This is a genomic window from Comamonas sp. w2-DMI, assembly GCF_040187735.1.
Taxonomy (GTDB): Bacteria; Pseudomonadota; Gammaproteobacteria; order Burkholderiales; family Burkholderiaceae_C; genus Comamonas; species Comamonas terrae.
This window is the reverse complement of record NZ_JBANEL010000002.1, coordinates 225616-338993: the sequence shown is the minus strand read 5'-3', so window position 1 is coordinate 338993 and position 113378 is coordinate 225616. Positions and strand designations below refer to the sequence as shown.

General features: G+C 64.9%; 107 protein-coding genes (2 of these 107 only partly in view). 42 read left to right on the top strand and 65 right to left on the bottom strand.

Annotated elements, in window-relative coordinates; translation table 11 throughout:
• Positions 1-1590: the 3' portion of a dihydrolipoyl dehydrogenase gene (gene lpdA / locus V8Z74_RS04265; RefSeq protein WP_349708146.1), read on the top strand. It extends 252 nt beyond the left edge of the window; 1590 of the gene's 1842 nt are visible here — the last part of the coding sequence; its start codon lies beyond the left edge, outside the window; it ends in the stop codon at positions 1588-1590.
• Positions 1591-1595: 5 nt separating this feature from the next.
• Here the strand turns inward: lpdA and V8Z74_RS04260 are convergent, their stop codons facing one another.
• Positions 1596-1739, bottom strand: coding sequence for a hypothetical protein (locus V8Z74_RS04260; RefSeq protein WP_349708145.1), 144 nt, complete (start codon positions 1737-1739; stop codon positions 1596-1598).
• A 12-nt stretch (positions 1740-1751) separates the two neighbouring features.
• On the opposite strand from V8Z74_RS04260, the gene V8Z74_RS04255 reads away from it, so the two are divergent.
• Positions 1752-1979 (top strand): helix-turn-helix transcriptional regulator, encoded by a 228-nt coding sequence (locus tag V8Z74_RS04255; protein ID WP_349708143.1) that lies wholly within the window; start codon positions 1752-1754, stop codon positions 1977-1979.
• A 44-nt stretch (positions 1980-2023) separates the two neighbouring features.
• On the top strand, positions 2024-3295 hold the full coding sequence (locus tag V8Z74_RS04250; RefSeq protein WP_349708142.1) for a type II toxin-antitoxin system HipA family toxin: 1272 nt from the start codon (positions 2024-2026) through the stop codon (positions 3293-3295).
• Positions 3296-3478: 183 nt separating this feature from the next.
• Here V8Z74_RS04250 and V8Z74_RS04245 read toward each other — a convergent pair whose 3' ends face one another.
• From V8Z74_RS04245 to V8Z74_RS04235, 3 genes are all read right to left on the bottom strand, one after another.
• Positions 3479-3793, bottom strand: coding sequence for a DUF2322 family protein (locus tag V8Z74_RS04245; RefSeq protein ID WP_349708141.1), 315 nt, complete (start codon positions 3791-3793; stop codon positions 3479-3481).
• 212 nt (positions 3794-4005) lie between these two features.
• Positions 4006-4776, bottom strand: coding sequence for a hypothetical protein (locus V8Z74_RS04240; RefSeq protein WP_349708140.1), 771 nt, complete (start codon positions 4774-4776; stop codon positions 4006-4008).
• A gap of 112 nt (positions 4777-4888) precedes the next feature.
• Entirely contained in the window at positions 4889-5740 is an 852-nt protein-coding gene (locus tag V8Z74_RS04235; RefSeq protein WP_349708139.1) for a DUF2167 domain-containing protein, read from the bottom strand.
• 374 nt (positions 5741-6114) lie between these two features.
• On the opposite strand from V8Z74_RS04235, the gene V8Z74_RS04230 reads away from it, so the two are divergent.
• On the top strand, positions 6115-6969 hold the full coding sequence (locus V8Z74_RS04230) for an aldo/keto reductase (RefSeq protein WP_349708138.1): 855 nt from the start codon (positions 6115-6117) through the stop codon (positions 6967-6969).
• A gap of 1 nt (position 6970) precedes the next feature.
• Here the strand turns inward: V8Z74_RS04230 and chrA are convergent, their stop codons facing one another.
• Positions 6971-8188 carry a chromate efflux transporter gene (gene chrA, locus V8Z74_RS04225; protein WP_349708137.1) on the bottom strand — a complete coding sequence of 406 codons (1218 nt, stop codon included), beginning with the start codon at positions 8186-8188 and terminating at the stop codon, positions 6971-6973.
• Between the two features lie 138 nt (positions 8189-8326).
• Here chrA and V8Z74_RS04220 point away from each other — a divergent pair, with 138 nt between their 5' ends.
• Together V8Z74_RS04220 and V8Z74_RS04215 are read left to right on the top strand one after the other, a co-directional pair.
• Entirely contained in the window at positions 8327-9577 is a 1251-nt protein-coding gene (locus tag V8Z74_RS04220; protein ID WP_349708136.1) for an MFS transporter, read from the top strand.
• A gap of 94 nt (positions 9578-9671) precedes the next feature.
• Positions 9672-11420 carry an amidohydrolase gene (locus V8Z74_RS04215; RefSeq protein WP_349708134.1) on the top strand — a complete coding sequence of 583 codons (1749 nt, stop codon included), beginning with the start codon at positions 9672-9674 and terminating at the stop codon, positions 11418-11420.
• A gap of 68 nt (positions 11421-11488) precedes the next feature.
• On the opposite strand, the gene V8Z74_RS04210 is transcribed toward V8Z74_RS04215, so the two are convergent.
• The 6 genes from V8Z74_RS04210 to V8Z74_RS04185 form a co-directional block, all read right to left on the bottom strand.
• Positions 11489-12562, bottom strand: a complete 1074-nt coding sequence (locus tag V8Z74_RS04210) for an FUSC family protein (RefSeq protein WP_349708133.1) — start codon at positions 12560-12562, stop codon at positions 11489-11491.
• 160 nt (positions 12563-12722) lie between these two features.
• Positions 12723-14159, bottom strand: a complete 1437-nt coding sequence (locus tag V8Z74_RS04205) for an APC family permease (protein WP_349708132.1) — start codon at positions 14157-14159, stop codon at positions 12723-12725.
• A 279-nt stretch (positions 14160-14438) separates the two neighbouring features.
• Entirely contained in the window at positions 14439-14924 is a 486-nt protein-coding gene (locus V8Z74_RS04200) for an EVE domain-containing protein (RefSeq protein ID WP_349708131.1), read from the bottom strand.
• Positions 14925-14956: 32 nt separating this feature from the next.
• Complete coding sequence (locus tag V8Z74_RS04195) at positions 14957-15646, bottom strand: hypothetical protein (RefSeq protein WP_349708130.1); 690 nt, start codon at positions 15644-15646, stop codon at positions 14957-14959.
• Between the two features lie 126 nt (positions 15647-15772).
• Complete coding sequence (locus tag V8Z74_RS04190; protein ID WP_066478291.1) at positions 15773-16021, bottom strand: GlsB/YeaQ/YmgE family stress response membrane protein; 249 nt, start codon at positions 16019-16021, stop codon at positions 15773-15775.
• A 213-nt stretch (positions 16022-16234) separates the two neighbouring features.
• The gene (locus V8Z74_RS04185) at positions 16235-16858 is read right to left on the bottom strand and encodes a C40 family peptidase (protein ID WP_066478289.1); all 624 of its coding nucleotides are present in this window, start codon (positions 16856-16858) and stop codon (positions 16235-16237) included.
• A gap of 335 nt (positions 16859-17193) precedes the next feature.
• Here V8Z74_RS04185 and V8Z74_RS04180 point away from each other — a divergent pair, with 335 nt between their 5' ends.
• The 4 genes from V8Z74_RS04180 (at position 17194) to V8Z74_RS04165 (ending at position 22804) form a co-directional block, all read left to right on the top strand.
• The gene (locus tag V8Z74_RS04180) at positions 17194-17796 is read left to right on the top strand and encodes an isochorismatase family protein (RefSeq protein WP_066478286.1); all 603 of its coding nucleotides are present in this window, start codon (positions 17194-17196) and stop codon (positions 17794-17796) included.
• 163 nt (positions 17797-17959) lie between these two features.
• Entirely contained in the window at positions 17960-19903 is a 1944-nt protein-coding gene (locus V8Z74_RS04175; RefSeq protein ID WP_349708129.1) for a propionate--CoA ligase, read from the top strand.
• Between the two features lie 149 nt (positions 19904-20052).
• Positions 20053-21441: a phosphomannomutase/phosphoglucomutase gene (locus V8Z74_RS04170; RefSeq protein ID WP_349708128.1), complete on the top strand. Its 1389-nt coding sequence runs from the start codon at positions 20053-20055 to the stop codon at positions 21439-21441.
• Between the two features lie 25 nt (positions 21442-21466).
• Positions 21467-22804 (top strand): 3-deoxy-D-manno-octulosonic acid transferase, encoded by a 1338-nt coding sequence (locus tag V8Z74_RS04165; RefSeq protein WP_349708126.1) that lies wholly within the window; start codon positions 21467-21469, stop codon positions 22802-22804.
• A gap of 69 nt (positions 22805-22873) precedes the next feature.
• Here the strand turns inward: V8Z74_RS04165 and V8Z74_RS04160 are convergent, their stop codons facing one another.
• The 5 genes from V8Z74_RS04160 to V8Z74_RS04140 form a co-directional block, all read right to left on the bottom strand.
• Positions 22874-24283 (bottom strand): TolC family outer membrane protein, encoded by a 1410-nt coding sequence (locus V8Z74_RS04160; RefSeq protein WP_349708124.1) that lies wholly within the window; start codon positions 24281-24283, stop codon positions 22874-22876.
• A 173-nt stretch (positions 24284-24456) separates the two neighbouring features.
• Complete coding sequence (locus V8Z74_RS04155; protein ID WP_349708122.1) at positions 24457-24813, bottom strand: rhodanese-like domain-containing protein; 357 nt, start codon at positions 24811-24813, stop codon at positions 24457-24459.
• 146 nt (positions 24814-24959) lie between these two features.
• Entirely contained in the window at positions 24960-25670 is a 711-nt protein-coding gene (locus V8Z74_RS04150) for a protein-L-isoaspartate O-methyltransferase family protein (protein WP_349708120.1), read from the bottom strand.
• A 159-nt stretch (positions 25671-25829) separates the two neighbouring features.
• Positions 25830-28997 carry an efflux RND transporter permease subunit gene (locus V8Z74_RS04145; protein ID WP_349708119.1) on the bottom strand — a complete coding sequence of 1056 codons (3168 nt, stop codon included), beginning with the start codon at positions 28995-28997 and terminating at the stop codon, positions 25830-25832.
• A gap of 2 nt (positions 28998-28999) precedes the next feature.
• Positions 29000-30262, bottom strand: a complete 1263-nt coding sequence (locus V8Z74_RS04140; RefSeq protein ID WP_349708117.1) for an efflux RND transporter periplasmic adaptor subunit — start codon at positions 30260-30262, stop codon at positions 29000-29002.
• A gap of 250 nt (positions 30263-30512) precedes the next feature.
• On the opposite strand from V8Z74_RS04140, the gene msrA reads away from it, so the two are divergent.
• From msrA to V8Z74_RS04125, 3 genes are all read left to right on the top strand, one after another.
• Positions 30513-31049 (top strand): peptide-methionine (S)-S-oxide reductase MsrA, encoded by a 537-nt coding sequence (gene msrA / locus V8Z74_RS04135; RefSeq protein WP_349708175.1) that lies wholly within the window; start codon positions 30513-30515, stop codon positions 31047-31049.
• Positions 31050-31232: 183 nt separating this feature from the next.
• A complete protein-coding gene (locus tag V8Z74_RS04130; protein WP_349708115.1) occupies positions 31233-31670 on the top strand; it encodes a hypothetical protein in 438 nt (145 codons plus the stop codon).
• 246 nt (positions 31671-31916) lie between these two features.
• On the top strand, positions 31917-34115 hold the full coding sequence (locus tag V8Z74_RS04125) for a TonB-dependent receptor domain-containing protein (protein WP_502879439.1): 2199 nt from the start codon (positions 31917-31919) through the stop codon (positions 34113-34115).
• Between the two features lie 36 nt (positions 34116-34151).
• Here the strand turns inward: V8Z74_RS04125 and V8Z74_RS04120 are convergent, their stop codons facing one another.
• The gene (locus tag V8Z74_RS04120) at positions 34152-35255 is read right to left on the bottom strand and encodes a tyrosine-type recombinase/integrase (RefSeq protein WP_349708113.1); all 1104 of its coding nucleotides are present in this window, start codon (positions 35253-35255) and stop codon (positions 34152-34154) included.
• A gap of 171 nt (positions 35256-35426) precedes the next feature.
• The gene (gene pdxH / locus V8Z74_RS04115) at positions 35427-36074 is read right to left on the bottom strand and encodes a pyridoxamine 5'-phosphate oxidase (RefSeq protein ID WP_349708111.1); all 648 of its coding nucleotides are present in this window, start codon (positions 36072-36074) and stop codon (positions 35427-35429) included.
• Positions 36075-36130: 56 nt separating this feature from the next.
• On the opposite strand from pdxH, the gene V8Z74_RS04110 reads away from it, so the two are divergent.
• On the top strand, positions 36131-36739 hold the full coding sequence (locus tag V8Z74_RS04110) for a nucleotidyltransferase family protein (protein WP_349708109.1): 609 nt from the start codon (positions 36131-36133) through the stop codon (positions 36737-36739).
• A 46-nt stretch (positions 36740-36785) separates the two neighbouring features.
• Here V8Z74_RS04110 and V8Z74_RS04105 read toward each other — a convergent pair whose 3' ends face one another.
• Entirely contained in the window at positions 36786-37418 is a 633-nt protein-coding gene (locus tag V8Z74_RS04105; RefSeq protein WP_066478255.1) for a superoxide dismutase family protein, read from the bottom strand.
• A gap of 214 nt (positions 37419-37632) precedes the next feature.
• Positions 37633-38310 carry a gamma-glutamylcyclotransferase gene (locus V8Z74_RS04100; protein ID WP_349708108.1) on the bottom strand — a complete coding sequence of 226 codons (678 nt, stop codon included), beginning with the start codon at positions 38308-38310 and terminating at the stop codon, positions 37633-37635.
• A 314-nt stretch (positions 38311-38624) separates the two neighbouring features.
• Here V8Z74_RS04100 and V8Z74_RS04095 point away from each other — a divergent pair, with 314 nt between their 5' ends.
• Entirely contained in the window at positions 38625-39149 is a 525-nt protein-coding gene (locus V8Z74_RS04095; RefSeq protein WP_349708107.1) for an OmpA family protein, read from the top strand.
• Between the two features lie 90 nt (positions 39150-39239).
• Here V8Z74_RS04095 and gloA read toward each other — a convergent pair whose 3' ends face one another.
• From gloA to V8Z74_RS04080, 3 genes are all read right to left on the bottom strand, one after another.
• The gene (gloA, locus tag V8Z74_RS04090) at positions 39240-39662 is read right to left on the bottom strand and encodes a lactoylglutathione lyase (RefSeq protein WP_066478248.1); all 423 of its coding nucleotides are present in this window, start codon (positions 39660-39662) and stop codon (positions 39240-39242) included.
• Between the two features lie 214 nt (positions 39663-39876).
• Positions 39877-41145, bottom strand: coding sequence for a hydantoinase/carbamoylase family amidase (locus V8Z74_RS04085; protein ID WP_349708106.1), 1269 nt, complete (start codon positions 41143-41145; stop codon positions 39877-39879).
• Positions 41142-41813 (bottom strand): orotate phosphoribosyltransferase, encoded by a 672-nt coding sequence (locus V8Z74_RS04080; protein WP_349708105.1) that lies wholly within the window; start codon positions 41811-41813, stop codon positions 41142-41144. The genes V8Z74_RS04085 and V8Z74_RS04080 overlap by 4 nt, the downstream gene beginning before the upstream one ends.
• Before the next feature lie 190 nt (positions 41814-42003).
• Between V8Z74_RS04080 and V8Z74_RS04075 the strand changes: the two genes are divergently transcribed.
• Entirely contained in the window at positions 42004-42924 is a 921-nt protein-coding gene (locus tag V8Z74_RS04075) for a LysR family transcriptional regulator (RefSeq protein WP_349708104.1), read from the top strand.
• 377 nt (positions 42925-43301) lie between these two features.
• Here V8Z74_RS04075 and V8Z74_RS04070 read toward each other — a convergent pair whose 3' ends face one another.
• The 3 genes from V8Z74_RS04070 to V8Z74_RS04060 form a co-directional block, all read right to left on the bottom strand.
• Positions 43302-43583, bottom strand: coding sequence for a hypothetical protein (locus V8Z74_RS04070; protein ID WP_349708103.1), 282 nt, complete (start codon positions 43581-43583; stop codon positions 43302-43304).
• 78 nt (positions 43584-43661) lie between these two features.
• Complete coding sequence (locus V8Z74_RS04065; protein ID WP_349708101.1) at positions 43662-44444, bottom strand: molybdopterin-dependent oxidoreductase; 783 nt, start codon at positions 44442-44444, stop codon at positions 43662-43664.
• Entirely contained in the window at positions 44441-45094 is a 654-nt protein-coding gene (locus V8Z74_RS04060; RefSeq protein WP_349708099.1) for a cytochrome b/b6 domain-containing protein, read from the bottom strand. The genes V8Z74_RS04065 and V8Z74_RS04060 overlap by 4 nt, the downstream gene beginning before the upstream one ends.
• A gap of 95 nt (positions 45095-45189) precedes the next feature.
• Between V8Z74_RS04060 and V8Z74_RS04055 the strand changes: the two genes are divergently transcribed.
• The 3 genes from V8Z74_RS04055 (at position 45190) to V8Z74_RS04045 (ending at position 48871) form a co-directional block, all read left to right on the top strand.
• Complete coding sequence (locus tag V8Z74_RS04055; RefSeq protein ID WP_349708097.1) at positions 45190-45900, top strand: winged helix-turn-helix domain-containing protein; 711 nt, start codon at positions 45190-45192, stop codon at positions 45898-45900.
• Positions 45900-47375 carry a sensor histidine kinase gene (locus V8Z74_RS04050; RefSeq protein WP_349708096.1) on the top strand — a complete coding sequence of 492 codons (1476 nt, stop codon included), beginning with the start codon at positions 45900-45902 and terminating at the stop codon, positions 47373-47375. The genes V8Z74_RS04055 and V8Z74_RS04050 overlap by 1 nt, the downstream gene beginning before the upstream one ends.
• Before the next feature lie 356 nt (positions 47376-47731).
• Positions 47732-48871 carry a GGDEF domain-containing protein gene (locus V8Z74_RS04045; RefSeq protein WP_349708094.1) on the top strand — a complete coding sequence of 380 codons (1140 nt, stop codon included), beginning with the start codon at positions 47732-47734 and terminating at the stop codon, positions 48869-48871.
• Positions 48872-48990: 119 nt separating this feature from the next.
• Here the strand turns inward: V8Z74_RS04045 and V8Z74_RS04040 are convergent, their stop codons facing one another.
• Positions 48991-49911: a MerR family transcriptional regulator gene (locus V8Z74_RS04040; protein WP_349708092.1), complete on the bottom strand. Its 921-nt coding sequence runs from the start codon at positions 49909-49911 to the stop codon at positions 48991-48993.
• Between the two features lie 336 nt (positions 49912-50247).
• On the opposite strand from V8Z74_RS04040, the gene V8Z74_RS04035 reads away from it, so the two are divergent.
• Positions 50248-51900, top strand: coding sequence for a methyl-accepting chemotaxis protein (locus V8Z74_RS04035; RefSeq protein ID WP_349708090.1), 1653 nt, complete (start codon positions 50248-50250; stop codon positions 51898-51900).
• Between the two features lie 15 nt (positions 51901-51915).
• Here the strand turns inward: V8Z74_RS04035 and V8Z74_RS04030 are convergent, their stop codons facing one another.
• Entirely contained in the window at positions 51916-52884 is a 969-nt protein-coding gene (locus tag V8Z74_RS04030) for an NAD-dependent epimerase/dehydratase family protein (protein WP_349708088.1), read from the bottom strand.
• 28 nt (positions 52885-52912) lie between these two features.
• Positions 52913-53110: a hypothetical protein gene (locus V8Z74_RS04025; RefSeq protein WP_349708086.1), complete on the bottom strand. Its 198-nt coding sequence runs from the start codon at positions 53108-53110 to the stop codon at positions 52913-52915.
• Positions 53111-53222: 112 nt separating this feature from the next.
• Between V8Z74_RS04025 and V8Z74_RS04020 the strand changes: the two genes are divergently transcribed.
• Complete coding sequence (locus V8Z74_RS04020; protein WP_349708085.1) at positions 53223-54137, top strand: LysR family transcriptional regulator; 915 nt, start codon at positions 53223-53225, stop codon at positions 54135-54137.
• 146 nt (positions 54138-54283) lie between these two features.
• On the opposite strand, the gene V8Z74_RS04015 is transcribed toward V8Z74_RS04020, so the two are convergent.
• Together V8Z74_RS04015 and V8Z74_RS04010 are read right to left on the bottom strand one after the other, a co-directional pair.
• Positions 54284-54409 carry a hypothetical protein gene (locus V8Z74_RS04015; RefSeq protein ID WP_349708084.1) on the bottom strand — a complete coding sequence of 42 codons (126 nt, stop codon included), beginning with the start codon at positions 54407-54409 and terminating at the stop codon, positions 54284-54286.
• A gap of 253 nt (positions 54410-54662) precedes the next feature.
• Entirely contained in the window at positions 54663-54815 is a 153-nt protein-coding gene (locus V8Z74_RS04010; RefSeq protein ID WP_349708083.1) for a hypothetical protein, read from the bottom strand.
• On the opposite strand from V8Z74_RS04010, the gene V8Z74_RS04005 reads away from it, so the two are divergent.
• The 3 genes from V8Z74_RS04005 (at position 54814) to V8Z74_RS03995 (ending at position 57988) form a co-directional block, all read left to right on the top strand.
• Positions 54814-55821 carry a helix-turn-helix domain-containing protein gene (locus V8Z74_RS04005; RefSeq protein WP_349708082.1) on the top strand — a complete coding sequence of 336 codons (1008 nt, stop codon included), beginning with the start codon at positions 54814-54816 and terminating at the stop codon, positions 55819-55821. The two genes, V8Z74_RS04010 and V8Z74_RS04005, sit on opposite strands and share 2 nt — an antisense overlap.
• Positions 55822-55893: 72 nt before the next feature.
• Positions 55894-56196: an H-NS histone family protein gene (locus V8Z74_RS04000; RefSeq protein WP_349708081.1), complete on the top strand. Its 303-nt coding sequence runs from the start codon at positions 55894-55896 to the stop codon at positions 56194-56196.
• A 61-nt stretch (positions 56197-56257) separates the two neighbouring features.
• Positions 56258-57988: a methyl-accepting chemotaxis protein gene (locus V8Z74_RS03995; protein ID WP_349708079.1), complete on the top strand. Its 1731-nt coding sequence runs from the start codon at positions 56258-56260 to the stop codon at positions 57986-57988.
• A gap of 61 nt (positions 57989-58049) precedes the next feature.
• On the opposite strand, the gene V8Z74_RS03990 is transcribed toward V8Z74_RS03995, so the two are convergent.
• Together V8Z74_RS03990 and V8Z74_RS03985 are read right to left on the bottom strand one after the other, a co-directional pair.
• On the bottom strand, positions 58050-60224 hold the full coding sequence (locus V8Z74_RS03990) for a catalase (protein WP_502879438.1): 2175 nt from the start codon (positions 60222-60224) through the stop codon (positions 58050-58052).
• Positions 60225-60724: 500 nt separating this feature from the next.
• Positions 60725-61723 carry a DNA-binding protein gene (locus V8Z74_RS03985; RefSeq protein WP_349708078.1) on the bottom strand — a complete coding sequence of 333 codons (999 nt, stop codon included), beginning with the start codon at positions 61721-61723 and terminating at the stop codon, positions 60725-60727.
• Between the two features lie 314 nt (positions 61724-62037).
• On the opposite strand from V8Z74_RS03985, the gene V8Z74_RS03980 reads away from it, so the two are divergent.
• On the top strand, positions 62038-63156 hold the full coding sequence (locus V8Z74_RS03980; protein WP_349708077.1) for a site-specific integrase: 1119 nt from the start codon (positions 62038-62040) through the stop codon (positions 63154-63156).
• Here V8Z74_RS03980 and bioF read toward each other — a convergent pair.
• The 5 genes from bioF to V8Z74_RS03955 all read right to left on the bottom strand — a co-directional run bounded on the left by bioF (position 63153) and on the right by V8Z74_RS03955 (position 67839).
• On the bottom strand, positions 63153-64373 hold the full coding sequence (gene bioF, locus V8Z74_RS03975) for an 8-amino-7-oxononanoate synthase (RefSeq protein WP_349708076.1): 1221 nt from the start codon (positions 64371-64373) through the stop codon (positions 63153-63155). The two genes, V8Z74_RS03980 and bioF, sit on opposite strands and share 4 nt — an antisense overlap.
• The gene (gene bioD, locus V8Z74_RS03970) at positions 64370-65053 is read right to left on the bottom strand and encodes a dethiobiotin synthase (protein ID WP_349708074.1); all 684 of its coding nucleotides are present in this window, start codon (positions 65051-65053) and stop codon (positions 64370-64372) included. Before bioD ends, bioF begins: the two co-directional genes overlap by 4 nt.
• Complete coding sequence (gene bioA / locus V8Z74_RS03965; protein ID WP_349708073.1) at positions 65050-66402, bottom strand: adenosylmethionine--8-amino-7-oxononanoate transaminase; 1353 nt, start codon at positions 66400-66402, stop codon at positions 65050-65052. The genes bioD and bioA overlap by 4 nt, the downstream gene beginning before the upstream one ends.
• Positions 66403-66532: 130 nt before the next feature.
• The gene (bioB, locus tag V8Z74_RS03960; RefSeq protein WP_349708072.1) at positions 66533-67558 is read right to left on the bottom strand and encodes a biotin synthase BioB; all 1026 of its coding nucleotides are present in this window, start codon (positions 67556-67558) and stop codon (positions 66533-66535) included.
• Positions 67559-67656: 98 nt separating this feature from the next.
• Positions 67657-67839, bottom strand: a complete 183-nt coding sequence (locus tag V8Z74_RS03955; protein WP_349708071.1) for a hypothetical protein — start codon at positions 67837-67839, stop codon at positions 67657-67659.
• A gap of 105 nt (positions 67840-67944) precedes the next feature.
• On the opposite strand from V8Z74_RS03955, the gene V8Z74_RS03950 reads away from it, so the two are divergent.
• Positions 67945-68349, top strand: coding sequence for a winged helix-turn-helix domain-containing protein (locus V8Z74_RS03950; RefSeq protein WP_349708070.1), 405 nt, complete (start codon positions 67945-67947; stop codon positions 68347-68349).
• Between the two features lie 118 nt (positions 68350-68467).
• On the opposite strand, the gene eda is transcribed toward V8Z74_RS03950, so the two are convergent.
• From eda to V8Z74_RS03920, 6 genes are all read right to left on the bottom strand, one after another.
• Positions 68468-69103: a bifunctional 4-hydroxy-2-oxoglutarate aldolase/2-dehydro-3-deoxy-phosphogluconate aldolase gene (gene eda, locus V8Z74_RS03945; protein ID WP_349708069.1), complete on the bottom strand. Its 636-nt coding sequence runs from the start codon at positions 69101-69103 to the stop codon at positions 68468-68470.
• Entirely contained in the window at positions 69094-70911 is a 1818-nt protein-coding gene (edd, locus tag V8Z74_RS03940) for a phosphogluconate dehydratase (protein WP_349708068.1), read from the bottom strand. Before edd ends, eda begins: the two co-directional genes overlap by 10 nt.
• Before the next feature lie 157 nt (positions 70912-71068).
• A complete protein-coding gene (locus V8Z74_RS03935; RefSeq protein WP_066483724.1) occupies positions 71069-72070 on the bottom strand; it encodes a TRAP transporter substrate-binding protein in 1002 nt (333 codons plus the stop codon).
• A 133-nt stretch (positions 72071-72203) separates the two neighbouring features.
• Positions 72204-73484 carry a TRAP transporter large permease gene (locus V8Z74_RS03930; RefSeq protein ID WP_066483729.1) on the bottom strand — a complete coding sequence of 427 codons (1281 nt, stop codon included), beginning with the start codon at positions 73482-73484 and terminating at the stop codon, positions 72204-72206.
• 24 nt (positions 73485-73508) lie between these two features.
• Positions 73509-74018: a TRAP transporter small permease gene (locus V8Z74_RS03925; protein WP_349708066.1), complete on the bottom strand. Its 510-nt coding sequence runs from the start codon at positions 74016-74018 to the stop codon at positions 73509-73511.
• Positions 74019-74037: 19 nt separating this feature from the next.
• Entirely contained in the window at positions 74038-74616 is a 579-nt protein-coding gene (locus tag V8Z74_RS03920; protein WP_349708065.1) for a gluconokinase, read from the bottom strand.
• Positions 74617-74875: 259 nt separating this feature from the next.
• Here V8Z74_RS03920 and gntR point away from each other — a divergent pair, with 259 nt between their 5' ends.
• Positions 74876-75958, top strand: coding sequence for an HTH-type transcriptional regulator GntR (gntR, locus tag V8Z74_RS03915; RefSeq protein WP_066483733.1), 1083 nt, complete (start codon positions 74876-74878; stop codon positions 75956-75958).
• Between the two features lie 50 nt (positions 75959-76008).
• On the opposite strand, the gene V8Z74_RS03910 is transcribed toward gntR, so the two are convergent.
• From V8Z74_RS03910 to scpA, 9 genes are all read right to left on the bottom strand, one after another.
• Positions 76009-76302 (bottom strand): YciI family protein, encoded by a 294-nt coding sequence (locus tag V8Z74_RS03910; protein WP_066483739.1) that lies wholly within the window; start codon positions 76300-76302, stop codon positions 76009-76011.
• Positions 76303-76318: 16 nt separating this feature from the next.
• Positions 76319-76771 carry a YiiD C-terminal domain-containing protein gene (locus V8Z74_RS03905; RefSeq protein WP_349708063.1) on the bottom strand — a complete coding sequence of 151 codons (453 nt, stop codon included), beginning with the start codon at positions 76769-76771 and terminating at the stop codon, positions 76319-76321.
• An 11-nt stretch (positions 76772-76782) separates the two neighbouring features.
• Positions 76783-77247, bottom strand: a complete 465-nt coding sequence (locus V8Z74_RS03900; RefSeq protein WP_349708062.1) for a VOC family protein — start codon at positions 77245-77247, stop codon at positions 76783-76785.
• An 81-nt stretch (positions 77248-77328) separates the two neighbouring features.
• Positions 77329-78039 (bottom strand): YdcF family protein, encoded by a 711-nt coding sequence (locus tag V8Z74_RS03895; protein WP_349708171.1) that lies wholly within the window; start codon positions 78037-78039, stop codon positions 77329-77331.
• Positions 78040-78265: 226 nt separating this feature from the next.
• Entirely contained in the window at positions 78266-80314 is a 2049-nt protein-coding gene (locus V8Z74_RS03890) for an acetyl-CoA carboxylase biotin carboxylase subunit (RefSeq protein WP_349708061.1), read from the bottom strand.
• Between the two features lie 22 nt (positions 80315-80336).
• Complete coding sequence (locus tag V8Z74_RS03885) at positions 80337-80810, bottom strand: RidA family protein (RefSeq protein WP_349708060.1); 474 nt, start codon at positions 80808-80810, stop codon at positions 80337-80339.
• 13 nt (positions 80811-80823) lie between these two features.
• The gene (locus V8Z74_RS03880; RefSeq protein WP_066483751.1) at positions 80824-82359 is read right to left on the bottom strand and encodes an acyl-CoA carboxylase subunit beta; all 1536 of its coding nucleotides are present in this window, start codon (positions 82357-82359) and stop codon (positions 80824-80826) included.
• A gap of 59 nt (positions 82360-82418) precedes the next feature.
• Positions 82419-83429, bottom strand: a complete 1011-nt coding sequence (meaB, locus tag V8Z74_RS03875) for a methylmalonyl Co-A mutase-associated GTPase MeaB (RefSeq protein WP_349708059.1) — start codon at positions 83427-83429, stop codon at positions 82419-82421.
• Between the two features lie 15 nt (positions 83430-83444).
• Positions 83445-85625: a methylmalonyl-CoA mutase gene (gene scpA, locus V8Z74_RS03870; protein ID WP_349708058.1), complete on the bottom strand. Its 2181-nt coding sequence runs from the start codon at positions 85623-85625 to the stop codon at positions 83445-83447.
• Positions 85626-85747: 122 nt separating this feature from the next.
• Between scpA and V8Z74_RS03865 the strand changes: the two genes are divergently transcribed.
• Entirely contained in the window at positions 85748-86383 is a 636-nt protein-coding gene (locus V8Z74_RS03865) for a GntR family transcriptional regulator (RefSeq protein ID WP_349708056.1), read from the top strand.
• A 146-nt stretch (positions 86384-86529) separates the two neighbouring features.
• Positions 86530-88086, top strand: a complete 1557-nt coding sequence (locus V8Z74_RS03860) for an MHYT domain-containing protein (RefSeq protein WP_349708055.1) — start codon at positions 86530-86532, stop codon at positions 88084-88086.
• 155 nt (positions 88087-88241) lie between these two features.
• Here the strand turns inward: V8Z74_RS03860 and V8Z74_RS03855 are convergent, their stop codons facing one another.
• Positions 88242-88436 carry a hypothetical protein gene (locus V8Z74_RS03855; RefSeq protein ID WP_349708053.1) on the bottom strand — a complete coding sequence of 65 codons (195 nt, stop codon included), beginning with the start codon at positions 88434-88436 and terminating at the stop codon, positions 88242-88244.
• Between the two features lie 137 nt (positions 88437-88573).
• Here V8Z74_RS03855 and dusA point away from each other — a divergent pair, with 137 nt between their 5' ends.
• From dusA to rsxB, 3 genes are all read left to right on the top strand, one after another.
• On the top strand, positions 88574-89608 hold the full coding sequence (dusA, locus tag V8Z74_RS03850; RefSeq protein ID WP_349708052.1) for a tRNA dihydrouridine(20/20a) synthase DusA: 1035 nt from the start codon (positions 88574-88576) through the stop codon (positions 89606-89608).
• Positions 89609-89803: 195 nt separating this feature from the next.
• Positions 89804-91300, top strand: a complete 1497-nt coding sequence (locus V8Z74_RS03845; protein WP_349708050.1) for a polyhydroxyalkanoate depolymerase — start codon at positions 89804-89806, stop codon at positions 91298-91300.
• Positions 91301-91324: 24 nt separating this feature from the next.
• Complete coding sequence (gene rsxB / locus V8Z74_RS03840) at positions 91325-92011, top strand: electron transport complex subunit RsxB (protein ID WP_349708170.1); 687 nt, start codon at positions 91325-91327, stop codon at positions 92009-92011.
• 92 nt (positions 92012-92103) lie between these two features.
• Here rsxB and V8Z74_RS03835 read toward each other — a convergent pair whose 3' ends face one another.
• Positions 92104-93648 carry a methyl-accepting chemotaxis protein gene (locus tag V8Z74_RS03835; RefSeq protein ID WP_349708049.1) on the bottom strand — a complete coding sequence of 515 codons (1545 nt, stop codon included), beginning with the start codon at positions 93646-93648 and terminating at the stop codon, positions 92104-92106.
• A 272-nt stretch (positions 93649-93920) separates the two neighbouring features.
• Between V8Z74_RS03835 and dapC the strand changes: the two genes are divergently transcribed.
• The 5 genes from dapC (at position 93921) to prmB (ending at position 99625) form a co-directional block, all read left to right on the top strand.
• On the top strand, positions 93921-95123 hold the full coding sequence (gene dapC, locus V8Z74_RS03830; protein ID WP_349708048.1) for a succinyldiaminopimelate transaminase: 1203 nt from the start codon (positions 93921-93923) through the stop codon (positions 95121-95123).
• A gap of 61 nt (positions 95124-95184) precedes the next feature.
• Complete coding sequence (gene dapD, locus V8Z74_RS03825) at positions 95185-96018, top strand: 2,3,4,5-tetrahydropyridine-2,6-dicarboxylate N-succinyltransferase (RefSeq protein ID WP_066481597.1); 834 nt, start codon at positions 95185-95187, stop codon at positions 96016-96018.
• Positions 96019-96209: 191 nt separating this feature from the next.
• Complete coding sequence (locus V8Z74_RS03820; protein WP_066481587.1) at positions 96210-97373, top strand: PilT/PilU family type 4a pilus ATPase; 1164 nt, start codon at positions 96210-96212, stop codon at positions 97371-97373.
• 82 nt (positions 97374-97455) lie between these two features.
• Positions 97456-98673: a succinyl-diaminopimelate desuccinylase gene (gene dapE / locus V8Z74_RS03815; protein WP_349708047.1), complete on the top strand. Its 1218-nt coding sequence runs from the start codon at positions 97456-97458 to the stop codon at positions 98671-98673.
• Positions 98674-98680: 7 nt separating this feature from the next.
• On the top strand, positions 98681-99625 hold the full coding sequence (prmB, locus tag V8Z74_RS03810) for a 50S ribosomal protein L3 N(5)-glutamine methyltransferase (RefSeq protein WP_349708046.1): 945 nt from the start codon (positions 98681-98683) through the stop codon (positions 99623-99625).
• Positions 99626-99787: 162 nt separating this feature from the next.
• Here the strand turns inward: prmB and V8Z74_RS03805 are convergent, their stop codons facing one another.
• Positions 99788-100669 (bottom strand): ferritin-like domain-containing protein, encoded by an 882-nt coding sequence (locus V8Z74_RS03805; RefSeq protein WP_349708044.1) that lies wholly within the window; start codon positions 100667-100669, stop codon positions 99788-99790.
• Positions 100670-100845: 176 nt separating this feature from the next.
• Here V8Z74_RS03805 and V8Z74_RS03800 point away from each other — a divergent pair, with 176 nt between their 5' ends.
• From V8Z74_RS03800 to V8Z74_RS03785, 4 genes are all read left to right on the top strand, one after another.
• Complete coding sequence (locus V8Z74_RS03800) at positions 100846-101865, top strand: LysR family transcriptional regulator (protein WP_349708043.1); 1020 nt, start codon at positions 100846-100848, stop codon at positions 101863-101865.
• A 265-nt stretch (positions 101866-102130) separates the two neighbouring features.
• Positions 102131-103711, top strand: coding sequence for a class I adenylate-forming enzyme family protein (locus V8Z74_RS03795; RefSeq protein WP_349708041.1), 1581 nt, complete (start codon positions 102131-102133; stop codon positions 103709-103711).
• 1 nt (position 103712) lies between these two features.
• The gene (locus V8Z74_RS03790; RefSeq protein ID WP_349708040.1) at positions 103713-104951 is read left to right on the top strand and encodes an acyl-CoA dehydrogenase family protein; all 1239 of its coding nucleotides are present in this window, start codon (positions 103713-103715) and stop codon (positions 104949-104951) included.
• Positions 104952-105000: 49 nt separating this feature from the next.
• Entirely contained in the window at positions 105001-106011 is a 1011-nt protein-coding gene (locus V8Z74_RS03785) for a Bug family tripartite tricarboxylate transporter substrate binding protein (protein WP_349708038.1), read from the top strand.
• A 46-nt stretch (positions 106012-106057) separates the two neighbouring features.
• Here the strand turns inward: V8Z74_RS03785 and rpiA are convergent, their stop codons facing one another.
• Entirely contained in the window at positions 106058-106774 is a 717-nt protein-coding gene (gene rpiA / locus V8Z74_RS03780; RefSeq protein ID WP_349708036.1) for a ribose-5-phosphate isomerase RpiA, read from the bottom strand.
• A gap of 34 nt (positions 106775-106808) precedes the next feature.
• On the opposite strand from rpiA, the gene V8Z74_RS03775 reads away from it, so the two are divergent.
• Positions 106809-107855: a quinone-dependent dihydroorotate dehydrogenase gene (locus V8Z74_RS03775; RefSeq protein ID WP_349708034.1), complete on the top strand. Its 1047-nt coding sequence runs from the start codon at positions 106809-106811 to the stop codon at positions 107853-107855.
• A gap of 79 nt (positions 107856-107934) precedes the next feature.
• Here V8Z74_RS03775 and V8Z74_RS03770 read toward each other — a convergent pair whose 3' ends face one another.
• The 8 genes from V8Z74_RS03770 to V8Z74_RS03735 all read right to left on the bottom strand — a co-directional run.
• Complete coding sequence (locus tag V8Z74_RS03770; protein WP_349708033.1) at positions 107935-108294, bottom strand: hypothetical protein; 360 nt, start codon at positions 108292-108294, stop codon at positions 107935-107937.
• Positions 108295-108296: 2 nt separating this feature from the next.
• Positions 108297-108692, bottom strand: coding sequence for a phage holin family protein (locus V8Z74_RS03765; protein ID WP_066481543.1), 396 nt, complete (start codon positions 108690-108692; stop codon positions 108297-108299).
• A gap of 40 nt (positions 108693-108732) precedes the next feature.
• Positions 108733-109044 carry a glycine zipper domain-containing protein gene (locus tag V8Z74_RS03760; protein ID WP_066481538.1) on the bottom strand — a complete coding sequence of 104 codons (312 nt, stop codon included), beginning with the start codon at positions 109042-109044 and terminating at the stop codon, positions 108733-108735.
• Between the two features lie 241 nt (positions 109045-109285).
• The gene (locus V8Z74_RS03755) at positions 109286-110389 is read right to left on the bottom strand and encodes an NAD(P)/FAD-dependent oxidoreductase (protein WP_349708169.1); all 1104 of its coding nucleotides are present in this window, start codon (positions 110387-110389) and stop codon (positions 109286-109288) included.
• A gap of 73 nt (positions 110390-110462) precedes the next feature.
• Complete coding sequence (locus tag V8Z74_RS03750; RefSeq protein ID WP_349708032.1) at positions 110463-111020, bottom strand: TetR/AcrR family transcriptional regulator; 558 nt, start codon at positions 111018-111020, stop codon at positions 110463-110465.
• The gene (locus V8Z74_RS03745) at positions 111017-111553 is read right to left on the bottom strand and encodes a dihydrofolate reductase family protein (protein WP_349708031.1); all 537 of its coding nucleotides are present in this window, start codon (positions 111551-111553) and stop codon (positions 111017-111019) included. The genes V8Z74_RS03750 and V8Z74_RS03745 overlap by 4 nt, the downstream gene beginning before the upstream one ends.
• Positions 111554-111709: 156 nt before the next feature.
• Positions 111710-112951 carry a c-type cytochrome gene (locus V8Z74_RS03740; RefSeq protein ID WP_349708030.1) on the bottom strand — a complete coding sequence of 414 codons (1242 nt, stop codon included), beginning with the start codon at positions 112949-112951 and terminating at the stop codon, positions 111710-111712.
• Positions 112944-113378 carry the 3' portion of a (2Fe-2S)-binding protein gene (locus tag V8Z74_RS03735; protein ID WP_066481499.1) on the bottom strand. It continues 138 nt past the right edge of the window, so only the last 435 of its 573 coding nucleotides appear in the window; its start codon lies off the right edge, out of view — the gene reads right to left on this strand; its stop codon occupies positions 112944-112946. The genes V8Z74_RS03740 and V8Z74_RS03735 overlap by 8 nt, the downstream gene beginning before the upstream one ends.

Below are 113378 nucleotides of genomic sequence, written 5' to 3'. Positions count from 1 at the left end.
GCACCGGCTCCGGCCGCTGCAGCTCCCGCACCTGCGGCGGCTCCTGCGCAGGCACCCGCCGTGGCGGCAACTGCCGCAGCGCCTGTCGCTGGCAACTACAGCGGCCAGGTGGATGAAGACTGCGACGTGGTGGTGCTCGGCGGCGGCCCTGGCGGCTACTCCGCCGCCTTCCGCGCAGCGGACCTGGGCCTGAAGGTCGTGCTGGTCGAACGCTACAAGACGCTGGGCGGCGTGTGCCTGAACGTGGGCTGCATTCCCTCCAAGGCGCTGCTGCACGTGGCCGCCGTCATGGACGAGGTCAAGCACCTGGAAGTGGCCGGCATCAAGTTCGGCGCGCCCGAAGTGTCCATCGACACGCTGCGTGGCCACAAGGAGAAGGTCATCGGCAAGCTGACTGGCGGCCTGGGCCAGATGGCCAAGATGCGCAAGGTCACCATCGTGCGCGGCTACGGCAACTTCGTGAGCGCCAACCACATCGAAGTGCAGGAAACCTCCGGCGACGGCCAGGAAAAGACCGGCACCAAGAAGGTCGTGCAGTTCAAGAAGGCCATCATCGCTGCGGGCTCCGAGGCCGTGCACCTGCCTTTCCTGCCTAAGGACGAGCGCATCGTCGACTCGACCGGTGCCCTGGCCCTCAAGAGCGTGCCCAAGCGCATGCTGATCCTGGGCGGCGGCATCATCGGCCTGGAGATGGGCACCGTCTACAGCACGCTGGGCGCACGCCTGGACGTGGTGGAAATGATGGACGGCCTGATGCAGGGCGCCGATCGCGACCTGGTCAAGGTCTGGCAGAAGATGAACGCGCCGCGCTTCGACAACATCATGGTCAACACCAAGACCGTGGGTGCCGAAGCCACGCCCGAAGGCATCAAGGTCACGTTCGAGCCTGCCAAGGATGGCGTCACCGTGCCCGAGCCCCAGGTCTACGACCTGGTGCTGCAGGCCGTGGGACGTACGCCCAACGGCAAGAAGATCGGTGCCGAGGCGGCCGGCGTGGCCGTGACCGATCGCGGCTTCATCAACGTCGACATCCAGATGCGCACCAACGTGCCCCACATCTTCGCGATCGGCGACATCGTGGGCCAGCCCATGCTGGCACACAAGGCCGTGCACGAAGCGCACGTGGCTGCCGAAGTCATCGCCGGTGAACTGCAAGGCAACAAGGAGCTGGCCTCGGCCGCCTTCAACGCCCGCGTGATCCCCAGCGTGGCCTATACCGACCCCGAAGTGGCCTGGGTGGGCCTGACCGAGGACCAGGCCAAGGCGCAGGGCATCAAGGTCAAGAAGGGCCTGTTCCCCTGGACTGCTTCCGGCCGCGCCATCGCCAATGGCCGCGACGAAGGCTTCACCAAGCTGCTGTTCGACGATTCGCCGGAAGCCCACGGCCACGGCCGCATCCTGGGCGGCGGTATCGTCGGCACGCATGCGGGCGACATGATCGGCGAGATCGCCCTGGCCATCGAGATGGGGGCCGACACCGTGGACATCGGCAAGACCATCCATCCCCACCCGACCCTGGGCGAGAGCATCGGCATGGCCGCTGAAGTGGCGCACGGTTCCTGCACGGACGTGCCTCCGGCACGCAAGTAAGCGTTTCAACGCTTGCTGAAGCAAAGGCAGTCTTCGGGCTGCCTTTTTTCGTTTGAAATGGCTGCCTGTGCCGGTTGATTTCCTGATCGGGAAATATGATTGCTTTCCGCCGCGTCTGCTTTCATAATTTCCCGAACGGGAATCTTCATGATCGATCACATATGACCACCATCCATACGGCAGACCAACTGGGCGCGGCCCTGCGCACGGCTCGCAAACAACTGGGGCTGACTCAGCCGCAACTGGCGCTGGCAGCCGGGGTGGGCACGCGTTTTATTGTGGATCTGGAGTCGGGCAAGCCGACGGTGCGGCTGGAACATGTGCTGCGCGTGATTGATGCACTGGGGGGGGGAGTTGCAGCTGGCTGGCTTGCCGGTTGCTGCGCCTGAAGACACTGCAGAACGAGCCGCCGCGGTTGAGGAAAGGAGGGGCCATGGCGCATGAACTGGAAGTCTGGCTGTTTGAACGGCGCGTCGGCAGTCTGTCGCTGGTGAACGGGCGGCTGAGCTTTACCTATGCGCCCGACTGGTTGGCGTTGCCGCAGGCTACCGCCTTGTCCCAATCTCTGCCCTTGCAGCCCCAGCCGTTTGACGACCACCAGACTCGGCCTTTCTTTGCGGGATTGCTGCCCGAAGGGCAGATGCGCAGGCTGATTGCCCGGCAGTTTCAGGTGTCGGGCCAGAACGATTTCGCGCTGCTGGACCATATCGGCGGCGAGTGCGCGGGGGCCGTGACTTTTCTGGAGCCGGGGTATGCGTCGCCTCGGATTGGCGCGGTTGACGATGTGGAGTGGCTCGGCGATGACAGACTGCTCGCTTTGCTGGATGAGCTGCCGCGCCGCCCCATGCTGGCCGGGGATGACGGGTTGCGGCTGTCACTGGCCGGGGCGCAGGACAAGCTGCCCGTGGTTTTCGACGGCCGGCGCTTTGGTCTGCCGCGCAACAGCGCACCCAGTTCGCATATCTTGAAACCCCCCATCCATGCGGTGGAGGACAGCGTGGCCAATGAGGGCTTTTGCATGTTGCTGGCCGAAGCGATGGGGCTGCGCCCGGCGCAAGCCCGTATCCACCAGGTGCGGGGCCGTTCCTTTCTGCTGGTGGAGCGCTATGACAGGGCCCTGAATGATGCAGGGTTGCGCCAGCGCCTGCATCAGGAAGACTTTTGCCAGGCGTTGGGCGTGGCGCCCGAGATGAAATATCAGAACGAGGGTGGCCCGGACTTGGGGCAGTGCTTTGCACTGCTGCGTGGTGTGACCCGTCCCAGCGCGCCGCAGGTGCTGAGGCTGCTGGATGGCGTGATCTTCAATGCCCTGATCGGCAACCATGATGCGCACGGCAAGAACTTTTCACTGCTCTATGGAGGCAAGTCTCCCGTGCTGGCACCGTTTTACGACCTGCTTTCGACGGCGATCTACCCGACGCTGACGCCCAGGATGGCGATGAAAATCGGCAGCAAATACAAATTCAGCGAGGTGGAGGCTCGCCACTGGGAGCAGTTTGCAGAAAGTGCCGGGTTGGCCAAGGCCGCAACCCGAAAGCGTCTGCAGACCTTCGCAAAGGAGCTGCCCCTGGTCGCGCGGCAGCTGCAGGGAGCCCCGCAGCACGGTTTTGCGGGCAATGCGGTGGTCGAGCAGATTGCCAGGCTCATTGAGCAACGCTGCGCCTTGACGGCGAAGCGGCTGGCGACTGGCGAATTAAACGCCTGATCTGCAACAAAGTTACCCAAAGGACTTCTTGCAAAAAAATTCCTGATCGGGAATTTTTTTAGTCAAAGAGGCATTCAAGAGTGAATATTTCCTGATCGGTAAATATTCGCCTTTTCCTGGAAACCTCGGATCAGCGACCGCTCAATCCACCATGGTGGCGGACGCAAAGAGCCGAGACTTGGCTCAAGCCGCAATCACCTTGACCTCGTAGCCCTTGCCTGTGGCAATGACCTGCAGCAGGCGGTCGATATTCGGATGGGATCCGGGGTGGGCTCTGGCGTCTTCGGTGTGCTCGGCAAAAAGCTCCAGGCCTTCCTGGGCCGCGGCGGCGTTGATGCTGCCGTGCTTGGCCGCAAGGGCGTTGTAGACCGTGACCGAACCGGCCTTGCCCGGGGCGTTCGGAATGGTGGCGGCGAGCTGGCCGTCCGTGTCTATCAGCTGCAGTTCGGCGATATGGGCAATGGGCGGCAGTGCGCGCAGGTTGTCAGCAAAGGCCATGGTGTTCAGGCTTGTAAAACGAAAAGCGCTTATTGTGGGGGATGCCGGCGGTTCAGATATCGAACCGGCCGTCATGGCCCCTGCCCATGCCAAGATGCTGATACCTGGGTTGGAGACGGTGAACGCATGCCGAGTCTGTGCTGCTTGCCTTTTTTGCTTCCAATTGAATAGCTGCTGGCGCTTGTAGGGCGGGCGCCAGAGCCTGATTTTGATCAAAGTGCCTCGGCGTCCCCAGCCGGCAGATGGGGTTCCAGCTGGCGGCGGGCAGCCTGCAGGCGCTGCTGCTGTGCGTCGTCGGCATGGTCGCTGTCCTGCAGCTCGGCGATCTGTTCTTCAATCGTCGCATGCATGGCCTTGGCCAGTGCCTGCCAGTCGCGGGAGGCTGCCAGCTGCCGGGCGGCCTGGGGCAGATCGCAGGCCGGTGAGCAGGCCAGCGACAGCTTGCGCACGGCGTTGAGCGCAAACGGCGGACACAGCAGGATCTGGATGGCGACGGAGCGCGCGGTCCGGGCCTCGGTATGGCCCAGACGGCCGTGGCGCACGCAGAGCAGGGCCAGCCACAGGGTACTCAGGTAGATCAGCACCAGCGCCACAAGCTGCGCCGTCTCCGAATGCAAGACGAAGAAAGAGGCCGGCAGTGCGCCGAACAGCAGCAGTGCCAGAAGGTACAGCGGCAGAACAAAGGGCGCAAAGCTGGCTGCATGCCGGGCCAGTTCCTGCACGGCCGGGGATTCGTCCGGCAGCCGGATATGGCCCGGGTTCCAGCGCAGCCGGTAGACGGGCTGGTGTGGCTGCAGCACGGGCGGCCACAGCAGATAGGCGCGGCGCAGTTCGAAGCCCTGCGTGGCCAGTTGCGCACGCCAGCTGTTGCGGGTACAGCGCAGCAGGCCTTCGCCGGCCTGCAGGCCCACGGCGGCGTCGTACAGGTAGAAAATGCAGATCGCCAGAAGAATCTGCGCCTCCGCGCTCACGGTGAAATACACGGCAATCGGACTTTCGCAATGAAGAGGCTGCCCCGCTGAACCAAGGGGCGGAAAAGGCAAACCCCGCGATCTTAGCGATGCGCGGGGCCGGAAGCTGCGGAGCAGGCGGGACTTATGCGGCGTTCTTGTCGCGCTTGAAGAACTTGCCGATGCCGGCGAACAGCGCCACGAAGGCGGCGGCAATCAGTTTCCAGGCGCCGGCCAGGAAGCCGCCGATCACGGCCCACAGGCCTTTCTTGGTGGCCACGGCCGCGGCTCCGCCCAGCACCAGCGCACCCAGGCCGATGGTGGCCAGCTTGTCGCCGTTCTTGAATTCGGAGTAGGCCAGGCCGCTGTTGTAGCTGAATCCCGTCAGCACCTTCTTGAATTCGTCGGTGTTCTTGGCCAGAGCCTCGGTATCGGAGACCAGGGTGGCGCTCATCACGCCGGTGCGGCCCAGGATGCGCGAGGTGTAGTTCACATTGCGCTGGCCCGACTCATCGCGCAGGCGCAGGCCCCATTCCAGACGGCGCGTGCCTTCGTCGTAGTGGGGCGGCACCTGCCAGCCTTCGGTGTACAGCGCTTCCAGGCCCAGCTTCTTGCGCTCCTTGTTGCCGGCCTCGTCGCCGGCCTGCATGGACTTGAGCAGCGCCGCCGCGTCGATCTTCTCGTCGTCCTTGATATAGCCGGTCTCGTCGAACGAGAACACGGCGAACCAGTCCAGCGACTTGGGTGCGATCAGAAAATGCTCGCTGGTCGGCGGGTTGCCATACATCTGCAGCAGCTTGGAGGTGTCCTGCTCGCCCAGAAAGGCATAGCCGGCAGGAATCTTCACGCTGGCCTTGCCGGCAATCTCGCCTTCGCCCTTGTCGATCCAGTGCAAGGCCTTGATCTGTTCGGGCAGCTGCTGGCTGTCGTCATTCTGGGCCCAGAGGCCGAAAGACATGGAAAGGCCCACAATCGCGGCTGCGATGGACTTGAACATGGTGATTTTCCCCGTTGTTATGAATTGGTATGCGTTGTACCGCGGCAAGGCCGCAGGCGCGCCTGGCGCCTGGCTGTGCCGGCCTGACACAGGACTGGTGCGCGATTTATAAACGCAGAACGCGGTCCGCAAGTGGTTGGCAAAGCAAATAATCATGGCGTCCCTGTAGGCGTTTTTCGCCAGTTGGCGCTGGGCGCCGCCGCAGATCCGATGCCGGGTGCGAAATGGGCAGGGAGGAGCCAGCCGCACGGGCTTTGGCTGAAACACTGCTGACCGATTCGCAATATTGATAGCTGCCACCGCTTGCACAATGGGCCGCAGCGACCCCAAAGGCTTGAAATGTGCAGAGCCGGGCCGCCTCCATGGAGATTGCTATGTCCACCACCAACGAATCCTCGGCGCTGCCGTTCCTCGAAGGGCGCGCGCATCTGGGCCTGGGCTCCTGGCATCTGGGCCAGGGGCGCCGCGACTGGGATACCGAAATGCAGGCGCTGATTGCCGGCGTGCAGCTGGGCCTGAGCGTGATCGACACGGCCGAAATGTATGGCGACGGCCTGTCGGAAGAATTGATCGGCGATGCGCTGCGCCAGCTGCCCCCAGGCAGCCGGCAGCCCTTTCTGGTGAGCAAGGTGCTGCCCCACAACGCCAGCCGCCGCGGCGTGGTGCGCGCCTTCGAGGCCAGCCGCCAGCGCCTGGGCGTCAGGTGCATAGACCTGTATTTGCTGCATTGGCGCGGCAGCACCCCGCTGGCCGAGACGGTGGCTGCATTCGAGGAGCTCAAGGCCGAAGGCAAGATCAGGCACTGGGGTGTTTCCAATTTCGACACCGATGACATGCAGGAGCTGTGGCGCATTCCCCAGGGCCGCAACTGCGTGGTCAACCAGGTGCTCTACAACGTGCAAAGCCGCGGCATCGAGTACGACCTGCTGCCCTGGTGCAGGGAGCACGGCGTGGGCGTGATGGCCTATTGCCCGCTGGGCCACAGCGACCTGATCGGCGACCCGCTGCTGGCCGAGATCGGCGACAGGCACGGCGTCGGCGGCACGGCCGTGGCCCTGGCATGGGCCATGCGCAGCGGACAGGTGATCGCGATTCCCGAAAGCGGGTCGGCCGCACATATCCATGACAATGCCGCCGCGCTTTCGCTCAAGCTCGAGGCTGATGACCTGGCACGGATCGACGCCGCCTCGCCGCCGCCGCGGCGCAAGCAGCCGCTGGATATTCTTTGAGTCAGAGGAACAGCGCTCCCGCCAGTGCGCCCAGGCCCACCACGGATATGGGCGCGGCGCGTCCCCAGACCAGCAGGCCGAAGCACAGCAGGGCCAGCGCCATGTCGGCGCGCCCGTGGATGGCGCTGGTCCACACCGGGTCGTACAAGGCTGCCGCCAGAATGCCGACGACGGCGGCATTGATGCCGGCCAGCGCCTTGCGCACGCCCAGGTTGCCGCGCAGGCTTTCCCAGAATGGCAGTGCGCCCAGCACCAGCAGCGCTGCGGGAACGAAGATGCAGACCAGGGCCAGCAGCCCGCCCGGCCAGCCGCGCAGGCCGGCGTCCAGCGGCAGCACGGCGCCCAGATAGGCGGCCAGCGTGAACAAGGGGCCGGGCACGGCCTGGGCCGCGGCATAGCCGGCCAGGAAGCGGTCGGCATCGATCCAGCCGGGCTCCACGACTCCGGCCTGCAGCAGGGGCAGCACCACATGGCCGCCGCCAAAGACCAGCGAGCCGGCCTGGTAGAACACGGCCGCAGCCTGCACGGGCAAAGAGGGATGCCACCAGGCCGCCAGGGGCAGCAGCACGAGCAGGGCCAGAAACAGCGTCAGCAGCACGGCTCCGGCCGTTCTGGAAATACCGAAATCGATCGATGCTGTCCGGGCCGTCACGGCCGAGGGCGGCAGCAGGCAATAGCCCGTCGCGGCCGCTGTGGCGATGACGGCGCCCTGTGTCCAGGCCCCGGGCCACAGCAACAGCAGGGCGGCGCACAGCACGGCCAGGCCGGCGCGCGGCCGGTCGGGGCACAGGTTCTTGCCCATGCCGTGAACGGCCTGGGCGACCACGGCCACGGCCACGATCTTGAGGCCGTGCAGCACGCCGGGCGTCAGCCAGTGCGCGCTGCCGGCCGCGCCCAGCGCCAGGGCCAGCAGCAGCAGGGCCGAGGGCAGCGTGAATGCCAGCCAGGCCACCAATGCGCCGCCCCAGCCGGCGCGCAGCATGCCCAGGGCCATGCCCACCTGGCTGCTGGCCGGGCCGGGGAGGAACTGGCACAGCGCGACCAGGTCGGCGTATTGCGCATCGCCGAGCCAGCGGCGGCGCTCGACGAATTCCGAGCGGAAGTAGCCGAGATGGGCGATCGGCCCGCCGAACGAGGTCAGCCCCAGCTTGAGAAAGGCCAGGCCGACCTCGCCAAGGCGATGCCGGGGTGCTGGCGCAGAAGAAACGGGCTCTGGCATGTGGGTGTCGGGTTGTTGGACGGTGCCCGCTAGTGTGCCCAAATATGCCGGGCACAAAATGCTGGCGAACCGGCCGCCCGTTTGCCCTATGCTTCAAGTGATTGACATATCAGCTACAACCAAGGCGCTGCAAGGAAAATGGTGAAGGAAACAGGACGGGAAACAGGGCCGAAGAACGGGTTGAATCCCTCATGGATCGTGGTGGGGGCCGGTGTGAGCGTGGCCCTGCATGTGGGCAAGCTGCCGCCAGCCGTCGCCGCGCTGCAGCGCGAGCTGGGCATATCCCTGGTGCAGGCCGGATTCCTGCTCTCCACCGTGCAGGTGGCCGGCATGTTGCTGGGCCTGGCGGTCGGCCTGGGTGCGGACCGCTGGGGACTGCGGCGCAGCATGCTGTGGGGGCTGGCATTGGTGGGGCTCTCCAGCATGCTGGGGGCTGCGGCAACGGGTTTCGGAGGATTGCTGGGATTGCGCGCGCTGGAAGGCCTGGGTTTTCTGCTGGTGGCCATGCCGGGGCCCGGGCTGATACGCCGCCACGTAGCGGCCCGCGAGCTCAGCGCGCGCATGGGATGGTGGGGCACCTACATGCCGCTTGGCAGCGCGCTGGGGCTGCTGCTCGGGCCCTGGGTGCTGCAGGCCGCGTCATGGCAGAGCTGGTGGTTGCTATTGGGCGCCGTTTCCCTGTGCGCGGCGCTGGCCGTCTGGCGCGGGGTGCCGGCCGATCCGCGGGCAGGGGGCGAGCCTGCGCATGCCGCGGCAGGCGTGGGGTGGCGTCCGCGCCTGGCACTGACGCTGCGCAGCCCCGGCCCCTGGCTGGTGGCTTTGAGCTTTGCCGTGTACTCGGGCCAGTGGATGGGCGTCATCGGCTTTCTGCCCACCATGTATGCGCAGGCCGGCATGGGCACCAGGCTGGCCGGCATGCTCACGGCGCTGGTGGCAGCGGCCAATATGGTGGGCAACATCGCCTCGGGCCGGCTGCTGCAGCGCGGCTGGCCGGTGCGGCGCTCGCTGCAGACGGGCTTTGTTCTCATGGGCCTGAGCGCGCTGCTGGCCTATGTGCAGTTCGATGGGCAGCCCCTGGCGCCGCTGTGGCTGCGCTTTACAGCCGTGATGGTGTTTTCGGCAGCCGGCGGCCTGATTCCCGGCACCTTGTTCACCTCGGCCGTGCATCTGGCGCCCAGCCAGAACACGGTATCCACCACGGTGGGCTTCATGCAGCAATGGTCCTGCGTGGGCCAGTTTGCCGGCCCGCCCGCCGTGGCGGCCGTGGCCACGCTCATGGGCGGCTGGCAGTGGACCTGGGCCGTTACGGGCCTGATGTGCGCGGCGGGCTGGCTGCTGGCCCTGGGCGTGCAGCGGATCTGGCTCATGCGCTCCGCACCTGCTCCCTGATTCCGAAGAGGTTTTGATCTGCCTCTGAAGATGGCCAGGCGGGTTTTCCCGGTTTGCGGTTAGGCTGGACGGGTTGTGAAACCGGGAGACTTCCATGCACAAACGCCAGTTTCTGATGACCGTCGCCGCATCGGGCGCCAGCCGCGCAGCCTTGCCGCTGTCGGCACTTCTGGGAGCCTGCGCCACCGGTGCCGGGCATGGCACAGCGGATGCCATCTACTTCGGCGGCCCGATCCTGACCATGAACGATGCGCAGCCCCAGGTCGAGGCCGTGGCCGTGACGGGTGGCGTGATCCGGGCCGTGGGCAGGCGGGAGGCCGTCTTCGGACTGCGCGGCCCGGCGACGCGCATGGTGGACCTGCAGGGACGGACGCTGATTCCGGGTTTCGTGGATCCGCACAGCCACCTGGGCGGCGTGGGCCTGCAGGCCATTTCGGCCAATCTGCTGCCGCCGCCCGATGGCGACAATTCCTCCATCGCCGGGCTTCAGCAGACCTTTCGCCGCTACCTGCGGGAGTCGAAAGAGCCGGCGCAGCTGGGCATGGTGTTCGGTTTTGGCTACGACGACTCGCAGCTGGAGGAAAGGCGCCATCCCACGCGCGAGGATCTGGACCAGGTGTCGATGCAGCTGCCCGTGGTGGCCATCCATCAGTCGGGGCACTTCGGCGCCTTGAACTCGGCGGCGCTGGCGCGGGCGGGCATCACGGCCGGGACGCCGGACCCCGAAGGCGGCGTGATTCGGCGCCAAGCCGGCAGCCGCGAACCCGATGGCGTGCTGGAGGAGAATGCCTTTTTCCAGACCCTGGGTCGCCTCATGCCCCGGCTCACCACCGAGCAGGCGATAGGCTGGCTGGAGCAGGCGCAGCAGCTATACCTGCAATACGGCTACACCACGGTGCAGGACGGGCGGGCCGACCCGCAGGCCGTGGCCACGGCCATTGCCGCAGCGGAAAGCGGCAGGCTGCTGGTGGATGTGGTGTCCTACCCGGACATCCTGCAGCTGGGCGAAGGCGCTTTCATGACCGGAGCGTACTATGGCCGCACATACAAGAACCGTTTGCGCATCGGCGGCGTCAAGCTCACGCTGGACGGCTCGCCCCAGGGCAAGACGGCCTGGCTGACCCAGCCGTATCGGGTACCTCCGGCCGGGCAGCCGCCGGGCTACAAAGGCTATGGCGTGCTCAGCGATGCCCAGGCGCATGCGGCGGTGGCCCGGGCAGTGGAGCATGGCTGGCAGATCCTGGTGCATGCGAACGGGGATGCGGCCATCGACCAGTTCATCGGCGCAGTACGGGCCGCGGGGCCGCAAGTCAGGGCCCGGGACATGCGGCCGGTGCTCATCCATGGCCAGACGTTGCGGCGGGACCAGGTAGCAATGCTCAAGGAACTGGGCATCTTCCCGTCGCTGTTTCCCATGCACACCTTCTACTGGGGCGACTGGCACCGCGATTCCGTGCTGGGCGATCCGCGCGCGCAGAACATCTCGCCCACGGGCTGGGTGCTGGAGGCGGGCCTGCGCTTCACCTCGCACCACGATGCACCGGTGGCGCTTCCGTCCTCCATTCGGGTTCTCGATGCCACGGTGAACCGCACCACCCGTTCGGGCCGGGTGCTGGGACCCGAGCACCGGGTATCGCCCTGGACTGCGCTGCAGGCGCAGACCCTCTGGTCGGCCTACCAGCATTTCGAGGAAGACCGCAAGGGATCGATCGAGCCGGGCAAGCTGGCCGATCTCGTCGTTCTCTCGGACAACCCCATGACGGTGGAGCGCTACAAGCTGGCATCGATCCAGGTGCTGGAGACCATCAAACAGGGGCGCAGCGTCTACCGCGCCAATGCTTGAGGGTGCTCCCGATAGGGGAGCGTCCGGCGCTTTTGCAGAATGCGCTGCAGCCTGTTTTGAGCTGAGGCTTACGCATCGCGCGAGCCGATCAGTGCACGCAGCGCGTTTTCAAGCAACCGGGCATTGTCCCGCGCCAGCGCCCATTCGGGTGCCAGGCCGCTCGAGCCCTCGGTGATTTCAGAGGGGCGTGGCGGCATGAAGGCCAGCGGGTCGTCGGCCTTGAGCGCCACGACGGTGTCCTGCTCGGCCAGATGGATGCAGCTGGCGACCAGCCAGCGGCAATAGCCGAGCAGCGCGGACGGCGGCGGGGCCTGGGTATGGGAAAGGCCGCGGTTGAGGCTTTCGGCCAGCAGCAGGCAGGTGGCGTACAGGCGCACCGCATGGCGGTCGTAGCGGCGCGCGACAAAGGCCAGCCGGTCCGCATTGAGCCGGCCGCGCAGCGACCAGCGCCGGGAGCTGTGGGCCTGGCCCACGGCGGCGCGCAGGGCCGCCAGCGATTCCTGTGCCAGCGAGAGCTGGCCCATGGCGGTTTCGGCTGCCGCCGGTTGGGCCTGTTCGCAGGCGTTCAGCGTCAGTTCCAGACCGTTGGCCAGTTGCTTGAGGAAGGTGGAGGCCGTGCGGCCCATGTCCTTGATGGGATCGGAGGTGAACAGCACCTGGCTGCACAGCAGTCCCACGCTGGCCCCGACCAGCACATCCAGCAGGCGCGCGCCGCCGGCCATGCCGGGGCCCATGACCAGCACCAGCACCACGGATACGCCGGCCTGGATGGGAACCACGGGCGCGGGCCCGATGGTGGCCCCGAGCAGGATGGACAGAAAGGTGGCCAGGCTGAGCAGCAACAGAGGATGCTGGGATGGCAGCTGCCAGACCAGGTCGCCAATGACGATGCCCAGCGTGCAGCCGACCAGCAGATTGCGCGCCTGCTTGAGATGGCTGGGCAGGCCGGGCGCCAGGCAGATCACGGCTGTGACCACGGCAAACGCGGGCCGGGGATGGTTCCACAGGTGCTGGGCCAGTATCCACGACAGCGAACAGGCCAGCGCGGCGGCGACGGCATCGCGCATGGCCAGGCGAGCGCGCGAGGGCAGGGTGGTGCGGGCACGTCGCCACGCCAGCGAGATCGGGGAGGTCCAGCGCACGCAAGGTCTCCGGTGGGCAGGCAGGATTGCGTGCCCAGCATCGTATTACGGCTGGCGGGGCATGGCTGTAAGGCGGATCCGCCGATCTCACAGCCTGCGAAAACACAGGCGCACGGCGCATGGCTGGCCAGCGCCTGCACCTGTTTTCGCGGGCCAGCCCTTACCCGATCTCCTCGCGGTACTGGGGCGCCGCGCTGCGAAAGCCTCCTGTGACGATGCCCAGATAGCACAGTCCCAGCGTGCCCCAGATCAGGCCCGAGATCAGCGAGGTGGGTTCCACCTCGAGCCACATGGCTCCCACGCTGACAAAGCCCAGAACCGGCGTGACAACGTAGCGGAGCACATCGCGCAGCGTGCGCCAGCGGCCCTGGCGCCAGACGTATTCGGCCATCACCGAGAGATTCACGAAGCTGAAGGCCGTGAGCGCACCGAAGCTGATCAGCGCCACCACGTATTCCAGGCTCAGGAAACCGGCGGTCAGGGCCACGGCGCCCACCAGCAGGATGTTGTACGACGGCGCGAAGGATCTGGGACTGATATGGCCGAAGAAGCGCTTGTGGATCACGCCGTCGCGCCCCATCACATACATCAGGCGCGAGACGCCGGCATGGGCGGCAATGCCCGAGGCCATCACCGTCACGATGGCAAAGGCCAGCACCACGGACTGGAACAGCGCGCCGCCGACCAGGTAGAGGATTTCGGGCTGGGTTTCGTCCACGGCCTTGAAGTACTGCCCGGGATCGCCGGGAAAGTACAGCTGCAGGAAATAGGTGGCGGCGATGAAGATCAGTCCGGAGATCAGGGCCGTGAGGAAGATGGCCTTGGGCAGTGTGCTCTCGGTGTTGCGGGTTTCCTCGGCCAGCGAACTGAGCGAGTCGAAGCCGGTGAAGGAAAAGCACAGAATGGTTGCGCCCGTTATCAGGGCGCCGATGTCCGCCTGGCTGCTCCAGAACGGCGCAAGGCTCCACAGGCCGTGGCCGCCGCTTTCGGCAATGGCCCCCAGGGCGTTCTGGCCCGCCCGGAGCTGGTGCCAGACCATGAAGGTGAAGATGGCAATGACCAGCAGCTGGAAAAAGACGATGAGCCCGTTGAGATTGGCCACGAAGCGGATGCCGCGCAGGTTCACGCCCACCATCAGCACCGTCAGCCCGACGATCCAGACCCAGTGGTTGACATCGGGAAAGATGGCCGTGAGGTAGATCCTGGCCAGCAGAATGTTGACCATGGGCGAGAGCAGATAGTCCAGCAGCGAGGACCAGCCCACCATGAAGCCCACATTGGGGTGGATGGCCTTTTGCGCATAGGTGTAGGCCGAGCCCGAGGAGGGGTAGCGGCGGATCATGTGGCCGTAGCTCAGCGAGGTCAGCAGCACGGCCAGCAGCGCCACGAAGTAGGAGGTGGGCACATGCTGCAGCGAATCGCGCGAGACCATGCCGAAGGTGTCCAGCAGCGTCATGGGCTGGATATAGGCCAGGCCGATGATGACCACATGCCACAGCAGCAGCGTCTTTTGCAGGCGCACGGGAGAGGGGGCCGGACGAGCGTTCGCGGCGGGAGCGGATGCGGCGGCGGGCGCGCAGTCGGTCAATGCATTCATCCTTTGCAAGAACAAAGGCCGGACAAGCCGGCCTGAAACGAGAGATGCGTGGCGGCGCCGACCAGGCAGCGTGCCACGGTGTCGTGAATCTCCTGAACCCGGATCCGCCTGGCAGAAGATGGCGATAGGTGCAGGGCCGCGGTCTGCAAATAGGCGCGCGGTGCCCGTCCTGCCGGCGAAAAACCCGCAATTATCGTGGCTGGCCCGGAATCGGGCTTGGCTTGCCGCAAATGCCTGCAGCTGCGACGGTCTAAGCGGGCAAGAGCAGTCCGTCTTCGGTCAGCGGCCCTGGAGCAGGGCTTCGATCACCTGCCACTCCTCGGCGCTGACCGGCGTGATGGACAGGCGGTTGCCTTTTTGCAGCACGCGCATGTGGGCCAGTGCAGGCTGCTCGCGCAGCTCCGCGATCAGCAGCGGGCGCGTCTTGCGCAGCGCCTGTACATCCAGCGTCAGCCAGCGTGGCTTGTCGGGTGAGGATTTGGGATCGTAGTAGGGGTCGGCCGGGTCGAATTGCGAAGGGTCCACGCGCAGATTGCCTGCAATGCGCGCAATGCCGTAGATGCCCGGCTCGGCGCAGCTCGAATGCCAGTAGAGCACGCCGTCGCCCACCTGCATGTCGTCGCGCATGAAATTGCGGGCCTGATAGTTGCGCACACCGTTCCAGGCAATGGTGGCATCGGGAGCGCTCAGCGCATGGTCTATCGAATATTCGTCGGGCTCGTTCTTCATGAGCCAGAAGCGGCGTGTGTCTTGGGCGGCAGGCATGGCGGAGATCATAGCCGCGCTTGCGCGGCGGCTTAAAGCGCCGGGTCGTCGGAGCGCTTGCGGCGGCCCCAGGGGCCGCGATCGGGCAGTTGCCAGTTGCGCGGCGGCCTGGCACCTGGATCGGAAGGCGTGACGCGGTCGCGCAGATGTTCCCAGGTGTCGTCGAGGTCGGCGCTGCTGCGCTTGACGGTATGCGCGGCACGGCGCAGGCGGGTGGGAATGTCGAGCTCGGCATGCTCGACCACGCGGATGCAGTCCTGGATATGGCGCTCGCCCAGATAGCGCAAGGTGGCATAGCCCAGGGCGGCGGCGGCCACCTGGCCTGCCAGCGGCACATAGCGCGCGGCCTGCCTGGTCGTCATGCGCATGCCGGCCACGCGCGCCAGGCGCATGACCACGTCGCGCGTGATGAACTTGCCGATCACCACCGAGCCGACCATGGCCACGGCCTTCTGCACCTGCTCGCGCTTGCCGGGGCTGAGTTCGTCGAGCTGCTCGGGGGTCAGGCCGAATTCCTTGTTGATGCGCGGCAGCAGGCGTGCGAGCAGCGCGGCATCGACCGCCCAGTCCAGCCCCGGAATGGGCAGAGAGCTGGCGGCCGCACCGATCAGGGCGCGCTTCTTGAGCAGGCTGCGCGCGCGCTCGGCGGCCTGGGCGACATCCTGGCGGCCGCTATGTACCGAAGGGATGGGGGAAGTGGGTTCGGACTTGCGAGGCCACATAGAGATCCAGCGGGGAAATCAGGGGGAAAACGGTGCGACGGTGACGGCGCTGCAGGGCAAGGGGCGGGGCCGACGCACCGATCATGGACCAGTGCGCGGGAAAGAAGAAGTGCGAAATGCCTGCAATCAGGTTTTGCTGCGCACTGCGTTGTAGATCAGCAGCAATACCACGGCACCGATGACCGAGGCGATCCAGCCCGCAGACTCGCCGGCTTGGTACCAGTTGAGGGCGACACCGATGTAGGTGGCGACGAAGGAACCGGCGACACCCAGCAGGATGGTCATGATCCAGCCCATGCTGTCATTGCCCGGCTTGATGGCGCGCGCGATCAGGCCCACGATGAGGCCGATGAAGAGTGTGCCTATGATGGACATGGCGGGTATTTCCTTCAGGAGTCAGTGCGATGAAACGACTCTAGGTTTGCCCCTTCCGGCCTCCTGTCGGACACCACGCTTTGTGCACGTGTATGCGGGCCTGATTCTTGCAGGGATCTTTCGGGCCGGCTTCCGGCACCCTAAAGTACGGCGTTTGCCAAAACAAAAAAGCCTGCGGCTGCAGGCTTTTTTGGGAAGGTGTCCGCTGCAGGTTTACTGCTGGGCAGAGGCCGCCATGCTCAATGCGGCAGTGGCCGTGTCCGCGCCTTCGGCGCCTTCCACACGGCGGGCTCCGTCGAAGCGGCGGGCCCAGTAGGCAGTCTGCATGCTTTCCACGCGCACGCTGGCGCCGGTGCGGGGAGCGTGGATGAACTTGCCTTCGCCCACGTAGATGCCCACATGGCTGAAGGCGCGGCGCATGGTGTTGAAGAACACCAGATCGCCGGGCTTGAGCTCATTGCGGTCGATGTGCTGGGCGACCTGGGCCTGTTCCTCGGCACGGCGGGGCAGCATCTTGCCCACGGTCTGCGAGTAGATGGCGCGCACGAAGCCGCTGCAATCGAAGCCGGTCTCGGCATTGTTGCCGCCAAAGCGGTAGGGCACCCCGAGGAAGCCCATGGCCGTGACGACCAGATCCGAGGTTTTCTCGGCCACGTTCTGGCGGGCTTCGCGGACAAAGTCGGAAGTCCGCTCGGCAACGGCGTGGCGCGCTTCGCGCAGCTGGGTGATGAGGCCGCGGTTGACCAGCAACTGGGCGGAGTCGTCGTCACGAGGCTCGCCGGGTGCGGCGTGGGCGGTGACGCTGACGAACAATAGAGCAATGAGCCATCGAGACATGGGGCGAGAGGGTAGCAGGTTTTTTTGTAGGACAGGGCTGATAAATCCCCCGAGCCCTGCAGGTTTTTGGCATCTCGGCAAAAACGGGGCTGGACCAAGTCCCGCAAGCGACAGCAGCTAGCAAAAACAAAGTTCAGGTCGGCCGAACATGTGGTCCGGGCTCCTACAGCGCAGGCGCTCCAAAAGGGCGCGCCGCGCAGGCGTCCGTGGCGGGCGACAGCTGCGACAATAGGCGATTGCTGCCGGGCTGTCGCGTCCGGCCTGTCCACAGATCCATGGAATTGCAGAGGCCGGCTGCCGGCCTTCGTAAGCCCTACCTCCCGAAAGAATCAGCCATGCTATTGGAAGCATCCGAGTCGCAACTCGTCCTGGTGGACTACCAGGACAAGCTCATGCCCGTGATCCACGAAGGCCCGCTGGCCCTGGGCAATGCCATCAAGCTCGCCAAGATGGCCCAGTTGCTGGAAGTGCCCGTGTGGGGCACGGAGCAGAATCCCTCGCGCCTGGGTGCTAACAACGCCGAACTCAAGGCCCTGTGCCGCAAGACGCTCGAGAAGATGTACTTCAGTGCCGTGCCCGAAGGACTGGGCGAATGGCTGCGCCCACCGGCCAAGCCCCAGGGCGGCAATGCACGCAGCCTGCCCAAGCATCTGCAAAAGCCCCAGCAGCAGGCACCCGAGCGCAACATGGTGGTGATTGCGGGCTGCGAGACCCATGTCTGCCTGCTGCAGACGGCGCTGGAGCTGCTGGAGGACGAGTTCGACGTGTGGGTGGTGACGGATGCCTGCGGCTCGCGCACAGAGCGCAACCGCGACGCGGCCTTCGACCGCCTGGCCGGGGCCGGCGCCGAACTGGTGACCACCGAGATGGTGCTGTTCGAGTGGCTGCGCAGCTGCGAGCATCCGGATTTCAAGGACATGCTGACGCTGATCAAATGAAGGCATGGCCCATGTATGGCCTGCGGGGGCCGACACGGGCCAATCAGCAAACAGAAAGCACCTTCGGGTGCTTTTTTTGTATCTTGTGTTCCTGTACGGACGGGCCGGGAGCCAAGCCGGCAGGGGCGGCTGTCAGTTTTCGGCAAGTCTGTGATGAATAATTATGAATGCAGAAGGCTTTCCGCCAAGCATGGAGAGCCAAGGAGACAAAGCGATGAGCACGCGTTTTGAAGATTTCTACCAGCGGTCCATCGAGGACCGCGACGGTTTCTGGGCCGAGCAGGCCGGGCTGATCGAGTGGCACAGGCCGCCGCAGCAGATTTGCGATTACGGCCATCCGCCGTTTGCCCGATGGTTTGCCGACGGGCTGACCAATCTGTGCCACAACGCGGTGGACCGGCATCTGGCCGCACGCGCCGGCCAGAACGCGCTGATTGCCATCTCCACCGAAACCGGCGCCGAAAAGGCCTACAGCTACCAGGAGTTGCATGCCGAGGTCAACCGCATGGCGGCGGTGCTGAAGGCGCTGGGCGTGCAAAAGGGCGACCGCGTGCAGATCTACATGCCCATGATTGCCGAGGCGGCCTTTGCCATGCTGGCCTGCGCGCGCCTGGGCGCCATCCATTCGGTGGTGTTCGGCGGCTTTGCCTCGGGAGCGCTGGCCTCGCGCATCGACGATGCGCAGCCCAAGGTCATCGTGAGCGCCGATGCGGGCTCGCGCGGCGGCCGCGTGGTGGCCTACAAGCCCTTGCTGGACGAAGCGCTGCAACTGTCCGCACACCGGCCCGCGGCCGTGCTGATCGTGGACCGGGGCCTGGCGCCGGCGCCCATGCGCGCGGGGCGCGACCATGACTGGGCCTCCCTGCGCGCGCTGCACATGGATGCGCAGGTGCCTTGCGAATGGGTGGATGCGACGCACCCCAGCTACACGCTCTACACCAGCGGCACCACGGGCCGCCCCAAGGGCGTGCAGCGCGACACGGGCGGCTATACCGTGGCGCTGGCGGCCAGCATGAAGCACATCTTCGATGCCCAGCCGGGCCAGACCTTCTTTTGCACCAGCGACATCGGCTGGGTCGTGGGCCACAGCTACATCATCTATGCGCCGCTGATCAACGGCATGGCCACGGTGCTCTACGAAGGCCTGCCGGTGCGGCCCGATGCCGGCACCTGGTGGGGGATCGTCGAGAAATACCGGGTCACGCACATGTTCTCGGCACCCACGGCGATACGCGTGCTCAAGAAGCACGACGCAGCGCATCTGCACCGCCACGACCTGTCCAGCCTCAAGGCGCTGTGGCTGGCCGGAGAGCCGCTGGACGAGCCCACGGCCGCCTGGATCAGCGATGCCATCGGCAAGCCCATCATCGACAACTACTGGCAGACGGAGACCGGCTGGCCCATCCTGACGCTGTGCAACGGCGTGGAAAAGCAGGCCACCCGCTTCGGCAGCCCCGGCAAGGCCGTGTACGGCTACAACGTCAAGCTGATCGACGACGCCACGGGCCAGGAGTTGACGCAGGCGAACCAGAAAGGCGTGCTCGCCATCGAGGGGCCGCTGCCGCCGGGCTGCATGCAGACCGTCTGGCGCGACGACGAGCGCTTCGTCAACACCTACTGGAAGAGCATTCCGGGCCGGTTGATCTACAGCACCTTCGACTGGGGCATACGCGACGAGGAGGGCTATTACTTCATCCTGGGCCGCACCGACGACGTGATCAACGTGGCTGGCCACCGCCTGGGCACGCGCGAGATCGAGGAAAGCATCGCCGCCCATGCGCAGATTGCCGAAGTGGCCGTGGTCGGCGTGGCCGACAGCCTCAAGGGCCAGGTGGCACTGGCCTTTGCCGTGGTGCGCGATGCGGCGCTGACGGACGACGCGCCGGCGCGCCAGGCGCTGGAGGCCGAGATCATGAAACTGGTCGATTCGCGGCTGGGCGCGGTGGCGCGGCCCTCGCGCGTGCTGTTCGTCGCCGCCTTGCCCAAGACGCGCAGCGGCAAGCTGCTGCGACGTGCCCTGCAGGCCGTGGCCGAAGGGCGCGATCCCGGCGACCTGAGCACCATGGAAGATCCGGCCGCGCTGGCCCAGGTTCAGCAGCAGCTGTAAATATCGGGTGCCTCGCCGGGCGCCCGCGAATCCAGAGCCCGCGGCTGTGAAGCGCGGGCCTTGTTGTTTGCAGCCTAAAATCGGCCGATTACATTGCGCGGGCCAGTGCCTTGCGCCATGGGATTGAAACGCTACGAGAAAGACCCGCCGTGCAAGTTGCATCCTCCATCTTCAAAGCCTATGACATCCGCGGCATCGTGCCGGCTACCCTGACCGAAGAGGTCGCCAGGGGCATAGGCCGCGCGTTCGGCATGGCGGCCCTGGCCGAGGGCGAGACCACGGTGGCCGTGGGCCGCGACGGCCGCATCTCGGGCCCGGCGCTGTCCTCGGCGCTGATGCAGGGCCTGACCGACGTGGGCGTGCAGGTGATCGACATCGGCATGGCAACCACGCCCATGCTGTACTTTGCAGCCTCCACGCTGTGCAGGAGCGGCATCCAGGTCACGGGCAGCCACAACCCCAAGGACTACAACGGCTTCAAGATGGTGCTGGCCGGCCGCGCCATCCATGGCGAAGAAATCCAGGCGCTGCGCCAGCGCATGGAGCGTGACGACTGGACCATCACGGGCAGCGGCCGGATTCGCCAGGCCGATGTGCTGGCCGACTACACGGCCCGCATCCTGGGCGATGTGAAAATCTCGCGCCCCATGAAGGTCGTCGTGGACTGCGGCAACGGCGTGGCCGGCGCCTCGGCACCGGCCATTTTCCGCCAGCTCGGCTGCGAGGTGATCGAGCTGTTTTCCGAAGTCGACGGCGATTTTCCCAACCACCACCCCGACCCCAGCAAGCCCGAGAACCTGCGCGATGTGATCAAGACGCTGCAGACCACCGACGCCGAACTGGGTCTGGCCTTCGATGGCGACGGCGATCGCCTGGGCATCGTGACCAAGGACGGCCAGACGATTTTCCCCGACCGCCAGATGATGCTGTTTGCCCGCGATGTGCTGTCGCGCGTGCCCGGCGCGCCGATTCTGTTCGACGTGAAGTGCACGCAGCGCCTGGCGCCGGCCATCGAAGCCGCGGGCGGCCAGCCCGTGATGTACAAGACCGGACACTCGCTGGTGAAGGCCCGCATGAAGGAGCTTGATGCGCCCCTGGGTGGCGAGATGAGCGGCCATATCTTCTTCAAGGAGCGCTGGTACGGCTTCGACGACGGTACCTACGCCGGTTGCCGCCTGCTGGAAATCCTGAGCCGCGACGCCGATCCCAGTGCCGTGCTCAATGCGCTGCCCACCAGCCATTCCACGCCGGAACTCAATGTGGGCTGCGCCGAGGGCGAGCCGCACCGCCTGGCGGCCGAGCTGCAGGCCCTGGCGGCCAGCGAATTTGCAGCGCCGGCCCAGGTCAGCACCATCGATGGCCTGCGCGTGGACTGGCCCGACGGCTTCGGCCTGATCCGCGCCAGCAACACCACGCCCGTGCTGGTGCTGCGCTTCGAGGGCCACAGCGAAGCCGCGCTGCGGCGTATCGAGGAACGCATGCTGGCGCTGCTCAAGCGCGTCAAGCCCGACGCGCAGGTGGGCGGCGCTGCCCATTGATGCGTTCGATCTTCTGGCCTTCGGTATGCCCAGGGCGTCCCTGACTCCGGCGCGCTGCGCCTACAGCGCTCTGGTCTGGCTGGTCCAGCCCCTGCTGCGCCGCAAGCTGCGCCGCCGCGCCGTGGCCGAGCCCGGCTATGGTGTGGCGGTGCCCGAGCGATTCGGCCGCTACGCGCCGGACGATCTGGGACGGGACGGGCGCGGGCAATGGGTCTGGATCCATTCGGTGTCCCTGGGCGAGACGCGTGCGGCCGCCATTCTGGTCAGGGCCTTGCGCGAGTGCCTGCCCGGCATGCGGTTGCTGCTCACCCACAGCACGGCCACGGGCCGCGAAGAGGGCGCCCGGCTGCTGGCCGAGGGAGACATCCAGGTCTGGCTGCCCTGGGATACGCTGGACGCCACGCGGCGTTTCATTGAACAGTTCCGTCCCGCCGTGGGCGTGCTCATGGAAACCGAGGTCTGGCCCAATCTGATCGCAGCCTGCGCCGATGCCGGTGTGCCGCTGGCGCTGGCCAACGCACGGCTCAATGCCAAATCCGAAGCCGGGGCCCTGCGCATGGCACCGATTGCCCGGCCCGCCTATGGCGCGCTGGTTGCCGTCTGGGCCCAGTCCGAGGAGGATGCGCAGCGCCTGCGCAATGTGGGGGCGAAGGTGGATGCGGTGCTGGGCAACCTCAAGTTCGATGTGCTGCCCGACGCGGCCCAGCTGTCGCTCGCGGCCGGCTGGCGACTGCATCTCACGAAACCTGTGGTGGTGCTGGCCAGCAGCCGCGAGGGCGAGGAGGCGCTGCTGCTGGCGCAGCTGAAGCAACTGGGGGCTGCAGCGCAGGCGGTGCAATGGCTGATCGTGCCCCGCCATCCGCAGCGCTTCGATGCCGTGGCGCAGCTGATCACCGACGCGGGCTTCGGCCTGTCGCGGCGCAGCCGGTGGGAAGGCGAGCCGCCCGGGCAACAGGGCGCCGTCTGGCTCGGTGATTCGCTGGGCGAGATGCCTTTGTATTACGGCCTGGCGGCCGTGGCCTTGATGGGGGGCAGCTTCGAGCCGTTGGGCGGGCAGAACCTGATCGAATCCCTGGCCTGCGGCACGCCCGTGGTGCTGGGGCCGCATACCTTCAATTTCAGCCAGGCTTCCGAGATGGCGGTACAGGCCGGCGCCGCCGTGCGCAGCGCCGATATGGCGGCCGGCGTGCAGGATGCACTGGCCCTGGTGCAGACGCCGGGGAAGCTGGGTGACGCCGAGGCATGCGCACGCGACTTCCTGCACCGCCATCGCGGGGCCGCGGCAGCCACGGCCCGGGCCATCGAGCAGCTGATGCGCTCGCATGCTCCCATATCAGGAGCTGCTGGCGCCCGATCTGCCTGATATTCGGATTGAAATATCCATGAAAAAGCCGCCAGGCAAGCGCTGGCGGCTTTTGTTTTGATAGTGCACTCAGCGTTTGGCCGACCTGGCTGGCAGCTTGGGCGCGGCGGCGCCGGAGACAGCGGCTGGCGCGCTGCCCGGCGCGGGGGCAATGGCCGGAGCGATGGTCAGCGCATCGATGCCGCGCAGGTCGTCGTCGCCGAGCACGCCCGCGGCCTGGCGCAGCTTGAGCTGGCCCAGCAGCACCTGGTAGCGTGCATTGGCCAGATCGCGTTCGGTCTGGTAGACCTGACTCTGGGCATTGAGCACATCGATATTGATGCGCACCCCCACGTCGTAGCCCACCTGGTTGGCTTCCAGCGCGCTTTCGCTCGAGGCCAGCGCGGCTTCCAGGGCTCTGACCTGGGCCTGGCCCGACTGCACGCCCAGAAAGGCCGTGCGCGTGGCCTGCTCCACATTGCGGCGTGCATCATCGAGCTGGGCGCGGGCCTTTTCTTCGAGGGCCACGGTTTCCTTGACGCGGTTCTGCACTGCAAAGCCGGCGAACAGCGGCATGTTCATGACCACGCCGATGCTGGCCGCATTCGTGCGATAGCCCAGCGGAATCGCGGGCGTCATGCTGCCGTCCGGATAACGGTTGACCTGGTAGCCGGCCTGCAGGTCCACCGTGGGCTTGTGGCCGGCCTCGGCCTTCTGGATATCGAGCCTGGCGATGTCCAGGGCCAGCTGGGCCTGGCGGATCTGGGGCTGGTTGCCCAGGGCCGTATCCACCCAGGCCTGCATGTCGGCGGGCTGCAGCGGCGGCAGGGTCACGGGCCTGGCCATGGGCGTGGGCTGCACGCCGGCGCGGCCCACCAGCTGGTCCAGTGCCACGCGCTTGACCTGCAGGTCGTTCTCGGCCGCAATTTCCTGTGCCGTGACCAGGTCGAAGCGGGCCTGGGCTTCGCGCGAATCGGTGATCGTGGCCGTGCCCACCTCGAAATTGCGTTTGGCCGATTCCAGCTGCTGGGTGATGGCCTTTTTCTGGGCCCGGGCCACGTTCAGCGAATCCTGCGCGGCCAGCACATCGAAATAGGCCTGGGCCACCCGCACGATCAGGCCCTGGGCCGCGCTGTCGAGCTGGGCACGCGCCACATCCACGCCGCGCTGGCCCTGCTCGTAGGCGATCTTGTTGGCCGGGCGGTACAGGGGCTGCTGGGCGCTGAGCTGCAGGTTCTGCTGGTTGGTGTTCATGCTGCCCGGCACCTGCATGGTGGGCGGCAGCGCGCCCGAGACATGCACGTCCACATGCGTGCGGGTGGCGCCGGCCTGCAGGCCCACGCTGGGCAGCAGGCCCGACAGTGCCTGGTCGGCGCGGCTGGAGGCGGCGCGGGCATCGGCCTGCTGCGCCTGCCATTGCGGATCGAAGCCGCGGGCCTGGGCCACCAGTTCCGACAGCGTCTGCGCGCCGGCGGCCGCGCTGAGCAGCCAGGCGGCCATGCCCGCAGCCCCGGCGGCCCATGCAGGGACCGTGGCCGCCGCCTTCCTGCCGGACCTGCGCCGCCGCGCTGGTTGCGGCGTGCCGAGGGCATCGAGGTCTTGAGGAAGAGGGCTTGGCCGGGGCTGTGTCATAAGGTGGTATGGGGGCAGGTCTCGGTCAACAGGTGAAGGTGTCAGTAGCGTGGCACGCCGGCATCGCGCTCGCGGGACCAGGCATCGATGCCGCCCGTGATGTTGGCGACGTTCTCGAAGCCGTTGTTGAGCAGGTAGACGGCCACGTTCATGCTGCGGGCGCCATGATGGCACAGGCAGGCGATCGGCTGGTCCGGGTCCAGCTCCTGCAGGCGCGAGGGAATCTCGCCCATGGGAATGCAGCGCAGCTCGAACCGGTCGGCCTGGCCGTCGCCGCGCACATGGGCCTGGGCGACTTCCCAGGGCTCGCGCACGTCGAGCAGCACGGGGCGGGACGGCCCGGCGCCGTGGGCGGCCAGCCAGTCGTCGAATTGGGAGGGGGAGACCTGGGGCAGCATGTGCAATTTCCTGTAGCGGCTGGCGGCCGGGCCGTCGGGAACGGCTGCCAGCTGCTGGTGAGAGAGGGCAGAGGGCGGCTGCCTGCCCTGCCGAAGAATCCGCCTGGTACCGGGCCTGCGCGGCGGGCCGGTGCGGCTGCGGCGGCTTAGAACGAGAAGCGCGAAGGCTCTTCGAAGTTTTCCAGGCGCGAGGCCAGGGTGTCCCAGGGCTGGCGCATCTGGACCTGGTGGCCTTTTTTCTCCGCCACGGTGAAGCGCATCACCGGCAATTGGCCGACGATGGCGCCCAGGCGGCCGCCGTCCTTGAGCAGATCGACCAGGGCATCCGGCACCTTGGCCACGGAGCCGCTGAGCACGATGACATCGAACTGGCCCAGGGCCGCAGCGGCGCTGGCACCGTCGGCCAGCTGCACTTCCGCATTCTTGACGCCGGCGCCCAGCAGGTTCTCGCGGGCCATTTCGGCCAGTTCGGGCACGATTTCCAGCGTCACCACTTCCTTGGCGCGGGCGGCCAGCAGCGCGGCCATGTAGCCGGAGCCGGAGCCGATCTCGAGCACGCGGTCGCCGGGCTTGACGGCCAGATCCTGCAGCATGCGCGCCTCGATGCGGGGCGCCAGCATGTGCCAGCCCTTGGCGGCGGCTTCCTCGGGCGAGCCCAGCAGCGGGATTTCGATGTCCATATAGGCCATGTTCACGTACTCGGGCGGCACGAAGTCTTCACGGCGCACCTGGCCCAGCAGTTCCAGCACCTCCTCGTCCAGCACGTTCCAGGGGCGGATTTGCTGTTCGATCATGTTGAAGCGGGCCTGCGCGTGCACATCGCGCGGGTCGACTTGGCTGTTCATAGGCAGAGCCATGGGGGAAATCTCCGGAGAAAGACTTATCAGGACAAACCAGGGATTCTACGAGCCTCCGGGGCCTTGTGGATGAGTGGGCGGTTTTTTGTTGCCGGGCCGCGCCCAGGCAAAAAGCAGCCCCCTCGGTGGCTGCAAAGACACGGAATGACAGGGCCTGGGCTATTTCTTGTCGGCGTACAGGCGCCGCCTGCACCAGGCCGCCAGGTCGTCCAGGTAGCAATAGACCACCGGCACGACCACCAGCGTCAGCAGCGAGGAGGTGATCACGCCGCCGATCACGGCCTGGCCCATGGGGGCGCGCTGCTCCGAACCTTCGGTCACGGCAAAGGCCAGCGGCACCATGCCGAAGATCATGGCCAGCGTGGTCATCAGGATCGGGCGCAGGCGCACGCGGGCCGCCAGAAGCAAGGCTTCGGCGCGCGGCAGGCCCGGGACGATGGCGCCCGTGGCGGGATCGGCGTGGGGCTCGCGCGCGCGGATCGCGAAGTCCACCAGCAAGATGGCATTCTTGGTCACCAGGCCCATGAGCATGACCACGCCGATGATGGAGAACATGGACAGGGCCGAGCCGAACATCAGCAGGGCCAGCACCACGCCGATCAGCGTCAGCGGCAGCGAGGTCATGAGGGCCAGCGGCTGCAGAAAGCTCTTGAACTGGCTGGCCAGAATCATGTAGATGAAGATGACGGCCAGCGCCAGGGCCGAGACCGCATAGCCGAAGGATTCGGCCATGTTCTTGGCCGCGCCGCTGAACTGGTAGCGGTAGCCGGGCGGCAGCGGCAGGTCGGCCAGCGCCTGGCGGATGTCGGCCGTGACCTCGCCGGCCGAGCGCATGTAGACATTGGCATTGAGCGCGACTTCGCGGTTGAGGTCGCGGCGGTTGATCTGCGTCGGCCCGCTGCCCTCCACCACGCTGGCCACCTGGTTGAGCCGCACGATGCGCGTGCCGCCATCCGTTGCGGCCAGGGCGAACGGCAGCCGTTCCAGGTCCTGCGGCGTGCTGCGCGACTCGGGGGCCAGGCGCACGTTCACGTCATAGGTCTGGTCGTCGCTGGCGCGCCAGTTGCCCACGGTCTGGCCGGCCACCCAGGTGCGCAAGGCGCTGCCCATGCTGCCCACGCTCAGGCCCAGGTCGGCTGCGGCATCCCGGTGCACCGCGATCTGGATCAGCGGCTTGTCGGGCTTGAGGCTGGAGTCCAGGTCCACCAGGCCGGCAATGGGGCGTATGCGGCGCTGCACTTCGGCGCTCAGGCGGCCCAGCTCCTCGAGGTCCGGGCCCAGCAGCGAGAATTCGATCTGCTTCTGACCGCCCACGGGCTCGCGCAGGCCCACATGCGTGACCTCGATGCCGGCGATGCCGCGCAGCTTCTCGCGCAGCTCGGCCGAGATCGCATCCACATTGCGGCTGCGCTGGCTGCGGTCGTTCAGGCGCACATAGATGCTGGCGTAGTTCTTGCCCTGGGCCGCGCCGGTGTTGATCGTGGTCAGCGTGTAGCGCACCTCGGACAGGGCGCGGATGACGGCATTGGCCTGGCGAGCCTTGGCCTCGGTGGCCTCGATGGAAGTGCCGGCCGGCGTGTTGAAGCTGATCGTGGTCTCGGAAAAATCGGCCTTGGGCACGAATTCCGTGCCCAGCAGCGGCACCAGGGCCAGGCTGGTGATGAAGATCAGCACCGCGGCGATCAGCGTCGACAGCCTGTGCGCAAGCGACCACCGCAGCAGCGACTGGTAGAGCCCCGAGAGCCGGTCCGTGCTGCGCTCCACCCAGGCCGTGAGGCGGCCCAGCGTGCGGCCGTAGAGGCTGGTGTCGCCATGCTCGCCGTGGGCATGGATGGCCGGGTCATGCCAGACGCTGGACAGCATCGGGTCCAGCGTGAAGCTCACGAACATGGAAATGAGCACCGCTGCCACGATGGTGATGCCGAACTCGTGGAAGAACTTGCCGATGATGCCGCCCATGAAGCCTATGGGCAGGAACACGGCCACGATGGACAGCGTGGTGGCCAGAACGGCCAGGCCGATCTCCTGCGTGCCGTCCATGGCGGCCGCGTAGGGCGGCTTGCCCATCTGCACATGGCGCACGATGTTCTCGCGCACCACGATGGCGTCGTCGATCAGCAGGCCCACGCACAGTGACAGCGCCATCAGCGTCACCATGTTGATCGAAAAGCCGAACACGTACATGAACAGGAAGGTGCCGATCAGCGCAATGGGCAGCGTCAGCCCCGTGATCACCGTGGAGCGCCAGGAGTTCAGGAACAGGAACACGATGAGCACGGTCAGCACGGCGCCTTCGATCAGGGTCTGGCGCACGTTCTCCACCCCCACGCGGATGGAGCGCGAGTTGTCGGCAATGGCCTGCAGGTGCACGCCGGGCGGCAGCTCGGCCCCCAGGGCCGCGATGGCGGTATTGAGCGCGTCGACCACGTCGATGGTGTTTTCGTCCTGGGCCTTTTGCACCGACAGCAGCAGCGTGCGTTCGCCGTTGTACAGGGCCAGCGACTCCAGCTCCTGGGCGCTGTCCTGCACGCGCGCCAGCTGGCCCACGCGCACGGGGGCACCGTTGCGTTGGGCCACGATGATGCTGCCGAAGGCCTCGGGATTCTGGATGCGGGCATCGATCTGCACCACGCGCTCCTGGGCCAGGGAGCGTATGGCGCCTATGGGCAGCTCCTGGTTCTCGGCGCGTATGGCATTGGCCACCTGCTCGGGCGTGATGGCATAGGCCTCCAGCGCCTGCGGCTGCAGGTAGATGTTGATCTCGCGTCGCGTGGCGCCCACCAGATTGACGGCGCCCACGCCGCGCACGTTCTCCAGGCGCTTCTTGAGCACCTGGTCGGCCCAGCTCGTCAGGCCGATAGGGTCCAGAGACGCCTGGCCGGGCTGCGCATCCGCCAGCACCGCCACCGACCATACGGCCGTGCTGGCCGGGTCGAAGCGCATCACGCGCGGCTCTTTGACCTCGTCGCGCAGGTTGGGGCGCACGGCGGCGACCTTTTCGCGCACGTCGTCGGCGGCGCGGCGGCCGTCCACCTGCAGCTGGAACTCGATGATGACGACGCTGGAGCCCTCGTAGCTGCGCGAGGTCAGCGCATTGATGCCGGCGATCGAGTTCACGCTCTCCTCGATCTTCTTGGTGACTTCGCTCTCGACGATCTCGGGCGAAGCGCCGGGGTAGGCCACCGAGACCACGACCACGGGAAACTCGATGTTCGGAAACTGGTCGACCTTGAGCCGCTGGTAGGAAAAGACGCCCAGCACCACGAAGGCCAGCATCAGCATGGTGGCCAGCACGGGGTTCCTGAGGCTGATGCGCGTGAACCACATGGTCAGCGGCCCCCAGGGGAAGAGCCGGAAGGCGCCGGGGCTGCAGCCTCGTCCACGATCACGGCCGTGCCTTCCCGCAGGCCGCCTGCGCTGCCGCCCAGCACCAGGCTGCCGGCTGCAAGGCCCGAGGTGATCTGCACCCAGGTGGTGCCGGCCAGCGAAGTCTGCCGGCCCAGCTGCACAAAGCGGTGGGCCACGCGCTGGAACGCGGCGCTGCCCGGTTCATTGCCAGGTTTGCCTTCCGCCGGGTCCCGCTGCAGCACCTGCACATAGGGCCGGGGCCTGTCGGTGCGCACAGCGGTCAGCGGCAGGGCCAGCTGCTCGGCCTGGCCGGTTACGATGAACCCCTGCAGAAAAAGCCCGGGACGCATATCTGCCAAGAGTAGGCTGCTGCTGTTTTTGCTGCCTTCGGCAGGGGTGGGCGGCAATACGCTCAGATAGGCGGTCACGGTGCGCGAGCCAGCCTGGGCGCTGGGGTTGATGCGCGCCACCCTGGCCTGGACCGGGGCCAGATCGGCCGCGGCGCCCGGCACCTGCAGCTGTGCCATCTGGCCCACTCGGACCTGCACGGAATCGGCGGGCGCGAGCTGGACCACGATTTCCAGCTGGCGCGGGTCCACGATCTCCACGATGCGCGCCTCCACGCCCACGCGTTCGCCAGTCTGTACAAAGCGCTGGGCGACCTGGCCGTTCATGGGGCTGGTGATCGCCGTATCGCGCACGCTTTTGCGGGCGCCATCGGCCGCCGCCTGGGCCGCGGCCAGATTGGCCTGCGCGGCATCGAGGTTGGCGCGCGAGGTCGCCAGTGCGGTATCGGAGATGAAGCCCTTCTTCACCAAGGCCTGGTTGTTGTCATGCTGGCGTTGGGCGATGGCCAGCTGCGCGCGTGCCGCATCGGCCTGCTGCTGGGCCTGGCGCCAGCGGGCATCGACTTCGGTGGCGTCGACGCGGGCCAGCAGCTGGCCTTTCTTCACGGCATCGCCCTCGCGCACCGTCAGTCCGCGCAGTTCTCCGGCCACGTAGGCCTTGACCACGGCGGAGTGGACGGCCTGGACCACGCCGCTGGCGGGTACGGTCAGCGCCATGGCGCGCGGCTGGGCGGCGATCACTTCCTGGCCGGAAACATGGATGGGCAGTTCCCGGGATTGCGTGGCCTCGGTCGTCGCGCGTTGCTTTTTCTGATAGTTGCCGGCAACGCGGATGCCGAGGGCCGCGAGCAGGGCAACCGTCAACAAACCGATGAGCCAGCGGCCGTAGCGCTTCATGAAATGGGGTTCCTTGAGGACTGGATGGGGAAGGCCTGTCTTGTTCCGGCTTTCCCGGGAAAGCCTGTTTCGGGCAAAACCCCGCCATCCTAGCGGGGGCGGCTGCGGCGGTCACGCGGGTCGGCCCCGGACTGCGGCAAATCTGCATCGCGGCGTAAGCCATGGCCTTTGCACGGCGCGGCCGGCAGATCGTTGCAGATGCGCTAACCTCACGGGATGCCCGGAAAAGGTGTCCGGGTGGGGGATGACGATGGCCATTGAAACGATTTATCTGGGCGGAGGGTGCTTCTGGTGCACCGAGGCCGTGTTCGACCGCGTGCGCGGCGTGACGGATGTGGAAAGCGGCTATGCCAACGGCCATCTGGACCATCCGAGCTACGAGGCCGTGTGCACCGGCGCCACCGGCCATGCCGAGGTGATCCGTGTGCAGTTCGATCCGGCCGTGATCGGCCTCAGGGATCTGCTGCTGATCTTCTTCGGCACGCACGATCCGACCACCCTGAACCGCCAGGGCAACGACGTGGGCACGCAATACCGCAGCGGCATTTACACCACCACGCCCGGGCAGGCAGAGATTGCCCGCGGCCTGATTGCCGAGCTGCAGGCCGCCAAGGCCTACGATGCGCCCATCGTGACCGAGGTGCAGCCGCTGCAAAGCTACTGGCCGGCCGAGGACTACCACCAGGACTATTTCCTCCAGCATCCGCAGCAGGGCTACTGCGCCTTTGTGGTCGGCCCGAAGGTGCAGAAATTCCGCCATGCCTTCGGCAAATGGCAAAAGGACTGAGCCCGCGGGCTTTGGCGGTGGATCGAGCACCGGCAGCTGTCGGCAATCGGCTTACACTACGGGTCCCTACCAGCGCAGCTTCGCCGCTTGGAACTGCGCTTTGCATAGTCCCGTCCCTTGAAACCGCCTTTCTTTTCCCAAGCCCGCGCTGCGGCGGCTGACCGGCCGCCTGGAGCATTGCGCGTGCATGCTGGAGGAGGGCGCGCACGACTGGACCGCTATGGGCTGATGCTGTGGCTGCTGCTGGCCCTGGTGCTTGGCCCGCTGCTGGGGCAGATGCACCGCGTGGTGCACGCCACGGGTCTGCATGCGGTACAGGCCGGTACCGCCGGCCTGGCGACTGCGGACGGCTGCAAGGCCGCTTCGGCGGATGCCGGTGCCGCAGGCTGTGTACCGCATTCCTGGGCCCATGCGCTGTTCGGCGGCCACGGCCCGGCAGAGTGCCAGCTGCTGGACCAGCTCAACCACAGCTATGCGGGCCCGCCGACGGTGGCCTGCTTCGAACCTGTCGCTCCCGAAGGTGCGCTGCCGCTGCCGCATGCACAGGCGGCGCCGGACCATCTACCTGCCGCGTTCTTCGACGCGCGCGCTCCTCCCGCCCTTCGCCTGCGCAAGATATAGCCGCCTGCCGCTCCAGAGCGGTTGCACGCTGCATGCCTGTCCTTGCCGACAGCACATGGCCGTGCCATCCCTGCCCATGCCGAGCTTTCCGCAGGCAACAGGGCCGGCGCGCTTTTCTTGCAACTTCACATTTCGTAGCTGGCTGCGCTTGTTTTACGGGCTCTGCAGCCGGTTTAGCTTGATATCCGCACAGGCCTGATCGCTGGATTGCCGCGATTGGAAGGCGTGTGCCTTGTGGAGTCTGCAATGCAGTCACCTGTTCCCTTTTTTCCTGTTTTCTCTTCCACGTGCGAGGCTTTCTCTGCGCAGGCTGCCGCGCAGCGCAATACCCGCAACCTGCCCCCGGCCGCGCTGCGCCCCGTCGTGCTGGCCGGCCTTGGCCTGTGCGCGCTGATCTGCGCCTCGCCGGCCATGGCTCAGTCCGCCGCTGAGGCCCCCGCCGCTCCAGCCGCGACCCAGGCGGGCGCCGGCGATGGCACCACCCTGGGCGAGGTCACGGTGTCCGCCACCGGCATGGCTGCATCGGACATGGCCACGCCGGTGCAGGTGCTCGACGCCGACGCGCTGCTCAAGCGCCAGGCCGCGACGCTGGGCGAAACGCTGGCGGCCGAGCCCGGCATCAATGCCAGCCATTTCGGCGCCGGCGCAAGCCGGCCCATCATCCGCGGCATGGACGGCGCGCGCGTGTCCATCCTGAGCGACGGCTCGGACCTGCAGGACGCCTCCACCGTCAGCCCCGACCACGCGGTGACCAGCGAGCCCATGCTGGCCCGACAAATGGAAGTGTTGCGCGGCCCCTCGGCCCTGCTGTACAGCGCGGGGGCCATGGGCGGCGTGGTCAATGTGCTGGACAACAAGATTCCCACCGCCGTGCCTGCCAACGGCATCGAAGGCTCGGCCCAGCTGCAGGGCAGCACGGCCGATGGCCAGGCGGCGGGCGCGTTCTCGCTGACCGGCGCCACGCCTGCGAAAAGCGGTGCCGGCACCCTGGTGCTGCATGCCGAAGGCGTGGCACGCAACGCCGGCGACTACCGCGTGGGCAGTGGCTGGAGCCAGGGCGGCAAGGTGGCCGGCAGCTTCAACCGCACCGATACGGGCAGCCTGGGCCTTTCGTGGGTCACGGATAAAGGCTACCTGGGCCTGGCCTACACACGCCAGGCGGCGAACTATGGCCTGCCGGGCCACAACCACAGTTTTGAAGGATGCCATGCGCATGACGACCATCTGCACTGCGGCGCCCACGACGGTGGCGACGGGCACGACCATGCTGCAGGGGGCGGCGACGCCGGCGGCGTGCCCGTTGTGAAGCTGCTCAGCGAACGCTGGGATCTGCGTGGCGAATGGCGCCAGCCCACCGCAGGGATCGCGGCCGTGCGCCTGCGCGGCGGTTTCACCGACTACCACCACGACGAGGTGGAGGATGGCCAGGTGGCCACCAGCTTCAAGAACCGCGCGCACGATCTGCGCATGGAAGTGGAGCACGAACCCATTGCAGGCTGGCGTGGCACGCTGGGTCTGCAGACCATGCAGCGGCGCTTCAGCGCCCAGGGCGAGGAAGCCTATATCCAGCCTACGGACACGCGCCGCGACAGCCTGTACCTGCTGGAGGAATACCGCTGGCAGGACTGGAGCCTGCAGGCCGCGCTGCGCCATGACCGCCAGAGCATCGAGGCCCAGGCCAGCGACGAAAAGCGCAGCCACCGGGCCACGTCCCTGTCGCTGGGCACGGTGTGGAAGTTCATGCCCGGCTACAGCGCCACGGCGTCCTATACCAACGGCAGCCGCATACCCACGGCCGAGGAACTGTTCGCCAACGGCCTGCACATGGCCACCTCCACCTACGAGCGCGGCAATGCCGATCTCAAGCGCGAGCGTTCCCAGGCGCTGGATCTGAGCGTAGGCAAGAACGCAGGCGACACGACCTGGAAGCTCAGTGCCTACCACTACCGCATCAAGGATTACATCTACGGCACCACGCTGGATGAGCTCGACGGCCTGCAGCTGCTGCAATACACCCAGGGCGATGCGCGCTTCACGGGCTGGGAAGCCCAGTTGCGCCAACGCCTGTCCAGCCAGTGGGCCGTGACGGTGTTCGGGGACGGCGTGCGTGCGCGGCTGGACAACGGTTCGCCGCTGCCGCGCATTCCGGCCCAGCGCTGGGGCCTGCGGGTGGACGGCCGCATCCAGGGCTGGGACACCATGGCCGAGTGGGTGCAGGTTCTCAGGCAGAACCGCACGGCTGCCTATGAGAGCGAAACCCCTGCCTATGGCGTGCTCAACCTGGGCGCGAGCTACCGCTGGAAGTCCGGCGCCAATACCTGGCAGGTCTATGTGAAGGGCCAGAACCTGACCAACAGGCTGGCCTACGCCGCCACGTCGTTCATCAAGATGCAGGCGCCGCTGATGGGCCGCAACCTGACGGCCGGTGTGAAGGTGGACTTCTAAAGCCGGAGCCCCCGGGCTGGGGCGTTGATTTGCATGCTACAGATAGTGTTGCAGGTGGCGCAGGGCCCGTGTGCTTTCCACGCCGATCTGTGCAATGACTTCGAGCTCGGGGCGCCCGGCGCGCAGCCATTGCACGACGGCGGTATTGCGCAGTACCTGCGGGCCTACGCGCTGCAGCGGCGCCTTCTGGGCTTCCTCGGGCTGGGCCTGGTGCGCGCGCTGGATGATCTGCGAAGCCACATGGAACAGCATGCGCACCGACAAAGGCCCGCCGCGGCGCGAATAGAACACCAGTGCATCTGCTTCCACGACGCCCGGGCCGCGCTGGGCGCTGCTGAAGCGGCGCCAGTCAGCCAGGGCGCCGGCAGTGTTTTCGGGCAGCGGCAGCACGCGCTGCTGGGCGGCCCGGGCGCCGTCTATGCGCAGTGCCGCAGGCCGTTCCCGTCCCGATGCAGGAGACCAGGGCTGCTGGTCGGCATCGAGCAGGTCGCGCCACAGCAACGCTCGCACTTCCTCGGGCGCCAGCGCCAGTTCATACAGCAGCAGCACAATGGCCCGGTCGCGCGCATTCTGGTAGCCATCGGCGGGAGGAAAGTGGCGCGGCAGACTTTGCCAGAGCAGGGGAGGCAGGCAATGCCCCTTGCCGTCTTCGGCGGGTGGGCGATCATCCGGTTCCAGGCCGGAAGCCGGATTGGCCGTGATCCAGCCATGCGCAAGCGCATGTTCGTAGACGCGCTCCAGCAGGCGCCAATAGCGCCTGCGCGTCACGTCGCTGATTTGCCTGTCTGGCTGATGATGGGCCTGTTGACCAGCGCGCATCTGGAGAAAACGCTGCACATCGACGGCCGTTGCCTCATGCCAGGCCTTGCTTTTCCTTGTGGAAGAAGCGGTTGGACGAGGATTTTTCGGCCTTGCGGTGAGGGTGGGGCCCATGTTCTGGCGCTTGCCTGGATGGCGGGCGGCGGCCAGATGCCCCAGCCAGGCCATCCAGACATGCTCGTAGCTACCATCCGGCGAGGTGTCCAGCGGATTCCAGCTTTTGCTGCCTTCATGGGCCAGCCAGTCCTGAAACAGCTCCAGTCCGTTCGGAAGAGGGGCTGAAGAGGCAGAACTATCCTGGGACATCGATGCATCGTTCATACAGGGATTTTAATGTAACTTACATGAATATTGCAATACATCTTCACTCACGAAAAGGGAAATTTCTGCCATTTCTGTCTCCAGTAAGGAGGCGCTTTCAAGCTGTGCCATGGAAGAGCTGTGTCTTCGAACAAAGGCCCTGCACAAGGGCCTTTGTTCTCTTGCCCCGATTCAGGGCGCCAGGCGCTCGCGCAGCCAGACGCCATCTTCCAGACGGTAGCAGAGACGGTCGTGCAAGCGGCTTTTGCGACCTTGCCAAAATTCCCAGCGATCGGGCACCAGGCGGAAACCGCCCCAATGCGGAGGACGGGGCGGATTCAGCAGGAACTGCGCACCGTACCTGGCGGCATTGGTCACCAGCACGCTGCGGCTGCTGATCACTTGGCTTTGGGGACTGGCCCAGGCGCCTATGCGGGAATCGAGCGGGCGGCTGTTGTAGTAGGCGTCGCTTTCCTCGGCACTGACCTGCTCCACGCGGCCTTCGATGCGCACCACGCGCTCCAGTTCCACCCAGTGGAACTGCAGGGCCGCAAACGGATTGCCGGCCAGTTCCCGACCCTTGCGGCTGTCGTAGTTCGTGTACCAGACGATGCCACGTTCGTCATAGCCCTTGATCAGCACGATGCGCGTGCTGGGACGCATGTCGCCGCCCACGGTGGCCACCGTCATGGCATTGGGTTCGGGCACCTGGGCGCGCAGGGCTTCCTGCAGCCATTGGTCGAATTGCTGCAGGGGATCGGTATGGGAGGCGGATTCGCTGAGCTCGGCGCGTTCGTAGCTTTTGCGCAGATCGGCGATGGAAGAAGATAAGCTGCTCATGTTCTGCATTGTGCCGTGCCTGCCGCTTCAGATGCCCGCATGCAAATCCGAAAGCCATGACCTCATCCCTGCCCACACCACCCTGCATCCTGATCCTCGCCGCCGGCAGGGGAGAGCGCTTTCGCGCCTCGGGCGGCAGCACACACAAGCTCGACGCCCCGCTGGGCGGCCCGGGCAGCCCCACGGTACTTGAAAACATACTGGCCGGCGTGCAGGCCAGCGGCTTGCCCTGGCATCTGGAGCGGGGGCCGCATCCCGGCATGGGCGACAGCATTGCCGCGGCCGTGCGGGCCACGGCCGGCTCCGCGGGCTGGCTCATTCTTCCGGCCGATCTGCCTCTGGTTCAGCCCGCCACCCTGCGCATCGTTGCCCAGGCGCTGGTGGAGGCCTCGGCGCAGCATCCCGAGGCGCTCACCGTGATCCAGCCCCGGTTCCAGGGCCGAAAAGGCCATCCGGTTGCTTTTTCCGCCGCAGCCGGGCCCGCCCTGATGCGGCTGACCGGCGACCAGGGCGCCGCCAGTGTGGTCCGCGAGGCCATGGCTGCCGGCTTGTGCACAGCGCTGCCGACGTTCGACGAAGGTTGCGTGCTCGATGTCGACACGGTCGAAGCCATGGAACAGGCGCGCGCTCTCTGGGCACGGCAGCAGATACCGGGGAGGGAATGAAAAAAGCGTGCCCCGGAGCACGCTTTCTCAGGGAAAGAGCCGGATCTCAGGCGCCGCGCTCGATCACCGCGCAGGCCACGCGCGCGCCGGAATTGCCCGTGGGCTGGGTGGTGTAGTCGTCGGGGTCGTTGTGTACGATCAGGCCGCGGCCCAGAATGCCGCTGGTGCCGCGGTCCAGGGCAATGCTGCGGCTGGTGAAGTCGATCGTGGCCGTGCCCTGGGCGTCGGCCGTCAGGCTGGGCAGATCGCCCGCGTGGTGGACGGCTCCATCGAACTTGCCATGGGCCTGCTGGCCCGGATTGAAGTGGCCGCCCGCGCTCAGGCCGTCGCCGCTGGAGCAGTCGCCTTTTTCATGGATATGGAAGCCATGCACGCTGTTGGGCGCCAGGCCCTGGACCGTGCCCTTGACCTGGACCGAGCCATCGCCGCGCGGGAAGAACTGCACCACGCCGTTGACCGAACTGCCCTTGGTCGGCTCCAGCCTTGCAATCGCCTGCACGCCCTTGCCGCCCGATGCACCAGGCGCGGCCGCCATGCCGTCGCCCGAGGCGGAGCCCGCCGGTTTCGGGGCCGAGGTCGAGCAGGCAGCAAGCGCCAGGACGGAGCCCAGCAGCAGGCCGGCAAGAAGAGGGCGCGGGCTTGCGCCGCGGGAGGATGTCAACGACGGGTTCAAACGCATGCTTGTTCCTTTCATGAACTGGTTGGTATTACACGTCCATCAAGAATCCCAAGCTTAACGGGCTTGCACGATTGATTTGCAATATCTTGTGCCAAGGCCTGCAGCTATGGAAATGCAAGCAGGCAGCGCTTGTTAGATAAGGTTTCTGGCGTCTTTTAGCCTTAAAAGCCCAATGCAGATTGCGCTAAAAGCTATTATTTGTGTAGCAAAAATCCTACGCCTGCCGCTGAGGCCGGGGTCTTTCGGCCTGCACACCGATCGCCGGGGCATTGGCGGCGGCCGCCGCCATGGTGCCGCAATGGTCGTCATAGCCCAGCAAGCGCTCCAGCGCACGGTCATTGATGCCCATGCGCATCAGCTCTTCGAAAGTGGCGCGCGCATAGTCCCGCGTCGTGCCGTAGATGCCTCGCGCCTGGGCAAAGATGCGGCGGTATTCTTCGGGCGCCAATTCGCCGGTGTGGTGCGGGCTCTGGCGCGACAGCGTGAAGGCCAGTGCCCTGACGGGCCCCTGCGCCGTCTGGCAGGGCAACCAGCGCGGGTCGTACACCGCATTGGGCATTTCCCGCTGCCACAGCTGCTGCATGACGGACGGGCCCTGCTCGCGCGGAATGCGGAACACCATGCCCTGGCAGCTGCCGCCCGACAGAATGCCGAATACCAGCCCCGGGCATTGCGGCGTGCCGCGGTTGATGGTGCTCCACATCTTGAGCGCCCGATGCCAGCCGTAGACGCGCGCCGGGCGCCGCTCCGTGAATTCGAAATCGGGACGCCAGATCAGGGAGGCGTAGCCGAATACCCACAGGTCCTCCTGCCCGCCCCATTGCGCCATCACCTCCTGCAACATGGGTGTGGCGTCGCGATAAACGGCAGAGGACAAGGGCAGGGCAGACATAGAAACTCCATCAGGCACTGCCCGGGCCCGGCATCAGCCGCCATGCGGACAGGACAGTTCAAAGCATATGCCTTGTTCAACGCACGTTCACCTTCCCGGTGCACACGGCGGGGCGGCCGTTCACTAAAAAACAACATCTGCATCCCGATACGCAGGCTGGCCCGGGCCTCGCGGCCCGCCCCGCTCCACGCCTTGGACGGCCCAGGCCCTACAATCGCTTGTTTTGCAGCCGGACCGGCGTGGGAGACGCCTGCTGTTGCTGCCGCAGGACATCTGCTTCATCACTTTCGACAACCACGGAGGATTTTTCATCCATGTCTTTCAATAGCTCCGACGACGACAGCCAACAACGTTTTGCCCTGGGCTTTCTGTTTGCCCTGATCGCCCTGGTCGTTTCCACCGTGGTGGGCGTTGTCGTCTACCAGCGCGGCATCCCGCATGCGCCCAAGGCAGCCGCCGACGCAGCGGCCGGCAGTGCCACCAACGTACCCGTGGTGGTCGAGGAAGACGTGGCCACCGTGGTGGTCGAGAACGGCGTGGTCAAGTTCTACTTCGCCTCCAGCAAGGCCGAATTGGCCGAAGGCGCAAATGCTGCGCTGGCCGATGTGGTCAAGGGCGTGCAGGAAGGCAAGCGCGCCGTGATCTCCGGCTACCACGATGCCACCGGCAGCGCTGAAGCCAATGCCGAGCTGGCCAAGCAGCGCGCCCAGGCCGTACAGGCGGCCCTGATTGCGCTGGGTGTGGCCGAAGACAGGATCGAGCTCAACAAGCCCGAACAGACGCAAGCCAGCGGCAGCAATGCCGAGGCCCGCCGCGTGGAAGTGATTCTGGCCGAGTGAAACGCAGGGGCTGGCCCTGAGCAGGGCCGGCCGGAAAAGCAAAACGCCCCGGTGCCGACTGGCAGCGGGGCGTTTTCATTGAGGCCTTATTCAGGCATTGCGCAGTGGATCGCTTCCATGGCTGCGCGAATTTTCCTGAATCAGCTCGATTTTGTAGCCATCGGGATCCGTCACGAAGGCGATCACCGTGGAGCCGCCCTTGACCGGACCGGCCTCGCGGGTCACGTTGCCGCCGGCTGCCTTGATTTTTTCGCAGGCCGCGTAGGCGTCGGGAACACCCAGCGCGATATGGCCGTAGGCCGTGCCAAGCTCGTAGCTGTCGGTGCCCCAGTTGTAGGTGAGCTCGATCTCGGCCTGGCCGGGATTGCCCCCATCGAACCCCAGGAACGCCAGGGAGTATTTGTACTCGGGGTTCTCGGAGGTACGCAGCAGCTGCATGCCCAGAACCTTGGTGTAGAAGTCAATAGAGCGCTGGAGGTTGCCAACGCGCAGCATCGTGTGAAGGAATCTCATGCACTTATTGTGCCGCAAGTGCCGATAGCGGTACTCGGGAAGGGAACCACGTCCGGATGCCCATCCACAGGCACTGCGGCCGCTCCAGGCAGCCACTGGTCTTGGCTGGCTTCTCGATCCTGGCTGCGATCGGCTCGGGCAGGACCGCGACGCATGGGGCGCTCCATGCGAGCACGGATTGTGTTTTGCATGGAGTTGCCTCCAAGAGCGTGCGTTAGTGCGAGAGCGGGGACAGCACGGCGCGAGTTAGCAGCTCAACCCCCAGCAGGAAATCCTCCATCTCCATGGCTTCATGGGGGTTGTGCGAACCGTTTTCGTTGCGGATGAATACCATGGCCGACGGTACGCCGGCATTGGCAAACACGGCCGCATCGTGGCCAGCGCCGCTGGCCATGCGCTCCAGCTTCATCCCTGGCGGCGCAGCTGCCTCGAGGCGGCGCAGCCAGGCCGCATCCATGGTGGCCGGCTCCGTGAACAGGCGCTCATCGAATTCAAAGCGCACACCACGGGCACGCTCTATGGCCTGGCACTCTTCGCGCATGAGGGTGTAGAACCTCTCCAGTGTCTGCGTATCCTGGCTGCGCACCTCGAAGCTGAAGGCCACTTCCCCGGGAATGACGGATACAGCATGTGACTGCGCAGAGGTCGAGCAGATGCCCGTGGTCATCACCATGTCCATGCCCATCTGCAGCAGCACGCGCCAGTGTTCGTCCATGCGCGAAAGCAGCTCGGCAACCGCGAGCAGGGCGTCCTTGCGCAGCCAGCGCGGCACGGCGCCGGAGTGCCCGGTTTCGCCGATACAGCGGATCAGGTTGTGGCGGACATTGCCGCGAATTCCGGTGACCAGTGCCACGGGCCAGCCGCGATTGACCATGATCGGGCCCTGCTCGATATGCAATTCCAGATAGGCCGCGATATCGGTGAGATCGATCAGCGGCTGCGCCCGTTGGATGGCCTCGATATCGGCGCCGCAGCGCGACATGGCTTCGCTGAGCAGGCCGACCCCATCGCGGTGAGGCCGCTTCAGGGTTGCGGGAGGAAGTTTGCCCAGCAGGGACAGCGAGCCGAGGTAGGCCTTGCCGTACCAGGCGCTTTCCTCGCCGCGCAGGGCCAGCACACGCAGCGGCGGAGCATCTTCATGGCGGCCGCGCAGCGCAAGCAGCATCAGCATGCCGGCCACAATGCCCGCCAGTCCGTCGAAGTTGCCGCCTTGCGGAACCGAATCCGCATGCGAACCGATCACCAGGAAAGGGGCATTCCGCGTTTCCTCCGGCAGGCTCAGCCACAGATTGCCGGCCCGATCCCATTCATGGCGCAGACCCAGTTCTTCGGCCCGCTCCTCCAGAAGGCGCAGCGCGGCAGTCTCGCCTGCGCCATAGCTTTCACGCGTGACGCCCAGGCCGTCACGGGTCGCTTCGTGGACCTCGGCCAGCAGGGACTGCGCCAGCGCAGAGATATCCACCAAGGTATTGCAGGCCATCATGCTCCGGTACCTCCATGGCGGATGGACCAGGCCACGGGTGACGCCGAGAAGTCCGCGAGCGTGGCCTTCTGTTCTGCGCCGAGCTGCCCGCTGGCCAGCAGGGCGGCGTGCAGGTGGTTCCATGTGGCCAGGGCATGCAAGGACAGGGTCTGGCCTGCCTCTGTGCCTGCCTGCGGGGCATAGAGGGCATAGTCGAGCAGCACCAGCACATCTTCGACCACCGGGCCTGCCCGGCGCAGGGCGGCAACGGTACCGGCCTTGGAACGACCATCGGTCGTCACATCGTCCACCAGCAGTACTTTGGCATCGGCCGGCAGACGGCCTTCGAGCTGGGCCGTGATATCCCATCCGACGGGGCGTTTGCGCAGATAGAGCATGGGCAGCTCCAGCCGCTCGGCCAGCCATGCGGCAAATGCGATACCCGAGCTTTCGGTGCCTACGATGGCATTGATGCCGCGATTGGCAATCACCGGCCGCACCAGGCGGGCCGCGATGTCCATGATTTCGCGGCGCAGCGCAACATCCGATATCAGGACTTGCGCATCCACGTAAACCGGGCTGGCCCAGCCCGAGGTATAGATGAACGGTTGGTGCGAGGCGATGCGTACGGCACCAAGGTCCACCAGGGCCTGGGCTACGCGCGGCGCGTCGGAATCGGAAAGAAGCATGGGCATGTCCGTGTCAAAACGGGCATGTTAAGAATGCACGCCTTCGGCAAGAAGTGTCTAAAATTCCTCGAGCCGTTCCAAAACGTGATGGCTCAAGCGGCATGTAGGTATGCCGCCCACTTGATATTTCATCCAGCGTCTCCTGCCTGGAACTGCTCCCCGTCGCGTGAGCTTCCGGCTTCCGTTGCCCATGTCCGAATTCGCCTCATCGCGCAGCTTTTTGCGCCAGATCGATCTTTCCTCCCTGGATCTGTTCGTATTGATCTGCGAGTGCGGGAGCATTGCACGTGCGGGGGAGCGCGGCGGCATGGTGGCTTCTGCGGTGAGCAAGCGTGTTGCAGAGCTGGAGTCCCTGGCCCGCACACCTTTGCTGCTGCGCCATGCTCGCGGGGTACGACCCACTCCTGCAGGAGAGCTGCTGCTCGAGCATGCGCGCACGATTTTGCTGGGTGTCGAACATTTGCGCGATGACCTTGGCGAATATGCGCGCGGCATACGCGGACTGGTCCGCCTGAGCGCCAATGCGTCCGCCGTGGAGCAGTTCCTTCCCGAGGATATTGCAGTCTTCGTGAAGCGCCATCCCGATATCCGAATCGATTTGCGCCAGGCAACCAGCCGGTCTGTTGCACGCGCCGTGCGCGACCACATGGCTGATCTGGGCGTCTGCAGTCCCAGTGATGAGGTCGAAGGGCTGGAGTCCATGCCTTACCGGCGCGAGCGCATGGTGCTGATCATGCCCCGCGACCACGCTTTGGCGAGCCATCGGAACCTTGCCTATGAAGAAGCGCTGGACTATGCCCAGGTCGGGCTGCGCGACAGCAGCCTTGTTCAGGAAATGCTCGACAGGGAGGCCCGTGCCGGCCGGCGCATGCTGCGCCAGCGCATCGAGGTCGACAGCCTGAGTGCCATGTGCCGCATGATCGAATGCGGGCTGGGCGTGGGCGTCATGCCCGAAGGTGCCTACCAGAGGCTGGGGGAGGCGCGAGCCCTGCATGCGGTGCCGCTGACCGATACCTGGGCCGAGCGCAGTCTCAATCTGTATGCGATCCGCTTTGCCGATCTGTCTGCACCCGCCCGGCACTTTGCCGCAGCGCTGGTGCAGGAGAGCTGATCCGGGGTGGGTCGCAAGCGCTGCCGCCCGTTTTGCCTACACCACCGGCAAGTCCATCGCGGCCGAAGGCGGCTTGGATCCGGCCTCGGTTGTCTACCGCTACGGCTGCCGCAGCGGGTTGTACCAAGCCCTGCGGATCGACACCCATAGGCCGTGCCGTCGGCTTTGTGGCCCCAGAGGAGAACCGAAAGCGCACTGCTTGCAGCCGAGAAGGCCGGCATGCTCGTCGAGCATCGGGCTCAGACCGTGAGCAGCGCGGAGGGCGGGCAACTGGGCCTTCAGTGCGCCGGCGTTTCGCACTTCAATGCGTCCTGGAGAAAGGGCCAAGAGCGTGCGCATGGATCGTACAGACAAGAGCCTTGCCACGCCCTTGCTTCTTACTTGCCCATGCCATCCTTCGACATGGAGTCTTTAGCCATTCCATCCTTGGTCATTTTGTCCATGGACGATTGACTCTCCTTGCTTGTGGTGCTCTTGCTCATTCCTTTGTCCATGCTCATGGCGTCCTTGTGCTTGGCATTCTTGTCCATGGAGGACTTTTCCATGCCCATTGGGTCCTTGCCCATGGCGTCCTTGGTCATGGCGTCGGCCGCGAAGACCGAGGTGGCGCCCAGAGCCAGACACATGGAGAGCGCGGTGGTGGTGAATACGTTTTTCATGATGGTGCTTTCTAGGTTGCGGTGGAAAAAGGCGGCATGCGCCGCGGGGGAACCGGGGAAGCCGGGTCAAGCATTTCGTCAGCTGCCGCCGAACCAGTTGTAGCCCTGGTCCTCCCAGTAGCCGCGGTTGAAGGTGTTGCTCACGAAGACGGCATGTATATGCTTGGGGTTCTTGTAGCCCAGCTTGGTGGGCATGCGCAGCTTCATCGGGAAGCCGTACTTTGGCGGTAGCGGCCGTCCATCCCAGTCGAGTGCCAGCAGCGTCTGGGAGTGCAGGGCCGTCGCCATGTCGATGCTGGTGTAGTAGTCGTCCGCGCATTGGAAGCCCACGTAGCGTGCACTCAGGTCCGCACCCACGGCGCGCAGAAAGTCGCCAAGGCGTGGTCCGCCCCATTTGCCGATGGCGCTCCAGCCTTCCACGCAGATGTGGCGCGTGACTTGCGTGTACTGCGGCAGTGCGCGCAGCTCTTGCAGCCTCCAGCGGCGCTTGTCGGACACGAGACCCGTGACTTCCAGAAGAAAGCTTGTCGCATCGACGTGCGGCACCTTGTCTTCGCCGTAGAAGGCGTTGAATGGAAATGGCCGGGTGATCATGGTGTCGGGGTAGGTGGGTGCCAGGCGTGAGGAGCTGAACAGCCAGCCCTGTACCTGATCGTTGAAGCGGGAGATCCTCATCAGCGCCGCTTCGGCAGTCGCGCTGTCGTCGATGCGGCAGCCGCTCAGCAGCCCCAGGCCGCCCAGCGTAAGGCCGCGTGCCAGAAACCGCCGGCGCGAGGTCAGCGGCAGTTGCTTGGCGAGCAGGCTGCGGGCCTCGGCAACCACGGCCTCGGCGTTCTCCCGCTGCCAGATGGAGGTACTCATGACGTGGTCTCCTTGGCGGTTGAGCGCAGGGTGGTGCGCCCCAGCAGCATGACGAGCAGCGAGCGCGGCACGAGTACGACCATGAGAAGGTGTATCGCAACAAAGCAGACTATGGCCGCCATGCAATAGAAATGGATGTGCCGGGCCATGTCGTAGCCGCCCAGAAGCTCGCGCAGCAGCGGGAACTGCACCGATTTCCAGATCACCAGGCCGCTTGCCACCAGCAGCATCAGGTCCGCCACGGCAAACAGATAGGCAGCACGCTGCACCTGGTTGTAATGGCGCATGTCCGCATGCGACAGGCGGGCCGTCAGCGCGAGCCAGGCGTCGCGCAGCACACCGCGTGCCGTGACGGGAAGCATGCGGCGCGCAAACCTGCCGGTGACCAGGTTGAGCGCCAGGTAGGCCAGCCCGTTAAGCACCAGCAGCCACATGCCGGCGAAGTGCCATTGCAGCGCTCCGCCCAGCCAGCCGCCCAGCGTGATGCTGCCGGGAAAGGCGAAGTCGAAAATCGGCGAGGCGTTGTAGATGCGCCAGCCGCTCATCACCATGACCATAGTGGCCACGGCATTGAGCCAGTGGGTGATGCGCAGCCACAGCGGTTGCGGCGGGGCGCTACGTTTCGAGGGTGGATGGTCGAGGGATGGCATGGGCGCATTGTTCGGCGCGCCTGGTCCCCAAGTCCTCACCGAAAGTTCAAAAAAACGTGATACCTCGGCCTGCATCGCTGCGGGAGAATGTTCCGATGGACACCCCGAAACGCATCCTGATCGTCGAGGACGATGACAACATTGCCGAGCTGTTGCGCATGCACCTTAGCGACGAGGGCTATGACGTCGAGCATGTTGCCGACGGGCGGCTGGGCCTGGCTGCGGTGGAGCGCGGCGGCTGGCATGCGCTGGTGCTGGACCTGATGCTGCCAGGAGTGGATGGCTTGGAGATTTGCAGGCGTGCACGCGCCATGACTTTTTATGTCCCCATCATCATCACCAGTGCCCGCTCCAGCGAGGTGCATCGCATTCTGGGGCTGGAACTGGGGGCCGACGACTACCTGGCCAAGCCTTTTTCCGTGATGGAGCTGGTGGCGCGGGTGCGCGCGCTTTTGCGGCGCAGCGAGGCGCTGGCCCGCAATGCCAGGCTGGAGGCCGGCGTGCTCTCGCTGGGCGGACTCAGCATCGATCCGATTGCGCGCGAAGCCCGGGTGGATGGCCAGCCCATTGAACTGACGCCACGCGAGTTCGATCTGCTGTATTTCTTTGCCCGCCAGCCCGGCAAGGTGTTTTCGCGGCTGGATCTGCTCAATCAGGTCTGGGGCTATCGGCACGACGGCTATGAGCACACGGTGAATACGCATATCAACCGGCTGCGCACCAAGATCGAGAGAAACCCGGCCGACCCCAAGCGCATTCTTACCGTATGGGGCCGAGGCTACAAACTTGCGGAGGAGGCACTGTGATGTTGCAGCGACTCTCGCTTTCGCAGCGGCTGTCGGCCGTATTCGTGGTGCTGCTGCTGGCCTGCTGCGCGGCTTCGGTGGCGCTGCAGCTGCGCGGCAGCGAAAAGCACGAGCAGGAGGTCATCCAGCGGCTCTCGCAAGACCTAGCTCCGCAGATTGCCCGCTACCCGGAGCTGATGGAGCCGCAGGGCCTGAACCCTTCGGCCGTGCATGGGCTGTTCGACAAGCTCATGGCCGTGAATCCAAGTGTCGAGGTCTACCTGCTGGATGAGCGCGGACGCATCCAGTCCTATTCAGCGCCGGAGGGAGCGGTCAAGCGCTCGCAAGTGAACCTGGCGCCGGTACGCCAGTTGCTGAGCGGCGGCGCACTGCCTGTCTTCGGGGACGATCCACGCAGTCCCGATGGCAAGAAGGTCTTCAGCGTCGCGCCGCTGCAAGCCGCAGGCCGCGACGCGGGCTATGTTTACGTGATTCTTCAAGGTGAGAATCGTGAATCCCTGGCCTCTCACGTGAACACGGGCAGTGCGGCGAACACCATGCTGAGATCCATGGCTCTGGTCGCGCTGCTCGGCATGGTGGCGGGACTGGCGGCGTTTCGCCTCATCACCCGTCCATTGCGCACGCTGACGCAAGCCGTGCGCGGCCTGGAAACCCACGGCATGTCCTGGCTGCCGCAGGCGCGGCCGCTGCTGCGGCAGGCCGCGCGAGGAGGCAGCGAGATTGAACTGCTGAGCCAGAGTTTCGAGCGGCTTGCGCAACGCACCCAGGAGCAGTGGCAGGCACTTCGCAACCAGGACCAGCAGCGGCGCGAACTCTTTGCCAACCTGTCACATGATCTGCGCACGCCGCTGACTTCGCTGCATGGCTATCTGGAGACTTTGCGCATGAAGTCCGAAGTGCTGGAGCCGCAGGAGCAGTGCCGTTATCTCGACATCGCACTGGAGCAAAGCCGCAAGGTCGGTCGTCTGGCCCAGGAAATGTTCGAGCTTGCCCGGCTGGAGTACGGTGTGGTCAAGCCGGAAATGGAGCAGTTTTTTCTTGCCGACCTGTTGCAGGACGTGTTCCAGAAGTTCGAGCTTGCGGTGGAGACCAAGAAACAGCGTCTGATGGCAGACATTGCTCCGGGGCTGCCTCCAGTCACGGCCGATCTGGCCATGATCGAGCGCGTGCTGGTCAATCTGATCGACAACGCGATACGGGCTACCGCCGAGGGCGGAGCGATCACTGTGCAGTTGCAGCCCCATGGACAGGGCGGTACCGAGGTCATGGTGAGGGACACCGGTCCAGGCGTCTCTTCTGCATTGCAGGCGTATCTGTTCGAGCGCCCTGTATTTACGGGGACCGTAGGGCAGGATGCACGCTCGGGGGGCTTTGGGCTCATGATTGTGCATCGCATCCTGCTGCTGCACAAAAGCACGATCCAGCTGATGTCTCAGCCCGGCGCAGGGGCGGTGTTCCGGTTTGTGCTTCGCTGAGCCGCCATTGCTCTTGGCCTTTGTCCGGGAGATGATTCAGACCTCTTCGACTGAAGAGGTTTGCCCGGAAAGGCCAACCCACGGTTTCAACTGCCGCGGTGTGGACAGGGATGATTGCTGGCCTGCCTCGCATGCATCTTGCACGCGGCTTGACGTATTTGTCGCTCAACGCTTGACAATCCTTGACCTTGAGCCTTAACGACAGGCGTGAAACACGTTGTAACATTCTGCCGCATGCGGCATGTCGCATCGGCCAGCACCGGATTCCAGACAAGGCTGCACGTACGCTCCAGCTTCTTTGAAGCGGCAAATGGTTGCTGTGCCACCGTCGCTTGTTCCCATGTACCAGCCTGTTTATGCCCGCAACCCTGCTTGAATGGTCTGTGCCCGCAGCAATCCTCTTGTGCGCTATTGGACTCTGTGCCGCACACTTTGTTGGTTTCAGAACCCTCCAGTGGGGAGCCGCGCTTGGCTGCCTGAGCATTGGGTACGCCATCATGCTGGTGCAGGCCAGCGAATTTTCCCCCTACAAACAGGCCGTCGAGGATGCCTTCATTCTGTGCGGCGTCATGTTGGCATGCCGCGCGCTGCAGAGCCGTCGCTGCAGGCAGACCTCTCTCTACGTTGATATTGCGGTTCTGCTGGCTTCAACAGCGATGGTAATCGTCTCGGTGGTCCTGTTTGCCAGTGCCAAACTGGAATCGTTCTTCGTCCAGGCCTTTTGCGCATTGGTGATCTGGCGAGCCACGCTCTCCTTCTCAAGACGGATTGCAACTGCGTCCGACAAGGTGCTTACCGTTGCATTTCTCTTCATCGCGTTAGTGCTGACTGGTCAATGCATCTTGTATATCGCTGCTCCGACACCTGATCTGGCATTGGGAGAATGGAGACTTTCCGTCTGGGGGACTTTGATCCAATACACGGGACTGCTCGGAAGCATTGTCCTGACCTTTGCAGTCTTCATAGCCACGAGTTACGACGCCATAGAGAAATATCGTCACCAGGCACATACCGATGCATTGACGGGCCTGCTGAACCGGCAGGGTCTTGATAGTCGACTCGACTCTGTTTTCAGGCCTGCCTTTCCAGAGGCTGCGACGCCGACGGGAGTGATCATGGCCGACATCGACAATTTCAAACGCATTAACGATATCTTCGGCCACGCGTTTGGCGACATGGTACTGGCGCGATTTGGCTCTCTTCTGCGGCAGGAAGCAGACCCGCAAGCATGCGCTGCCAGGATGGGGGGAGAAGAATTTCTGTTGCTGTTGCCCGGCGCAGACCTGGAAAGCGCTATTGCCGTCGCCGAGGAGATCCGTGCAAATTTCGTATCTCTGCGCTGGGCCCCGCACGCTCCCGATGCATGTTTCACGGCCAGCATGGGCGTGACCGTGGTCGAAGCAGAGGAACCTTTCGCCAGCGCGCTCAAGCGCGCGGACGATTTGCTCTACGCAGCAAAGCGACGCGGGCGCAATTGTACGGTTTGGAATGTCTAGGGTGTGGTGCGCCAGGGTCTTGTGTTTCGGGCGGATTCAGGCGCAAACAGCCGCGGTGCAAAGATGAGCCAGAATGCGATTCACAGGGGAAATAGAACCATAACGTTTCCTGTGCGATCTCAGCCACGGTGGCGCCACAACGTCACGGCTTCTGGAATCCGCGTCAACTGGCCCACTGGAATGACTCCGTCAATGCGATGCTGGTAGAGCACGGGGCAGGCGCCACCCACCCATAGCTGGATCGACTGCGGCAGCTGATGGCGCAAAGCTCGCAGATTGTCTTGCACAAAGCGTGCCGAGTTCACGTTACTGAAACTCAGCGCGATGACGTCTGCACGATGAGCGAGTGCTGCATCTGTCAACTCTTCCAAAGGCGTCTGCGTACCCAGCGACACACACTCACAACCTTCAAGCGTCAGCAAGGCCTCGACCATGAGCAGACCAAGACCGTGCTGCTCTTGCGGCAATGTGGTCAGAAGCACTTTGGGGTACTGCGCATTCGATAGAGGAGTGAGCGAAGTGATCGTCTCTCGAAGCAAAGAGCTGACCACCTCGGTGTAGAAGTGCTCTTCGAAGACCTTGAAACGCCCTTGCGCCCAGGCTTCGCCGACCGCTTCGCTCAACGGGGCGACCAGCTCGGTGACAAACGGTGCGACCCCCATCCGCATCTGCGCATGGGCCAGCGCATGGCGAAGTGCCTGAGCCGAATGCTCGCCAATCAGGTCCAGAAGGGCAGAAACCGTGGAATCCGTCTGCACAAAACCATTTTTTGTCTTGGACAGACTCGGTGCAACGGTGTAACCGCTTTCAGCGAGCAATTGCTCCAGGTCGGTGGCACTGAGGCCCACGACCTTGCCAGGGCGCATGCCGGCATCGAGCAGGCGCCGGATCTGCTTCAACTGCAAGACCTGGCTGGAGTCGTACACCCGGTCCCCTGTGGAATCACGGGAGGGCCGTGGAAAGCCATAGCGTCTTTCCCAGATTCGCAGCGTGTCCTTTGCGATACCCGTCTCCCGCTCGACTGCAGCAATCCGCAGCATTGGGGAGCCATCTCGCGGCGTCTGGCTGCAGTCAAAGGTAGCTTGAATAGGCATAGGCAATTCAGGGGATAGCGAAAATTGTCTAGGACAAAAAATGATTTGCCCAGTACATTTGATTGTTACAAATTTTGACAACCTGTCTGCACTCCGTGCCCGTTGTCCCTTGATGGCTCGGCAGGCTATCGCGCCATCTTGTGCTTCCACAGCTTGCGCAATTTCAGATGCGCGGCGCAATGCAGATGCCTGACGCAAAGCGCCAGCCGGCGCGTCGATGGCTTGTCAATTTTTTCAACCGACCGGATGAATTGCCTTCTTCCTCGCAGACCATATTTCCAAATGTCAATAAAAAACAAGCTGCTATTGTCTTTCGGGTTTCTTATGCTGATTCTTTTCGGACTATCTGGCATGGCCGTGCGCACCATCGCATCCACCCAGGAGAGTTTCGAGCACTTTGTCTCCAATGATTTTCGGCGCGCTGGCTTAGCGCGCGAAGTACAGGCCGCGGCCGATGCTCGCGCGGTTGCCGCCCGCAATCTGCTGCTGGTGTCTGAAGATACCGACATTGCTGTGGAGAAAAATGCCGTAGCGCAAGCACACGAACGTATGCAGGAGCGCTTGGGCCAGCTACGTGCGCTGCTGCAAGCCCCGGATGTTTCCGCTGAGGAGCGCAAGCTGTTTGAGTCCCTGGAGCAGATCGAAGCCCGCTATGGCGTGGTGGCCCAGGCTATCGTCGAGTTGACCTTGCAAGGTCAGCGCGAAGCTGCCATTCACAAGCTGACTTATGAATGCAGGCCTTTGCTGGCCGAATTGATGCGCAAGACCAGCGCCTATGTGGCATATATCCGTGGCTTGGGCGAGTCGAATGTGGACGCTGCGGCGCGGATGTATGCGGCCGAAAAGACATTTTTGCTGTCCGCGTGCGGCCTGGCCCTCGCGATTGCTGCTGTCCTTGCCTGGCGCATCACCCACGGCCTGATGCGTGCGTTGGGCGCCGATCCTTCGGAACTGCGCGCGGTGGCCAGGCGCGTTGCGGCAGGCGAACTGAGCGAAATAGTGCTCGATGAGAAGGTACACCAAAGCAGTGTATTGGCTTCTTTGGCGGACATGCAGGTGGCACTGGCGCGGATCGTGCGCAGAGTGCGCTCCTCGGCAGAAACTATTGCAGCAAGCTCGGCTCAAATTGATTCAAGTAATACTGATCTTGCACAGCGCACTGAGCAGCAGGCTACCCGGCTACAGCACAGTTCGTCGACCATGGAGCAATTGCACGGCACTGTAGTGCAGAACGCCGAAAATGCTCACCAGGCCACCGCTCTTGCGTCTACCGCGAGCCAGTCCGCAGAACATGGAGGCCAGGTGGTACGCGAAGTAGTGCAGACCATGGAGGACATTGCTGCGAGTTCGCGCCGCATCGAGAACATCATTGGAGTGATTGACGGGATTGCTTTCCAGACAAACCTCTTGGCTCTGAATGCTGCAGTGGAGGCTGCACGCGCGGGCGAACAAGGGCGCGGGTTCAGCGTGGTCGCCTCGGAAGTGCGCGTGCTTGCGCAACGCAGCGCAGAAGCTGCAAAGGAGATCAAGCAGTTGATTGATGCCAGCATGTCCAAGGTCTCCCAAGGTGTGATTCATGTTCAGGACGCTGGCGTAACCATGGAACAGCTGGTGCACGAGGTCAAAAGCGTAGCAGGCTTGATCGCCGAAATCAGTGGGGCTTCGCGAGCACAGACGCAAGGGATTGGTGAAGTGACGGCCTCGGTTTCAGAGCTGGATATTGCGACCCAGCAGAACGCTTCTCTGGTGGAGGAAATGGCCGGCGCATCGAGTAGCCTGCGGGACCAGGCCAAGCAGCTAATGGCCGCCGTTTCGTTGTTCAATGTGAACCAGACTGCCATTCCAGGAGATAGTGGCGAGCTTCCGAACATGCAGTACAGGTCGATGCCGACATCAACTGCGGCAAAGGCTTTCGCTGCGCCAGGAGCGGTGTGATTCCTGTCAGCCCCATCAAACCGCTGTGGCGCAAAGCGTGCGTGCCCTGGGAATGGCCGCCAGCATCTGGCGCACGCCCTCCGCATACGGCGTCTTGCGGATCGGCCCGATCAGCTGCTGCAATGCCGAGTCGTCCATGATGAGCGGCTCGGTCATCAGGTAGTTCATCTCGACCATCTCGCGCATGAAGGGATTGAACAGGCCGATCAGGCGCAGCATCGTCTTGCCCGCGACGCGCAGTTGGAGCTTGTGGCCGGTCAGGCGCTCCATCTCCGCGACCAGTTCGCGCTGGGTTGTGGCGCCGGCGCCGGCAAGATGCCAGATCCTGCCGAACGCGGCAGGCGTATCGATCAGCCGTGCCACTACCGGCCCCACGTCCGGCACAAAGACGAACTCATGGGGCCGATCGAGCGGGCCCAGCATGTCGGCCGTGCCGCCGTTCACCGCCGCCAGTGCGGCGCGGTGCAGCAGGCTGGCCTCCACGCCGGGACCGTAGAAGTCCGGCAGGCGCAGCACCGTGGCGCGGATGCGGCCGTCGGCGTGGGCCTGCATCAGCAAGTCCTCCTGCGCCTTGCGCATGCGGCCCTTGAAAGTGTGCGGCTCGCGGGGATGCTCTTCGCGCACCGGGTTCGACTGGGCCCGGCCGTAGGGATACACCGTGCCGATCAGGATCAGGTGCTTGACCCCGGCGGCTACCGCGCCCTCCAGCGTCTTGCGCATCAACTCGGGATGCAGCTCGAACTGCCAGTAGTTCACGCCCACCATGTAGACCAGCGTCTCCACGCCCTCGGCGGCGGCGCGCACCGAAGCGGGTGATTCCGGATTCCAGGTGACGATCTCGGCCAGCGGATCGGTAGCGAAAGCCTTACGCAGGCTTGCTTCACTGCGGCCCACGACGCGGTAGGGACGGCCCTTGGCACCGAGAGCGGCGGCGATGCTTTGACCGATGACGCCGGCGGCGCCGAACAATGCGACTTTGGACATGGTGATTTTTCCTTTCTGAGGGAGAGGTTCAGCGGGGCAGTGAGACCACCCCTCCGAGGACTGCTTGCAGATAGCCGTCCAACAGCGGCCGGACCGGCACATGCAGCCATGCCTCCAGCGCCAGGGCGGTGAGCGCCGCGACCGCAGCGCCCAGAAGCGGGGCCTGGGCCGGCGCCCCGTAGCCGGGACGGGACGAGGGCGGGGCGATGGCGGCGGCTTGGTTCATCAAAGACTCCTGGACATGGGGTGGTTGGGCTGCGAATGGCTGCAGTGTGCGCAGGAGCAGGCAAAAAGAAAATTGCCTAGAATTTGCTAGCAGCTATAGAAATTTGCATACCATGGCCAACAACGAACCGAACTGGGAGTGGTACCGGAGCTTTCTGCATGTGCTGGAGACTGGCTCGCTGTCAGCCGCGGGCCGGGCGTTGGGCCTGACGCAGCCGACCGTGGGCCGGCACATCGACAGCCTGGAGGCGGCGCTGGGGCTCAAGCTCTTCACCCGCTCCTTCGACGGCTTCGCGCCTACGGACGCCGCCGAGGAGCTGAAGCCCTATGCGGCCGGCATCGCTGCCATGGCCGCGGCCTTGCGCCGGGCGGCCAGCAGCCATGGGTCAGGCGTTCGCGGCACGGTGCGGCTGACGGCCAGCGAGGTCATCGGCGTCGAGGTCCTGCCGCCCATCCTCGCGGCGTTGCATGGCGAACATCCGGAACTGGTCATCGAGCTGGTGCTGTCCAACCGGGCCGACGATCTGCTGCACCGCGAGGCGGACATCGCGGTACGCATGTTCCAGCCGGTGCAGGAGGCGCTGGTGGTCCAGCGCATCGGCGGTATCGAGCTGGGCCTGCACGCCCACCAGCGCTACCTGGCTGCCCGCGGCATGCCCAAGTCGATGGAAGCCTTGTCCCGCCACGTGGTCATCGGCTTTGACCACGAGAATGCCTACATCCGCAGCCTTCGAGAGAAGATTCCTGCCTTCTCGCGGGATCGCTTCGCATTCCGGGCCGACAGCGACCTGGCGCAGTTGGCGGCAATCCGCGCAGGCATCGGCATTGGCATCTGCCAGTCGGCACTGGCCGCCTGGGACAAGCAACTAGTGCGGGTGCTGCGCAGCCAGTTTTCGCTGACGATGGACACTTGGATCGCCATGCACGAAGACCTGCGGTCCAGCGCGCGCTGCGCGGTGACCTTCGCAGCACTGGCGGCGGGCTTGGCGGCATACATCAGCGCTGATTCGCCTCGAAATGCCGTGTAAGAGCCTGCAATGGTGCTGGAGTGGGGCAGATAAGCGGGTAAGGTGCTCTGAACATCATTAGAAAGCCGCAGGGTATGCGGCTGGATGCTTTGGCAGTCCTTGACAAAGTGCTCTCACTTTAAGATTTAACATAATATACATCGTATCTATCTAAACAGAAGCTCGGCATCCGGCGTCATGACCGCGATACCCGCCTCCAGCTTGCCCGCAGCTTCCGTGCCATGTACCGGAGCCTGGGCATGGATCTGCACGCCTGTGCGCAGTTTCTTCATGTGTCGTCTCGGACTGTACATAACTGGGAAGCTGGCAAGCACGACATCCCGTATGCCACCTACAAGCTGCTGCGGCTGCTCAACCGCATGGAGCTGCCTGGCTTCACCTGAAGGCCGTTCGTTATCAGTCCTCCATCTGCCAATCCAGCTGGCAACGTCTCTAAATCTCAGATGGCGGTGCATCGTTAATAACCCTAGCCTTTGATGACGAGCAGCATTGCTGTTTTTTGGCAATGCCACTGGCGCGAGGCTTTCATGACTCTTGTATCCAGAATGATTTTTCCGTTTTTGTCATCAAAAATTGGCGCAATATGGCAAGAATGCGGAAATCACTCTCTTGAGCCTGTCTCAGGATGTAGTCAAATGAAACAAGATCTGTTTCAAAAAATGCATCAGTAGTCTTCATGTCGAAAATTCCATTGACTCGTGGACAGTTCTTGCTACCTTTTGTTCAGATCCTTGACACACTTGGTGCTCCCGTTGAGTCTTTGCTAGAGAAATACAAGCTGCCTCCTAGCATTGAAAGATGTACAACCGACTATCTTCCTATAAGAAACTGTCTTCAGTTTGCTGAAAAAACCAGTTATTCTCAAGGAATTTCAGATTTTGGTTATTTGGTTTCTCGTCAAGCAAACTTCAATTACCTGAGCGAAAGAAACCGCAAAATGGTAAGGAATTCCTCATCTTTATTCTCTGCTTTAAAGAACCTTTGTGCTAACGCACATCTTGAAGATACCAATCTGCGCGTCTTCCTCGTTCCTTATGGAAATTCATTAAGGCTCTGCAGCCAACTGAACGGAATCAAAGGTTTTCCGCATCTCGAGCATTCTCAATGGCTTCAAAATGTTCTTCTAATTCATGTAGTACGAGAATTCATTGGTCACGATTGGATACCGGAAAATATTGCATTTGAGTCTCAATACCATCCAACTTTTGAGGCGCAAGAGCATTGGAATAGAAGTCGTTTCCATTCTGGACAGTCTTACTCTTGGATAGACATACCGGAAAAATATCTTCATCTTCCTCCAATCAATCGGTGGAATGACACGGATCAAAAGGCATCTGAAGAAATATCTATTTCTAGTGATTTGGTAAGCAGCCTCAAGATAATGCTCCCCTCTTATCTTGGAGGCAAGGTTCCTACCGTTGCGGATATTGCTGAAATGGCAAATACCAGCATACGCAGCCTGCAGAGAACACTCTCTGAATCCGGTTGGAGCTACAGGCAGATTCTGAATACTGTCAAATTCGAACAAGCCACCAAGTTGTTGCTAATCCCAGAAACAAAAATTTCGGAGATAGCTTTATCTCTAGGATATACGGATGCGGCGCACTTTACACGCGCATTTCGAGAGATGGCCGGCGTCTCTCCATCGCAATTTCGTAAATTTCATCTTGAGTCTGATCGGTAATTACTGAGAAGTTAATCGATCGCAGATGCATGACAGCAGTCGCACTAAAAATATTCACAGAGGAGGAAGGTAATGACAACGGATGAAGCCACTTATGTGGAACTGTTGCAGCAGCATGCAGAGCTTGAGCAGCAAATAGCTGAAGTGCGGCAAACAGAGATGGCTCAGGCGGTTCTTCATAGCCGGTTATTGATACAGAAATTTGGCCTTAAAAAGTCAGATATTTTCCCTTATGAAAAGCCTTTGCGTATACCACGGAAAAAATCGGGTACACCGAAGTATCGCGATCCTGCAACTGGCCGGACATGGAGCGGCAGAGGCAGACAACCGGATTGGATTCGCGGGCAAGATCGTCTTTTATTCATGATTCAGTGATCTTCTATAGAGCTAGCGGTTTAGCAAGAATCATAAATATTATTGCAGGGGAGGCATCTCAATGAAGAGTTTGAAAATTTCCACCCGACTGACCCTCTCGTTTGCGGTCATGGTATTGCTGCTGGCAGTCCTGGGAGGCATCGCACTTTTCGGTTCGTCCGTACAGCGAACATCGCTGGAAGATATTACCCAGAGGCGCATTCCTATCATTCAGGCGCTCAACCGAATCATCGACGGTACCAATGAGCAAGCCATCCAGTTCCAGAACCTGGTTCTGTTCACCTCGCAGGATCTCCAGAAGGCGGCACGCACCAATGTCCAAAAGGCGCGCACGGATATCGCCTCCGAGATAGACAGAGCAACGCGACTGATCCAATCGGTTGAAGGAAAGAACCTGCTGGCCCGCGTACAACAGCATCGTGCCGCCTTCCTGAAACAGGGCGATCAGTTCCTTGCGCTCGTTGAAGGCAGCCAACGGGATGAAGCGCTCTCCGTGCTGGAAACCCAGCTGCGTCCTGTCCTTCGTGACTACCAGCGAGCGATTCATGATCTGTTGACCGACCAGACCCAGCGTTCGGACAATGCCAGCCAGCGGGCCGAGAGCGCCGCACAGCAGCTGGTATGGGAGGTATTGGTCACAGGTACCATCGCCATCGCCGTCGCAGTCTTTCTGGCCTGGGCCATCATCCGCTCCATCACCCGCCCGCTGGCACAAGCGGTCGAAGTGGCGGATCGCGTGGCAAGCGGAGATCTGAGCGGCCAGATCGCCGCGCAGTCCAAAGACGAAATGGGACATCTGCTTGGCGCACTGCAACGCATGCAGCAAAGCCTGGTGAAAACAGTAACTTCGGTGCGCACCAATGCGCAGGGCGTGGCATCGGCCAGTGCCCAGATCGCCGCAGGCAACCATGATCTGTCCGGCCGCACCGAAGAGCAGGCCAGCGCACTGGAGCAGACCGCGGCGTCCATGGAAGAGCTGGGCTCCACCGTCAAGCAAAACGCCGATAACGCCCGCCAGGCCAACCAGATGGCCATGAATGCTTCCACCGTGGCTGCCCAGGGCGGAGAGGTTGTTGCTGAAGTGGTGGAGACCATGAAAAGCATCAACGAAAGCAGCCACAAGATCGCCGACATCATCAGCGTCATCGATGGCATCGCCTTCCAGACCAACATCCTGGCGCTGAACGCCGCAGTGGAGGCGGCGCGGGCCGGTGAGCAAGGCCGTGGCTTTGCCGTGGTTGCCAGCGAAGTGCGGGCCCTGGCCGGACGCTCGGCCGAGGCCGCCAAGGAAATCAAGGCCCTGATCGATACCAGTGTGGGGCGCGTGGAGCAAGGCACACAGCTCGTCGACAAGGCCGGCACCACCATGACCGAGGTGGTCACCGCCATTCGCCGCGTGACCGATGTCATGGGCGAGATCAGTGCCGCCAGCCACGAGCAAAGCCAGGGTGTGGCACAGGTCGGCGAAGCCGTCACGCAGATGGACCAGACGACCCAGCAAAATGCGGCGCTGGTGGAAGAAATGGCGGCGGCTGCCAGCAGCCTCAACCACCAGGCGCAGTCGTTGGTGGAAGCTGTCGCGGTCTTCAAGCTGTCCGGGCATGAGCACAAGACCCATACTTCGGCATCGACAACACCAAGGAGCACGAAGCAGCCGATGAATACGGTCAACGCGGTCAAGCCTGCGGTTCAGGCCATATCGGCCAAGTCGCCTGCTCCCCGTCGGCCTGCAGCCATCGCGGGCGTACAGCAATCCACAGGCAAGGATGAGGGTGAGTGGGAGGCTTTTTAGCCAGTGCATTCCCCCTGTACCCTGCAAAGTGCCTGACCCCCTGGGTCAGGCCGCGCTTTGATCAGGCGAGCATTCGCACTTTCGGCTCACGCTCCCAATGGCGCCGCACGCCTGTCTTCACAAGCGCTTCGACGGGTACCACCCCTTCGTCCTTTTCCACGCCCGCCTTGTCCAGCAGTACCTGCGAGCCCTGGCAATGCGCAATGGTCTTGCAGTGGCCGTAGGCATCCATGAACCACTGCACGGCCGCGCCTTCGCGGGTCAGTTGCTCGGCCTGCTCGGGCATAAGAATGCTGGCCACCGCGTCGAATAGTACGGAGGGCGATCCTGCCAGTTGCCCGTCGGCCTTGAGCGTACCGCCCTTGACGGGGATGCCACCCACCTTGGGCGCCACGAGGAAGACGCTGCCGCCGGCCTTTTCCACCTCGGCCTTGAGCTTGTCTATGGCGGCCTTGTCCGAACCTTCGGCAAACAGCAGCCCGACCTTGCGTCCGGCGAAAGTGTTCTTGGCCTGCTTCTGGATGGACAGCGCGTCGGAGGGCGCCATCTCCACTGGCTCGCGCGCGACCCTGGCCTTGGGTGGCAGCTTGATCGCCAGCCCTGCGGCCACACGCTTGGCGAGGTCTTCGTCGATGTTGCGCAGCCGTGCCACGACACGTTCGCGCACGTGCTCCAGCGCCACCTTCGACAGCTCGAACACCAGCGCCGAGGCGATGTGCGCCTGCTCGCTACGCGTCTGCGAGCGGTAGAAATGCCGTGCCTGGCTGTAGTGATCAGCAAACAGCTCGGCGCGGATGCGCAGCTTCTGGGTCGCGTCGTTGCGCTCGGCATTGGCGGGAAAGGAGGTGAAGCCCGTCTCGGGGCAGGCGCGCGGGCCGCCGTCCTCGCCCGCCTCGGCCAGGCTGTTGGGCTCGTAGTTGGCGCGGCCGGTGGGCACCAGCGTCTGCATCATGCCGTCGCGCTGGAAGTTATGGAATGGGCACTTGGGCGCGTTGATCGGAATCTGGTGGAAGTTGGTCGTGCCCAGGCGAGACTTCTGCGTGTCGAGGTACGAGAACAGGCGCCCCTGCAGCAGCGGATCGTTGGTGAAGTCGATGCCGGGAATGACGTTGGAGGGCAGGAAAGCCGCCTGTTCGACCTCGGCAAAGAAGTTGTCTGGATTGCGGTTGAGCGTCATGCGGCCGACGATCTGCACCGGCAGCTCTTCCTCGGGGATCAGCTTGGTGGCGTCCAGTACGTCGTAGGGCTGCCGGGCGGCCCAGTCTTCATCGAACACCTGGATGCCCAGATCCCAGGCGGGGAAGTCGCCCTGGTCGATGGCTTCGTACAGGTCGCGCCGCAGGAAATCAGGGTCGGCTCCCGCGATCTTCACGGCCTCGTCCCAGCAGGTGGACTCGATGCCCAGTACCGGCTTCCAGTGGAACTTGACGAAGCGGCCCTCGCCCTTTGCATTGACCAGGCGGAAGGTGTGCACGCCAAAACCCTCAATCATGCGGAAACTACGAGGAATCGCACGGTCCGACATGGCCCACATGATCATGTGCATGGACTCGGGCATCAGCCCGATGAAGTCCCAGAACGTGTCGTGCGCCGTGGCGGCCTGCGGGTAGCCGCGGTCGGCTTCCATCTTCACGCTGTGCACGAGGTCGGGGAACTTCATCGCGTCCTGGATGAAGAAGACGGGGATGTTGTTGCCCACCAGGTCCCAGTTGCCGGTGTCGGTGTAGAGCTTGACGGCGAAGCCGCGCACGTCGCGCGGTGTGTCGATGGAGCCAGCCCCGCCGGCCACGGTGGAAAAGCGCACGAACACCGGGCAGGTGGCGCCCGCCTTCTGGAAGATGGATGCCTTGGTCAGCTCCGGGATCGCCTTCGTGCACTCGAACACGCCGTGCGCGCCCGAGCCGCGTGCATGCACGATGCGCTCAGGGATACGCTCGTGGTCAAAATGGAAGATCTTCTCTCGCAGGACGAAGTCTTCGAGCAACGTGGGCCCGCGCTCGCCGGCTCGCAGCGAATTCTGGTTGTCGGCTATGCGGTGCCCGAAATTGTCGGTGAGGGCTTGCGAATCGGGCCGGCTGTTACGGTTTGAAGAGAGGTTTTGGTGTAGTTCACCACCCTGCCCCACAACTGCCTCATACACCGCTTGATCGGCTTGCGGAACGTTGGAGCGTGGCGCTTGAGACGACTTGGACACGCTGGCCGCCCCATGGGACGGCGCTTTGGGCTTTTGTGGCATGAAGACCTCCTTAATCAAAGCGTCAGGGTCCGCTAACGGACATGAACCTTTGACCTTATTGGGAGCGTCTGCATGGGGGCGTCGCTCAAGTGCCAAGCGGTACGTAGGAAAAAGTACCTCGCATTTCCGCAGATCAAGAAATTTGCCTTCCGGCTCTGCGTCGAACGGGGCTTTTGCGCGGCTGCATGGCGGTCCGAGGTGGTTGCGGCGGCTGCGCCTCCAGTCACTTTCGACGCCACCTATACCCTGAACGTCAGTATCTCGGCCGAAGAGCCCTTGCCGAAAGCCGTCGAGAACCTGTGCATGCCCTTGACGGAGCTGCATCACGAAATCGCCAAAAAACTGGGCGCACACGCTTTTCCATCAACAAGTTCCTATCGGGCACGCACTCGCTGGTATGGATTCCCACTCCGGTCATCGAAACTTCGTTCGTACACTCCCCTACCCCGGCTCCGCCAATGACATGGAAAGCCTGCGCCTGGTCAAAGACGATTCAGGATTCAGCGCGGCGAGCGACGCTCGCGCATGCGCAGCATGGAACGGCGCGCGGCGGACAGATTGGATTTGCGTGCGCTGGAGGCCGTCAAAGCGCCGGGTTCTGCCGTGCTGCCGGCGGCTGCCATGCGCTGTTGGGCTTCCAGCAGGCTCTTGATGTCTGCCGCACGCTCCTGGGCAAGTGCCGCCGCATTCTGGGCGGCCTGCAGCTGTGTATGCAGGTTCAGGATTTCCTGCTCCGAGCGTTCCAGGCGCGCCTGCAGTTCCTGGCTTCGGGCTTCCGCTTTGCGCTCCTGTTCCTGCGCCGCCTTCTTGGCGTTGCTGAGTTCCTGGCGTGCGCGGTCCACCTCGTTGAGCATATGGCGCTCGTTGCCCGCATATTGCTCGGCCAGGCGCTGGCGCTCCAGCGCCGCAGCCTGCATTTCCTCGCTGTGCTTTTGCTGCAGCGACTCCTTTTGTCGCGAAGCCTGGGCCAGAGCTTCGCGCAGCTCTTCCATGCGCTCATCGCGGTCCTGCAACTGCTGCTGCACGTCGTCAAGCCGGCGCGCCAGATCCTGGGCCTGGGCCTGGGCCAGCTGCAGCGCCTGGTTCATCGCCTCCTTCTGGGCCTGCATCGCGGTTTCCCGCTGGAGCAGCTGTTCCTTCTGAGCCGCCTGCTCGGCCTCGGCAGCCTGAAGCGCTGCTTCTCGTTCGGCCAGAGCGGCTGAGGCTGACTGCAGCGCCTCTTCCCGCGCCGTGCTCCACAACTCCTGCGCCATGCGCTGAATCGGCTCCGGCACCGAGGAAGCCTGCGCAGCATCCTGCTCCCCTGCCACGCCCAGCCTACGCCCCAGTGTGGCAAACCAGTTTTCCAGCATGGGACTGACGGTATTGGGGGAACCGCGACCGATGTGCTGGCGCACGCGTTCGATCGTGGGGCGCAGACCCTGGGCGATCAAGGCATCTGCAGCAGCCCAGACATCGGCTTCCTGCACACCTCTGGACGTGTTTTTTGGCGTATTCATATGAAATATCTTTTTTACTAACGATAAGTGATTGTTATCGTGGTTTATTGAATATTTGCGTTATACATCAAACATAACATGTATTAAATAATACATATGATGTTTTCATACAAATGAATTTGCTACATTACAGCTACTTGGGCCCTGATCAGTATCTGAAAGACCTTTTTCGCAAGCGGAATGCCGGCAATTGGTGGAAAGCAAGGTTCTGCGCTCACCCACGCGGATCGTCATTGCAGGCGCCTCCACAGGAAGCTGCGGCCGGCAATACCAGTCCGGAAAAACCACCGGCCGGCCGCGGCGACAATCACTCCATGTCTTCAGACGAGCTTTTGCCTTCTTCCCTGAGCGGCGATATCGATGCCGCCCCGCCCTTGCGCAGCGTGAACCCGGCCGGAAGCTCCCCGGCGCTGCCGCCAGCGGCCCAAAAAGCCATTCGGGAGCTGATGCGCGAAGGCGAGTCGATCAATACGCGCTCCAGCTACCAGAGCGCCATGCGGTACTGGGCTGCCTGGCATGTGCTGCGCATGGGGCGGACCATGCAGCTGCCGCTGCCCGTTTCGACGGTTTTGCAATTCATCATCGACCATGCGCAGCGCCAGGGCGCCAACGGCCTGGTGCACGAGATGCCCGAGGAAATAGACCAGGCGCTGGTTGCAGCCGGCTACAAGGGGAAAAAAGGCCCGCCCGCGCACAACACGCTGGTGCACCGCGTGGCGGTGCTGTCCAAGGCACACCAGGTTCACGGGCTGAGCAATCCCTGTCAGGACGGCGCAGTGCGCGAGCTCATGTCACGCACCCGCAAGGCCTATGCGCGCCGGGGCGAGCAGGCCCAAAAGAAGGATGCCCTGACCCGCGATGTGCTGGAACAGCTGCTGGCCACCTGCGACGACAGCCTGCGCGGCTTGCGCGACCGGGCCCTGCTGTTGTTTGCCTGGAGCAGCGGAGGCCGCAGGCGCTCCGAAGTGGCCGCAGCCGACATGCGCTACCTGCGCGCCGTGGGGCCCGGCGACTATATCTATACGCTGGCGCATTCCAAGACCAACCAGTCGGGCCTGGATACGCCCGAGAACCACAAGCCCGTCACCGGACGGGCGGCCACGGCCCTGAGTGCCTGGCTGGCGGCTGCGCAAATTCACGAAGGCCCTATCTTTCGCCGCATCCGCAAAGGCGGCCATGTGGCCGAACCGCTCACGCCAGCGGCGGTGCGCAACATCGTCCAGCAGCGCTGCAAACTGGCCGGGGTGGATGGCGATTTTTCGGCGCACTCGCTGCGCTCGGGCTTTGTGACCGAGGCCGGGCGCCAAAATGTGCCGCTGCCGGACACCATGGCGCTGACGGGGCACCACAGCGTCAACACCGTCATGGGCTATTACCGGGCGGATACGGCTCTGCAAAACCGCGCGGCCCGGTTGCTTGATCCTGAGAACTAGGAAGTCGTTGCCGGCAGCAATGCCAGTTCACCCAGTGCGGCCAGCAGTTGCTCAACGTCGGCACCCGTGTGCGCAGCGGACAGCGCAATGCGCAGGCGGGCAGTGCCCGCAGGCACCGTGGGCGGGCGGATCGCCGGCACCCACAGGCCGCGCCGGCGCAGGCCTTCCATCAAGTCCAGCGCGGCGGCATTGCCGCCGATCACCAGCGCCTGCACGGCAGTGTGCGAAGGCAGCAGCCGCCAGCCGGTGTCCTGCAGCAAGGGCTGCAAGCCGGCACGCAACTGGGCGATGCGTGCCTGCAGCTGCTCGCGCAAGCTGCTCTCGTGCTCGATCAGCCGCAGGCTCGCCTGCAGCGCCTGTGCGAGCAAGGCCGGGGCGGCCGTGGCAAAGGTGTAGCTGCGCGTCTTCTGCAGCAGCCACTCGATCAGCAATTCGTGCCCCGCGACAAAGGCGCCCGACACGCCAGCGGCCTTGCTCAGCGTGGCCATGTACAGCACGCGGGGGGAAGCCTTGTCACCGGTCAGGCCTGCAGCTGCCAGGCTGCCGCGCCCCTCGGGGCCGAGCACGCCGAAGCCGTGGGCATCGTCCAGCAGCAGCAGGGCGTCGTGGCGCTCGCACAAGGCCAGCAGACCGGGAATGTCGGCCACATTGCCGTCCATGCTGAACACGGCATCGCTCACCACCAGCTTGCGGGGGACGGTGCAGACAGCCAGCTGGCTTTCCAGCGCCGCCAGATCGCCATGCGCAAAGCGGTGGATCTGCGCACGCGAGAGCCGGCAGCCATCGATCAGGCTGGCGTGGTTCAGCGCATCCGAGAAGACGGCATCGCCTGCGCCCACCAGGGCCGGGATGATGCTGGCGTTGGTGGCAAAGCCGGCATAGAAGTACAAGGCCCGGGGCAGTTGCACAAAGCGGGCCAGATCGTCCTCCAGCGCGGCATTGGCCGTGCTGTGGCCGTTGACCATGGGCGAGCCGCCCGAGCCCACGCCAAAGTCGCGCGCGCCGGCGCAGGCCGCGTCGACCAGGGCCGGATGCCGGGCCAGGCCCAGATAGTCGTTGCTGCAAAACTGCAGCATGGGCCGCCCGTCCACCGCAATATGCGCCCCTTGCAAGGGCTCCACGGTGCGGCGGGAGCGGCGCAGTGCGGCGGCGTCGAGCGCCGCCAGCTGCCGGGGAATGTCCCGCAGCCAGAAATTGGATGCGCTTGCTGTACTCATTGCCAACCCCTGGGCAGCGTGACCGCAACCGAATGCGGATCGGGCGTGGCCTGCCATGGAATGTCGGCGAGCAGCGGAGCGTCCCATGCATCCATCTGACGGCGCAGCCAGTCCATGTTCTCCTCGGGCACCAGCATCTGCGGGTCAACGCGGCTGGCCATCCAGCCCGCCAGCGGCAAGCCGCTGGCGCGTATGGCTTCGGCCGTCAGCAGAGCATGGTTCAGGCAGCCCAGCTTCAGCCCCACCACCAGCACCACGGGCAATTGCAGTGCCATCGCCAGATCGGCAATGCCCAGTGTCTCGGACAGCGGCACGCGCCAGCCGCCTGCGCCTTCGACCACGACGGCATCGGCTTGCGCGGCCAGTTGGCGGTAGGCGTCCAGAATGGGCGGCAGCGTCACTTGCACCCCTGCGCGCTTGGCGGCGATATGGGGCGACACCGGGTCGGGCAGCAGCACCGGATTGTCCAGTGCAGCGGGCACGGCCAGCGTGGAGGCCGCACGCAAGGCCAGCGTGTCCTCATTGGCCCAGCCGCCCTGCCCGTCAGGCTCGGCCCCCGCGGCGACGGCCTTCATACCCACCACGCGCGGATGGTGCTTGGCCAGTGCATGCAGCAGTGCGCAGCTGGCCAGGGTCTTACCCACACCGGTATCGGTTCCGGTCACGAAGCAGCCGATCATGCTTGCACCTCCTGCGCGGGCAGCGCTGCTTCTTGCAGCAACGTATCGTCCAGCGCAGCAAGCGCTGCACGGCCCAGATGCGCCACGGCCGCATCGTCCAGCACATAGGGCGGCATGCAGTACAGCGTGCGGCCCATGGGCCCTATTGGCCTCAGCAGCAGGCCGTGGGCCAGGGCTGCGGCGTGGTAGCGCTGGGAAAAGTCGGGCAACCGGGTATCGATATCCCAGGCCCAGATCATTCCCTGCCGGCGCGCGTGGCGCACGCGCGGATGAGCCGCCAGGGGCGCAAATGCGGCGCTGATGCGCTGGGCCAGCTGGCGGTTGGCTGCCAGCGTGTCGAGCTGCTCGAACAGCTCCAGCGTGGCCACGGCGGCGCGGCAGGCCAGCGGGTTGCCGGTGTAGGAGTGCGAATGCAAGAAGCCACGCGCGGCATCGTCGTCGTAGAACGCGGCATAGACTGCGTCCGTGGTCAGCACCGCCGACAGCGGCAGAGTGCCGCCAGTCAGTCCTTTGGAAAGGCAGATGAAATCTGGCGTGACGCCTGCCTGCTGGTGGGCAAACAGACTGCCCGTGCGGCCGAAGCCGACGGCGATTTCGTCCACCACCAGATGCACCTCGAAGCGGTCGCACAGTGCTCGGGCCAGGCGCAAATACTCGGCATCGTGCATGGCCATGCCGGCGGCGCATTGCACCAGTGGCTCCAGAATCAGGGCCGCAGTCTCTGTGTGGTGGGCCTGCAGCCAGGCTTCCAGGCCTTCTGCGGCGCGGCGCGCCATGTCGGCGGCCGTTTCACCGGGCCGGGCCTGGCGCGCATCGGGGCTGGGCACGGTGGCCGACAGCCGCACCAGCGGGCCATAGGCATCGCGAAACAGCGCGATATCGGTGACCGAGAGCGCGCCCACGGTCTCGCCGTGGTAGCCGCCGGCCAGGCCCACGAAGCGGTGTTTGGCAGGCTGTCCCCGGTTGCACCAGTAATGCGCGCTCATCTTCAGTGCGATCTCGGTGGCCGAGGCACCGTCGCTGCCGTAGAACGCGTGACCCAGGCCGGTCAGCCCGGCCAGGCGCTCGGACAGCTCCACCACCGGGGCATGGGTGAAGCCGGCCAGCATCACATGGTCGAGGCGCTGCATCTGCTCGGCCAATGCGGCCCGAATGTGCGGATGCGAGTGGCCGAAAAGATTCACCCACCAGGAGCTGATGCCGTCCAGATAGCGCCGGCCCTGGGTATCCACGAGCCAGGGGCCGCTGGCATGGTCGATCGCAACCGGCGGCGCGGCTTCGTGCCGCTTCATCTGTGTGCAGGGATGCCACACATGCCGCATGCTGCGGCTGGCAAGACAGTTGTCCATCAAAAACTCCTGAAAAAAAGCAGGCGCAAGCAGGCACAACGGAGCCTGGCCCCTGCAAAGCCATCGAATCCAAGAAGACGAAACCCCGGCGCGCTGCCGGGGAAACCCAGGTGCAGGCCGCTGGCGGGATTCAGCCGGCGACGGAAGCCCGCAGCCCGTGCAGGCCCAGCTTGCGCATCAGCGTGGTGTCGGCTTCCACATCGGGGTTGCCGGTGACCAGCAGCTTGTCGCCATAGAAGATGGAGTTGGCTCCGGCCATGAAGCACAGCGTCTGCACGGCCTCGCCAAGTTGTTGGCGGCCGGCCGAGAGGCGTACGCGCGCTTTGGGCATGGTGATGCGGGCCACGGCGATCACACGCACGAAATCCAGGGGATCGACAGGCTCGCTGTCGGCCAGCGGGGTACCGGGCACACGCACCAGGCTGTTGATGGGGACGGATTCGGGATACGGATCCATGTTGGCCAGTTGGGCGATCAGGCCCGCGCGATGCACCACCTCCTCGCCCATGCCGATGATGCCGCCGCAGCACACGCTGATGCCGGCATCGCGCACGGCCTGCAGCGTATCGAGGCGGTCCTGGTACTGGCGCGTGCTCACCACGTCCCGGTAATACTCGGGTGCGGTATCAAGGTTGTGGTTGTAATAGTCCAGCCCCGCCTCGCGCAGGGATTGTGCCTGATGCGGCTGCAGCATGCCCAGCGTGGCGCAGGTCTGCAGCCCCAGGCCTTTGACGGCGCCGATCAGTTCATTCATCTTCTCGATATCGCGGTCCTTGGGTGCGCGCCAGGCCGCCCCCATGCAAAAGCGCGTGGCGCCCGCATCCTTGGCGGCCTGGGCCGCGCGGGTCACCTCTTGCACGCTCATCAGTTTCTCGGCCTTGACGCCGGTTTCGAACTCGGCCGACTGCGGGCAATAGCCGCAGTTCTCGGGGCAACCGCCGGTCTTGACCGACAGCAGCGTGGCCAGCTCGATTTCGCCGGCCGGCCAGTGTTCGCGGTGAACGCTCTGGGCCTGGAACAGCAAATCCATGAATGGCTTGTCCAGCAGCCCCTGGACGGCTTCCACGCTCCAGGCGGGCTCGGTTGGGGCGGTCGGCTCCTGCTCCGATCGGGCATGCCATTGCACGGGATGCGTGGAAGTGCTGCAAGCGGTCATCGTGGCTCCTTCTGTGAATGTCTTTTTTCATTCTGAACAGAAAAAACCGGGCAATGCATGAAAAATCGGCCGGCCTGGCAAAAATAAACCGTCCATTTTCAATGCTTCGAAAAAGCCGCAAATTGATTCATTTTTAGCAGCAGATCGACATCATTTGGAAGACATTGGCAAATCGCTTGTCCAAGCGACTGCCAACTTGGAGCCAACAGGCACCAACGGCATTCAATGCGCACCGAACCCATGGCGAAGATATGCACGGATGCCTGCGCGTCATTTTTCACACGGCACGGCGCCTGCCGCATGGGGCAGGCATGCGAAAATTTTCAGTCCCGCCAGGCCCTTTCCGGTTCCTGGCCATAGACAGCCTCCTACGGCTTCCCTTGCACATGCCCGACGCCTCTTTACCCGCGAAATTGCCCGCCCACCCGGAAAAAACCGGCGGCACACCGGTCATGAAGCTGCGCATGCGCGTCATGGCCGGTGACGCGATCGCCATCGGGCCGGGAAAGATTGCGCTGCTGGAAGCCATAGGCCGCCACGGCTCCATTGCCGCTGCCGCCAAATGCCTGGGTATGTCCTATCGCCGGGCCTGGCTGCTGGTCGATGGGGTCAACCAGGTGCTGAATGCTCCGGCCGTGGCCACCGCCATGGGTGGCGCGGGCGGGGGCGGAGCGACGTTGACGGATACAGGGCGCGCGGTGATTGCGCTATACCGGCGCATAGAGCATCGCGCAGCAAAGGCCTGCCAGAGCGATATCGACCAGTTGCTGGCCATGGTTCAACACCCCTAGCAGCTTCTGAAGCATAAACAAGGCCGGCACGCGGCCGGCCTTCATCATCAAGGCAGCCCTGCCAAAGCCCGCAAGCCGCAGCAACTGCCCAGCCGAAAGCCAGGCCGGCCCGGCCTTTTCAGCGCGGCAAAGCGGCGGCTTCGCGGGCCAGCGTGGTGATGTGCGTCCAGTCGCCGCGCTGCAGCGCATCGGCTGGCATCAGCCAGGAGCCCCCCACGCAGACCACATTCTTCAGCGACAGGAAATCGGCGGCATTCGCGGGCGAGATGCCGCCCGTGGGGCAAAAGCGCACGTCGCCGAACGGCCCCTGCCAGGCCTTGAGCATGGCCGGGCCGCCTGCCTGCATCGCGGGGAAGAATTTCAGTTCGTTGAAGCCGTCGGCCTGGGCCGCCATGATTTCGCTGCTGGTGGCAACGCCTGGCAGCAGCGGCAGCCGCAGGTCCCGGCAGGCCTGGCCCAGCGCGCCGGTATAGCCGGGGCTTACGGCAAAGCGCGCGCCGGCACCGTGGGCGGCCCTGGCATCGCCCGCATTGCGCACCGTGCCTGCGCCCACGATGGCTTCGGGCACCGCCGTGGCAATGGCTTCGATGCAGGCCAGGCCCTGCGGAGTGCGCAGGGTCACTTCCAGCACGCGTATGCCGCCGGCCACCAGGGCCCGGGCCATGGGCACCGCATATTCCACCTTGTCGAGCACGATGACCGGAATCACCGGTGCATTCTGCATGATGGCCAAAGCCGACAGTTCTACAGCCATGTGCAGGCTCCCTCTTCCGCGCTGAGCGCATGGCGCCGGAAACCGGCAAACAGTTCACGTCCAAATCCGCGGCCGTTGTCCAGCCGCTGCACCTGCGGCATCTCGGCTGCGGCCCGCCGGCTCCATTCCTCTTCATCGACCAGCACGGCCAGCGTGCCGGCCACGGCGTCCAGCCGCACCAGGTCGCCGTCGCGCACCTTGGACAGCGGGCCCCCGGCACCGGCTTCGGGCGAGACATGGATGGCCGCGGGCACCTTGCCCGAGGCACCGCTCATGCGTCCGTCCGTCACCAGCGCCACCTTGAAGCCCCTACCCTGCAGCACGGCCAGCGGCGGCGTGAGCTTGTGCAGCTCGGGCATGCCGTTGGCGCGCGGCCCCTGCCAGCGCACCACGCAGACCACGTCGCGCTCCAGCTCGCCGGCCTTGAAGGCCTGCTGCAGCGCTTCCTGCGAGTCGAAGACGCGCGCCGGAGCCTCGACCACGTGCCGGTCCTCGGGCACGGCGCTGACCTTGATCACGCTGCGGCCCAGGTTGCCGGTGAGCAGCTTGAGCCCGCCCGTGGGACTGAACGGCGCGCCGGCCGGACGCAGCACCGACAGGTCGCCGGACTCGCCCGCGTCGTGCCAGGCCAGCTTGCCAGCCTCGACGCGCGGAATGCGCGCAAAGGCCCGCAGCCCCTCCTCGCGCACGGTGAGCACGTCGCCATGCATGAGGCCTGCCTTGAGCAGCTGGCTGATCACATAGCCCGGGCCGCCGGCGGCCTGGAACTGGTTCACGTCGGCGCTGCCGTTGGGGTAGACGCGCGCCAGCAGCGGCACCACGCCCGAGAGTTCGGAAAAATCGTTCCAGTCGATGACGATGCCCGCCGAGCGCGCCACGGCCACCCAGTGGATCAGGTGGTTGGTGGAGCCGCCGGTGGCCAGCAGGGCCACCATGGCATTGACGATACAGCGCTCGTCCACCACGCGGCCGATGGGGGCGAAGCGCCCGGCCTTGGCGATGGCCAGCACGCTGCGCATGGCCTCGCGCGTGAGCAGCTCGCGCTCGGCATCGCCCGGGTTGATGAAGGCCGTGCCCGGCACATGCAGGCCCATGGCCTCGAGCAGCATCTGGTTGCTGTTGGCCGTGCCATAGAAGGTGCAGGTGCCTTCGCCGTGGTAGGCGGCCGATTCGGCGGCCAGCAGTTCCTTGCGGCCCACCAGGCCCTGGGCGGCCTGCTCGCGCACCTTGGCCTTTTCGTTGTTGGACAGGCCCGAGGTCATGGGGCCCGCCGGCACGAAGACCGTGGGCAGGTGGCCGAAGTGCAGCGCGCCGATCAGCAGGCCGGGCACGATCTTGTCGCACACGCCCAGCATCAGCGCCGCATCGAACATGTCGTGCGAGAGCGCAATCGCCGTGCCTTGCGCAATGGCGTCGCGGCTGAACAGCGACAGCTCCATGCCCGGCGCGCCCTGCGTCACCCCGTCGCACATGGCCGGCACGCCGCCGGCCACCTGGGCCGTGGCGCCCAGCTGGCGCGCCTCGTCCTTGAGGATGTCGGGATAGCGCGCCAGCGGCGCATGGGCCGAAAGCACATCGTTGTAGGCCGTGACGATGGCCACGTTGGGCGCCTTCTGTTCGACGATGCGGATGCGGTCCGCGCCCGGCAGGCCGGCAAACGCGTGGGCCACGTTGGCGCAGCCCATGGACTGGGCGCCGGGCGGGCGAGCGGCCATGGCATCCACCTGCTCCAGGTAGGCGCTGCGCGTGGCGCTGCTGCGCTCGCGGATGCGGCGCGTGACCGCTTCGACAATGGGATGGAGTTTCATATCCGTTATCCGTAATCGGGAGCGGCCTCGAGACCGGCCTGCTCCAACTCAGGGACACCGCGCAAGGACCGGGTCAAGGCCGGGACCGGCCGTGCCGCCATGCGGGTGTCGCCCCCTTTCCAGGGAAAGGCGCCGCAGCGCCTCAGGGGGCGGCGTGTCAGCGCAGCTTTTTCAGCTCGTCCTGGGTCTGCTTCCACAGATCCTGGCCCACGCCGTTGGCCACCGAGGCATGCACGCTGGTCAGCTTGGCGCGCATGCGGTCGGCTTCGGCGGCGGACAGTTCGTTGACCACCATGCCCTTTTGCTTGAGGTCGGCCAGGGCCTTGGCGGCTTCGGCGCGGGTGTCCTGGCGCTCGAACTCGCGGCTCTTCTTGGCCGCCTCCATCAGCACTTTCTGCTCGTCCTTGGTCAGGCCGTCCCACCATTTCTTGCTCACGGTGAGAATCCAGGGGCTGTAGACGTGGTTGGTCACCGTCAGGTACTTCTGCACCTCATAGAACTTGCTGGACAGCACGGTGTTGTAGGGATTCTCCTGGCCGTCCACGGCCTTGGTCTCCAGCGCAGTGAACAGCTCGGAGAACGGCAGCGGCACCGCATTGGCGCCCAGGGCCTTGAAGCTGTCGAGGAAGACATTGTTCTGCATCACGCGCAGCTTGATGCCGTTCATGTCCTCGAGCTTGGCCACGGGGTGCTTATTGTTGGTCAGGTTGCGGAAGCCGTTTTCCCAGTAGACCAGGCCCACCATGCCCTTGGGCTCCAGCGTGGCCTTCACGCGCTCGCCCACGGGGCCGTCCAGCAGCGCATCGGCTTCCTTGGTGTTGTTGATCAGGAACGGCGTATCCCACAGCGCCATCTGGGGCGCGATGCCGACCAGGGTGGCCGTGGAGCCCACCATCATCTCCTGGGCGCCGCCGATCAGCGCCTGCTGCATCTGCGTGTCCGAACCCAGCGAGGCGTTGCCGATGGCGCGCACCTTCATCTTGCCGCCCGTGGCCTTTTCCACTTCCTTGGCGAAGAAGCGCGCGGCGCGGCCCTGGTTGGAGTCGTCCACCAGGCCATAGCCGAAGCGCACGATGCGCGGCTTGAAATCCTGCGCCTGCACGGCGCCGGCAGCTACGAGGGCGGCCAGCGCGCCAGCCAGAGCAAATTTGATTCGCATACCTATCTCCTTGGTTTATCTAGAGGGCAAACAATGGGCAAATCGCCCCGGGAAATTTCAGTGTTTTTGGCCGCTATCGCTTATTTGGAAAGCGACAGCAGCTATTGATATCGAAGCAATCAGCACATTCCGATCAGTGCATCCACCTGAGCGGGCCGGTCACGATCTGCGGGAACAGCACCAGCAGCACGGCCAGCAGCACATAGGCCATCAGGAAGGGGTTGGTGCCCTTGATCACCGTCTCCATGCGCAGCCGGCCCACGCCGGCCACCACGTTCTGCACCGTACCCACGGGCGGCGTGATCAGGCCGATGCAGCCCACATAGATGAACATGAAGCCGAAGTACACGGGGTCGATGCCGGCCTTGGCGGCCAGCGGCGCGCACACGGGGCCGAAGATCAGGATCGTCGGCGTCAGGTCCATGGCCGTGCCCACGACGAGCAGGAACAGCATCATCAGCGCCATGAAGGCCGTGGGGTGGCCGAGCACGCCGGAGAAGGTGTCGGCCAGCATGTTGGGCAGGTCGGCCAGCGTGATCATGTAGGCCGTCACCGTGGCGGCGCCGCACAGGAACATGACCACGGCCGTGGTCTTGGCCGCGGCCAGGAACACTTCGTAGAGCCGGGACCAGCTCATCTCGCGGTAGACCACCATGGAGACGAACAACGCATAGACGGCCGCCACCACGGCAGCCTCGGTGGGCGTGAACACGCCGCCCTTGAGGCCGCCCAGGATGATGACCGGCATCATCATGGCCCAGAAGCTCTTGGCCAGCGCCTTGATGCGCTCGCCCCAGCTCACGCGCCGGCCCTGGGACAGCTGGTACTTGCGCGCAATCCACCACCAGGCAAACACCAGGAAGGCGCCCATGATGAGGCCGGGCACCACGCCCGACAGGAACAGCTTGCTGATCGAGGTGTTGGTCGTCACGCCGTAGATCACGAACGGCATGGAAGGCGGAATGATGGGCGCGATGATGCCGCCCGAAGCCAGCAGGCCCGCGCCGTAGCTGTCTGGATACTTGTGGTCGCGCATCATGGGCAGCAGGATGGTGGCCAGCGCCGCGGTATCGGCAATGGCCGAGCCGCTCATGGAGGCCAGCAGCACGGCCGCGCCGATGGCCACATAGCCCAGGCCGCCGCGGATATGGCCGACGAAGGCGCTGGCCAGATCGATGATGCGGCGCGACAGGCCGCCCGCGTTCATCAGCTCCCCGGCCAGGATGAAGAACGGCACGGCCAGCAGCGGGAAATTGTCGAAGCCGGCCTGCAGGTTCTGCGCCAGCAGTTGCGAATCGAAGAAGTCCAGGTGCCACATCAGCGCCACGCCGGTGAGCACCAGCGCCTGGGCGATCGGCATGCCGATCACCATGCCGCCGATCAGAACGAACAGAAAAATAAAGGTCACGACCATGGTGCGTTGCCCCTCTCCAATGCCTTATTCGATATCCAGAGCGCCTGCATCGCGCTCCACCGGCGTGCCGCGGCGCATGTCGCGCGCGGCCACCAACAACAGCCCCACGGCGAGCACCAGCGTGGCCGCCGCGCCCAGGGCCAGCGGGTAGCCGAGCACCGTGCTGAAGCTGGACAGGCCCGCCTGGACCTGGGCCCAGGAGCCCCACAGCAGCAACACCATGCAGGCCACGACCAGCAGTTGCGACAGCCAGAACAACACCTTGCGGCCCACCGGTCCCACGCGCGAGGTCACGAGGTCGAAGCCCAGGTGGCTGCCCTCGAAGGCCGCGACGATGGCGCCGATGGCCACCAGCCAGACGAACAGCAGGCGCGAGATTTCCTCGTACGAGACGATGCTGGTGTTGAACGCATAGCGCAGCACCACATTGATGAAAACGGCCACCACCATGCCGGCCAGGGCCAGAACCATCAGCGCCTCGGCCAGCCGCTGCAGGCGTGGCTTGGGAGCAGCGGGAGTTTTTTCCGGACTCATTTGTTGAACCTCCTGATGCTCAGGGTTGGGAAGAAGAAAGAGAGGCCGCCGCTGCGCGCGGGGGCACGGCCAGCCAGGCGTTGACGCGGCCCACGATGGCCGCCAGCGGCAGCGTGGCGTCCACGCCCAGCACGCAGGACTCGCCGTCGGGGCGCTCCAGCGTGGCGAACTGGTTGGCCACCAGCTCCGGCGAGAAGAAATGGCCGGCGCGCTCCTGCACGCGCTGCAGCGCCGTGTCGTAGTCGAGATCGAGAAACACAAATCCCACGGCGCCCTGCCCGGAGCCGGCGCGCAGCTGGTCGCGGTACTTGCGCTTGAGCGCCGAGCAGGTCAGCACCACGCCTTGGGCAGGCCCGGCCGTTGCGGCCTCCGCCAGCAACCGGGCCAGGCGCGCCAGCCAGTCGGCGCGGTCTTCGTCGGTCAGCGGCACACCGGCGCGCATCTTGGCGATGCTGGCTTCGGAGTGGTAGGCATCGCCTTCATGCAAAGCCCAGCCCAGCGAGGCCGCAAGCTGCTGGGCCACGCTGGATTTGCCGCAGCCCGATACGCCCATGACGATCAGCGTGCGTGGCGGCGTTGTTTGGTTAGCGCTATCCATAACCTTGAAAAAAGAGGCAGCGAGCACGCTGCGTGCTGCTACCTGGTTGAAAACGGAGCCCATGCGCCTGGCATCATGGGCCGGCGACTGCTGCAGTGCTTCTTTGTGGGAGACCCATGTCTCCCAAAAAGTGGCACCAGCGGGCTTTGCGTGGCTGCCTGGGGGGTTACCCTCCCACAACATTCACAAAGCTGTGGCAATCGCTTGGTTAGCGCTATCATAACTGCGCTTCCCACCTTCCAAAGACTAGGACAATCCCTTGGACAGCAGCACACCTCCACCCTCCTCGCCACGTCCCGGTGCCCGTGGCCGCTCGCCCCGTGCCAGCGGCCGCGTCACGCTCAGCGATGTGGCACAGGCCGTGGGCGTGAGCGCCATGACGGTCTCGCGCGCGCTGCGCGGCGAGCGGCGCGTGGATCCGCAGCTAGTGGAGAAGATCCAGGCCGCCGCCCAGCGCATGGGCTATGTGCCCGACCCCGCGGCCCGCGCGCTGGCCTCGCAGAAAAGCACCCAGGTGCTGGTGCTGGTGCCGCTGCTGTCCAACACCTTGTTCGTGGACCTCATCGAGTCCATCCACAAGGTGCTGTTCGCGGCCGGCTACCATGCGCTGATCGGCGTGACCCATTACGACCGCGCAGAGGAGGAGCAGCTGCTGCGCACCTATCTGCCGCTGCGTCCGGCGGGCCTGCTGCTCACGGGCTTCGACCACAGCCCTGCGGCGCGCAAACTGCTGGCCGACAGCAAGATCCCCTGTGTGCACATGATGGAGCTCAGCGCCGCAGACGAGCCTGCCCCGGGGACGGCCCAGACGCCCTGCGTGGGCTTTTCGCAGGCCGAGGCCGGCGCCGCCATCACGCGCCACCTGCTCGAGCGCGGACGCCGGCGCATCGCCTTCTGCGCGGGCCAGCTTGATGCGCGCGTGATGCAGCGCGCGGCCGGCTGGCGCGCCATGCTGGAGCAGCAAGGCCTGTACGACCCGGCGCTGGAGCTGCTGTGGCCCCAGCCGACCTCGATGGCGCTGGGCGCCGAGCTGCTGACCCAGGCGCTGCAGCGCGACCCGGCCATCGACGCCCTCTTCTTCTGCAACGACGACATCGCCCAGGGCGCGCTGCTCGAGGCGCTGCGCCGCGGCATTCCCGTGCCCGAGCGCCTGGCCATCACGGGCTTCAACGACCTGCCCGGCAGCGACCAGATGCTGCCGCCGCTGACCACGGTGCGCACGCCGCGCGGCGCCATCGGCGCCGAATCCGCACGGATGCTGCTGCAGTTGATGCGCGGCGAAACCGTGGCCACGCCGCGGCTGGATCTGGGCTACGAACTCGTGGTGCGGCACAGCAGCTAGACGCTTCTGCCATAGCTGGAAGCCATGGCGGCAGCAAACCCCACACGTCCCTACAGCAGAATCTGGCGCCCGGGAAAGGCCTTGCCCCAGATCCGCAGCTCATAGCTGCGCGCGCCGTGGATGAAATACGGGTCCTGCCCGATCAGCTCCACGGCCCGCTCGCGGCCCGCCACTTCAAAAATCCAGAGCCCGCCCATGTAGTCGCCTTCCGGCTGCAGGCGGCAGCCGCCGGCCAGCACGATTTCATCGCGGTAGCGGTCCAGAAACGCCAGATGCTCGTCCTGGAGCCGCGCACGCACCTCCAGCATCTTCGGCGTGTCGGTAAAGATGGCGATCCAGCGCATGGACGGCTTCTTCTCGTCAGCCCAAGGCCACGAATTCGCCCACCAGGCGGCCGGCCGGCGTACCGTGCTCATCGCTCAGCAGCGATGCCACGGCAATGCGCGCTTTGCCCTTGCGGGCCAGCATGCGGATGAACTGGGGCCATTGCTGCGGCTCCACCAAGGCCGAGCGGGCCTGGAAGGCTCCGGCAATCGGCTGCTCGTATTCCATGGTGTTGCGCTGTATCACTAGACGGCTGTCCAGCCCCTCGGCCCTGAGCCGCTGGTGCAGCAGGGACCAGGCCGCGAGTATGGCCAGCGCCGAGGCGCTGCCGCCGAAGACCGTGTCCCGGTGGTTGATGTTGGGCGCAAGCGGCGCACGCAGCAATACACCGTCAGGTTCCGTAGACACCACCTCCACCGCCATGGCCCGAGACAGCGGAATGTGATCGTGCAGATAGCGTTCGAGCGCGCCTGCGGTCAGTGCAGCCATGCCGGCCTCCTTCAGCCCAGCGCCGCGATCACCTCGGCCGGCGCCTGCACCAGCTCGATCAGCACGCCCTCGCCCGCGATGGGGAATTCGTCGTTGCTCCTGGGGTGCAGAAAGCAGATGTCATAGCCGGCCGCGCCCTTGCGGATGCCTCCCGGCGCAAAGCGCACGCCCCGGGCGGTGAGCCATTCGACGGCCCTGGGCAGGTCGTCGATCCACAGGCCGATATGGTTGAGCGGCGTGGCGTGGACGGCCGGCTTCTTGTCCATGTCCAGGGGCTGCATGATGTCCACCTCCACCTTGTGGGCGCCCGTGCCCATGGCAAGAATGTCCTCGTCCACGTTCTCGCGCTCGCTCTGGAAGGTGCCGGTCTGCGTGAGGCCCAGCATGTCCACCCACAGGCGCTTCATGCGCTGCTTGTCGGTGCCGCCGATGGCGACCTGCTGGATGCCCAGCACCTTGAAAGGACGGTTGTTCATGGATGTCTCCTGATGGTTATCTGGTTTCGATAGCTGCCGGCGCACTGCTGCCGGGCGCTGCAGCCAGTTTTGAGCGGATTTTCATACCTCGCCCAGCGCCCAGCTGCTGGCCATGGCGAAGTATTCGCGCAGCCAGGCATTGAAGCGCATGGTCGGCGGCGTGGGCGCGGCCACGGGATGGGCATCGCCCAGTCCTTGGCGCCTGGCCATGGCCATCACGCGCATCAGATGGAAGTCGCTGCTGACGATGGCCATGGGTGCATCGGCGCCCACGCCGCGCTCGGCCAGCAGCGGCCGGCTCAGCCGGAGGTTGAGCTCGGTGCTGGTGCTGTGCTTTTCGAGCACCAGGCGCCCGGGTTCGATGCCGTGGCGCTGCTGCAGGTAGCGGGCCATGATTTCTGCCTCCGACTCCTTCTCGCCCCAGTCGACGCCGCCGCAGACCGCAATCAGCGCTTGCGGCTGCAGCCTGGCCAGCGCCGCGGCCGTATCCAGCCGCGCGGCCAGCGGCGGGCGCGGCCCTCCGTCGAGCGTGGCGCTGCCCAGCACCACGATGGCCTGCACGGGCGGCACCTGGGCCGGCGCCAGGCCCATGCCCAGCAGGCGGCTCCAGAAAAACAGCAGGCTGGCCAGCCACAGCGCAAACAGCGCCCATCCCGCCGCCCAGAGCCGCGCATGGCCGGGGCTTGCATGGCGCCAGCGTTGCAGGGCCGCCCATTTGCAGGCAATGAGCAGGCCGGCCGTTCCCAGCACGGCCGGGACGATGACGCCCAGGTTGAAATGCCCCTTGGCCATGAGCACCAGCGCGTCGAGCAGCAGCACGGCGCCCGCCGCGGCCAGCACGCAGCGGGCGAGCCGCTCGCGCCGCGTGGCCTGTGCCGGAAAGAAGGAAAAACCGGATGCTTTCAAAGAAATAGCAGCTTGCGCAGATGGGGCAAGCTCTGGAAGGTGGTTGGAGCCTTGATTGTGCCTCGGGGCATGGCCGCCCTGGCCGCAGCCGGCGCCGCCATGCCCGCAGCCATCATTCGAATTCGAGAATGATGTCGTCCACGGCCAGCGAGTCGCCCTTGGCCGCCGTGATCTTGCTGACCACGCCGTCCTGGGAGGCGAAGAGGATGTTCTCCATCTTCATGGCCTCGATGACGGCCAGCTTTTCGCCCGCCTGCACCTTCTGGCCCGGCTGCACGGCCACGTCGACCAGCAGGCCGGGCATGGGCGAGAGCAGGAACTTGGACAGGTCCGGCGGCGCCTTGTACGGCATGAGCTGGTACAGCTGGGCGCCGCGCGGCGAAAGCACCAGTGCCTCGATCTGCGTGCCGTTGTGGATCACGCGCAGGGCCAGCGGGTTCCTGGCCGTGCCGCGCTCGACCTGGGCCGTGAAGGCCTTGCCGTTGCAGGTCCCCTGCACGCACAGCGCGCGCATCGGCGTCTCGCTCTTGAATGCATAGCTCTTGCCGTTGACGGCCACGGTGCTGGCGCGGCTTTCCCTGGCGAAGTCCGACACATGCACGTCGTGGTACTGGTGCTTGCCTTCGGCGCCCAGAACGACCACGCAGTAGTCGGCTGAGACCTTGAGCTCGTGCCCCTGCATCTGGCCGCTGATGGTGGCGGCACGGCCGCGGTAGCGGCGGTTCATGTGGGCCGCCAGCGCGACCAGGAAGTCGGGGTCGCCATGGGGGACGTCCTCGGCATGGAAGCCGTGGCCGTAGTGCTCGGCGATGAAGCCGGTGTTGAAGTCGCCCGAGCGGAACTTGGGGTGAGCCAGCAGCGCGGCCTGGAACGGGATGTTGGAGCTGATGCCGCGGATCACGAAGGCGTTGAGCGCCTCGCGCATCTTGGCGATGGCATCCATGCGGTCGCTGCCGTGCACGATGAGCTTGGCGATCATCGAGTCGTAGAACATCGGGATCTCGCCGCCCTCGTACACGCCGGTGTCCACGCGCACGCCGTGCAGATGCTCGGTATCGGCCTGCCACATGGTCTGCTCGGGCGGCTGAAAGCGCACCAGGCGGCCGGTGGACGGCAGAAAGTTGCGGAACGGGTCTTCGGCGTTGATGCGGCACTCGATGGCCCAGCCATCGCGTTTCACGTCCTCCTGCGCGATGGTCAGCTTCTTGCCGGCGGCCACGCGGATCATCTGCTCCACGAGGTCCAGGCCGGTGATGCACTCTGTCACCGGATGCTCCACCTGCAGGCGGGTGTTCATTTCGAGGAAGTAGAAGTCCTGGTCCTTGCCGACCACGAACTCCACCGTGCCCGCGCTCTGGTATTTCACGGCCTTGGCCAGGGCCACGGCCTGCTCGCCCATGGCCTTGCGGGTGGCATCGGAAATGAAGGGCGACGGCGCCTCCTCGATCACCTTCTGGTGGCGGCGCTGGATGGAGCACTCGCGCTCGTTCAGGTAGATCACATTGCCGTGGCTGTCGCCCAGGATCTGGATCTCGATGTGGCGCGGCTCCTGCACGAACTTCTCGATGAAGATGCGGTCGTCGCCAAAGCTGTTGCGCGCCTCGTTCTGGCAGCTGGCAAAGCCTTCGAAGGCTTCCTTGTCGTTGAAGGCCACGCGCAGGCCCTTGCCGCCGCCGCCGGCCGAGGCCTTGATCATCACGGGGTAGCCGATGCCCCTGGCGATCTCCACGGCCTGCTCGGGGCCGGAGATGGCGTCGTTGTAGCCTGGAATGGTGTTGACCCTGGCCTCATTGGCCAGCTTCTTGGAGGCAATCTTGTCGCCCATGGCGGCAATCGAATGGGCCTTGGGGCCGATGAAGGCGATGCCTTCGTCCTCGCAGCGCTTGGCAAAGGCCTCGTTCTCGCTCAGAAAGCCGTAGCCCGGGTGTACGGCCTGGGCGCCGGTCTGCTTGCAGGCGGCAATGATGCGCTCGGCCACCAGATAGGAGTCGCGGCTGGGTGCGGCGCCGATGTGCACGGCTTCGTCGGCCAGCTTCACATGGCGCGCATCCTTGTCGGCATCGGAATACACGGCCACGGTGGCGATGCCCATTTTGCGGGCGGTGGCGATCACGCGGCAGGCGATTTCGCCGCGGTTGGCGATGAGGATTTTTGTGAACATGGTGTAAGGAATAAAGAGCGCGTCAAGCCTTGGTGGAGGCGATCAGATCCAGCTCGACGCTGGCGTTCTTGGGCAACTGGAATACGCCGACGGACGTACGGGAGTGCTGTCCCGCTTCACCGAGCACATCCAATAGCACGGCGGAAGCGCCGTCCGACACTTCGCTTTGGAGCGTGAACGATTCGGTGCATTGCACGAAAACCGTGATGCGCAGAATGCGGCTCACCTGCTCCAGGCTGCCGAACTGGCGACGCAGCAGCGCCAGGGCGCGCATCGCACAGATCCTGGCGGCCAGTTGCGCCTGTTCCAGCGAAACATCGGCACCCACGCGGCCGGTGACGACGACGCTATCGCCTACGCGGGGCACCTGGCCGCTGACATAGGCCACCCCTGCATCCACGACCAAGGGCGTGTAGTTGCCGCCGATCTTGATTTCGCCATCGAATGAATAGCCCAGGCGCCGGGCCAATTCGTCAAAACGTTGATCTGCATTCATCGCGCACGCTCCTTCAGAGCGGAATGTTTCCGTGCTTGCGCCACGGATTCTCGAGCTGCTTGTTCTTGAGCATCTCCAGCGAGCGGCAGATGCGCTTGCGTGTCTCGTGCGGCTGGATCACGTCGTCGATGAAGCCGCGCGCGCCGGCCACGAAGGGATTGGCGAAGCGGGCCTTGTACTCGGCCTCGCGGGCGGCGAGCTTTTCGGGGTCGTTCTTGTCCTCGCGGAAGATGATCTCCACCGCGCCCTTGGCGCCCATCACGGCGATCTCGGCATAGGGCCAGGCCAGGTTCACGTCGCCGCGCAGATGCTTGGAGGCCATCACGTCATAGGCACCGCCGTAGGCCTTGCGCGTGATGACGGTGATCTTGGGGACCGTGGCCTCGGCGTAGGCGTAGAGCAGCTTGGCGCCGTGCTTGATGATGCCGCCGTATTCCTGGCTGGTGCCGGGCATGAAGCCGGGCACGTCCACGAAGGTGACCACGGGGATGTTGAAGGCATCGCAAAAGCGCACGAAGCGCGCGGCCTTGATGGAGCTCTTGATGTCCAGGCAGCCGGCCAGCACCAGGGGCTGGTTGGCCACGATGCCCACGGTCTGCCCGGCCATGCGGGCGAAGCCGATGAGGATGTTCTTGGCGTAGTCGGGCTGCAGTTCGAAGAAATCGCCGTCGTCCACGGTCTTGAGAATCAGCTCCTTCATGTCGTAGGGCTTGTTGGGATTCTCGGGCACCAGCGTGTCCAGCGAACGATCGGCACGGTCGGCCGGATCGGTGGTCTGGCGCACGGGGGCCTTTTCGCGGTTGTTGAGCGGCAGGTAGTTGTAGAGCCGGCGCAGCATCATCAGCGCCTCCACATCGTTGTCGAAGGCCATGTCGGCCACGCCGCTCTTGGTGGTGTGGGTGATGGCGCCGCCCAGTTCCTCAGCCGTGACTTCCTCGTGCGTGACGGTCTTCACCACCTCGGGGCCGGTCACGAACATGTAGGAGCTGTCCTTGACCATGAAGATGAAGTCCGTCATGGCCGGCGAGTACACGGCACCGCCGGCGCTGGGGCCCATGATCATGGAAATCTGCGGCACCACGCCCGAGGCCAGCACGTTCTTCTGGAACACGTCCGCATAGCCGCCCAGCGATGCCACGCCTTCCTGGATGCGCGCGCCGCCCGAGTCGTTCAGGCCGATCACCGGCGCACCCACCTTCATGGCCTGGTCCATGATCTTGCAGATCTTCTCGGCATGCGTTTCGGACAGCGCGCCGCCGAAAACCGTGAAGTCCTGGCTGAACACGAAGACCAGACGGCCGTTGATCATGCCGTAGCCCGTGACCACGCCGTCGCCGGGGATCTTCTGCTCGGCCATGCCGAAGTCGGTGCAGCGGTGCTCGACGAACATGTCCCATTCCTCGAACGTGCCGTCGTCCAGCAGCAGTTCGATGCGCTCGCGCGCCGTGAGCTTGCCCTTGCCGTGCTGCGCGTCGATGCGCTTTTGTCCCCCACCCAGCCTCGCGCGCTCGCGCTTGGCCTCCAGCTGCTTCAGGATGTCTTCTTGCATGCTCGTCCTCTGATGTGATCGGGTTGTCTTGTCTCTGATGCTACGTTTATATGAGCTGTCTACGCTTGCTGCGCATGGACTGCAAGCAGATTTCTTGCCGCGGTACTGGCCGCGATGCGGCCTGCGGCCACCTCGGCCTGCAGGCCGGGCAAAAGCGCCTTGACCTGCGGATGCTGGCGAAACGCCTGCTTGAGCCCGAAGTCGATGCGCTCCCACATCCAGGCCAGGGCCTGCTTCTCGCGGCGCAGCTGCAGGCGGCCGTTGGCCGTCTGCAGCTGCCTGAACTGGCCGACCGCGGCCCAGAAGCCTTCCACGCCCTGGCCCAGCAAGGCGCTGATCTGCAGCACGCGCGGCTGCCACAGCGCGCCGCCGGTGGCATGGTCGGGGTTGCCGTGCATGCCCAGGAGGCGCAGGCTCGAGGTGATCTGCGCCTGGGCCCGCGTGGCGGCGTTGGGGTCGATGTCGGCCTTGTTGATGACCACGAGGTCGGCCAGCTCCATCACGCCCTTCTTGATGGCCTGCAGGTCGTCGCCCGCGTTGGGCAGCTGCAGCACGCAGAACATGTCGGTCATGCCGTGCACGGCAATCTCGCTCTGGCCCACGCCCACGGTCTCGACAATGACCACGTCGTAGCCGGCGGCCTCGCAGACCAGCATGGCCTCCCGCGTCTTCTCGGCCACGCCGCCCAGCGTGCCGCTGGAGGGACTGGGGCGGATGTAGGCCTTCTCGTTGACCGAGAGTTGCTCCATGCGTGTCTTGTCGCCCAGGATGGAGCCGCCCGACACGGTGGACGAAGGATCGATGGCCAGCACGGCGACCTGGAGGCCCTGGGCGATCAGGTACAGGCCCAGCGCTTCGATGAAGGTGGACTTGCCCACGCCCGGCACGCCGCTGATGCCCAGGCGAAACGCCTTGCCCGTGTGCGGCAGCAGGGCCGTAAGCAGGCCGTCGGCCTGGTCACGGTGATCGGCGCGCGAGGATTCCAGCAGGGTGATGGCCTTAGCCATGGAGCGGCGCCGCACGGCAGGGCTGCCGTGCAGAATGCCGTCCTGCATTTGCTCGGGTGTCATTGCTCGCGAAGGCACTTACAGGCCGTTGGCCTTCTTGATCTGCTCCAGCACGTCCTTGGCGCTGGCCGGGATCGGCGTGCCGGGGCCATAGACGCCCTTGACGCCGGCGTTGTAGAGGAAGTCGTAGTCCTGCGCCGGGATCACGCCGCCGACGAAGACGATGATGTCGTCCGCGCCCTGCTTCTTCAGCTCCTCGATGATGGCCGGCACCAGCGTCTTGTGGCCGGCGGCCAGCGTGGACACACCCACGGCATGCACGTCGTTCTCGATGGCCTGGCGCGCGCATTCCTCGGGGGTCTGGAACAGCGGGCCCATGTCCACGTCGAAGCCCAAGTCGGCAAAGGCGGTGGCCACCACCTTGGCGCCGCGGTCGTGGCCGTCCTGGCCCAGCTTGGCGATCATCACGCGCGGGCGGCGGCCCAGCGTTTCGGATGCCGCATTGATCTCGGTCTTGAGCTTGTCCCAGCCTTCGGCCGAGTCGTAGGCGGCTGCGTACACACCGGTCACCTTTTGCGTATCGGCACGGTGGCGGCCAAAGGCCTTTTCCAGCGCGTCGGAGACTTCACCCACCGTGGCGCGCAGGCGCACGGCCTTGATGGACAGATCCAGCAGATTGCCTTCACCGGACTCTGCTGCACTTGTGAGAGCAGCCAGCGCTTGCTCCACCTTGGCTTGATCGCGTTTTTGCTTGATATTCTTGAGGCGGGCGATCTGGCTGTCGCGCACCTTGACATTGTCCACCTCGAGGATGTCGACCGGGTCTTCCTTGGCCAGCTTGTATTTGTTGACGCCGACGATGACTTCCTTGCCCGAGTCGATGCGCGCCTGCTTTTCGGCGGCCGCGGCCTCGATCTTGAGCTTGGCCCAGCCGCTGTCCACGGCCTGGGTCATGCCGCCCATGGCATCCACTTCCTCGATGATCTTCCAGGCGGCATCGGCCATGTCCTGGGTGAGCTTTTCCATCATGTAGCTGCCGGCCCAGGGGTCGATCACATTGGTGATGTGGGTCTCTTCCTGAATGATGAGCTGGGTGTTGCGCGCGATGCGGGCCGAGAATTCGGTGGGCAGCGCGATGGCTTCGTCGAGCGCGTTCGTGTGCAGGCTTTGCGTGCCGCCGAACACGGCTGCCATGGCCTCGATGGTGGTGCGCACCACGTTGTTGTACGGGTCCTGCTCCGTCAGGCTCCAGCCGCTGGTCTGGCTGTGCGTGCGCAGCATCAGGCTCTTGGGGCTCTTGGCGTTGAAGCCCTTCATGATGCGGCACCACAGCAGGCGCGCGGCCCGCATCTTGGCGATCTCGAGGTAGAAGTTCATGCCCACCGCCCAGAAGAACGACAGGCGGCCCGCGAAGGCATCCACATCCATGCCCTTGGCAATCGCGGTCTTCACATACTCCTTGCCGTCGGCCAGCGTGAACGCCAGTTCCAGCGCCTGGTTGGCGCCGGCTTCCTGCATATGGTAGCCCGAGATCGAGATCGAGTTGAACTTGGGCATGTTCCGGCTCGTGTACTCGATGATGTCGCCGATGATGCGCATCGATGGCTTGGGCGGGTAGATATAGGTGTTGCGCACCATGAACTCTTTCAGAATGTCGTTCTGAATCGTTCCAGACAGCTGGTCCTGCGCCACGCCCTGCTCCTCGGCCGCCACCACGTAGCCGGCCAGCACGGGCAGCACGGCGCCGTTCATGGTCATGGAGACGCTCACCTTGTCGAGCGGGATTTCGTTGAAGAGGATCTTCATGTCCTCCACCGAATCGATGGCCACGCCGGCCTTGCCCACGTCGCCCGTCACCCGGGGATGGTCCGAGTCATAGCCGCGGTGCGTGGCCAGGTCGAAGGCGACCGAGACGCCCTGCCCGCCGGCGGCCAGCGCCTTGCGGTAGAAGGCGTTGGACTCCTCCGCGGTCGAGAAACCCGCGTACTGGCGGATCGTCCAGGGCCGGCCTGCATACATGGTGGCCTGGGGGCCACGGATATAGGGCTCGAACCCCGGCAGCGTGTTGGTATAGGGCAGGCCTGCCAGATCCTCGGCCGTGTACAGCGGCTTGACGGTGATGCCATCCGGCGTTTCCCAGTTCAGCGCGTCCAGATCCCCCCCGGGGGCCGCCTTGGCGGCGGCCTTGGCCCAGGTCTTGAGGTCTGCCTGGGCGAAATCTTCCGTCTGGCCTGCTTTGCTTGAGGTGTCTTGGCTCATGTTGTCTCTCTGCTCTCTTGCTGTGCGCTACGCGTGTTTTCCGCGATATGTTACCTTGCCGCCGAGTGTACATTATTCATAATTATGAATTCAAAATATTTCGCACTTACAATCGCGACGAGATGACAAAAACGACTTTGACACCCCGTGCGCTATACGAGCAAGTGGCCGAACAGCTACGCCAACGCATCTTCCAGCATGAGCTGGAGCCTGGCGCATGGATCGACGAACTCAAGATTGCCGAGGAGTACGGAATCAGCCGCACGCCCCTGCGCGAGGCGCTCAAGGTTCTGGCCGCCGAAGGTCTGGTGACCATGAAGGTGCGGCGTGGCGCCTATGTGACCGAGGTGTCGCCCAAGGATATTGCCGACGTCTACCGCCTCCTGAGCCTGCTGGAGGCCGATGCCGCCGCCGTGGTTGCCGAAACTGCCACCGATGCGCAGCTGGCGGCGCTGCGCGGCACGCATGAGGAGCTGAGGCAGCACACGCACAATGCAGAGCGTTTTTTCGCGCTCAACGAACAGTTTCACATGCAGCTGCTGGATATTGCCGACAACCGCTGGCGCAACCAGTTGGTAGCCGACCTGCGCAAGGTCATGAAGCTCAACCGCCACAAATCGCTGTTCCGGCAGGGGCGCATCGAGGATTCACTGGCCGAGCATGAAGCCATCATGCAGGCCCTGCTCGCACGCAGTCCACAGGCCGCCGCCGAGGCGGTGCGCACCCATTTTCAAAATGGCCTGCTGGCCGCCACGTAACAAATAGCGCCATTCACACCACAGCAATTGTCATGAATCGTCACGTAAGACTGCTCTGACACATCCACGATAAATACCCGGTGATATTGTGGGAAGCTATGCCATGACCGGATGTGCAATGCATTCGGTCCCACAGGATATATCCCATGCCGCCCTCATTCTTCTGGAGCGAAGGCCCGAATATCGAACTGGTCCAAGGAAAATACGACCTTTGGCTGGTATTGCTGTCCTTGGGCGTCAGCTGTATTGCCTCCAACCAGGCCTTGCGCCTGGCTGCATTGGCACGCGAGGCCGTGACGCCCCAATTGCGTCTGGGAGCCATTGCCAGCGGCGGTTTGAGCCTGGGCACCGGAATATGGGCCATGCACTTCATCGGCATGCTCGCATATACGCCGCATGCCAGTATTCAATATGATTTGCGGCAGACCGTCATTTCCCTTCTTCCGGGACTGGCAGCCTCTTTCGTGGCGCTGATGCTGCTGGCCAAGTCCCGGTTGCGCAATATCGAGCTGATATTGGGGGGTGCGATTGTCGGCATCGGCATTGCGGCCATGCATTACAGCGGCATGTCCGCCATGCGCATGCATGCCACGATGCAATATGCCCCCGGACATTTCGTGCTTTCGCTGGCCGTCGGCATGGCACTGGCCATGCTGGCGCTCTGGATACGCTTTGGCCTCGCCGGCTCCCGCAGAAAGCTCACCCTTCATGGAAAAATCCTGGCCACTCTGGTCATGGGTGCCGCCATTGCCGGCATGCACTACACAGCCATGCTGGCTTTGCGCGTGCAGGAAATGCCGGGCGCCGAGCCCGAAGAGTCCCCCACGGAAAATCAGCTGCTTCTGGCGCTGCTGATTGCCTTGGTGAGCCTGATTGTCGGCGGCCTGATCGCGCAGACCAACGCGCACCTGCATTACCGCAGGCGCTGGCAGATCGAGGACATGAATGCCGCCCATTTGCGCGCCCTGGTGCAAATGGCTGCCGATGGCATCATCAGCATCGACACGCAAGGCAAGGTGCTCGACTACAACCCGGCCGCCGAACATATCCTGGGCTGGGCACCCGCGGAAGTGATTGGAAAAAATGTCGGCATGCTGCTGCCCGAGGCGCTTTCCGGCCAGCTTGCCGAATATCTGCAAAAGCACGAGCAGGCCCAGAACCGGGGCGCCGAGCCTTTGAGCAACAGGATCTCGGAGGTGCTCGGCCAGCACAAGAATGGCAGCCTGGTGCCCCTGCGCGTGGCGCTGAGCCAGGCTGATGCCCGGGGCCAGCGCATGTATGTGGGCATACTGACCGATCTGGGTCCCCAGAAAAGAATCGAACGCCAGCTGCGCATCGCCACCACCGTGTTCGAACACAGCTTCGAAGGCGTGGTGGTGCTCGACGCCAACCGGCGCGTGGTGGCCATCAACCCCGCCTATGAGCGTATGAGCGGCCTTTCGCTCAAAACCGCCAGGAACAAGGAGTTTTCGGCTTTCTATTTCGACGCAAGCGATGAAATGGAAGCCGGTACGGGCTTTCCCGAAGTCTGGTCCGAAATCGGCCGCAGCGGCCATTGGAAAGGCAGCTGGACGCTGCTCCACAGCGGTCGCAGCCACCAGCTTTCCCTCACGGCTGTGCGTGACGAACAGCAGCGCCTGCACCACTACATCGGCATCTGCTACGAAGACATACAGCAGCTGCAGCCGGCGATCCCAAGTTAGCTGCACTGGCTGCCCTCCTCGCCTTTGTACCTGGCAGACCAAGCCAACCGGCAGGACGAGGCCGAGCCGAACCTTTATTGTTTTCAGGTCCACGCTAGCGTGGACCTCGTTCTACTTGGCTTGTTTTGGCACTTCCTGTTTTTAGATGGCTTTATTTATTTCATGTAAGTTACATTAAAATCAATAAACCAAGCATCGATTGGTGACGCCTCGGTCATGCTCCCTCCAGGTGTTGAACGCAGGCTCAGGAGAGCGGCGGGCCAGCATCCGCCCTTTTCGACCGCAAGCAGCAGTTTGCCGGCCGATTTTCTTCGCCACGCACTGCCCGCCCCGCGCAAATCCTTGTCCATGAAAGTGTGTGCCGTTCTGGGCACAATAATTCCCTCTCCTGCAAGCCATGGCGCTCCGGTAAAAAGGTCCGCGCCGCGCAGCATCGCCGCATGAAGCGATCCCCTCAAGCGCTGCGGCAGGCGCCGAAACTGAATCCATGACAGACCCCGTTACCTCTACCTTGCCCTCCTCTCCCGAGTCCAGCATGTGGCGCATGTCGGTTGCGCCGATGATGGACTGGACGGACAAGCATTGCCGCTACCTGCATCGGCTGCTGAGCCGCCATGCCCTGCTCTATACCGAGATGGTGACCACGGGCGCCTTGCTGCATGGCGACGTGGCCCGCCATCTGCGCTTCGAGGTCGAGGAACACCCCGTGGCGCTGCAGCTGGGTGGCAGCGAGCCTGCCGACCTGGCCCATAGTGCGCGGCTGGGCGAACAATGGGGCTATGACGAGATCAATCTCAATTGCGGCTGTCCCAGCGAGCGCGTGCAGCGCGGCGCATTCGGCGCCTGCCTGATGAACGAGGCTGCGCTGGTGGCCGACTGCGTCAAGGCCATGGTCGACACCGTCTCCGTGCCCGTGACCGTCAAGCATCGCATCGGCATAGACAAGAACGAGAGCTACGAATTCATGCGCGATTTCGTCGGCACCGTGGCCGATGCCGGCTGCCAAGTCTTCATCGTGCATGCGCGCAATGCCTGGCTCAAGGGGCTGTCGCCCAAGGAAAACCGCGAGATCCCGCCGCTGCGCTACGAGGTCGTGGCGCAGCTGAAAAAGGAATTTCCGCATCTGACCATCGCCATCAACGGCGGAATCAAGATGGATGCCACGGTACAGCAGCAGTTAGAAGTGGTCGACGGCGTGATGATTGGCCGCGAGGCCTATCACAATCCCTGGTGGCTGGCCTCCTGGGATGCTCTCTACTACGGCGACGACAGCCGTCAGCGCACGCGCGAAAGCGTGGAGGAGCAGATGGTGCTCTATATGGAGCGCGAGGCCCGCGCGCATGGCACTCACTGGTATGCGATTGCGCGCCACATGCTGGGCCTGCGCAACGGTCTGCCGGGCGCGCGCCGCTGGCGCCAGGTCTGGAGCGACCACCGCCTCAAGCATCTGGCGCCGGCCGAAGTCATGAAACTGGCCCGCACCAAGCCCCAGCAGGCCAGCGAGCCGCTTTCATTTGCATAGCTAATGGCGCTTTACTGCAGCGGGCTTTCGTCACTTTTCCCATAAACCGTTGGCTGGAGCATAGGCGCTCTAGCACATCGGAAGCGGCGCCACCGGGCCGTCAGACCTAGGTTTCATCCTGAAAGGGCTTTTACTACTTCGCATGTCAAATGCTGCTGTTATATTGCACTGCAACATAACGAAATTGCCTTTTCCATGCTCTATCAGCTCTATGAAATGCAACGCGCCATGGTCGAGCCTTTTGCCGACTTCGCGCTGGCTGCCTCGAAGCTCTACAGCACCCCGCACTCCGCATTGAGCCAGGTTCCCATGGCCCAGCGCCTGGCTGCGGGCTTCAATCTGGTCTACCGGCTCGGCAAGGACTACGAGAAGCCCGAATTCAATCTGCACAGCGTCGACGTCGACGGCGTGGACGTGACCATCCGCGAACGGGTGGAAATCGACAAGCCGTTCTGCGAGCTGCGCCGCTTCAAGCGCTTCTCCGACGACCCTGCCACGCTGCAGGCGATGCTGAGCCAGCCCGTGGTGCTGATCGTGGCGCCGCTGTCCGGCCACTACGCCACCCTGCTGCGCGACACGGTGCAAAGCATGCTCGGCGGCCACAAGGTCTATATCACCGACTGGAAGAATGCCCGCACCGTGCCGCTGTCCGAGGGCGAATTCCACCTGGACGACTATGTGAACTATGTGCAGGAGTTCATCCGCTACCTGCAGGAACGCTACGGCCAGTGCCATGTGGTCAGCGTCTGCCAGCCCACGGTGCCCGTGCTCGCGGCCGTCTCGCTCATGGCCAGCCGCGGCGAAACGCCGCCCCTGTCCATGACCATGATGGGCGGCCCCATCGACGCGCGCCGCTCGCCCACGGCCGTGAACAATCTGGCCGAGACGCGCAGCTACGAGTGGTTCGAGAACAATGTGATCTACGAGGTGCCGCCCAACTATCCGGGCGCCGGCCGCCGTGTCTACCCCGGCTTTTTGCAGTACTCGGGCTTCGTGGCCATGAACCCGGACCGTCACGCCAAGAGCCACTACGACTACTTCAAGGACCTGATCAAGGGTGACGACGCCAGCGCCGAGCACCACCGCAAGTTCTACGACGAGTACAACGCCGTGCTCGACATGGACGCCGACTACTATCTGGAAACCATTGCCACGGTGTTCCAGGAGTACAAGCTAGTCCATGGCACCTGGGACGTGCGCTCGCCCGAAGGCAAGATCGAGCGCGTGCGCCCGCAGGACATCCGCGGCGCGGCGCTGTTCACCATCGAAGGCGAGCTGGACGACATCTCGGGCGCAGGCCAGACCCGCGCAGCCCACGACCTGTGCACAGGCATCGATGCCGACCAGCGAAAGCATCTGGAAGTGCAAGGCGCCGGCCACTACGGCATTTTCAGCGGCCGACGCTGGCGCGAGGTGGTCTATCCCCAGGTACGCGACTTCATCCTCGCGCACCAGCCCGACAGCGCCACGGCAGCCAGCGCCGCCGGCCATGCACCCAGCGTGAGCGAGGATGCGGCCGATGCCGTTGCGCCTGCGGCCACGCACGCAGACAAAACAGCGGCCGCAAACGCCTTAGACTCTGCTACCTCGCATGCCGCGGCCCATGGCGCCCACCGCACGGCCAAGGGCCATCACCACGGCAATGCAGGCGCTCCGGAGACGGGGCGACATCCACGAAAGATCAAAACCTAGAAAAGGCTTGTCATGACCCCATCGATGTCCGCAGCCTCCACGCTTGAAGCACTGGCTGCGCGCATTGATGCAGTCCTGCCCCAGACCCAGTGCACGCGCTGCGGTTACCCCGACTGCGCCGCCTATGCCCGGGCCGTTGCCCAGGGCGAAGCAGCCATCAACCAATGCCCGCCGGGCGGCGCACAGGGCATTGCGCGCCTGGCCGCACTGACCGGCCGGCCCGTCCTGCCGCTGAGCGCCGAGCACGGCAGCGAGGCGCCGCGCACTCTGGCCGTGATCGACGAAGCCTGGTGCATCGGCTGCACGCTGTGCATCAAGGCCTGCCCCACGGATGCCATCCTGGGCGCCAACAAGCGCATGCACACCATCATCAGCGACCACTGCACGGGCTGCGAGCTGTGCATTCCCGTCTGCCCGGTGGACTGCATCCAGCTTGAAAACGCCAGCGGCGAAGCCACCGGCTGGGATGCCTGGAGCCAGGCCCAGGCCGACCATGCCCGGGCACGCTATGCCGCGCACCGCGCACGTGTGCAGCGCGGCAAGGCCTCTGCCGGCAGCACTGCGGCCAACGAGGCGGTGCCCGCACCGGCCGGCGCGGAACCTGCCGTCCTGCCCGCCGATGCGCCCGCGCAGGCGCAGGACACCTCGCGCAAGAAGGACACCATTGCGGCCATCCTCGCGCGCGCCCGCGCCCAGAGAGCACCGAACTGAGGCGGGAAGATTCGCCTCAGATCGACCTCCAGCGCTTTGCTGGCTTGCGCTGACAGCTCCTGTTGCAGGAGCACTTCCAGCCACTGCCGGCCTCAGGCCTGGGCCAGGCTTTTGTATACGCCGCAGCCCCAGTACAGGTCCCGGTGCTTGCAGACAAAGGACATCTTGGTCTGCACCTTCTGCGTGGACGGGTTCACATAGTCGTATTCCACCCAGCCCGGTCCTTTCTCGGCCTGGGCCACGATGTCGGCCACCAGACGCTCGCCGTCGATCCCCGGCACGTCCTGCACCCGTGTCCCCACCTTGGCCGCATTACCGCCGAAGGCCTTGTACTCGCCCTCACCGGACAGCGCGAACACATACATGTCGCGGTCATGGTAGGGCTGGCCCGGGTCTGTCACCGTGCTCAGCAGTGCGCCGGTGCTGTGCGCGCCGCGGGCCAGATGCATGGCCGCATGCACGAGCGCCACGGCCTCCTCGGCCGTGCCCTGCTGCAGGCGAAAGCGCGACACCGCGCCCGACAGCACCTGGGCCCTTTGCTCCAGCGCCTGCGCATGGTGCAGCGCATGGCTCACCATCTGGGCGTTGTGCTGGGTGATCTGGTCGATCTCGCGCACCGCGTTCGAGATTTCCACCAGCGCCGTGCCCTGGCTGCTGGTCGATTCGGACAGCTCGCCCATGTGCTGGGCCACGTCGCGTATGCCCTGGGTCACGCGCCCTATGCCCTCGCCGGCCGAGCGGATCAGGGTGGTGCTCTGGCTCACCTGCTGCACGGTCTCGCCGATGAGCTGGCGGATCTCCCGTGCGGCCTCGCCGGCGCGCTGGGCCAGATTGCGCACTTCGGCAGCCACCACGGCAAAGCCGCGTCCCTGCTCGCCGGCACGCGCGGCCTCCACCGCGGCATTGAGCGCCAAAATATTGGTCTGGAAGGCGATGCCGTCGATGACGCCAATGATTTCGCGCATGCGCTGGGCCTGGCGCTCGATGGCCTCCACCGAGGCCACGGCATGCTGCATGGCCTGCAGGCCCTCGTCGGCCGCCGAGCGCACCGTGCTGGCCTTGGCATGCGCCGCATGGGCGACTTCCGCGTTGTGCTGCACCGTGCCGCTGATCTGCTCCACGCTGACCACGGTCTGTGCCAGATTGCCGGCCTGCTGCTCGGTGCGAGCGGCCAGGGCCTCGTGCTCGCTCACCAGCTGCTGGCCCGCCTGGGCCACCAGTGCGGCATTGCTGCGCACATCGGCCACCATGGCCGACAGCGCATTCACCATTTCCGCCAGCAGCGCACCGGCCGCGTTCCCGTCCCCACGGCCCGCAATCCCTGCCAGCGCGGGGCCATGGCGCAGGTCGCCCTGCGCCACTTGGTGCATTGCCTGCTGCAGGCCCTGCCACTGCGCTTGGCTCTCACGGCTGCGCAAGCGCAGCCACAGCGCGGCAACCACGGCCCAGGCCGCAAACCAGGCCCATTTCCCGTTGGAGTACGGAACTTGTGTCAGACTTGGCGCCAGCAGAAACGGCAAAGGCCCGGCCAGCAGCCAGGCAAAGCCCAGATACCGGCCCCATGCCTGCCATGCCGCGCCGGCAAGTCCGGTCCGGCCATGCCCCGATGCTCCAACCTGCCCCCCGCTGACTTTCATTGCATCCTCTCCCGCTCGCATTCAGCCACTTGGCCCATCCACTGCCCGTGCAATTTCGCTGCAAACCGCCATCCGCCCCATGCGCCAGGTCAACACACCCTTCATCCGGAACGTTGGTAAAACCTCGCCGACAAGGTTTGCCCTGCGCAAATCGCTGGTTGACGATGGTGCGGCACAGCATACGTAACAATTTGCAATACAAAGCACCCGGCTAACCCTAAAGCAGCCACCGTTGTTTATGCGTAAACGGCATCAGCTCATAAAATACAACCATGAACCCCTTGCTCTCCCGCCTCCAGCCCTATCCTTTTGAACGTCTGCGCCAACTCTTCGCCGGCATCGAGCCGCCGGCCGGCCTGCGTCCCATCAGCCTGGGCATTGGCGAGCCGCGCCATGCCACGCCGGCGTTCATCGAAAAGGCGCTGAGCAGCGAGCTGCAGGGTCTGTCGGTCTACCCGGCCACCGCCGGCATGCCGGCGCTGCGCCAGGCCTGCGCGGCCTGGGCCGGCCAGCGCTACGGCATCGCGCTGGACGCCGCAACCCAGGTGCTGCCGGTCAACGGCTCGCGCGAGGCGCTGTTCGCCTTCACCCAGGTCGTGGTGGACGCCAGCCGCCCGGGCGCGCGCGTCATCTGCCCCAATCCCTTCTATCAGATCTACGAAGGCGCCACGCTGCTGGCTGGCGCCACGCCCTGGTACGCGGCCAGCGACCCGGCACGCAACTTCGCCGTCAACTGGGATGCCGTGCCCGAGGAAGTCTGGCGCGACACGCAGCTGACCTTCGTCTGCTCTCCGGGCAACCCCACAGGCGCCGTCATGCCGCTGTCCGAGTGGGAAAAGCTGTTCGCGCTGTCGGAACGCTACGGCTTCGTGATCGCCAGCGACGAGTGCTACAGCGAGATCTACTTCAACGACGAAGCGCCGCTGGGCGGCCTGGAAGCCGCCGCGCGCCTGGGCCGCACGGACTTCCGGAACCTGGTGATGTTCACCAGCCTCTCCAAGCGCAGCAATGTGCCCGGCCTGCGCAGCGGCTTCGTGGCCGGCGATGCCGAGCTGCTCAAGGCCTTTCTGCTCTACCGCACCTACCATGGCGGCGCCATGAGCCCCGTGGTGCAGACGGCCTCCATCGCCGCCTGGGGCGACGAGGCCCATGTGCAGGAGAACCGCCGCCTGTACCGCGAGAAATTCGCTCAGGTCACGCCCGTGCTGGCCGAGGTCATGGACGTGAAGCTGCCCGATGCCAGCTTCTACCTCTGGGCCGGCATTCCTGCGGAACTGGGCATGGATGATGCACAATTCGCCAAAGAGCTGTATAAAACAACAGGCGTCACCGTTTTGCCCGGCAGCTATCTGGCGCGCGAGGCCCAGGGATCGAACCCCGGTGCCAACCGCGTGCGCATGGCCCTGGTGGCCGAAACCGCCGAATGCCAGGAAGCCGCGCAGCGCATCGCCGCCTTCATCGCTGCCCGCCGCTGACCCGGCCTGCCTTCACTTTTTCCCCAACCTCTGGTTTATCGACCCGAACCTTCAAACCACCATGACGCAACAACTGCAATCCATCATCGAAAACGCCTGGGACAACCGTGCCTCTCTCTCGCCCTCTGCTGCCCCCAAGGAAGTGGTGGATGCCGTGGAGCATGCGATCGCCGAGCTGGACGCCGGCCGCCTGCGCGTGGCCACCCGCGAGGGCGTGGGCCAGTGGACCGTGCACCAGTGGCTCAAGAAGGCCGTGCTGCTGTCCTTCCGCCTCAAGGACAATGCCCTGATGCAAGGCGGCAGCCTGCAGTTCTTCGACAAGGTGCCCACCAAGTACCAGGGCCTGAGCGAAGCGCAGATCGCCGCCACCGGCGTGCGCGTGGTGCCTCCGGCCGTGGCCCGCCGCGGCAGCTTCATCGCCAAGGGCGCGATCCTGATGCCCTCCTATGTGAACATCGGCGCCTACGTGGACGAAGGCACCATGGTCGACACCTGGGCCACCGTGGGCTCCTGCGCCCAGGTGGGCAAGAACGTGCACCTGTCGGGCGGCGTGGGCCTGGGCGGCGTGCTCGAGCCCCTGCAGGCCAATCCCACCATCATCGAGGACAACTGCTTCATCGGCGCCCGCTCCGAAGTCGTGGAAGGCGTGATCGTGGAAGAGAACTCCGTGATCTCCATGGGCGTGTACATCGGCCAGTCCACCCCCATCTTCAACCGCGAGACCGGCGAAACCACCTTCGGCCGCGTGCCTGCCGGCTCCGTCGTGGTGTCGGGCAACCTGCCCAAGAAGACCAAGGATGGCAAGGAATACTCCATGTACGCCGCCATCATCGTCAAGACCGTGGACGCCAAGACCCGCTCCACCACCAGCCTGAACGACCTGCTGCGCGACTGAACACGGCAAGTGTTCTGAGAGCGCCGGTGCGCTCCCAGCCCCGGGCCTGCTGCTGAAAAGCGGCAGGCCTTTGTTTTGTCCGGACCGCAACCGGTGCATTTGCCTTGCCGATCCCGCCAAAGCGGTCCGGCGGCGGGGTATAAAGGCGGCCAAACACAGACGAGTCGTCAAACAGTCAACCGGAGGGAGCGATGAGCACCATGGAGAAAATCCTGCGCCTGATGTCCGACAAACGGGCTTCGGACGTCTATCTTTCGGCCCGCGCGCCGGCGCTGATCAAGATCAACGGCGAGTGCGTGCCCATCAATAACCAGTCCCTGCCGCCCGAGGCGCCGCTGGCCCTGCTGGCCGAGGTCGTCGCCCCCGAGGCGATAGCGCAGCTGCAGTCCACGGGCGAACTCAACATCGCAGTCTCCCAGCCGGGCGTGGGGCGCTTCCGTATCAGCGCCATGCGCCAGCGCGGCACCTATGCCGTGGTGGTGCGCTTCATCTCCCAGAAGATTCCCTCGCGCGAATCGCTGAACCTGCCGCCGGTGCTCAGCGAACTCATCATGCAAAAGCGCGGCCTGGTGCTGGTCGTGGGCGCCACGGGCTCGGGCAAGAGCACCACGCTGGCATCGATGATCGAAGAGCGCAACGAAAAGCTCTCGGGCCACATCCTGACCGTCGAGGACCCGATCGAATACCAGTTCCGCAGCAAGCGCTCCATCATCAACCAGCGCGAGGTGGGCACCGATACCGAATCCCTGCAGGTCGCGCTCAAGAATGCGCTGCGCCAGGCGCCCGACGTGATCCTGATCGGCGAGATCCGCGACCGCGACACCATGTCGGCCGCCATGGGCTATGCGCAGTCCGGCCACCTGTGCCTGGCCACGCTGCACGCCAACAACAGCTACCACGCGCTCAACCGCATCCTGTCCTTCTATCCCGAGGAAATCCGCCCGACCATGCTGGGCGAGCTGGCCTCGGCGCTCAGGGCGGTGATCTCCCAGCGGCTGGTGCGCACGGTCGCCAAAAGCCGGGTCCCGGCCGTGGAAGTCATGCTCAACACCAAGCTGATCTCGGACCTGATCCAGCGCGGCGACTTCACCGGCGTGAAGGAAGCCATGGAAAAATCCATGGCCGAAGGCTCTCAGACCTTCGAGCAGGCCCTGGCCAGGCTGGTGGGTGATGGCACAATCACACGCGACGAAGCGCTGGCCAATGCCGATTCGCCGACCAATCTGATGTGGCGCATGGACAATGACCTTGCGCGCGTGGCCCAGGCCGCGGCCCAGGCAACCGAGGCGACACATCCCGACGACGACGATATGCCATCATTCACGGAAATCACTTTGGACGTAAAACCGCTCTGACGCGGCCCGCCGTCTCACGCACAATGTCGGAAACGCCGGCGTCTGCCGGCCTTCCGGCTTTTTTTATGGTTTGGTTTCTCCCATGTCCCGCACCCTGCAACTGACCGAGCAGCTCATCAGCCTGCCTTCCGTCACCCCCGAAGATGCCGGCTGCCTCGAGCTGCTGGCCGATGCCCTGATTCCCCTGGGCTTTGAATGCGAGCGGCTGGACAGCGGCCCGGAGGATTTCCGCGTCCGCAACCTATGGGCAAAACACCGCACAGGCCCGGTCCTTGAGGCGCAGAGTGCCATCGGATCGGACAAGCCCGTGCTGGTCTTCGCTGGCCATACCGACGTGGTGCCGCCGGGCCCGCTCAACCAGTGGAGCAGCCCGCCCTTCGTGCCCATGCACCGCAACGGCCGCCTCTACGGCCGCGGCGCCAGCGACATGAAAACTTCCATCGCGGCCTTTGTCGTGGCGCTGGAGGAATTCCTGCAGGCCACGCCCGAACCGGCCTTCGACATTGCCCTGTTGCTGACCAGCGACGAGGAAGGCCCGTCCGTGGACGGCACCAAGGTCGTGGTCGAGGCGCTCAGGCAGCGCGGCGAGCGCCTGGACTGGTGCATCGTGGGCGAGCCCACCTCGGTCAACCAGACCGGCGACATGATCAAGAACGGCCGCCGCGGCACCATGAGCGGCAAGCTCACGGTCAACGGCATCCAGGGCCATATCGCCTACCCACAGCTGGCCCGCAACCCCATCCACGAGGCCCTGCCAGCCCTGGCAGAGCTGGCCGCCACCGTCTGGGACCGGGGCAATGCCTTCTTTCCCCCGACCAGCTGGCAGATCAGCAACATCCACGGCGGCACCGGCGCGAGCAACGTCATTCCCGGCCACGTGGTGATCGACTTCAACTTCCGCTTCTCGACCGAATCCACGGCCGAGTCGCTGCAGCGGCGGGTGCACGAGGTGCTGGACCGCCACGGCATCGAGTACTCGCTGGTCTGGACCATCGGCGGCCAGCCCTTCCTGACCGAGCCCGGCACGCTGGTGCATGCCGTGCAGGCCGCCATCAAGGACGAAACCGGGCTGGACACGGAGCTGTCCACCACGGGCGGCACCAGCGACGGGCGCTTCATCGCCCAGATCTGTCCCCAGGTCATCGAGCTGGGACCGCCCAACGCCAGCATCCACAAGATCGACGAATACATTGCCGTGGCCGATATCGAGCCGCTCAAGAACATCTACCGCAAGACGCTGGAACAGCTGCAGCAGGCCCAGGCCGGCCGCAGCGCCGCCCCGGTGCTGCATGCGGCCTGAACACCCAATGACTTTAGCCAACGCAAACCCTCCCGCCATCCAGGGCGACACCGTGGCGGCCCTGGTGGCCTCCGGCGCCCGCGCCCTGACAGCAGCCGGCGTGGCCTTCGGGCACGGCACGGCCACGGCCGAAGACGAGGCCGCCTGGCTCACGCTGTGGAAGCTGGGCCTGCCGCTGGACAGCGAACTCACGCCCGGCGCCCCCGAATCCATAGCAGATCAAGCTGTAACTCAGGAACAGCAAGTGCTGGTAGCTACGCTTTTTGAAGAACGCATCCGCACACGCAAGCCTGCCGCCTATCTGACGCGCGAAGCCTGGCTGCAAGGCGTGCCCTTTTACATCGACGAGCGCTCCATCGTGCCGCGCAGCTTCATCGCCGAGCTGCTGGCCGACGGCAGCATCGACGACTGGCTCTCCGACAGGACCCAGGCCGTGCTGGACCTGTGCACCGGCAACGGCAGCCTGGCCTGCCTGGCAGCCATGGCCTACCCCGATGTGCAGGTGACCGGCGCCGACATCTCGCTCGATGCGCTGGCCGTGGCCCGCATCAATGTGGACAAGCACGGGCTGCAGCAGCGCGTGCGCCTGGTGCAAAGCGACGGCCTGGCCGCCGTGCCCGGCCCATGGGACCTGGTGCTGTGCAATCCGCCCTATGTGAACGCCGGCAGCATGGCCCGCCTGCCCGCCGAATACCGCGCCGAGCCCGAACTGGCGCTGGCCGGCGGCGAGGACGGCATGGACTTCATCCGCCAGCTCCTCAGGGACCTGCCAGCGCGCCTGAACAAGCAGGCCGTGGTGGTGCTGGAGATCGGTAACGAAAAACCGTTCTTCGAAGCCGCCTTCCCCGATCTGCCCGTGTTCTGGCTGGATACCAGCTCGGGCGACGAGCAGGTGCTGCTGATCACCGAAGAAGCGCTGCGCCACTGGGCGCAGGCAGCGCCAGCGGCCTGACCCTCCTGGCATGCAGGCCGCGTCGCTCTCCATAACGTAGCGGCTGGCGCCTGACCCACCTAGATTTTCGATGGATTTTCCCTCGAATTCCAGAGCCATCCTGCGCCAGCAGCTCCCGGACCGCTAGCATCCCGTACAGCGATCGCTGCGCGGGCCGATCCCTCAATACGACATCACGCGGGTAGCCAGCCTGGAAATCGGCGTGCGCACCAGGCCCTCCACGCGCGGCGGCAGCAACATGGGCTTGAGCAGCATGCGCACGGCCAGATCCGCGGGCAGGCGGCGGCTGACCAGCTCGTAGATGCGCTGGGCCATGTCCTCGAACCGCGTGGCGCTGTCCGCGAAATAATCGCCCTTGTGCGCCCACACATGGCGCAGCGCCACGTCGGAATCGCTTTCGCGCAGCTCCTTGAGCCGGCCGTACAGCGCGCCGGCGATGCGCGCGCGTCCCACGGGCGCCTCCTGCTGCAGCTCCTTGAAGTACTTGAGGAAGTGCTTGTAGTGGCTGACCTCGTCGTTGCGGATATGGCCCAGCAGTTCGGTCAGCACCGGCTCGTCGCTGAGCTCGCGCAGCGTGTGGTAGTAGGCGGTGGTGCCAGTCTCCACCACGCAGCGCGCCACCATTTCCAGGCGCTGGTCGGGGTAAAGCTCCTCCACCGTGCAAAGCTTGGAATATTCGCCGAAGAAGCTGTCATAGGCCCGCTGCCACGGAAAGCGCGGCCATACGGCTTCGACATAGGCGCGCAGCGCCCGGCCGTGCTGCAGCTCCTCGGCCTCCCAGTGGTCCTTGAGCCAGGCGCTGATTTCGGGATAGGCCGCATAGTGCTCGGCCAGATTGGTCGCATAGGTATCCGAGCCTGTTTCGATGAACGAGGCGCTCATCAGCAGGAAGAACATGTCCTCGCTGTGCTCTATGGCCTGGCGGTCGATGCGCGAGAAATCGAGATCCTCGACGCGCCAGTGCGCGGAACCCGCCGCGCGGTGGGTTTCGCCCGCAACTGGCGAGGCCGGTGCATGGAGGGAATGGCGTTGGATGGATGGCATCGAATCAAGAATGAGCCGGTACCTGCAGTGCCCGGTGCTTCCAGGCGGCAGGCTGCGGCGTTGCAAGCAATGGCGACATGCCATCTTGATGACAATGCGCGGCCATTCCGTGTCAGCCTATGCCGACACTGCTAGGCTCCGACAAGTCCTGAAACACAATTTTTCGCTACCCTTCCATGGATTTACGTGCCCTGCGCTACTTCATCACCGTGCTGGAAGCCGGTTCCCTCTCGCGTGCCGCGCATTCGCTGTATGTGGCCCAGCCCGCGCTCACGGCACAGATCAAGAAGCTGGAAGCCGAACTGGGCACCCAGTTGCTGGAGCGCAGCCATGCGGGCGTCACGCCCACGCCCGCCGGCAACCAGCTGTACGAGGATGCGCGCCGCCTGCTGTCGGATGCCGATGCCATGTGCGAGCGCCTGCAGCGCCTGCCCCAGGGGCCCGAGGGCTCGGTCACCATCGCCATGCCGTTCCTGCTCACCAGCCTGCTCATGGGGCCGGTGATTGCCGGCCTGCGCGAGACGCACCCGCGCATCCACGTGTTCGTGCTCGACGATCTGAGCCTCATGGTGCAAAAGGCCATGCTGGACCGCCGCGCGGATCTGGGCATTCTCGTGGACACGCCGAGCCTGCAGGAGCTGCAGCTCGCCCCCCTGGCCAGCGAAGCCATCTTCTTTTGCGGCCGCGATGCCAACGGGTCCGTTGCGCCGGTGCTGCGGCCATCACAGGCCGCTGCCGGCACTGCCGCTGCGTCTTCCTATCCCTGCATAGACTTTGCCGATGCCGCGGCGCAGCCGCTGGTGCTGCAGTCGCGCCGCTTCGCGATCCGCCAGGCCGTGGAAAATGCCGCCGCGCAGCGCCAGGCACGCCTGAACATCGTGCACGAGCATGATTCGGCCCGCGTGATCCGCTCGCTCTACCATTGCGGCGCCGGCTTCACCTTCACGCCGGCCTGTTCGCTGGCCGAGGCCCTGCCCTGGCGGCCCCAGGCCCCGCGTGCCGCCACCGACCCGCAGTGGATCGTGGCCCAGGTCGTCAATCCGTCGCTGCAGCGCCACTACCACCTGGCCCAGCATCCGGGCAAAGCCGGCGATGCCGCCGTGCAGGTCGTGCGCCATGCCGTGGTGCAGCATGCGCGCAGCCTGATCGACAGCGGCATCTGGCAGGCCCGGTGGCTCCACGAAGCCCGGCCTTGAACGGCAGGCGTCTGCGGTCCGGTGCCTCCTGACAAACCCTAGGCCGGACCGGCTCCGGCAAGTTCCGCCATCGTCAAACCTCCGCAGGCATTGGATTTCAACAGCCATCAAATTATTTGATGGAGCTGAATCAGCAAACAGTATTTCCTTGATCCCCGCAGATTTTGGGACAGTGCATCCATGGCCGCGACGGCCCACCTGAGCCTTTCCCAACACCAGACCGGAGCATGCCAACACCGGCGGCTCCACAGAGACAAGGACTGTCATGATTTCCAAGGACCTGCCCCAGCCCGGCGCACCGATTCCCAATGTCGGCGAACTGGTCGCCCGCAGCTGCCAGCTCTATGCATCGCATCCTGCCGTGACCAGCGCCGCCAAAAGCGTGACCTACGGCCAGCTCGAAAAGCGCTCCAACCAGCTGGCCAATGCGCTGCAGGCCAAGGGACTGGCACGCGGCGACCGCGTCGGCATCTATCTGGCCAACTGCGTGGAAATCGTGGAGCTGGAGCTGGCCTGCTACAAGGCCGGCCTGATCAAGGCACCGTTCAATGCCCGCCTGTCGCCGCGCGAGGTCGGCGAGATTGCCGCCAACAGCGATGCGGCACTGATCGTGACCACCGCCGAGCGGGCCGAAGCCTTCCGGCCCCATCTGCAGAACCCCGCCGTCCAGTTGCTGCTGCTCGACGGCCCGGCCGGCGACAACTACGAAGCCGCTCTGGCGGCCGCCAGCGACCGGTTCGAGCCCGTGGCCGTGCACGAGCACGAAGTGGCCGTGCTGCACTACACCTCGGGCTCCTCGGGCGTGCTCAAGGCCGCCATGCAGACCTTCGGCAACCGGCTGGCCCAGCTGCGCAAGTTCCTGATGCGCGGCGAAGGCATGCATGCCGGCCACATCCTGGGCCTGGTCGGTCCCGTGACCCATGCCTCGGGCATGCAGATGATGCCGGCCCTGTGCACGGGCGCCACCATCCATCTGTTCTCGGGCTTCGAGCCTGCGCGCTTCATGGCGGAGATGCAGCAGCGCCGCGTCACCCACACCTTCATGGTTCCGACCATGATCAACATGCTGCTGGCCGAGACCCAGGGCCGGTACCGGCCCCTGCCCGACCTGCTGCGCCTGGGCTATGGCGCCGCTCCCATGGCGCCCGCTCGCATCATGCAGGCCATGGACGTTTTCGGCCCCGTGCTCTCGCAAGGCTACGGCGCCGGCGAAACCACATCGGGCGTCTGCGCACTCACCGTGCAGGACCATCTGTATGCGCGTGCGGCCAGGCCCGAGCTGCTGGCCTCCTGCGGCCGGCCGTTCCTGGAGTCCCGGGTCGAAGTCGTGGACGACGACGGCCACCCGGTGGCCCAGGGCGAGGTGGGCGAGATCGTGGTCAGCGGCGCCGACGTGTTTGCCGGCTACTGGCGCGCACCCGAGCTGACGGCCGAGGTGCTGAAAAACGGCCGCTACCACACGGGCGACCTGGCGCGCGTGGACGACGAGGGCTTTGTCTACATCGTGGACCGCAAGAAGGACATGGTCATCAGCGGCGGCTTCAATGTCTATCCGTCCGAAGTCGAGGCCGTGCTCTACGAGCATGCCCATGTGGCCGATGCCTGCGTGTTCGCCATTCCCGACGACAAATGGGGGGAGGCCGTGGCCGCGCACATCGTGCTCAAGCCCGGCCAGCAGCCCGACAGCGCGGCCATAGACCGCTTCTGCGCCGAACGCCTGGGCGGATTCAAGCGCCCGCGCCATATCGAATTCGTGCAGCAGCTGCCCAAGAACCCCAACGGCAAGGTCATGCGCAAAGCCGTGCAGGCTCCGTACTGGAGCAACCTCAGCCGCAAGGTGAACTGAAATGAATGCCAAAGACATGCAAGCTGCTTCCCAGCGCCCAGGCGACCTGATCGAGATGCCCTTCGAAGGCTCGCCGCGTGCAGCCGAGCTGATCGCCAAGCTCAATGACTTTCTCCACGGCGAGCTGGCAGAGCTGGCCCGCGAACATGGCATAGACCACGAGCACAGCCCCGGCAAGGAGCTGCTGCGCAAGGTCTGGAAACGCTCCCACGCGCTGGGCTTTTACGGCATGACCCTGCCCCAGGCCATGGGCGGCGAAGGGCTGTCCGTGCTCGACCAGGTGCTGATCAAGGAAGCCATCTACGCCAGCGGCTCTCCGTTTGCCCCCCATGTGCTGGGCGAGCTCAGCGGCCCCCCGCGCGTCGGTGCCCTGGTGCGCAAGGCCACGCCCGAGCAGATGGAAAAATTCATCCTGCCCGTGGCACGCGCCGAAAAATCCATCTGCTTTGCGCTGACCGAAGCCGGCGCCGGCTCCGATGCCGGTGCGCTGGAAACCCGTGCCGAGCTGGACGGCGACAGCTATGTGCTCAGCGGCAGAAAGCGCTTCATCTCGGGCTCGCCGTTTGCCGACTTTGCCGTTCTCATGGCGTCCACCGCGCCCCAAGGCGCGGTGCAGCGCGAGATCAGCGCCTTCTTCGTGGACCTCACGGCCGAGGGCGTCGAAGTCGTCAGCGGCTACAAGACCATGGCCGGCCAGTCCCACACGGGCGACATCCTGCTGGACAAGGTACGTGTACCAGCCGCTCACATGATCGGCGAGCCGGGCCGCGGCCTGGCCCTGGCGCTGGGCCGCATCACGGTCAACCGCCTGCTGCACTGCCCTGCCATGCTGGGCCTGGCCCAATGCGCCCTGCGCGACGCGCGTGACTATGCGCTGGCACGCCAGCAGTTCGGCCGCAGCATTGCCCAGTTCCAGTCCATACAGCACATGCTGGCCGACATGGCCACGGAGTGGACGGCCGCGCGGGCCCTGATGATCCAGACCGCGCGCGCCATCGATGCGGGCATCGACGCGCGCGCCCAGGCATCGATGAGCAAGCTGTTCTGCTCCGAAAAAGCCTTTGCGATTGCCGACCGAGCGGTACAGATCCATGGCGGCGAAGGCATCGTCCAGGGCCGGCGCGTGGAATTCCTGTTCCGCATGCTGCGCATGTACCGCGTGCTGACGGGCACCAGCGAGATCCAGCGCAACACCATTGCCAAGGAACTGCTCGCGGCGCCCGGCAGCCAGGTTGGCTGACGCATAGGCCGCGCCAAGACCGCAGCGGCATAGACAAAAGGAGACAAGAATGAACACCCTCTCACGCCGGCAGCTTCTGGCCCGTGCCATGGGCACGGCGCTGCTTCCGTCCTTTCTTCCCATGGCCGGCGCGCTCGCTGCAAGACCGGCCCTGGCCCAGGCGCCCTATCCCAGCCGGCCCGTCAAATGGCTGGTGCCCTATCTGGCTGCCACGGGACCGGATATCGCCGCGCGCATTCTGGCCGAAGCCGTAGGCCCCCTCCTCGGACAGCCCATCGTCATCGAGAACCGTGCCGGCGCCGCAGGCAATATCGGCACCCGCGTGGCCGCCAAGTCCCCCGCCGACGGATACACCCTGCTCTACACCGGCACGCCGCTGGCCGCCAACATGCACATCTACAAGAATCCGGGCTACGACGCGCTCAAGGATTTCCGCCACATCATGCGCCTGAGCAGTTCGGACGTCGGTCTGGTGGTCCATGCGGATTCCGACATCCGCACGCTGGACGACCTGCTGGCCAGGCTCAAGGCTAATCCCGGCCAAGTCGACTATGCCTCGGGCGGCATAGGCACGCCCTCGCACCTGGGCATGGAGCAGTTCCTGAGCGCCACCAGAACAAAGGCCATGCATGTGCCCTACAAGGGAGCCTCCGAACTGGTCAACGCCATCCTGGGCCACCAGGTCGCCTTTGGCATGCCCATCTTTGCGGCGGCCCATCCCATGATCAAGGCCGGCAAGCTGCGCGCCCTGGCCATTGCCGGCCCCAGGCGCAATCCCGTCGCTCCCCAGGTGCCCACGCTGACCGAGCTTGGCGTACCGGGCGTGGAGCTGACTTCCTGGGGCGGCCTGTCGGTGCCGGCAGGCACGCCCGACGCCGTGGTGAACGCGATCTACAAGGCGTTTTCCGAAGCGCTCAGGCAACCTGCGGTGATTGCCGCCTTGCAGGAAAACGGCGGCCTCGTCGATGTGAGGGATTCGGCCTCCTTCGTCCAGAACATCCGCCAGGAAATGCAGCTGACCGAGGCCATGATGAAGAAAGTGGGGCTGCAGCCCATCTGACGGTGTTCATGGCCCGGCGGATTGACGCCGGGCGCCGCCTCGGTACTCAGTATTCCAGCGTCTGGACGCCCCGGGCCGTGCCCAGCAGGCACACGGCAGCCTTCTGGTGGGCAAAGACGCCGACGGTGACCACACCGGGCCACTGGTTGACCTCCGACTCGAACGCCAGGGGATCGGCAATCTTCAGGCCGCGCACGTCGAGAATGTGCTGGCCGTTGTCGGTCACCAGCGGTGCGCCGTCCTTCATGCGGATCTGCGCGTGGATCCCCGATTGCCCGCCCAGGGCCTCGAAACGGCGGGCAATCTGCCCCGCGGCCATGGGGATCACTTCCACGGGCAGCGGGAAGGCGCCCAGAACGTCCACGCGCTTGGATTCGTCGGCGATGCAGACAAAACGGTCCGCCAGCGCGGCCACGATCTTCTCGCGCGTCAGTGCCGCGCCGCCGCCCTTGACCATGTAGCCCTTGCCGTCGATCTCGTCGGCGCCGTCGATATAGACCGCCAGGCGCTGCACCTCGTTGGCATCGAGCACCTTGATGCCCAGGGCCTTCAGGCGCTCGGTGCTGGCCACGGAGCTGGAGACGGCGCCGGGAATGCTGTCCTTGACCGTGGCCAGTGCGTCAATGAACTTGTTGACCGTGGAGCCCGTGCCCACGCCCACGATCTCGCCGGGGACCACGTATTTCAGGGCCGCCTGGCCCACCAGGGTTTTGAGTTCGTCTTGGGAATATTGAGAGGCAGAGGAAGCAGCAGCTGTCGTCATGAGTGAAAATCCAGGTAATCCCGCGATTATCCCTATGTCCTTTATTCCTTACTCCCTGACACGCCCTATCCTGTTCGGCATGGATCCCGAAGCCGCCCACGACTTCACCATGAATCTCATGGCCAGGGGCCAGAACACGCCGCTGCAATGCGCCTGGTCGCGCCCCATGGTCGACGATCCCATCGAGCTGGCCGGCCTCCGATTCCCGAACCGCGTGGGCATGGCCGCAGGCCTGGACAAAAACGCACGCTGCATCGATGCGCTGGCTGCCATGGGCTTCGGCTTCGTGGAGGTCGGCACCGTCACGCCGCGCCCCCAGCCCGGCAACCCCAAGCCGCGCATGTTCCGCATCCCCGAGAAAAAGGCGCTGATCAACCGCCTGGGCTTCAACAACGAGGGCCTGGATGCCTTTCTGGCCAACGTGCGCCGCTCCCGGGTCCGTGCCAGCGGCAAGCCCATGCTGCTGGGCCTCAATATCGGCAAGAACGCCACCACGCCCATCGAGGAAGCCACCGGCGACTACCTCAAGGCGCTCGACGGCGTGTACCCGCATGCCGACTATGTGACGGTCAACATCAGCTCCCCCAACACCAAGAACCTGCGCGCCCTGCAAAGTGACGAGGCGCTGGACAGCCTGCTGGGCGCCATCGCCGGGCGCCGCGAGCAACTGGCCGCGCAGCATGCGAAGCGCGTTCCCGTATTCGTGAAAATCGCTCCCGATCTGGTGGAGGAGCAGATTGGCGTGATCGCCGCCACCCTGCAGCGCCACGGCATGGATGGCGTGATCGCCACCAACACCACCATCAGCCGCGAGGCCGTGCAGGGCCTGCCGCATGCCCAGGAAACCGGCGGCCTGTCAGGCGCGCCCGTGCTCGAGGCCAGCAACCAGGTGATACGCCAGCTGCGCTCGGCCCTGGGCAGCCGCTTTCCCATCATCGGCGTGGGCGGCATCCTCAGCGGCGCCGATGCGGTCAGCAAGATCCGCGCAGGCGCCGACGTGGTACAGATCTACAGCGGCCTGATCTATCGCGGCCCCGATCTGGTGCCCGAAGCCGCGCGTGCCATCGCCCAGATGCGTTGACGGCCAAAGCCGTCTTCCGCCTCGGCTCGCCATAAAAAAACAGCCTGTGGAAACAGGCTGTTTTTTGGAATGCCGCGCCTCAGGAGCGGCTCTTCTGCTGCAGCTTGAGAATCCAGGGCAGCAAGACGCTGCCGAGCCGAAAGAGCTTGCGCGGCCCGACCACCACCGCCGCAGCGCCTGCGGCAGCAACGGCGATCGGATGCAGCCGCGTGAAGCTGACAATACGCTCCACCAGCGGGGCATCCGGGCGTACCCGCGTTTCCTGCGTGCTTGCCAGTGCACGGGCCTGCGCATGCGCGGCGGCCCGCGCCCTCAGCCGTTCACGCTGCACCGCAATGCGCCGCAGCACTTTCTGCTGTGCCGGCGTCGCGCGCTCCCAGAGCGCCAGGTCAACGCCTATAGGAATGCCTGCGGAGGAAGTCGATTTGGAATCGGCCATGGCTACAGCTTCTCCTTCAATGCTCTCCAGTCCGTCATCAGCTCATGGCGGGTAAGCTCGAACGGCTGCGACAGCTGGCGCGCAGCGGCAATCAAGCGCCACAAGGCCAAGGCCCAGACCACCAGCCACCCAAGGGCCAGCAGCCAGCCGGCCGTGATGCGATGCTCCGTATCCCAGAACTGCACCATCACGGCCATGGTCAATGCAAGCAGCACGACCACCGTCAATCCGCCAAGCACCAGGCCGACAATCAGCAGCGTCTGCAGGCTGCGCCTGTGCTGCTGCCACTCGAGACGTGCCAGGTCGGCCCGGTCTTCGGCAGCCAGCGCAGTCTCGATCAGGGCAGCACGGCAACGGGCCGCCCAGGCATCCAGTCCCAGAAGTGAAACCCAATTCACTGGTCTGTATCCGCTTTGTTGTCTGAAGCCGGCTGCGCGATCAACGGCGGCCCAGCATGAAGCCCAGCAGGGCACCCACGGCCAGGGCGGCGCCGGCGACGCGCCAGGGTTCATCGCGCGCATAGCGGTCGGCGGCATCGACCGCATCCCGCGCCTGGCGCGCGGCCTCCTGGGCTGCACGCACGGCCGACTCGCGCACGTTGCTCATGCCGTCGTCGATGCGCTGACGCAGCAGATGGATATCCGGTACCTTGTCCAGTTCCTTGGCGGCAAGCAGGCCGCGCAGATCGTTGACCAGCTTTTCCAGATCTTCTTGGGCTGTGGAAACAGTGTCGGAAACAGAGCGGGACATATGCGACCTTTCTTGAAGAAATTATGGGATGCGGGCCTGCCAAACCCGCAGACTAAGCCATCGGCACTTGCCGCCCGCCAGGTCTGCCGACAGGCGCGCATCGCAAGGCACAGCTTGTATCGATCTTACAGAATTCGTAGCGCACTCCAAGCTTTCGAGGACTGACCGCCATGTCGGACATCTTCGGTACTGTCCTGCTTGCCTTGCCGGGGCAGACGACCAGGCCGCTGCAGAAACCGGATCAGCGGGCCAGCATTGCCGCCACGTATTCGCCGATGGCCAGGCTGCTGGTCAGTCCCGGCGACTCTATGCCGAACAGCTGCACCACGCCCGGCACGCCGTGCTGGCCAGGGCCCTGGATCCAGAAATCCGCAGCAGGCGCACCAGGTCCGCTGATCTTCGGGCGGATGCCTGCATAGCCGCTGACCAGCGATCCGTCCTTCAGTGCAGGCCAGTAGCGGCGTATTTCGGCATAGAAGGCATCCGCGCGCCGGCCATCCACCTGCAGGTCCCGGGCGTTGTCCACCCATTGCACGTCCGGGCCGAACTTGGCCTGACCGCCCAGATCCAGCGTCAGGTGCACGCCCAGTCCCGCCGCTTCCGGAACCGGATAGACCAGATGGCGAAACGGCGCCCTGCCCGTCAATGTGAAATAGTTGCCCTTGGCAAAAAAAGCCTCGGGCACGTGCTGCTGCGAGAAGCCCTCAAAACGGCGCGCCAGGGCCGGAGCATTCAATCCCGCCGCATTGACCACCGTGGCCGCATGCAGCTGCATACCGTCGACCATGGTCAACAGAATGCCGTCGCTCAGTATCCGGGCTGCCTGCAGCGCCGCATGCAGCACCACCATGCCGCCCGCATTCTCGAGATCGCCCTGCAGGCTCAGCATCAGCCCATGGCTGTCCACGATCCCGGTGCTGGGCGACAGCAGGGCGGCTTCGCAATGCAACGCCGGCTCCAGCGCCTTGGCCTCTGCGGCTTGCAGCCATTGCAGGTCGGCCACGCCATTGGCCGCAGCCTTGGCCTGGATGCCATGCAATTGCTGCACCTGCTCTGCGCTGGTCGCCACGATCAGCTTGCCGCAGCGCCGATGCTCCACTCCGCGTGTCTCGCAATATCGGTAAAGCAGCTCCTTGCCGCGCACGCACAGCATGGCCTTGAGCGAACCCTGGGGATAGTAGATTCCGGCATGGATGACCTCGCTGTTGCGCGAACTGGTTCCGGTGCCGATGGCATCTTCGGCTTCCAGAACCATGACTTCCCTGCCTGCCAATGCCAAAGCCCGGGCCACCGCGAGGCCGACCACGCCCGCCCCCACCACCACACAATCGACACGATCCACCATATCTACAGCCATTCATGCAATTTCACTTCGCGAGAAATATGCCACAGGCGGGGTGCGGACCAGAAGCGGCTAGTCATGGGGCAAGCCTCGCCAGCAACCGGTCCAGCGCCTGCCGGTAACGTTCGCTCAGCATTGGGGCTTCTCCAGGCCTGCCCCGTGCCGACGCCAGCGCCAAGCCGCTACCATGCGCATGATCGACCAGTATGTCGCGCCACAGCACGGGCTCGGACGTGATAGCGGCCAACTGTGCCGTCAGGTGATCGGTGATCTGCCGGCTGACCCCGGCAAAAGCATCGGGTTCGGAAAAGATGGCCAGCGTCAGCTGGGGGTGCCTGCCCACCGCATCGTGATAGCGGCACAGCAGCCCTCGGATGACCTCCAGCGGGGCCGCGCCCTCTTCCTGTCCGTCCATCACTTCGCCATAGATGCGGTCCGAGAGTGCCCGCAACAGTGAGGCATGGTCCTGCACATGGTGATAAAGACTCATGGGCGTGACGCCCAGCCGCGCAGCCAGGGCGCGCATGCTCAGTCCCTTGCCGCCGCCCTCTTCCAGCAGCTCCAGCGCCGCGGCCAGAATGCCCTCCCGGCTCACGCCCGCTCCCTGGGCCGGGCGGCCACGCGGACGGCTCATGGTGCCCGCCGGTAGGTGGACTGCACCAGGCCCGAGGCAAAGCTTCGGCTGGCCACCAGCGTCCAGTCGATGTCGTGCGGCACGGCGCCGAACAGCGGGCGGCCCGCGCCCAGCAGCACCGGCACCGTGGTGATGACCATGTCGCTGACCAGGCCCTCGCGCAGGAAGGACTGGATCAGCTGCCCGCCGTCCACGTAGATGCGGCGCACGTTCTGCTGCGCCAGCTCCTCCAGCAGTTGCCGAGGCGTTTGCGCGGCGAACCGCACCTTGCCGCGCAGCGCCTCGGGCACGGCCGTGCCGGACAGCTGGCGCGACAGCACGACGACCGGGCGGTCGTAGGGCCAGGGGTCAAAGCCGGCCACGGCCTCGTAGGTGACGCGGCCCATCACGATCAGGTCCTTGTCGGCGATGAAGTCCTGGTAGCCGTGGTCCTCGGCGGGATCGTCGCGCTGCAGCAGCCAGGAGATGTCGCCGTCGGGGCGGGCGATGAAGCCGTCGAGGCTGGTGGCAATGAAAACATGGGCAGTGACCATGGAATACTCCTATATTTATACATTGTATATTTTAAAGAAGAGACCCATGAAAAAGGCCACGGACGCCGGGCGTCCGTGGCCTTTTGAGCCTGGGCGAGAAAACCGCTCAGTGGCTGCTGTCGATGGTCTTCACATGCTCGGCCACCTGCGCTGCCGTCACGTCGCCGGGGCGGCGCCCCAGGTCTGGCGCATGTAGTTGACCAGGTCGGCCATCTCCTCGTCGCTCAGCCTGTCAGCAAAGCCGGGCATGGCCTGCATGCGCTCGCCGTGGGCCAGGTCGCGCTCATGCACGCCCTCGCGGATCACCCGGATCAGGTTGATCGGCGTGGGGAACATGGCCGTGGTGTTGGTGCTCATGGGCACGGACGAATGCGGCTGGCCCGCGCCCTGCGCGCCGTGGCAGCCCGCACACAAGCCCAGGTACAGGTGCTCGCCCTTGACGTTGACCTGGCCTTCGGGCACGGCGGCAAGCTGCGCGTTGGGGCCGGGCATCTCGCGGTTCTGCGTCAGGTAGGCGGCCATGGCGCGCACGTCCGCCTCGGCCATGCGCGAGGTCGAATGGTCCAGCACCGAAGCCATGCGGAAGGTCATCACGCCCTGCGGCGACACGCCGGTGCGGAAGAACCTGACCAGATCGTCCTTGGTCCAGCCGCGCTGGCTCAGGGCATCTGGCGTGATGGCCGGAGCGTACGAGCCTTCGATGGTATTGCCTTCCAGGTAGCGCGAGGCGTCCATGGCAAACGTGGCCGTGCGCGGGCTGTGGCACTCGGCACAATGGCCCAGCACATCCACCAGATATTTGCCGCGCACCAGTTCATCCACGGACATGTCGAATTCCCTGGCTGCGGGGCGGTTGAGCGCATTCCACATGGCCACGGCCGGACGGATGCTGAACGGGAAATGCATCTCGCTGGGCTTGTTGGCCACTTCGACCGCGGGCTGCTTCATCAGCCACACCCACAGCGCATCGACGTCGGCGCGCGTGACCTGGTGGTAGCTGGCATACGGCATGGCCGGATAGAGGTTCTTGCGGCCGGGGGCGATGCCGGCTGCCACCGCGCGGTACAGGTCGTCGGCCGTCCAGTTGCCGATGCCGTGCTCCTTGGACGGCGAGATGTTGGTGCCGTAGAGCGTGCCCATGGGCGTGACCATGGGCACGCCGCCCGCGAGCTCCGCGCCGGTCGTCGGCGAGCTGTGGCAGGCCGCGCAATCGCCGGCGCGGAACACCTGCTCGCCGCGCTTGTACAGCGCATCGAACTCCTTGGCATCCAGCTTGGCAAAGTCCACCGTCGCCGGCGGCACGCTGCTGGAGCTGCCCCACCAGTACATGCCGCCTGCCACCAGCACGCCGGCCACCACGGCCAGGCACAGGCCCTTGATCCAGGTGCATTTAGCCATTGTTCACCACCTCCTTGGTGCGCTTGCCCGTGGTCAGGCCCGGCGTCTTCAGGATTACGTCGCGCACGGCGTTGTAGTAGCGCACATAGCCGGTGCAGCGGCAGATGTGGGGCTCGAGCTGCTGCTCGATGGCCTTTTCGACGTCGTCGGCGGGCACGGGATGCTTCTCGAGCTTTTCCACCAGCACGGTGGCCGAGTTCACGAAGCCCGGCGTGCAGTAGCCGCACTGGAAGGAGTAGTGCTCCAGGAAGGCCTTCTGCACCGGCGACGGATGGACTACGCCCTTGTCGTCCACCGAGGCGATGCCCTCGACGGTGCGGATGGTCTTGCCATTGAGCCAGGTCACGCCGGTCACGCAGGCGGGCACGGTGATGGAGCCCTTTTCGGGGTCGTCCACGATGATGGTGCAGGCGCGGCACACGCCCTG

Coding starts and splice junctions, on each gene's coding strand:
- V8Z74_RS04260 (WP_349708145.1), bottom strand. CDS start 1,739: ATGAAGATTCCCGTTCGGGAAATTATGAAAGCAGACGCGGCGGAAAGC.
- V8Z74_RS04255 (WP_349708143.1), top strand. CDS start 1,752: ATGACCACCATCCATACGGCAGACCAACTGGGCGCGGCCCTGCGCACG.
- V8Z74_RS04250 (WP_349708142.1), top strand. CDS start 2,024: ATGGCGCATGAACTGGAAGTCTGGCTGTTTGAACGGCGCGTCGGCAGT.
- V8Z74_RS04245 (WP_349708141.1), bottom strand. CDS start 3,793: ATGGCCTTTGCTGACAACCTGCGCGCACTGCCGCCCATTGCCCATATC.
- V8Z74_RS04235 (WP_349708139.1), bottom strand. CDS start 5,740: ATGTTCAAGTCCATCGCAGCCGCGATTGTGGGCCTTTCCATGTCTTTC.
- V8Z74_RS04230 (WP_349708138.1), top strand. CDS start 6,115: ATGTCCACCACCAACGAATCCTCGGCGCTGCCGTTCCTCGAAGGGCGC.
- chrA (WP_349708137.1), bottom strand. CDS start 8,188: ATGCCAGAGCCCGTTTCTTCTGCGCCAGCACCCCGGCATCGCCTTGGC.
- V8Z74_RS04220 (WP_349708136.1), top strand. CDS start 8,327: ATGGTGAAGGAAACAGGACGGGAAACAGGGCCGAAGAACGGGTTGAAT.
- V8Z74_RS04215 (WP_349708134.1), top strand. CDS start 9,672: ATGCACAAACGCCAGTTTCTGATGACCGTCGCCGCATCGGGCGCCAGC.
- V8Z74_RS04205 (WP_349708132.1), bottom strand. CDS start 14,159: ATGAATGCATTGACCGACTGCGCGCCCGCCGCCGCATCCGCTCCCGCC.
- V8Z74_RS04200 (WP_349708131.1), bottom strand. CDS start 14,924: ATGCCTGCCGCCCAAGACACACGCCGCTTCTGGCTCATGAAGAACGAG.
- V8Z74_RS04195 (WP_349708130.1), bottom strand. CDS start 15,646: ATGTGGCCTCGCAAGTCCGAACCCACTTCCCCCATCCCTTCGGTACAT.
- V8Z74_RS04190 (WP_066478291.1), bottom strand. CDS start 16,021: ATGTCCATCATAGGCACACTCTTCATCGGCCTCATCGTGGGCCTGATC.
- V8Z74_RS04185 (WP_066478289.1), bottom strand. CDS start 16,858: ATGTCTCGATGGCTCATTGCTCTATTGTTCGTCAGCGTCACCGCCCAC.
- V8Z74_RS04180 (WP_066478286.1), top strand. CDS start 17,194: ATGCTATTGGAAGCATCCGAGTCGCAACTCGTCCTGGTGGACTACCAG.
- V8Z74_RS04175 (WP_349708129.1), top strand. CDS start 17,960: ATGAATGCAGAAGGCTTTCCGCCAAGCATGGAGAGCCAAGGAGACAAA.
- V8Z74_RS04165 (WP_349708126.1), top strand. CDS start 21,467: ATGCCCAGGGCGTCCCTGACTCCGGCGCGCTGCGCCTACAGCGCTCTG.
- V8Z74_RS04160 (WP_349708124.1), bottom strand. CDS start 24,283: ATGGCCGCCTGGCTGCTCAGCGCGGCCGCCGGCGCGCAGACGCTGTCG.
- V8Z74_RS04155 (WP_349708122.1), bottom strand. CDS start 24,813: ATGCTGCCCCAGGTCTCCCCCTCCCAATTCGACGACTGGCTGGCCGCC.
- V8Z74_RS04150 (WP_349708120.1), bottom strand. CDS start 25,670: ATGGCTCTGCCTATGAACAGCCAAGTCGACCCGCGCGATGTGCACGCG.
- V8Z74_RS04145 (WP_349708119.1), bottom strand. CDS start 28,997: ATGTGGTTCACGCGCATCAGCCTCAGGAACCCCGTGCTGGCCACCATG.
- V8Z74_RS04140 (WP_349708117.1), bottom strand. CDS start 30,262: ATGAAGCGCTACGGCCGCTGGCTCATCGGTTTGTTGACGGTTGCCCTG.
- msrA (WP_349708175.1), top strand. CDS start 30,513: ATGGCCATTGAAACGATTTATCTGGGCGGAGGGTGCTTCTGGTGCACC.
- V8Z74_RS04125 (WP_502879439.1), top strand. CDS start 31,917: ATGCAGTCACCTGTTCCCTTTTTTCCTGTTTTCTCTTCCACGTGCGAG.
- V8Z74_RS04120 (WP_349708113.1), bottom strand. CDS start 35,255: ATGAACGATGCATCGATGTCCCAGGATAGTTCTGCCTCTTCAGCCCCT.
- pdxH (WP_349708111.1), bottom strand. CDS start 36,074: ATGAGCAGCTTATCTTCTTCCATCGCCGATCTGCGCAAAAGCTACGAA.
- V8Z74_RS04110 (WP_349708109.1), top strand. CDS start 36,131: ATGACCTCATCCCTGCCCACACCACCCTGCATCCTGATCCTCGCCGCC.
- V8Z74_RS04105 (WP_066478255.1), bottom strand. CDS start 37,418: ATGCGTTTGAACCCGTCGTTGACATCCTCCCGCGGCGCAAGCCCGCGC.
- V8Z74_RS04100 (WP_349708108.1), bottom strand. CDS start 38,310: ATGTCTGCCCTGCCCTTGTCCTCTGCCGTTTATCGCGACGCCACACCC.
- V8Z74_RS04095 (WP_349708107.1), top strand. CDS start 38,625: ATGTCTTTCAATAGCTCCGACGACGACAGCCAACAACGTTTTGCCCTG.
- gloA (WP_066478248.1), bottom strand. CDS start 39,662: ATGAGATTCCTTCACACGATGCTGCGCGTTGGCAACCTCCAGCGCTCT.
- V8Z74_RS04085 (WP_349708106.1), bottom strand. CDS start 41,145: ATGATGGCCTGCAATACCTTGGTGGATATCTCTGCGCTGGCGCAGTCC.
- V8Z74_RS04080 (WP_349708105.1), bottom strand. CDS start 41,813: ATGCTTCTTTCCGATTCCGACGCGCCGCGCGTAGCCCAGGCCCTGGTG.
- V8Z74_RS04075 (WP_349708104.1), top strand. CDS start 42,004: ATGTCCGAATTCGCCTCATCGCGCAGCTTTTTGCGCCAGATCGATCTT.
- V8Z74_RS04070 (WP_349708103.1), bottom strand. CDS start 43,583: ATGAAAAACGTATTCACCACCACCGCGCTCTCCATGTGTCTGGCTCTG.
- V8Z74_RS04065 (WP_349708101.1), bottom strand. CDS start 44,444: ATGAGTACCTCCATCTGGCAGCGGGAGAACGCCGAGGCCGTGGTTGCC.
- V8Z74_RS04060 (WP_349708099.1), bottom strand. CDS start 45,094: ATGCCATCCCTCGACCATCCACCCTCGAAACGTAGCGCCCCGCCGCAA.
- V8Z74_RS04055 (WP_349708097.1), top strand. CDS start 45,190: ATGGACACCCCGAAACGCATCCTGATCGTCGAGGACGATGACAACATT.
- V8Z74_RS04050 (WP_349708096.1), top strand. CDS start 45,900: ATGTTGCAGCGACTCTCGCTTTCGCAGCGGCTGTCGGCCGTATTCGTG.
- V8Z74_RS04045 (WP_349708094.1), top strand. CDS start 47,732: ATGCCCGCAACCCTGCTTGAATGGTCTGTGCCCGCAGCAATCCTCTTG.
- V8Z74_RS04040 (WP_349708092.1), bottom strand. CDS start 49,911: ATGCTGCGGATTGCTGCAGTCGAGCGGGAGACGGGTATCGCAAAGGAC.
- V8Z74_RS04035 (WP_349708090.1), top strand. CDS start 50,248: ATGTCAATAAAAAACAAGCTGCTATTGTCTTTCGGGTTTCTTATGCTG.
- V8Z74_RS04030 (WP_349708088.1), bottom strand. CDS start 52,884: ATGTCCAAAGTCGCATTGTTCGGCGCCGCCGGCGTCATCGGTCAAAGC.
- V8Z74_RS04025 (WP_349708086.1), bottom strand. CDS start 53,110: ATGAACCAAGCCGCCGCCATCGCCCCGCCCTCGTCCCGTCCCGGCTAC.
- V8Z74_RS04020 (WP_349708085.1), top strand. CDS start 53,223: ATGGCCAACAACGAACCGAACTGGGAGTGGTACCGGAGCTTTCTGCAT.
- V8Z74_RS04015 (WP_349708084.1), bottom strand. CDS start 54,409: ATGAAGAAACTGCGCACAGGCGTGCAGATCCATGCCCAGGCTCCGGTA.
- V8Z74_RS04005 (WP_349708082.1), top strand. CDS start 54,814: ATGTCGAAAATTCCATTGACTCGTGGACAGTTCTTGCTACCTTTTGTT.
- V8Z74_RS04010 (WP_349708083.1), bottom strand. CDS start 54,815: ATGAAGACTACTGATGCATTTTTTGAAACAGATCTTGTTTCATTTGAC.
- V8Z74_RS04000 (WP_349708081.1), top strand. CDS start 55,894: ATGACAACGGATGAAGCCACTTATGTGGAACTGTTGCAGCAGCATGCA.
- V8Z74_RS03995 (WP_349708079.1), top strand. CDS start 56,258: ATGAAGAGTTTGAAAATTTCCACCCGACTGACCCTCTCGTTTGCGGTC.
- V8Z74_RS03990 (WP_502879438.1), bottom strand. CDS start 60,224: ATGCCACAAAAGCCCAAAGCGCCGTCCCATGGGGCGGCCAGCGTGTCC.
- V8Z74_RS03985 (WP_349708078.1), bottom strand. CDS start 61,723: ATGAATACGCCAAAAAACACGTCCAGAGGTGTGCAGGAAGCCGATGTC.
- V8Z74_RS03980 (WP_349708077.1), top strand. CDS start 62,038: ATGTCTTCAGACGAGCTTTTGCCTTCTTCCCTGAGCGGCGATATCGAT.
- bioF (WP_349708076.1), bottom strand. CDS start 64,373: ATGAGTACAGCAAGCGCATCCAATTTCTGGCTGCGGGACATTCCCCGG.
- bioD (WP_349708074.1), bottom strand. CDS start 65,053: ATGATCGGCTGCTTCGTGACCGGAACCGATACCGGTGTGGGTAAGACC.
- bioA (WP_349708073.1), bottom strand. CDS start 66,402: ATGGACAACTGTCTTGCCAGCCGCAGCATGCGGCATGTGTGGCATCCC.
- bioB (WP_349708072.1), bottom strand. CDS start 67,558: ATGACCGCTTGCAGCACTTCCACGCATCCCGTGCAATGGCATGCCCGA.
- V8Z74_RS03950 (WP_349708070.1), top strand. CDS start 67,945: ATGCCCGACGCCTCTTTACCCGCGAAATTGCCCGCCCACCCGGAAAAA.
- eda (WP_349708069.1), bottom strand. CDS start 69,103: ATGGCTGTAGAACTGTCGGCTTTGGCCATCATGCAGAATGCACCGGTG.
- edd (WP_349708068.1), bottom strand. CDS start 70,911: ATGAAACTCCATCCCATTGTCGAAGCGGTCACGCGCCGCATCCGCGAG.
- V8Z74_RS03935 (WP_066483724.1), bottom strand. CDS start 72,070: ATGCGAATCAAATTTGCTCTGGCTGGCGCGCTGGCCGCCCTCGTAGCT.
- V8Z74_RS03930 (WP_066483729.1), bottom strand. CDS start 73,484: ATGGTCGTGACCTTTATTTTTCTGTTCGTTCTGATCGGCGGCATGGTG.
- V8Z74_RS03925 (WP_349708066.1), bottom strand. CDS start 74,018: ATGAGTCCGGAAAAAACTCCCGCTGCTCCCAAGCCACGCCTGCAGCGG.
- V8Z74_RS03920 (WP_349708065.1), bottom strand. CDS start 74,616: ATGGATAGCGCTAACCAAACAACGCCGCCACGCACGCTGATCGTCATG.
- V8Z74_RS03910 (WP_066483739.1), bottom strand. CDS start 76,302: ATGCGCTGGATCGCCATCTTTACCGACACGCCGAAGATGCTGGAGGTG.
- V8Z74_RS03905 (WP_349708063.1), bottom strand. CDS start 76,771: ATGGCTGCACTGACCGCAGGCGCGCTCGAACGCTATCTGCACGATCAC.
- V8Z74_RS03900 (WP_349708062.1), bottom strand. CDS start 77,247: ATGAACAACCGTCCTTTCAAGGTGCTGGGCATCCAGCAGGTCGCCATC.
- V8Z74_RS03895 (WP_349708171.1), bottom strand. CDS start 78,039: ATGGCCAAGGGGCATTTCAACCTGGGCGTCATCGTCCCGGCCGTGCTG.
- V8Z74_RS03890 (WP_349708061.1), bottom strand. CDS start 80,314: ATGTTCACAAAAATCCTCATCGCCAACCGCGGCGAAATCGCCTGCCGC.
- V8Z74_RS03885 (WP_349708060.1), bottom strand. CDS start 80,810: ATGAATGCAGATCAACGTTTTGACGAATTGGCCCGGCGCCTGGGCTAT.
- V8Z74_RS03880 (WP_066483751.1), bottom strand. CDS start 82,359: ATGCAAGAAGACATCCTGAAGCAGCTGGAGGCCAAGCGCGAGCGCGCG.
- meaB (WP_349708059.1), bottom strand. CDS start 83,429: ATGACACCCGAGCAAATGCAGGACGGCATTCTGCACGGCAGCCCTGCC.
- scpA (WP_349708058.1), bottom strand. CDS start 85,625: ATGAGCCAAGACACCTCAAGCAAAGCAGGCCAGACGGAAGATTTCGCC.
- V8Z74_RS03865 (WP_349708056.1), top strand. CDS start 85,748: ATGACAAAAACGACTTTGACACCCCGTGCGCTATACGAGCAAGTGGCC.
- V8Z74_RS03860 (WP_349708055.1), top strand. CDS start 86,530: ATGCCGCCCTCATTCTTCTGGAGCGAAGGCCCGAATATCGAACTGGTC.
- V8Z74_RS03855 (WP_349708053.1), bottom strand. CDS start 88,436: ATGGACAAGGATTTGCGCGGGGCGGGCAGTGCGTGGCGAAGAAAATCG.
- dusA (WP_349708052.1), top strand. CDS start 88,574: ATGACAGACCCCGTTACCTCTACCTTGCCCTCCTCTCCCGAGTCCAGC.
- V8Z74_RS03845 (WP_349708050.1), top strand. CDS start 89,804: ATGCTCTATCAGCTCTATGAAATGCAACGCGCCATGGTCGAGCCTTTT.
- rsxB (WP_349708170.1), top strand. CDS start 91,325: ATGTCCGCAGCCTCCACGCTTGAAGCACTGGCTGCGCGCATTGATGCA.
- V8Z74_RS03835 (WP_349708049.1), bottom strand. CDS start 93,648: ATGAAAGTCAGCGGGGGGCAGGTTGGAGCATCGGGGCATGGCCGGACC.
- dapC (WP_349708048.1), top strand. CDS start 93,921: ATGAACCCCTTGCTCTCCCGCCTCCAGCCCTATCCTTTTGAACGTCTG.
- dapD (WP_066481597.1), top strand. CDS start 95,185: ATGACGCAACAACTGCAATCCATCATCGAAAACGCCTGGGACAACCGT.
- V8Z74_RS03820 (WP_066481587.1), top strand. CDS start 96,210: ATGAGCACCATGGAGAAAATCCTGCGCCTGATGTCCGACAAACGGGCT.
- dapE (WP_349708047.1), top strand. CDS start 97,456: ATGTCCCGCACCCTGCAACTGACCGAGCAGCTCATCAGCCTGCCTTCC.
- prmB (WP_349708046.1), top strand. CDS start 98,681: ATGACTTTAGCCAACGCAAACCCTCCCGCCATCCAGGGCGACACCGTG.
- V8Z74_RS03805 (WP_349708044.1), bottom strand. CDS start 100,669: ATGCCATCCATCCAACGCCATTCCCTCCATGCACCGGCCTCGCCAGTT.
- V8Z74_RS03800 (WP_349708043.1), top strand. CDS start 100,846: ATGGATTTACGTGCCCTGCGCTACTTCATCACCGTGCTGGAAGCCGGT.
- V8Z74_RS03795 (WP_349708041.1), top strand. CDS start 102,131: ATGATTTCCAAGGACCTGCCCCAGCCCGGCGCACCGATTCCCAATGTC.
- V8Z74_RS03790 (WP_349708040.1), top strand. CDS start 103,713: ATGAATGCCAAAGACATGCAAGCTGCTTCCCAGCGCCCAGGCGACCTG.
- V8Z74_RS03785 (WP_349708038.1), top strand. CDS start 105,001: ATGAACACCCTCTCACGCCGGCAGCTTCTGGCCCGTGCCATGGGCACG.
- rpiA (WP_349708036.1), bottom strand. CDS start 106,774: ATGACGACAGCTGCTGCTTCCTCTGCCTCTCAATATTCCCAAGACGAA.
- V8Z74_RS03775 (WP_349708034.1), top strand. CDS start 106,809: ATGTCCTTTATTCCTTACTCCCTGACACGCCCTATCCTGTTCGGCATG.
- V8Z74_RS03770 (WP_349708033.1), bottom strand. CDS start 108,294: ATGGCCGATTCCAAATCGACTTCCTCCGCAGGCATTCCTATAGGCGTT.
- V8Z74_RS03760 (WP_066481538.1), bottom strand. CDS start 109,044: ATGTCCCGCTCTGTTTCCGACACTGTTTCCACAGCCCAAGAAGATCTG.
- V8Z74_RS03755 (WP_349708169.1), bottom strand. CDS start 110,389: ATGGTGGATCGTGTCGATTGTGTGGTGGTGGGGGCGGGCGTGGTCGGC.
- V8Z74_RS03750 (WP_349708032.1), bottom strand. CDS start 111,020: ATGAGCCGTCCGCGTGGCCGCCCGGCCCAGGGAGCGGGCGTGAGCCGG.
- V8Z74_RS03745 (WP_349708031.1), bottom strand. CDS start 111,553: ATGGTCACTGCCCATGTTTTCATTGCCACCAGCCTCGACGGCTTCATC.
- V8Z74_RS03740 (WP_349708030.1), bottom strand. CDS start 112,951: ATGGCTAAATGCACCTGGATCAAGGGCCTGTGCCTGGCCGTGGTGGCC.